At 45.5% G+C, this 96,790-nt stretch carries 70 protein-coding genes and 1 rRNA gene; 61 read left to right on the top strand and 10 right to left on the bottom strand.

Annotation, left to right across the window (positions count from 1 at the left end; genetic code table 11):
* From ABXR35_RS22720 to ABXR35_RS22700, 5 genes are all read left to right on the top strand, one after another.
* A partial coding sequence (locus tag ABXR35_RS22720) for a flagellin (protein WP_367064352.1) occupies nucleotides 1-429 on the top strand: 429 nt, incomplete at its 5' end.
* Nucleotides 430-687: 258 nt separating this feature from the next.
* Nucleotides 688-1,050: a flagellar protein FlaG gene (locus ABXR35_RS22715; protein ID WP_367064351.1), complete on the top strand. Its 363-nt coding sequence runs from the start codon at nucleotides 688-690 to the stop codon at nucleotides 1,048-1,050.
* A 12-nt stretch (nucleotides 1,051-1,062) separates the two neighbouring features.
* The gene (fliD, locus tag ABXR35_RS22710; RefSeq protein WP_367064350.1) at nucleotides 1,063-2,835 is read left to right on the top strand and encodes a flagellar filament capping protein FliD; all 1,773 of its coding nucleotides are present in this window, start codon (nucleotides 1,063-1,065) and stop codon (nucleotides 2,833-2,835) included.
* A gap of 25 nt (nucleotides 2,836-2,860) precedes the next feature.
* On the top strand, nucleotides 2,861-3,259 hold the full coding sequence (fliS, locus tag ABXR35_RS22705) for a flagellar export chaperone FliS (RefSeq protein ID WP_367064349.1): 399 nt from the start codon (nucleotides 2,861-2,863) through the stop codon (nucleotides 3,257-3,259).
* Complete coding sequence (locus ABXR35_RS22700) at nucleotides 3,256-3,588, top strand: hypothetical protein (protein WP_367064348.1); 333 nt, start codon at nucleotides 3,256-3,258, stop codon at nucleotides 3,586-3,588. The genes fliS and ABXR35_RS22700 overlap by 4 nt, the downstream gene beginning before the upstream one ends.
* A gap of 280 nt (nucleotides 3,589-3,868) precedes the next feature.
* Here ABXR35_RS22700 and ABXR35_RS22695 read toward each other — a convergent pair whose 3' ends face one another.
* The 4 genes from ABXR35_RS22695 to ABXR35_RS22680 all read right to left on the bottom strand — a co-directional run bounded on the left by ABXR35_RS22695 (nucleotide 3,869) and on the right by ABXR35_RS22680 (nucleotide 8,735).
* Nucleotides 3,869-4,723, bottom strand: coding sequence for a beta-1,6-N-acetylglucosaminyltransferase (locus ABXR35_RS22695; protein WP_367064347.1), 855 nt, complete (start codon nucleotides 4,721-4,723; stop codon nucleotides 3,869-3,871).
* Nucleotides 4,724-4,744: 21 nt separating this feature from the next.
* Entirely contained in the window at nucleotides 4,745-6,718 is a 1,974-nt protein-coding gene (locus tag ABXR35_RS22690) for a glycosyltransferase (RefSeq protein ID WP_367064346.1), read from the bottom strand.
* 95 nt (nucleotides 6,719-6,813) lie between these two features.
* The gene (gene tagD, locus ABXR35_RS22685) at nucleotides 6,814-7,239 is read right to left on the bottom strand and encodes a glycerol-3-phosphate cytidylyltransferase (RefSeq protein WP_367064345.1); all 426 of its coding nucleotides are present in this window, start codon (nucleotides 7,237-7,239) and stop codon (nucleotides 6,814-6,816) included.
* Complete coding sequence (locus ABXR35_RS22680; protein ID WP_367064344.1) at nucleotides 7,236-8,735, bottom strand: CDP-glycerol glycerophosphotransferase family protein; 1,500 nt, start codon at nucleotides 8,733-8,735, stop codon at nucleotides 7,236-7,238. Before ABXR35_RS22680 ends, tagD begins: the two co-directional genes overlap by 4 nt.
* A 312-nt stretch (nucleotides 8,736-9,047) precedes the next feature.
* Between ABXR35_RS22680 and ABXR35_RS22675 the strand changes: the two genes are divergently transcribed.
* The 10 genes from ABXR35_RS22675 (at nucleotide 9,048) to ABXR35_RS22630 (ending at nucleotide 24,201) form a co-directional block, all read left to right on the top strand.
* A complete protein-coding gene (locus ABXR35_RS22675; protein ID WP_367064343.1) occupies nucleotides 9,048-10,127 on the top strand; it encodes a glycosyltransferase in 1,080 nt (359 codons plus the stop codon).
* Between the two features lie 35 nt (nucleotides 10,128-10,162).
* Nucleotides 10,163-12,502, top strand: coding sequence for a glycosyltransferase (locus ABXR35_RS22670; protein ID WP_367064342.1), 2,340 nt, complete (start codon nucleotides 10,163-10,165; stop codon nucleotides 12,500-12,502).
* A gap of 49 nt (nucleotides 12,503-12,551) precedes the next feature.
* On the top strand, nucleotides 12,552-14,327 hold the full coding sequence (locus ABXR35_RS22665) for a glycosyltransferase (protein ID WP_367064341.1): 1,776 nt from the start codon (nucleotides 12,552-12,554) through the stop codon (nucleotides 14,325-14,327).
* A 181-nt stretch (nucleotides 14,328-14,508) separates the two neighbouring features.
* Entirely contained in the window at nucleotides 14,509-14,706 is a 198-nt protein-coding gene (locus tag ABXR35_RS22660; protein WP_367064340.1) for a cold shock domain-containing protein, read from the top strand.
* Nucleotides 14,707-15,284: 578 nt separating this feature from the next.
* Nucleotides 15,285-15,857, top strand: coding sequence for a ribosome hibernation-promoting factor, HPF/YfiA family (hpf, locus tag ABXR35_RS22655; protein WP_367064339.1), 573 nt, complete (start codon nucleotides 15,285-15,287; stop codon nucleotides 15,855-15,857).
* A gap of 727 nt (nucleotides 15,858-16,584) precedes the next feature.
* Nucleotides 16,585-19,047, top strand: coding sequence for a preprotein translocase subunit SecA (secA, locus tag ABXR35_RS22650; protein WP_367064338.1), 2,463 nt, complete (start codon nucleotides 16,585-16,587; stop codon nucleotides 19,045-19,047).
* A 183-nt stretch (nucleotides 19,048-19,230) separates the two neighbouring features.
* Nucleotides 19,231-20,344 (top strand): peptide chain release factor 2 gene (prfB, locus tag ABXR35_RS22645; protein WP_367064337.1). Its coding sequence is split into 2 segments (ribosomal slippage): nucleotides 19,231-19,302 and nucleotides 19,304-20,344, totalling 1,113 coding nucleotides; the frame shifts between segments, so codons are not numbered across the junction.
* 501 nt (nucleotides 20,345-20,845) lie between these two features.
* Nucleotides 20,846-22,033 (top strand): pyridoxal phosphate-dependent aminotransferase, encoded by a 1,188-nt coding sequence (locus ABXR35_RS22640; RefSeq protein WP_367064336.1) that lies wholly within the window; start codon nucleotides 20,846-20,848, stop codon nucleotides 22,031-22,033.
* Between the two features lie 115 nt (nucleotides 22,034-22,148).
* Nucleotides 22,149-22,997 carry a hypothetical protein gene (locus ABXR35_RS22635; RefSeq protein WP_367064335.1) on the top strand — a complete coding sequence of 283 codons (849 nt, stop codon included), beginning with the start codon at nucleotides 22,149-22,151 and terminating at the stop codon, nucleotides 22,995-22,997.
* Between the two features lie 307 nt (nucleotides 22,998-23,304).
* The gene (locus ABXR35_RS22630; protein WP_436669407.1) at nucleotides 23,305-24,201 is read left to right on the top strand and encodes a YitT family protein; all 897 of its coding nucleotides are present in this window, start codon (nucleotides 23,305-23,307) and stop codon (nucleotides 24,199-24,201) included.
* Nucleotides 24,202-24,323: 122 nt separating this feature from the next.
* On the opposite strand, the gene ABXR35_RS22625 is transcribed toward ABXR35_RS22630, so the two are convergent.
* The gene (locus tag ABXR35_RS22625) at nucleotides 24,324-24,872 is read right to left on the bottom strand and encodes a DUF6386 family protein (RefSeq protein ID WP_367064334.1); all 549 of its coding nucleotides are present in this window, start codon (nucleotides 24,870-24,872) and stop codon (nucleotides 24,324-24,326) included.
* Between the two features lie 476 nt (nucleotides 24,873-25,348).
* Here ABXR35_RS22625 and argC point away from each other — a divergent pair, with 476 nt between their 5' ends.
* The 18 genes from argC to ABXR35_RS22535 all read left to right on the top strand — a co-directional run bounded on the left by argC (nucleotide 25,349) and on the right by ABXR35_RS22535 (nucleotide 51,578).
* Entirely contained in the window at nucleotides 25,349-26,401 is a 1,053-nt protein-coding gene (gene argC / locus ABXR35_RS22620) for an N-acetyl-gamma-glutamyl-phosphate reductase (RefSeq protein ID WP_367064333.1), read from the top strand.
* A gap of 124 nt (nucleotides 26,402-26,525) precedes the next feature.
* Nucleotides 26,526-27,752: a bifunctional glutamate N-acetyltransferase/amino-acid acetyltransferase ArgJ gene (gene argJ, locus ABXR35_RS22615; RefSeq protein WP_367064332.1), complete on the top strand. Its 1,227-nt coding sequence runs from the start codon at nucleotides 26,526-26,528 to the stop codon at nucleotides 27,750-27,752.
* 251 nt (nucleotides 27,753-28,003) lie between these two features.
* Complete coding sequence (argB, locus tag ABXR35_RS22610; protein ID WP_367064331.1) at nucleotides 28,004-28,813, top strand: acetylglutamate kinase; 810 nt, start codon at nucleotides 28,004-28,006, stop codon at nucleotides 28,811-28,813.
* 47 nt (nucleotides 28,814-28,860) lie between these two features.
* Nucleotides 28,861-30,099, top strand: coding sequence for an acetylornithine transaminase (gene argD / locus ABXR35_RS22605; protein WP_367064330.1), 1,239 nt, complete (start codon nucleotides 28,861-28,863; stop codon nucleotides 30,097-30,099).
* A gap of 208 nt (nucleotides 30,100-30,307) precedes the next feature.
* Entirely contained in the window at nucleotides 30,308-31,273 is a 966-nt protein-coding gene (gene argF, locus ABXR35_RS22600) for an ornithine carbamoyltransferase (RefSeq protein ID WP_367064329.1), read from the top strand.
* A gap of 181 nt (nucleotides 31,274-31,454) precedes the next feature.
* A complete protein-coding gene (locus ABXR35_RS22595; protein WP_367064328.1) occupies nucleotides 31,455-32,711 on the top strand; it encodes an argininosuccinate synthase in 1,257 nt (418 codons plus the stop codon).
* An 8-nt stretch (nucleotides 32,712-32,719) separates the two neighbouring features.
* Nucleotides 32,720-34,129 carry an argininosuccinate lyase gene (gene argH, locus ABXR35_RS22590; protein WP_367064327.1) on the top strand — a complete coding sequence of 470 codons (1,410 nt, stop codon included), beginning with the start codon at nucleotides 32,720-32,722 and terminating at the stop codon, nucleotides 34,127-34,129.
* 769 nt (nucleotides 34,130-34,898) lie between these two features.
* Nucleotides 34,899-36,323, top strand: a complete 1,425-nt coding sequence (gene uxaC, locus ABXR35_RS22585) for a glucuronate isomerase (protein WP_367064326.1) — start codon at nucleotides 34,899-34,901, stop codon at nucleotides 36,321-36,323.
* 222 nt (nucleotides 36,324-36,545) lie between these two features.
* On the top strand, nucleotides 36,546-37,952 hold the full coding sequence (locus tag ABXR35_RS22580; protein WP_367064325.1) for an MFS transporter: 1,407 nt from the start codon (nucleotides 36,546-36,548) through the stop codon (nucleotides 37,950-37,952).
* A 125-nt stretch (nucleotides 37,953-38,077) separates the two neighbouring features.
* Nucleotides 38,078-39,082 carry a LacI family DNA-binding transcriptional regulator gene (locus ABXR35_RS22575; protein WP_367064323.1) on the top strand — a complete coding sequence of 335 codons (1,005 nt, stop codon included), beginning with the start codon at nucleotides 38,078-38,080 and terminating at the stop codon, nucleotides 39,080-39,082.
* Between the two features lie 323 nt (nucleotides 39,083-39,405).
* The gene (locus ABXR35_RS22570; protein WP_367064322.1) at nucleotides 39,406-40,914 is read left to right on the top strand and encodes a tagaturonate reductase; all 1,509 of its coding nucleotides are present in this window, start codon (nucleotides 39,406-39,408) and stop codon (nucleotides 40,912-40,914) included.
* Between the two features lie 12 nt (nucleotides 40,915-40,926).
* On the top strand, nucleotides 40,927-42,417 hold the full coding sequence (locus ABXR35_RS22565; protein ID WP_367064321.1) for a UxaA family hydrolase: 1,491 nt from the start codon (nucleotides 40,927-40,929) through the stop codon (nucleotides 42,415-42,417).
* A gap of 376 nt (nucleotides 42,418-42,793) precedes the next feature.
* The gene (locus ABXR35_RS22560) at nucleotides 42,794-44,365 is read left to right on the top strand and encodes an MDR family MFS transporter (protein WP_367064320.1); all 1,572 of its coding nucleotides are present in this window, start codon (nucleotides 42,794-42,796) and stop codon (nucleotides 44,363-44,365) included.
* A gap of 248 nt (nucleotides 44,366-44,613) precedes the next feature.
* On the top strand, nucleotides 44,614-45,300 hold the full coding sequence (ftsE, locus tag ABXR35_RS22555; RefSeq protein ID WP_367064319.1) for a cell division ATP-binding protein FtsE: 687 nt from the start codon (nucleotides 44,614-44,616) through the stop codon (nucleotides 45,298-45,300).
* Nucleotides 45,290-46,210 carry a permease-like cell division protein FtsX gene (ftsX, locus tag ABXR35_RS22550; protein WP_367064318.1) on the top strand — a complete coding sequence of 307 codons (921 nt, stop codon included), beginning with the start codon at nucleotides 45,290-45,292 and terminating at the stop codon, nucleotides 46,208-46,210. The genes ftsE and ftsX overlap by 11 nt, the downstream gene beginning before the upstream one ends.
* Before the next feature lie 147 nt (nucleotides 46,211-46,357).
* Nucleotides 46,358-47,632: a murein hydrolase activator EnvC family protein gene (locus ABXR35_RS22545; RefSeq protein WP_367064317.1), complete on the top strand. Its 1,275-nt coding sequence runs from the start codon at nucleotides 46,358-46,360 to the stop codon at nucleotides 47,630-47,632.
* Nucleotides 47,633-47,714: 82 nt separating this feature from the next.
* Nucleotides 47,715-49,172, top strand: coding sequence for a S41 family peptidase (locus tag ABXR35_RS22540; protein ID WP_367064316.1), 1,458 nt, complete (start codon nucleotides 47,715-47,717; stop codon nucleotides 49,170-49,172).
* Nucleotides 49,173-49,355: 183 nt separating this feature from the next.
* Nucleotides 49,356-51,578, top strand: coding sequence for a hypothetical protein (locus ABXR35_RS22535; protein WP_367064315.1), 2,223 nt, complete (start codon nucleotides 49,356-49,358; stop codon nucleotides 51,576-51,578).
* Between the two features lie 216 nt (nucleotides 51,579-51,794).
* Here the strand turns inward: ABXR35_RS22535 and ABXR35_RS22530 are convergent, their stop codons facing one another.
* Together ABXR35_RS22530 and ABXR35_RS22525 are read right to left on the bottom strand one after the other, a co-directional pair.
* Nucleotides 51,795-52,613 (bottom strand): flagellar motor protein MotB, encoded by an 819-nt coding sequence (locus ABXR35_RS22530; protein WP_367064314.1) that lies wholly within the window; start codon nucleotides 52,611-52,613, stop codon nucleotides 51,795-51,797.
* A 2-nt stretch (nucleotides 52,614-52,615) separates the two neighbouring features.
* The gene (locus tag ABXR35_RS22525; RefSeq protein WP_367064313.1) at nucleotides 52,616-53,407 is read right to left on the bottom strand and encodes a flagellar motor protein; all 792 of its coding nucleotides are present in this window, start codon (nucleotides 53,405-53,407) and stop codon (nucleotides 52,616-52,618) included.
* Nucleotides 53,408-54,053: 646 nt separating this feature from the next.
* On the opposite strand from ABXR35_RS22525, the gene uvrB reads away from it, so the two are divergent.
* The 4 genes from uvrB to ABXR35_RS22505 all read left to right on the top strand — a co-directional run bounded on the left by uvrB (nucleotide 54,054) and on the right by ABXR35_RS22505 (nucleotide 62,655).
* Nucleotides 54,054-56,054, top strand: a complete 2,001-nt coding sequence (gene uvrB, locus ABXR35_RS22520; protein WP_367064312.1) for an excinuclease ABC subunit UvrB — start codon at nucleotides 54,054-54,056, stop codon at nucleotides 56,052-56,054.
* Nucleotides 56,055-56,238: 184 nt separating this feature from the next.
* A complete protein-coding gene (gene uvrA / locus ABXR35_RS22515; RefSeq protein WP_367064311.1) occupies nucleotides 56,239-59,100 on the top strand; it encodes an excinuclease ABC subunit UvrA in 2,862 nt (953 codons plus the stop codon).
* A 406-nt stretch (nucleotides 59,101-59,506) separates the two neighbouring features.
* On the top strand, nucleotides 59,507-60,670 hold the full coding sequence (locus tag ABXR35_RS22510; RefSeq protein ID WP_367064310.1) for a S1C family serine protease: 1,164 nt from the start codon (nucleotides 59,507-59,509) through the stop codon (nucleotides 60,668-60,670).
* A 56-nt stretch (nucleotides 60,671-60,726) separates the two neighbouring features.
* Nucleotides 60,727-62,655 (top strand): stalk domain-containing protein, encoded by a 1,929-nt coding sequence (locus ABXR35_RS22505; RefSeq protein ID WP_367064309.1) that lies wholly within the window; start codon nucleotides 60,727-60,729, stop codon nucleotides 62,653-62,655.
* A 171-nt stretch (nucleotides 62,656-62,826) separates the two neighbouring features.
* On the opposite strand, the gene ABXR35_RS22500 is transcribed toward ABXR35_RS22505, so the two are convergent.
* Nucleotides 62,827-63,267 (bottom strand): hypothetical protein, encoded by a 441-nt coding sequence (locus ABXR35_RS22500; RefSeq protein ID WP_367064308.1) that lies wholly within the window; start codon nucleotides 63,265-63,267, stop codon nucleotides 62,827-62,829.
* 336 nt (nucleotides 63,268-63,603) lie between these two features.
* On the opposite strand from ABXR35_RS22500, the gene ABXR35_RS22495 reads away from it, so the two are divergent.
* From ABXR35_RS22495 to galU (ABXR35_RS22485), 3 genes are all read left to right on the top strand, one after another.
* A complete protein-coding gene (locus ABXR35_RS22495) occupies nucleotides 63,604-66,117 on the top strand; it encodes a U32 family peptidase (RefSeq protein WP_367064307.1) in 2,514 nt (837 codons plus the stop codon).
* Between the two features lie 541 nt (nucleotides 66,118-66,658).
* Nucleotides 66,659-67,543: a UTP--glucose-1-phosphate uridylyltransferase GalU gene (gene galU, locus ABXR35_RS22490; protein WP_367064306.1), complete on the top strand. Its 885-nt coding sequence runs from the start codon at nucleotides 66,659-66,661 to the stop codon at nucleotides 67,541-67,543.
* A 279-nt stretch (nucleotides 67,544-67,822) separates the two neighbouring features.
* On the top strand, nucleotides 67,823-68,719 hold the full coding sequence (gene galU, locus ABXR35_RS22485) for a UTP--glucose-1-phosphate uridylyltransferase GalU (RefSeq protein ID WP_367064305.1): 897 nt from the start codon (nucleotides 67,823-67,825) through the stop codon (nucleotides 68,717-68,719).
* Nucleotides 68,720-68,943: 224 nt separating this feature from the next.
* On the opposite strand, the gene ABXR35_RS22480 is transcribed toward galU (ABXR35_RS22485), so the two are convergent.
* Nucleotides 68,944-71,418 (bottom strand): O-antigen ligase family protein, encoded by a 2,475-nt coding sequence (locus ABXR35_RS22480; protein WP_367064304.1) that lies wholly within the window; start codon nucleotides 71,416-71,418, stop codon nucleotides 68,944-68,946.
* A 122-nt stretch (nucleotides 71,419-71,540) separates the two neighbouring features.
* Between ABXR35_RS22480 and ABXR35_RS22475 the strand changes: the two genes are divergently transcribed.
* From ABXR35_RS22475 to ligA, 20 genes are all read left to right on the top strand, one after another.
* Entirely contained in the window at nucleotides 71,541-72,842 is a 1,302-nt protein-coding gene (locus tag ABXR35_RS22475; protein ID WP_367064303.1) for a class I SAM-dependent methyltransferase, read from the top strand.
* 156 nt (nucleotides 72,843-72,998) lie between these two features.
* The gene (locus ABXR35_RS22470; RefSeq protein ID WP_367064302.1) at nucleotides 72,999-73,784 is read left to right on the top strand and encodes an ABC transporter permease; all 786 of its coding nucleotides are present in this window, start codon (nucleotides 72,999-73,001) and stop codon (nucleotides 73,782-73,784) included.
* Between the two features lie 11 nt (nucleotides 73,785-73,795).
* On the top strand, nucleotides 73,796-74,539 hold the full coding sequence (locus ABXR35_RS22465) for an ABC transporter ATP-binding protein (RefSeq protein WP_367064301.1): 744 nt from the start codon (nucleotides 73,796-73,798) through the stop codon (nucleotides 74,537-74,539).
* Between the two features lie 21 nt (nucleotides 74,540-74,560).
* The gene (locus tag ABXR35_RS22460) at nucleotides 74,561-75,421 is read left to right on the top strand and encodes a glycosyltransferase family 2 protein (protein ID WP_367064300.1); all 861 of its coding nucleotides are present in this window, start codon (nucleotides 74,561-74,563) and stop codon (nucleotides 75,419-75,421) included.
* A 38-nt stretch (nucleotides 75,422-75,459) separates the two neighbouring features.
* Entirely contained in the window at nucleotides 75,460-77,682 is a 2,223-nt protein-coding gene (locus ABXR35_RS22455) for a glycosyltransferase (RefSeq protein ID WP_367064299.1), read from the top strand.
* On the top strand, nucleotides 77,663-78,193 hold the full coding sequence (locus ABXR35_RS22450) for a hypothetical protein (protein ID WP_367064298.1): 531 nt from the start codon (nucleotides 77,663-77,665) through the stop codon (nucleotides 78,191-78,193). Before ABXR35_RS22455 ends, ABXR35_RS22450 begins: the two co-directional genes overlap by 20 nt.
* Before the next feature lie 39 nt (nucleotides 78,194-78,232).
* Nucleotides 78,233-79,594, top strand: a complete 1,362-nt coding sequence (locus tag ABXR35_RS22445) for a DUF2142 domain-containing protein (RefSeq protein WP_367064297.1) — start codon at nucleotides 78,233-78,235, stop codon at nucleotides 79,592-79,594.
* A gap of 28 nt (nucleotides 79,595-79,622) precedes the next feature.
* Complete coding sequence (locus ABXR35_RS22440) at nucleotides 79,623-80,567, top strand: glycosyltransferase family 2 protein (RefSeq protein WP_367064296.1); 945 nt, start codon at nucleotides 79,623-79,625, stop codon at nucleotides 80,565-80,567.
* Complete coding sequence (locus ABXR35_RS22435) at nucleotides 80,568-80,906, top strand: DMT family transporter (protein ID WP_367064295.1); 339 nt, start codon at nucleotides 80,568-80,570, stop codon at nucleotides 80,904-80,906.
* Nucleotides 80,899-81,222 carry an EamA family transporter gene (locus ABXR35_RS22430; RefSeq protein WP_367064294.1) on the top strand — a complete coding sequence of 108 codons (324 nt, stop codon included), beginning with the start codon at nucleotides 80,899-80,901 and terminating at the stop codon, nucleotides 81,220-81,222. Before ABXR35_RS22435 ends, ABXR35_RS22430 begins: the two co-directional genes overlap by 8 nt.
* 33 nt (nucleotides 81,223-81,255) lie before the next feature.
* Nucleotides 81,256-81,999, top strand: coding sequence for a sugar phosphate nucleotidyltransferase (locus tag ABXR35_RS22425; protein ID WP_367064293.1), 744 nt, complete (start codon nucleotides 81,256-81,258; stop codon nucleotides 81,997-81,999).
* Between the two features lie 9 nt (nucleotides 82,000-82,008).
* Nucleotides 82,009-82,554, top strand: coding sequence for a dTDP-4-dehydrorhamnose 3,5-epimerase (gene rfbC, locus ABXR35_RS22420; RefSeq protein ID WP_367064292.1), 546 nt, complete (start codon nucleotides 82,009-82,011; stop codon nucleotides 82,552-82,554).
* Nucleotides 82,555-82,633: 79 nt separating this feature from the next.
* Complete coding sequence (gene rfbB / locus ABXR35_RS22415) at nucleotides 82,634-83,653, top strand: dTDP-glucose 4,6-dehydratase (RefSeq protein ID WP_367064291.1); 1,020 nt, start codon at nucleotides 82,634-82,636, stop codon at nucleotides 83,651-83,653.
* Nucleotides 83,653-84,528: a dTDP-4-dehydrorhamnose reductase gene (rfbD, locus tag ABXR35_RS22410; RefSeq protein ID WP_367064353.1), complete on the top strand. Its 876-nt coding sequence runs from the start codon at nucleotides 83,653-83,655 to the stop codon at nucleotides 84,526-84,528. The genes rfbB and rfbD overlap by 1 nt, the downstream gene beginning before the upstream one ends.
* 196 nt (nucleotides 84,529-84,724) lie before the next feature.
* A complete protein-coding gene (locus tag ABXR35_RS22405) occupies nucleotides 84,725-85,684 on the top strand; it encodes a glycosyltransferase family 2 protein (RefSeq protein WP_367064290.1) in 960 nt (319 codons plus the stop codon).
* 267 nt (nucleotides 85,685-85,951) lie between these two features.
* Nucleotides 85,952-86,857: a glycosyltransferase family 2 protein gene (locus ABXR35_RS22400; RefSeq protein ID WP_367064289.1), complete on the top strand. Its 906-nt coding sequence runs from the start codon at nucleotides 85,952-85,954 to the stop codon at nucleotides 86,855-86,857.
* Nucleotides 86,854-88,278, top strand: a complete 1,425-nt coding sequence (locus tag ABXR35_RS22395; protein ID WP_367064288.1) for an undecaprenyl-phosphate glucose phosphotransferase — start codon at nucleotides 86,854-86,856, stop codon at nucleotides 88,276-88,278. The genes ABXR35_RS22400 and ABXR35_RS22395 overlap by 4 nt, the downstream gene beginning before the upstream one ends.
* A gap of 200 nt (nucleotides 88,279-88,478) precedes the next feature.
* Entirely contained in the window at nucleotides 88,479-89,168 is a 690-nt protein-coding gene (gene pcrB / locus ABXR35_RS22390; RefSeq protein ID WP_367064287.1) for a heptaprenylglyceryl phosphate synthase, read from the top strand.
* A 361-nt stretch (nucleotides 89,169-89,529) separates the two neighbouring features.
* Entirely contained in the window at nucleotides 89,530-91,875 is a 2,346-nt protein-coding gene (gene pcrA / locus ABXR35_RS22385; protein WP_367064286.1) for a DNA helicase PcrA, read from the top strand.
* Nucleotides 91,876-92,045: 170 nt separating this feature from the next.
* Complete coding sequence (ligA, locus tag ABXR35_RS22380; protein ID WP_367064285.1) at nucleotides 92,046-94,076, top strand: NAD-dependent DNA ligase LigA; 2,031 nt, start codon at nucleotides 92,046-92,048, stop codon at nucleotides 94,074-94,076.
* Nucleotides 94,077-94,310: 234 nt separating this feature from the next.
* Here the strand turns inward: ligA and ABXR35_RS22375 are convergent, their stop codons facing one another.
* Nucleotides 94,311-95,615, bottom strand: coding sequence for a molybdopterin-dependent oxidoreductase (locus ABXR35_RS22375; protein ID WP_367064284.1), 1,305 nt, complete (start codon nucleotides 95,613-95,615; stop codon nucleotides 94,311-94,313).
* Between the two features lie 970 nt (nucleotides 95,616-96,585).
* Here ABXR35_RS22375 and ABXR35_RS22370 point away from each other — a divergent pair.
* Nucleotides 96,586-96,790, top strand: a 16S ribosomal RNA gene (locus tag ABXR35_RS22370); the annotation flags it as partial.

The raw sequence follows: 96,790 nt of genomic DNA, 5'->3' as shown, positions 1-96,790 counted from the left end.
GGCGAGCTGGGTACACAAATCGACAACATCATGTCCCAAACAACCTTCAACGGTATCAGCATCACGAAGGGTGTTACAATCCAAGTTGGCGATAAAACTGGCGTAACAATCTCTATCGGTGCGATCACAACTACAAGCTTCAAAGGTTTGACTTCTACATCTAGCCTGAGCAGCATCGAAACAGCAATCCAATCGGTAGCAACAGAGCGCGCGAAACTGGGTGCTAAGCAAAACCGTCTGGAATACACTTCGAACAACTTGGGTACTACTACAGAAAACCTGACAGCAGCGGAATCTAACATCCGTGATACTGATATGGCTTCTGAAATGGTTAAACTGACTAAAAACAACATCTTGGTACAAGCGGCACAATCCATGCTGTCCCAAGCTAACTCTGCACCACAAGGCGTTCTGTCCCTGCTGCGTTAATCCTAAGCGGTGGCGATTCTCGCCCATCCGAGAGGTCCCGGAATTCTGGGGCCTCTCGTTTTTTTATTACATACAATTTCCTGATTATGAAAAAAGGGGGATGGGAATAAGGTATTACGCACTATTTTACCTATTATTTACCGGGAAATATGAGATTTATATTAAATGCTCTTCCGATGAAGCCGATATATATAATAACAGGCAAGATATGAAATCATTCATCCCACCGGGCATTATACCGGGAAAAGAGGTGTTCTAATGAAGATGAACGTTTCAGCAACAGGCTCAGCCAATCCCAATCTGCTACATATTACTCCAAGCGAACCTGTTCAGATTAATGCCATTCCCATTTCGGAAGATACGGCAAGCGATCCGTCAGTTCAAGTGGTGTCCGTCGATGATAAGAAGAAGGTCGAGGAAATGGAGCGCATCACGCGGGCCATGCAAGGCCCTAATGTGAGTCTCCAAATATCGGTACATGATAAATTAAATGCAATCATGATCAAAGTTTATGATAAAGATAACGGCAACCTGATTCGTGAGATTCCACCTGAGAAAACATTGGATGCTGTAGCAAAAATGCTTGAAAATGCAGGCATTTTGGTCGATAAAAAAGTATAAGGAGGAATTGCAATGGCAGTTACAAGATTATCCGGATTAACTTCCGGTCTGGATGTAGACTCAATCGTAAAAAAATTGATGGAAGCTCAGCAAACTAAGCTGGATAAATTAAATCAACAAAAAACAAAGATGGAATGGAAACAGGAAGACTATCGTACCCTGACGACCTCCATCGTTGATTTTAGAAACAATAAGCTGTCTACGTATTCCAAATCAACAGCACTGAGCGCGAAAACGACAGCTGTGACAGGCAATACAACTGCAGTTACCGCAACCGCTTCTAGTACAGCGACAGGTTCACTGGCTGTACGTGTAGATCAGCTGGCAACCTCCGGTAATCTCCAGTTATCTACTGGCGTCAAAAGCTCCACACAAACACTAGGCACTTCTCTTGGAAATACAGGTTATGTTGAAGTGAACGGCGTACAAATCGCTTATGATGGTTCCACTGATACGATGAGTTCACTCGTTACCAAAATCAACTCGAATGCATCGGCTGGTGCTACTGCGATTTACGATTCCACTTCTGGTAAGCTGTCTATTTCCTCTAATAATACAGGAACCGCAGTAAGTGTTGGTGGCGATCTGAAAGGACTGTCATCCAATGCCACTGGCGTGTCGCTAGATACTGGGATTTCATCTGCGGATTCCAACACAAAGTTGGGAGACTTGAAAGCAGCTAATAAAATCAGCTACAACAGCAATACGGTTTCCATTAACGGAACATCGATTAGCTTTGACGATACAGATACGGTAGCTAGTCTGGTAAGTAAGATCAATGCTAGCAGCGCTGGCGTTACTGCCGGATTCAACTCCTCTACTGGCGAAATGACTATTAATAATACCGACACAAGCTCTACAACGGCAGTCAGCTTGAGCGGCGACCTGTTTACGAACTCCAACGGTTTCAAGCAGGATGGATTGTCTGCTACCGGTAAAGTGGCAAAGGTTAACGTTAACGGTATGGATATGGAATATGCGAGCAATAACTTTACCGTCAATGGCGTGAGTGTAACGTTGAATAGTGTGTCTGGTACTGGCGGCGTAACCAATATCAACGTCAAATCCGATACAAGCTCGATCCTTTCGACTATCAAATCGTTTATTAGCGATTACAATACACTGATCGATAAAGTCAATTCCGAGCTGGGTGAAAGTGTATATCGTAGTTATACACCACTGACCGATACGCAAAGAGAAAGCATGACAGATGATCAGATCAAACTGTGGGAAGAAAAAGCAAAGAGCGGTAGCTTGCGCAATGATACAACCTTGTCCAAGATGGTTTCCGACTTGCGTATGACATCCTTGGCGTCTGTAACGACTTCTGACGGTACAACGCTGAATTTGCAAACACTCGGTATTACAACGGGAACATACAGCGAAAAAGGGAAGTTGGTCATTCAGGATGAGGACAAACTGAAGGCAGCAATTGAAGCGAATCCAGATCGTGTTGCTGAACTGTTTGGCAAAACGAGCAGCGATACTTCAGCTTCCAGTACAAGTTCTGGGGTATTCACTAGAATGTCCAAGATTGCGAATACAGCATTGACTGCCTTGTACAGCGCAGTAGGTACATCCACAACGAGTACTTCAACCAATACGGATTTTGCATCCAACTCGGAACTGAGTCGCCAGATTACGGCGATGGATGATAAAATCTCGGATTTCAAAGAATTTATGACACGTATCGAGAACAGTTACTATACCAAATTCACAGCGATGGAATCAGCTGTAAACAAATACAATTCGATGTCCAGTAGCTTATCCAGCTTCTCAGGCTAATTATTCTCTTAAGGAGTGAAGAATTTTGAACTTAGCATTTCAAAAATATCAACAGTCATCGGTGCAAACGGCTTCCCCTGGGCAATTGATCATTATGCTGTACGATGGAGCGATTCGTTTTACCAAACAAGGAATCGTAGCCATTAACGATAAACAATATGAACTGGCAAACAAAAGTCTGGTACGTGCGCAAGCGATCATTAATGAATTGACTGCTGCTCTTGATCATAAATATCCGATCTCCAAAGAACTGGCTCGTTTGTACGAATACATGAACTACAAACTGATTCAAGCCAATATCCGCAAAAATGCAGAAGATGCTGAAGAAATCATCGGACATCTGACCGAATTGCGCGATACTTGGAAAGAATGTATCCGTATCGTCGGCTCTGGCGAGGCGGTACAACAGGAAGTTTCGCTATGATTGAACGCTCACTGCGCAAGCTGTATAATCAGACGGTTTATACGGCTGAGAATATTGCGGAAGCAGAAGAGAACGAGCTGATCGCTTTGATCGCTTTGCGAAATGGAGCGATGAGTGATCTGGAGCAAAAAGAGCAGGTCAATGAAGAAGAAAAGCAGATGATTCGCGATATTCTATCCTATGATGAGATTATTGTAGGGCGAATGAATGAAATTAAGGATGATGCAGCATTGCAGCTTCGTAAAATTCGTCAGTATCATATGCAAAGTAAAGCATATGGCGAAAATAAAGGTACCGCAATGGGCTACAGCAATCCGTATAGTCGCTAATATCGATTTCAATTCTATATGATAAAAAGCAGCCACTGGAGATGATCCAGTGGCTGCTTTTCTTTGGACAATAAAATGAGCAATCTAAGTGGGAATACATGCTGACGATGGATGTAACTCGTTCATGCGTTAGAATATAGTTCTTTATAGCGATCGATAGTTGAACTACAGTGAGTTACAGTGATCTATAGCGATCCATAGTTGACTTATAGTAATCTACAGCCATCTATAGTGATCTATAGCATCCATTCCGCGAAGTATGATTCTGCCAAGTTTAGAATTACGATGAGGCAGCCGGCAGCCCTAGATGTTTCTCCAGCAAATTCAGAATCTCGCTATCTACTGCGTCATCAAATTTACGGGCAAAGACGCAGTCTGATTGCAGAATCTTATCAAAATCTGCTTGGGTTAGAATACGTGGTCGGCTCATCGCGCCTTCCTGCATCGCCTCCATTTCAAAGAAGCGATGCAGCATGTTGCTATGAGTCATGACATAGTCTGAGTTATACAATAGCAATTGGAAAAACATCTCATCTGGCGCCAAGCAATAGCGACAGTATTCTTGCAGTTCATAAGAAAAGGTGGAATATACAGCAAAGTGAGCGAGTGAACGGGTAATCATTTTCCAACTGGAACCGCACACTGGTGTAATATCACTTTCAAAATACGACTCAAACGGCTCGCGTTCACCCATGCGTTTGATTTGCTCCATATCCTCGACCCAATAGAAATTTTGCCGCACATTCTTCTCGGCTGGCGGTATCGGCTCAATCCGTACATAGTTATTCGTGTTGCCCTCTAGTAACTGCTCCAGCTGCTCCTGCTTGACGAGCGGGAAGTCCTGACCGCTTAGATTGATATAATAATCCCAATCTTGATCCATATGCAGCAACTCGCGAATCGCATCCAGTTCGAGTTGGACTTGCGACCATGCCGCCCAGCGCACAGAGCGGCTAGTTAACAGTTTGATATTGTCATTATGTTCAGCAAAAAAGGATACCATATCATGCAGATACGCGTCTGCCTTGCTGTCCACATGGATGACATACAGATGCTGAGGCGAATAAATAGCCTGAAGCAAGCGCTGTAGCTGATCTGGCTTATGGTGAGCCATAATAAAATATGCAATTTTCATAATTGTCTCCTTTCGCCAGAATCAAAGTCTCAAAAATGGTACACTGGTCAGTTTGCCAAAGCGCTCTTTGAATTGCTGAATATAGTGCTGTTTGACCTCTCCATTAGCATAACGAATAATAACGGCGTATAGATAAATACGGTTCGGATCAAGGCGTAAGGCTTCGACCAAAAATTCGACTGCTTCATCTGGCAAATTCTCTTGAATATGATAAAAGGCGAGATTTTCTAAACTGATGACATCCAATTGCTGCTTAGAGAGCAGTAGAGAATAGTAGTTGAAGGCAATATCCTTGCAATCGCGCGTATAGAAATAATTCGCCAGCATATTGACCAGACCTGGCTGTGGGAAACGATTAACCAATTGATCAAAGGCATCGAATTGTTTCAACAGGAACAGGTCTTTTGCCAGTAAAAATAACTGCTCATTCTCGGTATCTTCATCGGTAGCTTCGTTATCCGTAGATGCAGTCGTATCGCTGTCGGTTGTGCTAGAATCCTCGGTCAGCAAGCGCTCTGCAATACGCTTCCAGATGGCTGCGTCTGTCGTGCCTGCATCTACCAACTGCAGCAGCTGTAGATCACGCTGAGATAGTGCTGCCAGAATCCATTGCTTATTCAGTCCAAGAGAACGATTCTGCTCTTGTTCAGCAGCTTGTAATGCCTGAGTCAACGCTGGTTCTTCCTTGGAGATTAAAGCAAGACGCAACTGTTGTTGCACAGACAGCTGATAATCTGGACCCAGCAATGCTAGAAAATGTCGTGCCATCTCGATATTGGCGATTGCTAGCGAAGCTTCAAATAATAAAGTGACATGATACATATTTTGATCATCATAAAATCCGCGCAGCAGTGAAATGATACCCTCGGCAGAATCAACCAGCGAGATCTGCTCCAATGTACGGATCAGCAGTGCGATATTTTCGTTATTTTGTGCTAAAAGCTTGAGCGACCACGAGATATACGTCTGCGCTTCACCATAACGTAGAGCAATATCACCGAGACGTTCAATCGGAATATCGAAGCCCATACTTGGGCTATAAATCCAGAAGGTTGGATGCTGGGCAGCTTTCTTTTCCGCCACCTGAATTGCTTGTTGATACGCTTGTTTGGCTTCGTCAAAATGACCGAACCATTCGTAATGAATCCCACGGAACGTGTAATACTCAGGATATTCCTTGAACAGTACCAGCTTATCCTCAATCAGTTTCCACGAATCATTTAAGCGTCCAGAATGATAATACGTATTGATCAGCGCGATCAACGCATGAGGATACCACGCGACCTTGACTGATTCCGCCTGTTGGATCGCTTGTTGGAAATATTCAATCGCCCGCGCATAGTTTTGCGTAGCGTAGTATTCATTGCCCAGCGTAAAGAAGTCGTAAGCTTCCAATTTGTTGTTTTTCTCATAATCGTTAAAAATCTGCATATTCCGTTCATGCTTGTTTTTCTTTTCCAATGTTTCATGCAGATAGCCGGAGTGATGAATCCGGTAAGGCAGCTTAAAATTGTATAGCTGTGTATTCGGTTGTCTGGATACAATCTGCTCATGGATCGGGCGTTCATACCAAATATTCATATGATTGGGGAAGACGCGATCGGCAGAGCTTTCCATGATATGATTTTCCTTCGCCGAGCCGGTGTAGTTGATGACCGGTAAATTGAATACCACATTCGGTTGCGGCTGCTGCTGGGACAAATAGTTTCTCAATTCCAGTGCATCATTGCCACGGAAATATTCGTCCGCATCTAGGAAGAGAATCCATTGACCATTGGCATGGCGAATCGCTTCATTTTTGGCGGCGGAAAAGTCATTGATCCAAGTGAATTCAAAGATATTGGCGCCATATTGTTCTGCAATGGCACGTGTACCGTCGGTAGAGCCTGTGTCAACAATCACAATTTCATCGACAATGGACTTGATACTGTCGAGACAGCGGGCAAGCACATCTTCTTCATTTTTTACAATCATACATAGACTGATCAGTTTCATATCGTCCTCCGTTGTGGTGATGACCTGTATGCTCAACCCAAATAAATAGAAGGTATTCATCGTAAAGAGGCGAATACCTTCCTGTACCTTTTTATTTAAATATTACCAGTGTTTGGTGAGGGTGAAGCTGGGGAAGACTGACGAATATCGGTCTTGATCGACGTGGTCGAAATATCCGGTGTCCGCGGCAAATAAATGACATTGCAATACGGCTTCAGATCATCAAATTTGCCTTGCCAATCATCGCCCATCACAAAGGTATCAATGTGGTAATTCAGCACATCATCCTTTTTCTGTTCCCAGTTCTCTTCGGGAATGACTTCGTCCACATAACGAATCGCTTCCAGCATCATTTTGCGCTCAATGTAAGAAAAGTGTGCATGCTTGCCTTTGATAGCGTTAAAGCTATCGGTAGACAAGCCGACCGTCAGATGATCGCCCAGCGCACGTGCACGCTGAAACAACAAAATATGACCGTAATGAAGTAAATCAAATGTGCCGTACGTAATAATTTTCTTCATTCCCATGCCCCTTCCTGCTTGAGCGACTGTATTTTTTGTTGTGCTGCTTGCTTCAGTTCTTCGTTGTCGGACATTAAGACGAACTTCTGGTAATGCAGCGAGGCGTTCTGCCAATCGCTAGCACTTTCATACATGTAAGCGAGATTGTAGATCAAATCTGCATTATGCGGGAAGAACTCGCTTCCTTTGTTGAGTGTATCAATCGCATCCTGCAATTGTCCTGCCAGCAGGTGAATCATTGCTTTCATGGAAAAGACATCGGCATCCGCTCTAGCGGTTTGCAGGTATTCCTGTAACGAACGTTCTGCCTCCATCACCTTACCCTGCTCAATCATGACATAAATGGACTGCTTCACCTGCTCCTGCAACTGTCGATTCTCAATCGTGTGCTGCTGCTGCTGCGCAATCTGGTCTGCGTGTTCTGCGATATAACGATCAATCGTCTCCCATACCCGGATCACTGAACGATCATCGGTATGCGTATGAATGAGAGGAAGCAGCTGTTGTCGCTGGGTACGATATGCTTCAGGATCATGAAGATAGACAGTGATTGCATCGGTCAACTGCTGCTGATCCAGTGCTTTCGGTCCCGGTGTCCAGTAATCGTAAGGCTCCAGCAAAAAGCCCCGTGTCTGACGATATTGTTCCAGATCAACAGGTGTGAACAGCAGTGGACGATCCAGCAGCATATAATCAAAATAAACAGACGAATAGTCCGTCATCAGCATATCAGCTGCACCCAACAATTCATACAGATCCGCTTGCTCCGCAATCAGCATATCGTTGGTGAGGAAATAAATGTTTTGCGCATTCCAGTCAGCGAAGGTATCCAGAAAATAAGCTTCCTCAAACGGATGCAGCTTTACAACTAGCGCCAAATCGTTTTCTTGCAGAAAACGAGCAAATGCCGCCTGATCGAAATCCGCAAAGCCGAACAGATTGCTCTCCGTTTTATGCCCATCCACTTTATCAGGAGTGACGACGGATTTACGGAAAGTCGGCATGAAAAAGAGAATCTTTTTGCCTTCCAGTTCTGGAATCATCTTCGTCAAGCGCTGCCGACTGTTAGCATGTAATAGCAGATCATTACGAGGCATGCCAGTGATCTGATACTGCTCAATGCGCGCACCGTTACAGGCGTTCATCAGTGTATTATACAGCGGTGAATAGGAGGCGATGATATTGATGTCCGACCAGTAGCCAAGGATTTCAGCTGGCTCGGTTTTCTCCTCGCGATCCATCAATGCCATACCTTTGATTGGAAAGCCGTGCCATAATTCTACATTCAGTTTGCCCGGATTGGATGGGTATTCGCCGTGTGTATTGATATAAACATCGCTATGGTAAAAGTCTGGATGCTGATGTGCATGATTCAGTTCATGCAGCACGACTTCATATTTATCGCGGATGTAGTCCGGCATATTGCGATATAATGCCAGCGTATTTGAGCCGGAATAACTGCTCATCAGCATGGCTACCTTCAAACGCTGATTCATAATTCCCCACCTTTCATCATGTGTATCTATACACTATATCGGATAAACGCTGTTTCCTATAAATGCCTCACTAAATTTATACCCCTGTGCCTATATAAAATCTGTCTATTCTTGTCGATAATATCAGTGTGAATCAATTTCACATATGTGCAGAGGAGATGGATGAACCAAACTCTGGAATACATAAGAGTGAAGCCGTAAGTGGACACAAGAATGTGTTTAATAAACTATATACCAATAATAGGCTATAAGGCTTGGATTTCCAAATAAATTCCAAAATAAAGAAACCTTTTTGTTGTGGAAGGAGAAGCAATGAAACCAACCATTTCGCTTGTTATGATCGTCAAAGACGAAGAACGGACGCTAAAACGTTGTTTGGACAGTGTAGCCGCCTATGTGGACGAGATTGTCATCGTGGATACAGGCTCACAGGACCATACGAAGCAAATTGCTCAACAATACCATGCCAAGATCGTGGACTACGTATGGATACAGGACTTCGCAGCTGCGCGCAATTTTGCCTTGTCGCAGTCGACTAGCGATTGGAATCTGGTGCTGGATGCGGATGAATACATTTCCAATGATTGTGGGGAAGCGATGCGTACCTTCATCTCTCAACCTGTAAAGCACATCGGTCGGATCAAACGGATTGATGCCTTCAAGGGAACAGATGGTGTCAATTATGAGCAAAGCTATATTTCTAGATTGCTGCCAGCAGATTGCCAATACGAGGGTAGAATTCATGAGCAGGTTCAGTCTCATTATCCGCGTGCGATTGTGGATATCGAGATTCAACACGACGGCTATTATGAGCAGTCCAGAAGTCAGCGTAATATTCCGATTCTGCAAGCAGTATTAGCGGAGCAACCGAACGATCCGTATTATCTGTATCAGCTTGCCAAGGAGTATCGTGGATTGGATGAGCATGAGCTGGCTTTTCAGCATGTTAAAGAAGCGTATTTGCATATGCAGGGCAATGAGAATTATGCCGCAGGTATTGTGATCAATCTGATATATGCGATTATCGCTTCCGGTCATCTGGAGGTAGGTCTATCCGTCATTGAAAATGAACAGCAGCACTTTGGGCACTACCCAGATTTTTATTTTGTATCGGCGCTGTATTTGTTGGAGCTGATTCTGAGTGATACGGAGCAGTATGGCGATATGCTGCCTCTGATTGAGCAATTTTACCAGCGTGCATTGGAAATCGGTGAGAGTGATCTGGAAGGCAGTGTGCGCGGAACAGGGAGTTTCGCGGCGCATCACAATCTGGGTGTGTTTTATGAAGTGACTGGGCAATTGGAGAAAGCAAAAGAGCAGTATCTTTTAGCCGCAAGATACGATTATGCCCCCTCACTACAAAGACTAGAAGGAATACAGCTTTCCGAATAGGTTTGATTATCGTTGCAGAATGGAGTGAGGCGTGTATGGAGAAAAGTGAATATACGGATATACAAGCATTGAGCATCGTTTTGGTTGCGGGAGCCAGCCTTGAGAAGCTGCAATCGTGTTTGGATCACCTTTATAAAAGTGTGCTAGAGCAACAGTGCGAAGTGATTATTGTGGAGACGATCCCTAACAGTGATATTACTGCATGGTTAGCTGAGCAGAGCGGGATGCTGACATTGTTCAGTCATCAACCGCTCCATTATGCACAAGCCTGCAATAAAGGGTTAGAGATGGCTACGCACAACCATATGATCGTGTTGAGTGATCATGTACGAGTTGGCAAGGACAGCATCAACAATCTTTGTTTGGTGCCGAGTGCAGGTCAATATGAAAAGAATGTACTCGTTCATGTGGATGTGAGAGAACAACATTCGGAATTGAGTCCCATTCAACCATTTGACGCAAGCATGGAGTTCTTCCTGATCACGAAAGATGTGATTGAAACAAATGGGGGCTTTGACGAGCAGTTTCATACCCCTAGATTGATGGCTTTGGATTTTCTGACACGGGCACATCATAATGGGATCTACGCTATTCCGTATACAGATCCGCATTCCGTTAAAACAACCGATACGATCCACATGCTAAGTGACTTGCTGAATGCAGATAGAGAAGCATTTCATCTCAAATGGAACAAGCAGGCTGAGCAGCAATATATGGACCTTGCATTATTCAACATCATTACATCGATTTGTCCGACTGAAGATAAGATGCGTGTATTAGCATTGGGTACAAGCGAACCATTTCATTCGGAATGGTTGCATCATCAACATGCCGTCTTATCACAAATACATGATCGAGCGAATGATAAGGTGCAGCTTGAAAGCCAAATTGATCCTCTTCATCCATATGATATGATCCTTGTTCACGATGCTGTACAACAAGTGGACAATATCAAAGAATACTTTTCGCAAATGTCCAGCTATTTAAAGCAGGATGGGCAGATGATTGTCACGGTGTCCAATGCAATGGAAGTTGCGAATGTGGATCGCTTGCTAAAGGGCAATTGGAGCTATCAAGGAGAGAACGTGGATGCTCCTTTGACTCGTTCATTTACGCTTGATGACATCAAACACTTTGTAATGGATCAGGGATTTGATGTGATTCGTACGTACGGTATACTGGGCTTGTCGGTTCATTCGGATTTGACACGGACGATTATGAATGCAGTTGATCCGCAGTTGAAGGAGCAGCTTGTCTATCGTGACTATATTTTGATTCTTCAGCAAAGTAAGCTGAGTGCTGTGTTTGAACACATTGATCCAACTACATGGTATGAGCAGGTAGCGAGCTATCCCGATCATCTTTTGATGGATCATATTCATTACAAGCAAGCGTCTGAACGGAAATTTGAATTTTATAATACACTGGGAGTGTTGTTTTTTGAAAATGGGGAATTTGAAAGAGTTCTTCCGTATTTTCAAGCAGCACTGCAAATGGAACCTCATAATAAAGAATTGATCTTTAATATTTCCTATTTTTTGATTAGTATTGGCGATTATGATACGGCGATCAAATATTTCGCTGATCTAAGAGAATTGGATTTGGATATGTTTGATCATTTTATGAGCCTGCTGTACAAAGAATTGGATGACGCATTGCAGCAAGTAAACGATCTGCCGACCGTTTCGATTATTGTACGAACGAAAAACCGAAGAGACTTGCTAGAGCGATGTCTGGAAAGCATCAACAGACAATTGTACAAGCAAATCGAGGTTGTTGTTATCAATGATGGCGGAGAAGATGTGGAAGATATGCTGCAACAGGTAAACTATCCGTATCAATATGAAAGACATGAGCAATCGGTAGGAAGAGCTGCTGCATTAAATAAAGGTATTCTGCTTGCCAGTGGAACATACATTAATATTTTGGACGATGATGATTTAATGTATCCGAACCATGTTGCCTTATTGATGAGTGAAGTTATTTTTAATCAGCAACGCGTGGTGTACTCCAATGCCTTATTAAGAAGAGAATTCAAACAGGACGATACGTGGAAAACAAAAGCCAAAAGCTTGCGATATGCGCAGGATTTCGATTATGAGCTGTTGAGACAGGCTAATTACATTCCCGTATTAACTGCTTTGTTTGAAAAGGATCTCGCTGTGCAAATAGGCGGCGCTAACGAAGAGTACCATGTTCTAGAGGATTGGGATTTTTGGATCAGACTTAGTGATCTGAGCGATTTTTATCATATTAACGAGGTCACCAGTGAATATTCCCAGCGTGAGAGCAGTGATAATGCTACACAAACGGATTGGCATTTGTTTGGAGACGTAAGAGATAAGATTTATCAACAACTAAACGGAAGCTTGTAATAGTTTCAGGTTGGCAAAAAAATGGGTATGGAATTTGGAGATGAATAATGTGAACGGAAAAAATCTGAAAACCAGTATTATTATTTTGACCTACAACCAATTGGATTATACGAAAATTTGTATTGATAGCATAAGGAAGTTTACCGATCCTGCAAGTTACGAACTAATCGTAGTGGATAATTTTTCTACAGATGGAACAAGGGATTGGTTGGCAGAACAAACGGATATCATGACCATATTCAACTCCAAAAACGAAGGATTTCCCAAAGGATGCAACCAAGGGATTACAGTTTCTTCAGGAGATAATATCTTACTATTGAATAATGATGTGATTGTAACCCCGGAGTGGTTAGATAATTTGGTGACTTGCTTGTATAGCGATGAATCGATTGGTGCTGTAGGGCCTGTGACGAACAACTCTGCTAACTATCAAATGATTCCTGTACCGTACAATTCCATTGAAGACATGCTTCAATTTGCGACCAATCTAAATGTCTCCAATCCAGCAAAATGGGAAGAACGCATGAAGCTGATAGGGTTATGTATGCTTATCAAAAAAGAAGTTGTGGATCAAATCGGATTCTTAGACGAAATATTTACACCGGGCAATTTTGAAGATAGCGATTATTCGTTTCGAATTCTGAAAGCCGGGTATAAAATGATGGTTTGCCGAGATACCTTCATTCATCATTTTGGCTCCGTCTCCTTCAAAGCTAAACCGGATAATTCCTATACGGATCTGATGAGTAAAAATCAGGAGAAGTTTCGTCAAAAGTGGGGATTTCACTCTGGTTATGCTACACAGATTAACTATGCTTTAATTGATAGGATTGATAAAAGTCAGGAAGCGACATTTAAGGTGTTGGAATTGGGCTGCGGATGTGGAGCAACGCTTTTGCAGATCAAAAATAAATATCCCAATGTTGAACTTCATGGGATGGACATCAATGAGTCTGCTATTGGTATTGCCTCTTACTTTGCTAATGCAGTAGTTGGCGATGTGGAAAAGGATCTGAATTACCCAGATGCTTATTTCGACTATATTCTTTTACCAGAAATATTGGAGTATGTAGCCGATCCGTATGCGCTACTCGCAGGTGTACGTAAATATCTAAAGCAGGATGGCGTGATTTTGACTAAAATTCACAACGCTATGTTTTATGAAGATATTTTAGAATTTGTGAATGGGCAATTTAAGTCTGAGTATATCGGCTATCCTTATCAGATCCCGAAGCATCATTTTGGCTATATAGAAATCCATAATTTATTTACCAGAGTCGGTTATGACAATATACAATATATCGGCGAAGTAGAGCAGGCTTTGACAGCGGAGCAAGAAGCGCAGATTGATCAAATCATTCAGCTCAGCAACTATGATGATGATGCGAAATCTCAATATGTAGTTAAAGATTATCTTGTGATTTGCAGACAACATGCACAGTCGCCCCTCGATGATCTGACACCACAAAATGATGATTTTGTACCGCAGATTGTGACGCTGCTGGTAGCAGATGCAATCGGTGTCGATGATGTAATTGCTTATATTGATACCAATGAAACGATAACGCAAGATAGAAGTGAGTTATACAATCATCTGGCGATTGAATTGTACAACCATGAAAAGTATGATCTGGTACTGCCTCTGTTTCAAAATGGATTGAAATGGAATAAAGCGAATGAGGAGTTATTATCCAATATGGGGATTATGCTGTATAACTTCGGTGAGAAGAAGCTCGCAGTCCATTATTTGACGCAAATCCAACATCCAGATTTGGATATTCAAAACCTGATAATAGAAATTCAACAAGGGTTAAATGGAGAATAGAAACATCCAGGTTTGACGTATCATTATTCCGTGATTTAAGCGTATGAAACATGATGGAATTATGTAATATAATTACAGGAAAACCTTTACTTTTCCAATTGACATTTTACAACCAGAGATGGTATATTCAGAAATGTAGGCGATGCCTTATTTTATTTGATAACGAAGGGAATGTTATTGCATGCAAGGTAAAGTGAAATGGTTTAACGCAGAAAAAGGTTACGGCTTCATCGAAACTGACGAAGGCGGCGACGTATTTGTACATTTCTCCGCAATTCAATCCGAAGGTTTCAAAACGCTTGAAGAAGGTCAAGCTGTCGAATTCGACATCGTTGAAGGCGCACGCGGACCTCAAGCAGCTAACGTTATCAAATTATAATCATCCCTTGGCTTTTGCCGACCTTACATAGGTAATTCTGATGGTTACATTTGAATAATTAGCTAAGACTCCGGGAACATTTCCGGGGTCTTTTTCTGTGTATTTTATGTGTTTAAACAATCAAAAGCACCCGTATATCAAGACATGAGTACATACACAGTGGGAATGATAGATGTATACAGGCAAAGCAAGCAGGATGGAAATTCCATATGATTACAAGGGTCATTTTAAATTCGTTTGCGCTCTCTTTTTAGGCGATTTTCACCTCATCATTGCATGCGGTTTTGATCTCCAATCTCCACAGCCTGTTTAATAATCGCCAAATCGGTTAAGTCTCAAAAGTAACGGCAACGTTAAATATATAGTCAGAAGCGACAGCTGCATTAGGACAAATATGCTTCCTTTTTATATAGCTTAGCGGCTGTTGCAATTTAGTGTTATTTTACAGTCAGGTTTACAGATGTGACGAAATTTCAACTGGAAATTGTTAACGCTTTAATAATTTGCAAATACGCGTTAACGCTCCTTTTACTTACACCTGACATCTATGTTATAATTCGATAAAGGAGGAATGCCACATGAATTTTGCTACTCGAGGTCAACATTTTGAAGTTACAGATGCGATTAAAGATTATGTGGACAAAAAGCTGAACAGACTGGAGAAATACTTTGATGCACCGCCCGTTTCCGACGGTATGGTGACACTCAGTTCCAATCGCGGACGCTTTACCGTAGAGGTAACCATTCCACTCCCAGGTTTACTGCTTCGCGCGGAAGACCGCAGCGAGGATATGTACGCTTCCATTGACTCCGTTGTGACCAAACTGGAGCGTCAAATCCGCAAGCACAAAACCAAATTGAACCGCAAGTTCCGTCAAAATGACGAGAACCTGAAATCCTTCTTCGTGGAAGATCCGATTGTCGCTTCACTAGCAGTAGATGAAGACGAGGATGTCGAAGTGGAAACCGATGAATACGAAATCGTCCGTAACAAACGCTTCCTCCTGAAGCCGATGGACGTCGAAGAAGCTATTCTGCAAATGAACCTGATTGGACATACATTCTTTGTCTTTTCCAATGTCAATACACAGCAGGTCAATGTCGTATACCGCCGCGATGACGGCAAATACGGTCTGATCGAGCAGGAGTAATGATCCGCATCATTCCTGTCCGGCAACATGTTGTGATATTGCAAATCAGGCATCTAGAGCAATTATGAAATAACAACGCATTATCCGCTGTAACCCTGATATGGAATATGTAATGGGAGCCTTGTCCGTTAACGCGGATGAGGCTCTTTTTGGTACCTCCAAAAACTGGAAAAGCATTCAACAAACAAGTGCATTCCACTATAAAGTAGAGTATACTGATTAGGTGGTATTGCAAGCGGCACATCCACATTTCGCCATCTGCACTTACACCCTGCCAGACAGCGAATTAGGGTATGCAATCGGGTAACAACGGTCGTTTATTGGAACGACGGTATGGCAGAATGTACATCATCTCTGCGTTTTTTTATAAAACACGTATTTTTGGAAACAAAATGGCAGGTTGTTACGTATGAGACAGGGTAACCTTCTGTCGCAAGCGGGCGATAACGACCGGAAGCTATGCGACATGACGATCTCTGGCAGTTGTCTACGTAACAAATTTCATATTGAACTTCGATGGCACGGGATATGATTTCCATGGGCCGTATTTAAATTTTAGGATAGCGTGATCCGGTGAATCGCAGGGCAGCAGGGCTGTTTTGTTGCGGCGCTTCCCTGAAACTGGTACAATTTATTGCAACTGAGATTATTGAATAATCCCCCGGAAGCGTCGTATCTGTTCCATTATTCAATAATCTATCTTTTTATTGCGCGAAAGGGGTTAACCATGCTAGGACTCGTTAAGAAAATTTTTGGTGATTCAAATGACCGTGATGTCAAACGGATCATGAAAACCGTGGACATCATCAATAATATGGAAGCGGAATTTGAGGCTTTGTCCCATGAAGAACTTCAGGGCAAAACAGCGGAGTTCCGCGAACGTCTCGAAAAAGGAGAAACGCTTGAGCAGCTGCTGCCGGAAGCTTTCGCAACGGTTCGCGAAGCATCCAAACGCCAGCTGGGCATGCGTCATTTTGACGTTCAGCTGATCGGCGGTATCGCTCTGCACGAAGGCAGAATCGCCGAGATGAAAACTGGTGAAGGTAAAACGCTGGTAGGTACGTTGCCAGTATACCTGAATGCACTGGAAGCCAAAGGTGCGCACGTCGTAACTGTCAATGACTATTTGGCACAGCGTGATAGTCTGCAAATGGGTCGTATCTACAACTACCTCGGCATGACGGTCGGTATCAACCTGAGCGGCATGAAGCATGAGGAAAAACAAGCAGCTTACGCTTGCGATATTACGTACGGTACGAATAACGAATTCGGTTTTGACTACCTGCGTGACAACATGGTTCTGTACAAAGAGCAGATGGTACAGCGTCCGCTGCACTTCTGTATCATTGATGAGATCGACTCGATTCTGATCGACGAAGCACGTACGCCGCTGATCATCTCGGGTCAAGCACAAAAATCGACTGAGCTGTATTTTGCAGCGGATCGTTTTGTGAAAAGTCTAAAAGCGGAAGATGACTACACTGTAGACATCAAGGTAAAATCCGTAGCACTGACAGAAGCAGGGGTAGAAAAAGCCGAGAACTTCTTCGGCGTCGAAAACCTGTATGACAACAAAAACGTAACGATCAACCATCACGTGGTACAGGCGCTGAAAGCGAATGTGATTATGCACCGTGACGTCGACTATGTCGAGTCCGAAGGTGAAGTATTGATCGTTGATGAATTTACTGGTCGTCTGATGGCAGGTCGTCGTTACAGCGATGGTTTGCACCAAGCGATTGAAGCAAAAGAAAACCTCAAAGTACAAAACGAAAGTATGACGCTGGCAACGATTACGTTCCAGAACTACTTCCGTATGTACCGTAAGCTTGCCGGTATGACCGGTACAGCCAAAACAGAGGAAGAAGAATTCAAAAAAATCTACGGTCTGGAAGTACTACAAATTCCAACAAACCGTATCAACCAACGTCAGGATTCTCCAGACGTTGTGTATAAGAGCGTACAAAGCAAGTTCCGTGCGGTTGTTGAAGAAATCGTAGAACGCCATGCCAAAAACCAGCCGGTGCTGGTCGGTACGGTATCGATTGAAAACTCCGAGCTGCTGTCGGAAATGCTGAAACGCAAAGGCATCAAGCACCAAGTACTGAACGCGAAATACCATGCAGAGGAAGCAGAAATCATTGCACGTGCCGGTCAACCGGGAACGGTAACGATTGCGACCAACATGGCGGGTCGCGGTACCGATATTATTCTGGGTGAAGGCGTAGCTGAAGTGGGCGGTCTGCACATTATCGGTACGGAGCGTCACGAATCTCGCCGGATTGATAACCAGCTGCGTGGTCGTGCTGGTCGTCAGGGTGACCCAGGTTCGACTCAGTTCTATCTGTCCCTCGGCGATGAGCTGATGAAGCGCTTTGGCGCGGACAACGTGATGAACATGATGGAGAAGCTTGGCTTTGAGGAAGATCAGCCGATTGAGAGCCGCATGATTACACGTGCTGTGGAATCTGCACAGCGTCGCGTTGAAGGTAGTAACTTTGATATGCGTAAAATCGTCCTGCAATATGACGATGTAATGAATAAACAGCGTGAGATCATTTACAAACAGCGCCGTGAAGTGCTGGAGTCCGACAACATTCGTGAAGTCGTGCTGCAAATGATCAAGCCTTGTGTAGAGCGCGTTGTTGAGGTTCACTGTAACGATGACATTCCAGAGAACTGGGAACTGGAAGAAGTTGCGAACTACGTGAACAATAACTTCCTCGTAGAAACAACTCATGTGACCAAGGAAGAACTGGAAGAGAAAGAAAAAGAAGAGATGGTTAACTATCTGTTCGAGCGTGTAGAGCTGTACTATCTGCAACGCGAAAAAGAAATTGGCGAAGAAACCATTCGCGAATTCGAGAAAGTGGTTGTTCTGCGTGCGGTTGACCGCAAATGGATGGATCACATCGATGCGATGGAACAACTGCGTCAAGGTATCCACTTGCGCGCTTACGGTGGTACCGATCCACTGCGTGAGTACCAATTCGAAGGCTTTGAAATGTTCAATCAGATGGTCGCTGACATTCAGGAAGAAGTTGCTGGTTATGTGATGAGAGCGCAAATTCAAAGTCAAAGCCAGCAAGAGCGTCAGGCTGTTGTAGACACAAGCAAAGTCAGCACGAACAGCTCCGAAACAGCGGAGAAACGTCCTTCCCGTGAAGAACGCCGCCGCAGACGCAAATAAAACAAGCCTTAAATCATGCCCGCATGGTATCCATGTGGCATATGGATAGAGCAGAGAGACACTCACTGTTATCGTGGGTGTCTTTTCTCGGATTATCGGTAACGTACGATTGAAGCACCATGATGCTGTCAGGGTATGTATAATGTAAGTAGCGTTTTAAATTTTAAATGAGGTGACTATTCCATGATCGAACCGAATGTAAAGCACGATCTGCGCGAGATGGCGCAGAAACTATCAAACCTTAGGGGGTCTCTTTGACTTAGATCTCAAAAATGAAATGATCGAGAACTTTGAGGTGAAGATGTCGGCACCGGATTTCTGGGACGACAACGAATCTGCTCAAGCGGTCATTGCTGAGATGAATGCAGTCAAAGGTTCCGTAGATCAGTACAACAAGCTGCAACAGGAATATGACGATGTAAGCCTGATGGCTGAGCTGGCAGACGAAGAAAATGATGCAGAGCTTGCTGCCGAAGTAACGACAGGCGTCGCTGCATTGGTCAAAAAAGTCGAGGAGTTCGAGCTGCAATTGCTGCTGAACGAGCCGTATGATAAGCTGAATGCGATTCTGGAATTGCATCCAGGTGCAGGCGGTACGGAGTCTCAGGACTGGGGCTCGATGCTGCTGCGTATGTATACACGCTGGGCAGAGAAAAGCGGCTTCAAAGTGGAAGTGCTGGATTATCTGCCAGGCGACGAAGCCGGGATCAAAAGTGTGACACTGCTGATCAAGGGCTACAACGCGTATGGTTATCTAAAAGCGGAAAAAGGCGTACACCGCCTTGTTCGTATTTCTCCATTTGACTCTTCAGGTCGCCGTCATACGTCGTTCGTATCGTGTGATGTGGTGCCAGAGATCACGAATGATGCTGAGATCGAAATCCGTACGGAAGATCTCAAAGTCGATACGTACCGCGCCAGTGGCGCCGGCGGTCAGCATATCAATACAACAGACTCCGCTGTTCGGATTACGCATCTTCCGTCTGGTGTCGTCGTTAGCTGTCAAACCGAACGTTCGCAGATCAAAAACCGTGAACGCGCGATGACCATGCTGCGTTCCAAGCTGTATGAGCGCAAGATCGAGGAAGAACGCAAACAACTGGAAGAAATCCGTGGCGAGCAATCCGAAATCGCTTGGGGTAGCCAGATTCGTTCGTATGTATTCCATCCGTACAGCATGGTGAAGGATCATCGTACACAAGTGGAAACGGGCAATATCGGTGCGGTCATGGACGGCGATCTGGATGCGTTTATTGATGGGTATCTGCGCAGTCAGTTGAAGATTGAAGTAGAGTAAGCATTCGCATAGATTCGTAAAATAAACAAACGACAATCGGCTTACAGTTGGTATCATTTGCTTCGTATTCGTATTCGTATTCGTATTCGTATTCGTATTCGTATTCGTGCCATTGTATCAATGAACAACAGATTGAAGTATGTGGATTTTTGGATATTGTATAGTAGACACATTGCAATCATGAGAAAGCGCCTTTGGATGTTCATCCAAGGGCGCTTTTTTTATGGTCTGTTTGTGTGAAAGTAAATGAATATGTACAGCTTCAGTGTGATTTTCCTGCAATGGGGGACATGCTGAAGCTTGTTGTATAGGGCGATTGGGTTGGGTTGGTAATGTGAGGGTTCTAGGCGGAGGTATACTGCGGATGATGGGAAGAAGCTCATATGGCATATGAGTGTTTGAGGATGGAATGTAAAGATGACTTGCTCATGTCATCTTGCAATACGGTAGAGAGGGATGGATAATAATTCTAATTTACAGAGATAGGAGACGGTGGAGAAGATGAGAGGAAAACCATCTGTACATAGACAGAAGATACGTCCAAATAGTATTCGTAAAATCATGGTGGCAGCTACACAATATGATGACGTGATTCCTTTGCAAATTGGTGAGCCGGAGAGTCATACAGCGGCGCATATCGTTGAAGCGGGACAATTGGCGATGGATACTGGTTATACGCATTATACCTCTAATGCTGGGCTGCCTTCGCTACGGACAGCGATTGCCCAACGGATGCAGCGCAAGTATGGTATTGAGATCGATCCGGGGCGTGTCGTTGTAACGACGGGGGCGGTCAGTGCATTGCATACAATTTTGCTAGCATTGGTTGATGTGGGTGAGGAGGTGCTGATTCCTGATCCGGGGTATCCGAACTACGAAGGGATGCTGTTGATGCAACATGCAGAGCCGGTTTATTATGGAACTCTTGCAGAGGATGGATATGTGCCGGATTTGCACGATATGGAGTCTAAGATCACACCAGCGACCAAAGCGATTGTGGTAAATTCGCCTTGTAATCCGACGGGAGCAGTGTACCCGCGTCAGGTGTGGCAGGAGCTGCTGGCGCTGGCGGAGCGGCATGATTTGTTTGTAATTTCGGATGAGATTTATGATGAGCTGGTTTACGATGGAGAGGTGTGTTGTCCGCTGGAGGTACGACCGGATCTGGCGCATCGGATTGTGAGCGTGAATGGATTTTCCAAAGGATATGCAATGACAGGATGGCGGCTTGGTTATATGATTGTGCCGGAGGAGCTGACGGAGCTAGTGTGGAAGCTACTAGAGCCGACAACGACGTGTGCGGCGGAGTTTACACAGAAGGCGGGCGAAGCGGCGCTAAATGGCGATCAGAGCCATGTGGAGGAGGAGCGATTGCGATACCAAGAAAAGCGCGACCGTGCGTGTGAGCTATTGGCGCAGTATGGGCTTCCGCATTCGCGTCCGCAGGGTGCCTTTTATATTATGGCGGATATTTCGGCGACAGGCATGACATCTGAGCCGTTTGCCTTTGGATTATTGCATGAGGAAAAGGTGATCGTAGCGCCGGGAGAAGGCTTTGGTCCGGCGGGGCTGCATCGGGTGCGGATTTGCTTTGCGGGAAGTATGGATTTGTTGGAGGAAGGGCTGCATCGATTGGGGCGGTATTATGAGTCTCTAGTGCGCAAGGATTCGGCGACGACTGTGTTGTAGTGATTGGATGAATAGAGAGGAATATTAAAAGGGCTTCGTTTTGCAGGCGAAAAGATGAACTGCGAAACGAAGTCTTTTTGTGATACGATGATAAATCATTAAGGAGGAATTGATAGTGGAGAATATGCGTACTCAAAAAGAGTGGCTTGATTATATTAATCGATTACAGGAACGAGAACGACAAAAAATCACATCTGGCGGATTAAGCAATTGGGTTATAGCTGTAGCCTTATTAGGATTAGTCTACTGGATATATCCTGATATTATTAATATTCAAAGACATTGGTTAGTCGTTCTAATGGGATATGCTTTTCTTTCAAATATTTTGATTTCAACCTTTGATATTTTTAACGTATATGTGAGAGCGGATAAAATTCATCATTTTTATAGCAGTCAAAAAAAGAATATAGATCATAAAGGAGTCACTATTCTTCAATGTTTTGATGTTGCTATGAATCTTATATATGCATGGATTAATATTTACTTATTTATATTAAGCCATGCGAAAGGGTATTATGTGTTCGAGATGTACTTCATGCTATACAGTTTTCGATATTTGTATGATTTTGTTCTTTTATTATATATGCAAGTTAAGAAGAGAGCGTATAAAAACACGATGATCCAGGAACCTATATCGTATACAAAAAAGAATTATAAAATTGCAATCATGCTCATTTGGACAGGATTATCTATTATGCTTCATTTGTATCTTGGATATGATATAGCGCAAACTGTAGATTTTAATAACTTGCTTTGGAAACAGATTTTTGATGGCTTTGCTCTAGTGATTATTGTGATTTTGATTCAGTTCATGATTACTATTTTTATAAAAAGAATAAAGATAGCATGGCTGGAAGAATTGGAGAAGGAAATCATTTTAAAATCTTTAAATGAAAAGCAAATTATTTTTAAACTCAAAAATGGATATTACGATTCTAGTCATATTGATAATTATTTTGGATAAGCAGCAAATGTGGAGACATACTCCAAGTAAGAGATTCCCTTTTATTTTCGAATCGTGACATGAGGCAATAGTAGATAAAGCTTTATTACAAGTGTCCGTCTCTGTTGTGCCGCTTTGGTTCTCTCCCGGGTTAAAGTGTCACCCATTTGCCGCATGTTCTTTCAAGAAATGTGGTTTTCTACTACAATAAAAGCCGCGATAGATTTAGATATGAACCGGATTGGAAACGAGATTGTCTGGTAGGAACGCAGATCAGACATGTTCAAATATCGGCTTCGTAAATTTGTGGATACGGGTGGTAGGGAAAATGATGACTTCTTTAACAACAACAGGACGCAGGCGAAAGCCGCCGGTGATTCCTTTGACAGGACCGCTGCGCAATGTATGGGATGCGGCGTTGATCATTGTAGGCGCCTTGGTGATGTCGCTCGCGTTTAATTTGTTTTTGCTGCCCAATCATATTGCGTCGGGTGGCGTAGCAGGTATCTCAATTATTGCGGCACAGGTGCTAGGCGTGGAGCCAGCGTATACGCAGTGGGTGTTTAATATTCCATTGTTTGTAGCGGGCTACTTTGTGCTGGGGCGGCATTCTAGTATTCGTTCATTACTAGGGACGATTGTGCTGCCACTATTTGTGTATATCACGCGGGATATCCCAGCGCCAACGACGAATCCGCTGCTGGGCGCGCTGTATGGCGGGATTGGTGTAGGGATCGGATTGGGAATCGTGTTCCGTGGACGTGGATCGACGGGCGGGATGGCGATTCTGGCGCAGATGATTCACAAGCTGACCGGATTTAGCATGTCGTTTTGCGTAGTGATGACGGACGGCACGGTGATTTTGCTAGCAGCGATCTTTCTCAAGCCGGAGCAGGCATTGTATGCGCTGATCGGGTTGTTTGTAACGAGTAAAATGATTGATGCGGTAGAGCTAGGCTTCAGCAACTCGAAAGTCGCCTATATTATCTCAGAGGAAGTCGAAGAGATGCAGCGGGCGATTCTGAATGATCTGGATCGTGGGCTGACGAAGCTGAATGCAGAGGGCGGCTATACGGGGGATGAGCGTACTGTCTTCATGGTCGTTGTCGGGCAAAATGAAGCCAGTCGGCTGAAAACGATTGTGCGGTCGGTCGATCCAGAGGCGTTTGTCATTATTAGCAATGCGCATGAGGTATTGGGAAAAGGATTTAAGTTGCCGGGATAAGGCAGGTAGGAGCATGACACTTTGAATAAGAAGTGTCATGCTCCTTTTTTGTAGAATGTTGAATGGGATTGTAGTAAAGTTTTAATGGGATATAATGGAATTTTTGATGTGGGCTATGGTCTTTAAAGACGTAAGCTCTGGTTAAAGTTGTTGAGTATAATATGCTCCACGACATCGTCGGACGTGATTGATACGTTATCCTTTGTAGATGTCGTTGTCTCTTTGGCTTCTGTAAGACGATGATTGGGCAAAGCAGATTGCGTATCTGCCAGCCACAGCAGAGCGATTTGGATCGACTGCTGTTGTCGGGTGGCTTGCACTTCATATACACCGGGGCGTACGCTCCATACGTTGCCGGACACAGCTTCGGAATCGTCTGGCTCTAGATCGCCCCCGGTAGTATCCTCGGCTGCGTCTATGAACAATTGACCAGATGGCATATGAAGAAAGCCAGACAATTGCGGCTGTTGGATATGCGTCATTATCTGCACATCGTATGTGCCATCGTTTTCAAAATGCAGAAATAGGATACGACCGTAATTGCTTTCTTCCAGTTCATCCTCTTCGATGGTCCACCAGTCTGGCGTATTCTCCATCCGGTGGCGAATGGCTTGCAGGTCGAAAATGGATAGAGCAGCAGTATCAGTTGTAAACGAAAAAGTAGAACGCATAGACGGAATCACTCCATATCATATGTATTGGATCGTGCGGGTCAAGCATTATACGTAATGCGTCTCCTTTGCCAGAACAGTAGGATGCTCTGCTTCGGCAGCATACGGCAGCAAAGTAAGAAAGGATGAACGTCATGACTGCATGTTCTCAGTATAAATATCGGTAGAATGTAAGGGTGATGATGGGTATACAGAGATCTTTTATTTATTTTAACATGACACGGCTCTATCATTATCTTTGGATGAACCCGCGCCATGTCGAAGATATGATAAACGGTGCGGATGAAATAATGTTTTCGCGCAAGGTTGTATTTATATTACATGGGATGTATAATAATACACAGCTTATTCATCGGAGACGTAACCGCCATTTGAGCAATCAAAGCTATGCTGAATGTCATGCAGCAGCATAAGTGCATGAAGGATATAGGTAGCTGATTGCGTGGCGTAGAAGCAAGGAACAGGGGGAATGGAAGATGAGTTCAGATCAACTAAAAGTCGCTATTGTAGGTTCCACCGGCTACGGCGGGGTGGAACTGATTCGTTTTTTACAGCACCATCCGCAGGTAGAGATTGCATCGGTAATCTCGGCTTCTAGCAGCGGTAAGCCAATGTCGGATCAGTTTCCACATTTGAATGGATTGCTGGATATGGAGCTGGATGGTGTGAATCCTACCGAAACAGCACAGAAGGCAGATCTGGTCTTTCTGGCGACACCATCGGGTGTGAGCGGCGAACTAGCACCGCAGTATCTGGAAGCAGGTCTGAAAGTCATCGATCTGTCTGGCGACTATCGGCTCAAGGATGCCGCCGTATACGAGCATTGGTACAAGCACAAGGCGCCACAGGCAGATGTGCTGGCTGAAGCGGTATATGGATTGTGCGAGTTAAAGGGCGGCAGTGTAGCAGGTCAGCGACTCATCTCCAACCCCGGTTGTTATCCAACGGCGACGCTTCTCGGACTATTGCCGGGCGTAGATGCTGGCTGGGTAGATACGAATACGATCATCATTGATGCCAAATCTGGCGTATCGGGCGCGGGACGTGGTACTAGCCTGAATTCGCATTATGCGGAAATGAATGAAAACTTCAAAGTGTATAAAATCAACAAGCATCAGCATATTCCCGAAATCGAGCAGGTGCTTGGTGAAGTGGCAGGCAAGCAGGTGACGGTAACATTTACAACACATCTGGTGCCGATGACACGCGGTATTATGAGCACCATGTATATGAAGGTGACAGGCAATCATTCCGAACAGGATTGGATTGATCTGTATCGCGAATATTATAAAGATCGTCCGTTTGTCCGTGTACGTGGTAAAGGCCAATGGCCATCCACGAAGGAAGTGGCAGGTTCCAACTATTGCGATATCGGCTTTGCGCTGGATGAGCGTACCGGTCGCATGACGATTGTGTCGGTTATTGATAATTTGGTCAAAGGCGCTGCCGGTCAGGCGATTCAAAACCTGAATCTGATGATGGGCTGGGACGAGAATCTCGGACTGAATATGATTCCGGTATATCCTTAACATATACGGCCCACTATGACGCCGCCTCTATCGCAAGCATGCGCATAGAAGCATCTATCCTTTGTTTTCTACAATTGCATCTTCTCAAATTTACATCGTCGATCAGGAAGTGAGTGGAGATATCATGTCAGATCAAGGATTTCAACAGATTCAGGACGGTTCGATCGTTACACCAGTAGGATTTCAGGCAGCAGGATTGCATTGCGGATTGAAAAAAACAGAGCGTAACGATCTGGGCGTGATCGTGTGTGATGTGCCAGCAGCGGCGGCAGCAGTGTATACGACGAATCTGTTTCAAGCGGCCCCACTGCAAGTGACCCGCGAAAGTCTGCATAACGGTACATTGCGCGCAGTAGTCGTGAATAGCGGGAACGCCAATGCTTGTACCGGTCAGCAGGGCGAGCAGGATGCGTATACGATGCGTGCGCGCACAGCGCAGCAATTTGGTTTGCATGAAGAGGATGTGGCGGTCGCATCGACTGGTGTTATCGGTGAACTGTTGAAAATGGATCGTCTCACTTCCGGTATCGACAAGCTAGCTGCTGTAACAGGCAATGCGCCAGAGCATGCCGAAGCATTTTGCCAATCGATTCTGACGACCGATCTGGTGAAAAAGGAAATCTGTGTAGCGGTACAGGTGAATGGCACAACTGTACATATCGCTGGAGCAGCCAAAGGCTCAGGGATGATTCATCCGAATATGGCGACAATGCTTGCTTTTATGACGACGGATGCGAAGATTTCATCCGCCCATCTGCATCAGCTGTTGCGCGATACGACGGATCGTACCTTTAACATGATTACGGTGGATGGCGATACGAGCACCAATGATATGCTGGTGTCGATGGCAAGCGGGCTGGCGGATCACGAAGCATTGACGCCAGAGCATGCCGATTGGGAAGCTTATGCTGCTGGATTCCGTCATGTATGCGAACATCTGGCACAGGCGATTGCCCGTGATGGCGAAGGAGCGACCAAGCTGGTAGAAGTGGTGGTCAACGGCGCGCTGAGCGACTTGTCCGCTAGAGCGATTGCCAAGACGGTCATCGGTTCTAGTCTTGTGAAGTCTGCCATGTTCGGTGCGGATGCCAACTGGGGACGCGTGATTGCTGCGGTTGGGCGTGCAGGTGAGCCAGTGGATGTGAACACAGTGGATATTCGCCTTGGCGACATTGTGGTGCTGACTGGATCACGTCCAGTGCCATTTGATGAAGAGGCAGCGCTGGAATATTTGAAAGGTGATACGGTACAAATCGTCGTGGATCTGCATTATGGCGAAGGCAGTGCGCTCGCATGGGGCTGCGATCTAACATATGATTATGTGCGTATCAACGCGGCATATCGCACGTAAATCTATTCATGATTCAGCGTGATAATGGCAATAACGACCGAGCAAGTCGCGGTGGTTGTTGCCAGTGTACATATCGACTATGACGTTTAAATATAAGTAACGAATGAAGTATAAGCGAAGCAAGACCCAACGATAGGTTACGGAACCAAGCTCTATCGGTAATAGACCTGATTCGAAGAGAGCAAATGCAATAAGAACAGCAAGCAGAACAGGCATACCAAACAGACAATCGGAGAATGGAGGATATGGATATGACAGGACAGACAGCTCGTACCTTTGTGATGAAATGCGGTGGTAGTACGCTAGCAGCGCTGCCGGATTCGTTTTTTGCAGATTTGCAGCAGATTCAACAGTCGGGTATTCAGCCGGTAATTGTTCATGGCGGTGGTCCGGCGATTTCGGATAATCTGGGCAAATTAGGGATCGAAACCGAGTTTGTTGGCGGATTGCGTAAAACGACCGAGCAGGTACTGGATGTGGTGGAGATGGTGCTTTCGGGCAGCATCAACAAGCAGATCGTCCGACGAATTCAGGGCAGCCGGGCAAAAGCAATCGGCATCTCTGGTGTCGATGGTGGTCTGATTCAGGCCAAACCGGTTGCCAATTCCGCGGAAGTCGGATTGGTGGGTGATGTCACGTATGTTGAGGCATCCATTATCCGCTCCATTACCGATCTGGGCTATATGCCCGTCATCGCTCCGGTAGGTGTCGATGCGACGGGACAGCATTATAACATTAATGCCGATACGGCGGCGGGAGCGGTTGCCTCGCACCTTGGCGTGCCACGCATGATCGTGGTTACCGATGTACCGGGCATTATGAAGCAAGTGGACGGCGAAAAGAAAGTACTACCGCAAGTAACTATCACTGAGATTGAGCAACTGATCGAAACAGACGAAATTTACGGTGGCATGATCCCGAAAGTGAAAGCAGCGATTGCCTGTATCCAAGGCGATGTGCAAGAAGTTATTATTGTCGACGGCAGTGAGCCGGGCATTCTAAGCCGAGTACTCAACGGCGATGCTGTCGGTACACGAATTGTACGCAATACGGTACTGTAAATGTATCGTTTCCCTATTTCAACCAACGATTAAGGAGCGTGACCAGCATGGCTAATCCGATGAACAACCAGCAATCACCAGCAAATACTGAAAGTGCGTTATTCCCTTCGTATGCGCGATACCCGCTTGCTTTTGCCAAAGGAAAAGGAAGTTATCTGTGGGATGTAAATGGTAAGAAATATCTGGACTTTATGTGCGGACTGGCAGTAACCAATCTGGGACATGCTCCCGAAAGTGTAACAGCGAAGCTCAAGGATCAGCTGGATCAACTATGGCATACGTCCAATCTGTTCCAGATTCCGAATCAGGAACAAGCAGCACAGCTGCTAACGTCGATGACATCTGGCGATGCTGTATTCTTCTGTAATAGCGGCGCGGAAGCGAACGAAGCAGCGATCAAGCTAGCGCGGAAGTATCAGCAAAAGATCAAAGGCGAAGAACGTTATGAGATCATTACCTTTACCCAGTCCTTCCACGGTCGGACACTGGCAACCTTGACGGCAACCGGACAGGATAAAGTAAAAGAAGGCTTCCATCCACTGCCCGCGGGCTTTATCACAGTACCATTGAACGATCTGGACGCTCTGCAAAGCGCAATCGGTCCACACACCGCAGCGGTTATGCTGGAAATGATTCAGGCAGAAGGCGGCGTGCATCCAGCAGGTGTGGAGTATGTACAAGCCGTGGCAGAGCTGTGCAAGCAGAACGGTCTGCTGCTCATTATTGATGAGATCCAAACGGGTATGGGACGTACCGGCAAACTGCTAGCATTTGAGCATTATGGTATCGAGCCGGATATCTTCACTCTTGCTAAAGGTCTGGCAAGCGGCTTCCCAGTGGGCGCGATGGTCGGCAAAGCGCATCTGAAAGAAGCATTTAGCGCAGGTAGCCACGGTTCTACCTTCGGCGGTACACCGCTCGCAACCGCAGCAGTGATCGCTACATTAGAAACGATGCAGGAGCAGAATGTCGTCGAGCATGCCGCACAGATGGGCGACTATCTGAACCAGCAGCTGCATGACAAGCTGGCAGATCATCCATTTGTACTGGAGATTCGTGGCAAAGGCTTGATGATCGGAATTGAGTGCGCAGGTCCAATTAATGAGTTGATTCTGGTTGGACAGGAAAAAGGGCTGCTATTCGTTAATGCTGGTCCAAACGTAATCCGTCTGCTGCCGAATTTGCTGATTACGAAGGAAGAAATCGATCAGGCGATCAGCCTGCTGAGCGAAATTATTCAGGAGTATGCGCCGGTTGTAACGGCGGCAAGTCCAAGCGGTAAGTAAGCGCAACATAGATTGGTTTTCACTGATTGGCTCTAACAAGTAGAAGAACTATACATTCGCTGCTTCGGTTCAACCTGAGAGCGACCATTATAAACGATTCGCACCGTTGATCGCGTGCATACAATACAACAGATAGATGCGTCTGCTGCCGACGAATGTGATTGGTAATGCAGTAGCACTTGCATCTATCTGTGAGGAGGCTGGAACATTGTCCGACGCAACACAAACAGGCAAGCTGGAACTGAGCCATTTTAAAGGTAAAGATTTTATTGAATTGAGCGACTATACCGCTGAGGAGATTCATTTTCTGATCGAGCTGGCGATTGAACTAAAGCGCAAGCAAAAAGCCGGTGAAGTGTATCGCCCGCTGGAAGGCAAAACGGTTGGACTGATTTTTGAAAAGTCGTCTACGCGTACCCGTGTATCGTTTGAGGTTGGTACGTATCAGCTGGGCGGACACGCATTGTTCCTGAGCAAAAATGATATTCAAATGGGACGCGGCGAGACCATTGCCGATACGGCGCAAGTGATGTCCCGCTATCTGGACGGTATTATGATCCGTACGTTCGGTCATGAGAATGTAACCGAGCTGGCAAAATATGCCGACATTCCGGTGATCAACGGACTGAGCGATCTGGGGCATCCGTGTCAGGTGCTGGCGGATTTCCAAACGATTGTGGAGCACAAAGGCAAGCTAAAAGGTCTGAAACTGGCATACATCGGCGACGGCAACAATATGGCGCACTCGCTGATGATCGGCGGCGCACGTGTCGGTCTGGACGTATACGTTGCCAGCCCAGAAGGATATGAGCCGGACGCAGAGGTGCTGAAGCAATGTGAAGCATTGGCAGCAGAGAGCGGCGCGACCATCAAAGTCGTACGTGATCCGAAGGAAGCGGTAGCGAATGCGGATGCCATTTACACTGATGTGTGGGCGAGCATGGGCTTTGAGGAAGAGCAGAAGATACGCGAGCAGGCATTTGCTGATTATCAGGTGAATGAGGAGCTAGTGAGTCATGCGAAGCCAGATTATATCTTCCTGCACTGTCTGCCTGCTCACCGCGGTGAGGAAGTTAGCGCAGGCGTGATCGACGGTGGTAACAGCGTGATTTTTGATGAAGCGGAAAATCGCCTGCATGCGCAAAAAGCGATTATGGCGGCGCTGATCGGATAATCTTTTTACGATTAGTAACAAAGCGTACAACCCGGTTGTTGGGCGCAGCAGGAACCTTTACAATAACAATAATGAAGAATAAACGACCTTTTGACGGACAGGAGCAGAGCAGGTACATCTCGCTTGTATCTGCTGTCCACCTGCCCGCTTCAAAAGGTTTTACATTGGGGGGCATTTGAACATGGCAAAAGACAAAATTGTACTGGCATACTCCGGTGGACTGGATACGTCCATCATTCTGAAATGGCTGAAAGAAACATATGACGCAGAGATCATTACGTTTACAGCGGATATTGGACAGGCGGATGAGTTGGACGGTCTGGAAGAAAAAGCACTGGCAACTGGTGCATCCAAAGTGTACATCGACGATCTGCGTGCAGAATTTGCGGAGGATTTCATTTATCCGATGTTCCAAGCGGGCGCACTGTATGAAGGACAATACCTGCTCGGTACAAGTATTGCGCGTCCATTGATTGCAAAGCGCATGGTGGAAATCGCTCGTGCGGAAGGCGCCATTGCGATCGCTCACGGCGCAACGGGTAAAGGGAATGACCAAGTACGTTTTGAATTGAATGCAGCTGCACTGGCACCGGAGATCAAAGTGATCGCCCCTTGGCGTCTGGAAAAATTCCGCGAGGACTTCCCAGGACGTGCGGAAATGATCTCTTACGCGGAATCCCACGGCATTCCGGTTACGGCATCGGCAGCGAAGCCGTATTCCACAGACCGCAACCTGCTGCATATCAGCTATGAGAGCGGCGTGCTGGAAGATCCAAACTTTGATGCAAGTGCAGAGAGCAACAAAGACATGTTCGTGCTGAGCGTATCTCCAGAGGATGCACCGGATCAGCCGGAAATGCTGGAGCTGGAATTTGCACAAGGTAACTGTATTGCCCTCAACGGTCAATCGCTGACTCCGCTAGAAGTGATGGAGAAGCTGAACGAGCTGGGTGGCAAGCATGGAATCGGTCGCGTCGATATGGTGGAAAACCGTTTTGTCGGCATGAAGAGCCGTGGCGTGTATGAGACACCAGGTGGTACAATCCTGTTCACCGCTCACCGTAAAATGGAGTCACTGACGATGGACCGCGAAGTAATGAGCCTGCGCGATTCGCTCATTACCCGTTATGCGAACCTCGTGTACAATGGCTTCTGGTTCGCACCAGAGCGTCTGGCACTGCAAGCACTCGTAACCGAAAGTCAGAAAAATGTGACTGGTACAGTACGAGTGAAGCTGTACAAAGGCAACATTATCGCTGCTGGTCTGAGCAGCCCATACAGTCTGTACAACCCAGACATCGCGACCATGGAAGCTGATCCAACCAATGCGTATGATCAAGGCGATGCGGCTGGCTTTATCCAGCTGAATGCACTGCGTCTAAAAGTGGGCGCTGGTGTACAGCAGCAAGCAGCAAGTCAAGTGAAGCAGGGAGTGTGACCGGCAGCATGAGCAAACTATGGGGCGGACGTTTTACCAAGCAAACGAATCATCTGGTGGAGGAATATACAGCCTCCATCCATTTCGATAAAGCATTAGCTGAGGAGGATATCCAAGGCAGTCTGGCACATGTCACGATGCTGGGCAAATGTGGTATTGTACCCGCAGAAGATGTAGAAACCATCAAAGCTGGTCTGAATAAGGTACTGGACAATATCCGTGCCGGAAACGTACAATTTTCCGTGTCTGATGAAGATATTCATATGAATATTGAAAAGCATCTGATCGAAGAAGTCGGCGCGGTGGGTGGCAAGCTGCATACCGGTCGTAGCCGTAACGATCAGGTGGCAACTGATATGCACCTGTACTTGCGTAATCGCGTGGTGGAGCTGACCGGATTGCTTCACGCTTTGCAGGAAGCGCTGATCGGACAGGCAAAAGCAAACCTGAACACAATCATCCCAGGCTATACGCATCTACAGCGCGCCCAACCGATTCTGTTCGCGCATCATCTGATGGCGTATGTCTCCATGTTCGAGCGCGATATTGACCGACTCAAAGACAGCTACAAACGGATCAATGTATTGCCGCTGGGCGCAGGTGCGCTGGCAGGTACAACATTCCCGATTGACCGTCATTTTGTGGCAGAGCAGTTGGGCTTTGACGGCGTATACGAGAACAGTCTGGACGCGGTTAGTGACCGCGACTTTATCGTCGAATTTCTGGCGGGCGCTTCGCTGATTATGACGCATCTGTCGCGTCTGAGCGAAGAACTGGTACTGTGGAGTAGTACGGAGTTCAACTTTATCGAGCTGGATGATGCTTTCTGCACAGGCAGCAGTATTATGCCGCAAAAGAAAAACCCAGATGTACCGGAACTGGTACGTGGGAAAACTGGTCGCGTGTACGGCAATCTGATCGGTCTGCTGACCGTACTGAAGTCGTTGCCGCTGGCATACAACAAGGATATGCAAGAAGACAAAGAAGGCATGTTCGATACAGTAGCGACGCTGGAAGGCGCGCTGCAATTGTTCGCACCGATGATTTCTACCATGAAAGTAAATACGGGACGGATGAGAGAAGCGGTCAACAAGGACTTTTCCAATGCGACCGATATTGCCGACTTCCTCGTGAACAAAGGTCTACCTTTCCGTCAGGCGCATGAAGTCATCGGTAAAACGGTGCTGTACTGCATTCAGGAAGGCAAGTATTTGCTCGATCTGACGCTGGAAGAGTTCCAGAACTTCTCGCCGTTGTTTGACGATAATATCTACCAAGTGCTGCAACCGGAAACGGTGGTCAATGCGCGTAACGTCTATGGCGGTACAGCAACGGTACAGGTGGAGCAAGCGATTGAGCGTGCAGGTGGTAAGCTGCAACATACGGTGCAATGGCTGGAGCAGCATACGCGTTCATAATAGGTTGTTCACGTTATGATGCAACATGTATCCATTCATCGCGTATTTTGCAATTATGTATTCCTGAATCGCATCGCGTAATTACAAATAGCTATTCATCACGGCGGTATTTCTTCTCGATAGAGAGGGAATACCGCTTTTTACGTTGTTCACTATCTAATGATTGTGAGAATGTATATTCTTTTGCCGAAGAGACTGTCCAAATACGGAAAAGCATGTTCAAGTACTGAAGATGATAGAAAAGAAAAACGAAAGACGATGGTTGCGAACATATGAGAATCATCATACTGAGACGACAGCAGAGCATGGATATTCTGTGACAAAGATAACGGGAAAGCATGAAAATACTAGATTTTAGAGAATTTCTTTATCGTTTCATAATAAAAAGGGAACCTCAGCATGAGGAATCTGATTAAAATCAGATTGTATGTTTTTATGAAAGCTAGTGAAGGGTGGCGAACGTAGCGGTTTCACGTGCTTTGCTAGCAGTCGGATCCTAGGCTTGTAATGAAAAGAAATAACATGTAAGCTTATCCACCTTGAGAAAGAGGAATGCAGCAGGTAAAGCAGCCCTACATCCATCACTTTTTTTAGCGTTTATCTATGAGATCTGTTACAGGTACAGAACGATTCATTTCAAACAACTGTAACAACTAAACATTGAAGTTTCCTCTTGCTTCTTGCTGGAAAAGGGCTACAATGAAATCATGAAATGTTAACGTTAACAAAATAAATAAACCAGTCTGCATCAGGGAAGGAATGAATCGATATGGCACGCAAATTTCTGGATGAGAACTTTCTGTTGAACAGCGAAACTGCAATCCAACTGTATCATGACACAGCCAAGGATTTACCGATTATCGACTACCACTGTCACCTAAGCCCGCAGGAAATATATGAAAATAAAAGCTTCAAAAATATCACCGAAGCTTGGTTATACGGCGACCATTACAAATGGAGAGTGATGCGAGCAAACGGTGTAGAGGAACAATATATCACTGGCGATGCCGACGACTACGACAAATTCCTCGCTTGGGCAAAAACGGTACCGCAGCTAATCGGCAACCCACTGCACCATTGGACGCATCTGGAGTTACAGCGCTTCTTTGGCGTATATGAGTTGCTGAATGAGCAGACCGCACCGTCCATCTGGGAAAAGGTGAACCAACAGCTGCAAGGCGAAGGCTTCGGCGCACGTGATCTGATCACCAAGTCCAAAGTGACGGTCGTCTGCACAACCGATGATCCTGCCGATTCACTGGAATATCATACAGCCATCCGCGAGCTAAAAGGATTCGATACGCTTGTGCTGCCAAGCTTCCGCCCAGACAAAGCGCTAGAGATCAACCGCGATACATTCCGTCCTTGGCTGGAACGATTGGTTGCTGCTAATGGTGCAGACATTCAGACATACGATCAATTTTTGCAGGCATTGGAGAAAAGAGTTCGTTTCTTCCACGCTGCGGGTGGACGCGTATCCGATCATGCGCTTGATACGGTCGTATACGGTAGCGCCACACGTGAAGAAGCTAGCTCCATCTTTGCCAAAGCACTGCGCGAAGGTCAAGTGACGCCGGAGGAAGAAGCCAAGCATAAAACGCATACGCTGGTGTTCTTAAGCCAGTTGTATCAAGAGTTGGGCTGGGCGATGCAGCTGCATATCCATGCGTTGCGTAACAACAATACGCCGATGTTCCGTGAATTGGGTCCAGACACGGGTTACGATGCGGTCAATGATGGCGCGATTGCAGCACCGCTGGCATCGCTGCTGAACGATATGGAGAGTGCAGGCGGATTGCCGAAAAGCATTCTATACTCACTCAATCCCAACGATTATCATGTGCTGGCAAGCATCGCAGGCAGCTTCCAAGGCGGCGGCATTCCCGGCAAAATTCAGTTTGGTACTGCATGGTGGTACAACGACCACCGAGACGGCATGTTCGAGCAGATGCGCATTCTCGCCAATCTGGGTGTATTTGCCCGCTTTGTCGGTATGCTGACCGACTCGCGCAGTTTCCTGTCGTATACGCGTCATGAGTATTTCCGCCGCCTGCTATGTGATCTGCTCGGAAGCTGGGTAGAGAGCGGCGAGGTGCCGGATGATATGAGCTTGTTGAAACAGATTGTAGCGGGCATTTGCTATAACAATGCGGAACAGTATTTTGATTTCCCAGCGGTTGTATCCGTTTCCTAAACGGAACAGCTGGCGTTATCTTATATGCCGTATCGTACGCTTGTGATCCGGCATATAAAGGAACATGATGTACACCTGCAACAGTGTGTGGGCAGATCGAATGATTAATCTGTATAGCCCTCTGCCTGCACACTTCCCTGCATCGGGGAATCAAGGACACGTACAGGATTATAAAGTGAAAAATTTCACATATATATCGACTAGAAGAAGGAAGGGTTCATAATGGGGACGGTAACGATGGAAGGCGTTCACACGGACGCTGAAGTCACGACCAGTAAGATCAGTCTAAAGGAGAAAATTTCCTACGGTCTGGGTGACTTTGGGAATGGATTTATGTTTGATTTGGGACAGTTATATCTATTAAAGTTCTTTACCGATGTGGCGGGTATTCCAGCGTATGCGGCAGGGGGGATTTTTGCAGTCAGTAAAATATTCGCGGCTTTCTGTGATCCGATCGTTGGCTCGTCGATTGATTATCGCAAACATATCGGTCCGCGTGGCAAATTCAGACCGTATCTGATCATGGGTAGCATTGCGCTGGCGATTCTGACTATTTTGACCTTTATCTCGCCAAATCTGTCGACAGGTGGCAAATTGTTTTATGCGTATGCGTCGTATATGATCTGGGGCATTGGATATTCGTTTGTAAATATTCCGTATGGTTCGCTCGGCGCAGCGATTACGCAGGATACGGTGGAGCGGGCGTCCTTATCTTCGTTCCGACAGGCGGGTTCGCTTGGTGCACTGTTCATCACCAGTGTGGTCGTTATGCCATTGATCGTGCATTTCTCTAATCCATCGGTCGGTTATCCGGTTGTAATGGCGCTCATGTCGGCGATTGGTGTAATCGCTTTCGTCTTTTGCTACCGAGGTACGAAGGAGCGTGTGGTTAATCAGTCGCCGCCAAAAGAAAAGCTATCTCCAAAGTTAATTATCAAAACATTCATTAGCAATAAGCCGCTGCTGGTGCTGGTATTGATGACCGTATTCACGATCTCCGCGTACAATATCAAATCCGCGATGCTTGTTTATTTTGCTCAGTACAATCTAGGAAATGTGGAATTGATGGCGTATATGAACTTTATTATTATCGGTTCGTCCTTTATCGGAGTACTGTTTCTGCCTAAGCTGGTCAAAGCGTTCGGTAAACGTAATACGGCGCTGATCGGGCTGGCGGTGAGTGTGATTGCGGACACGATTAACTTTATGATGCCGTCGAATGTGTATGTATTTACGATTCTCGCCAGTATCGCATTCATCGGGATTAGTATTCCCAATGGTGTGACGTGGGCATTTGTATCGGATATTATCGACTACGGGGAATGGAGCTCAGGGGAGCGTAAGGATGGGATTACGTACTCGCTGTTCAACTTTTCCCGTAAGCTGGCACAGTCGCTCGCTGGTACATTGTCTGGTGTTGGGTTAGGGCTGATCGGTTATGTACCGAATGTGGCGCAAAGCGCAGGTACGCTACTTGGGATCAAAGGGCTGCTCTGTCTATATCCAGCAATAGCACTGGCGATTGCAATGATCGTTATCGGACTGATGTACAAACTGACCGACCGCAAGCATGAGGAGATCGTCGCGGAATTGCAGCTGCGCCGTCAATCACAAGAAGGCATGATGTAAATCATGGCAGGGCAAGCGTAGAGTATGGTGGAATAAGTACAATGTGTTATTCTTAGGAGTAAGCAGGTCGGACAGTGATATGGATGTTCGCATCTCGGAAAGCTACGACAAAGGAAGGTATGCACATGGCAGCCACCATTAAAGATATTGCCCGACTGGCAAATGTATCTCATACAACGGTTTCGCGAGCACTGAATAATAGCCCGCTGATCAAAGAAGTTACCAAACGCAAAATTGTGGAAATTGCCCAGCAGCTTAATTATATTCCAAATTATAATGCCAAAAGTCTTGTTTTGCAGCGTTCGCATACGATTGGACTATTCTTCACCAGCTTGTCGCGCGGAACGAGCAGCAGCTTTTTCGCGGATACGATGCGCGGTGTCAATTCGATCATTGGCGTCGAATACAATCTGTTTGTACGCGGAATTGACGATTATACCGACTATGCCACCATTCATCCGAAGCGGTATGATGGCATCATTCTAATGAGTCAAAGTGACGATGACAATGCGTTTATCGAGCATGTGGTCAGTCAGCAGATTCCGCTGGTTGTGCTAAACCGATTGATTCCGGGTGGCAGCTTTGTCAATATTGTCTCCAATGACCGTGAGGGTGCCGGGCATGCAGGCGACTATCTAGTGTCACAGGGACATCGCCGGATTGCCTTGATTGAAGGCATGCAGGGCTTCACATCCACTGAACAGCGCCGTATCGGATTTTTGGATGCAGTACAGTCAGCAGGTGTGGAGGTGCCGGAACAGTATATCGTGCCGGGTGAGTATAGCACGGAAAGTGGTTATGAAGCGATGCGCAAGCTGCTGACACTGGATACGCCACCAACCGCTGTCTTTTGCTCGAATGATGATATGGCGATTGGAGCGATGAATGCGGCATTTGAAATGGGTGTGCGCGTGCCGGAGGATATTTCCTTGGTGGGCTTCGATGATATTAATTTCTCAATGTACACCAATCCAGCTCTAACGACGATCAAGCGTCCGATTGAGCAGATTAGTGCGAATGGTGCAGAAAAGCTTCTAGAACGGATTCAATTGCAGGCAAGCGACGAGGAATTGATTTTCCATGGGACGGAACTGATTGAACGTCGTTCCACGTCAGCGTATGGAGAATGATTGAGGTGTAGAAACATTGGTCAGCATTCGATAAAAAGGAACAGGAGCATTGCCGAAAGAGGGAGAGATGAGGAGCTGAGATCTATGTCTACAGCATGGGAGCATCGGAACCACTTTCGGCTTTTTCCTTGTACGGTATGCTTATACAGTATGTAGGTAGATGAGGCTTATGATCGTGTGGAGCATCTTCCATATAGATGTTTAATGGATATGCAAGTGTGATCAACTTCATTTTGTTAACGTGTGCATAAATGTAGAATGATACGTAGAAGAGGCAAATAGGAAGTGGTTATTCTGATGATGATTACAGGAGGCAATCGAATATGAACAGATTCAATCGTCAATCTCATCCAATACCGAAGTATCCAGAGAGAGTGATTCAGTTTGGTGAAGGGAATTTCCTGCGTGCCTTTGCGGATTGGCATATTCAGCGGATGAATGAACGAGTAGATTTTCAGACGGGTGTTGTTATTGTACAGCCGCTGGCACAAGGAATGGCAGCAGCGCTTCATGAGCAGGATGGACTCTATACCCTGTATACCGAGGGGATGCAGGACGGTCAGCTTGTACAGCAGCATGATGTGATCGATTGTGTAACTCGTGGCATCAACCCGTATACGCAATATGAACAGTATGAACAACTGGCGCAGCAACCAGAATTGCGGTATATCATTTCCAATACGACGGAAGCGGGCATTGCTTTTGAGCCAGCAGATACGCTGGAGGATCGTCCACAGCGTAGTTATCCGGGGAAATTGACCGCCTTGCTGTATCGACGCTATACACATTTTCACGGTGACCCATCCAAAGGCTTTATCATATTGCCATGTGAGCTGATTGATCGCAATGGGGATGAGCTGAAGCGTATCGTGCTGCAATATGCAGAGCTATGGCGGCTGGAGAGCGGATTTGCTGAATGGTTGGAGCAGAGCAATGTCTTTTGTTGCAGTCTGGTTGACCGAATTGTACCGGGGTATCCCGCAGGGCGTATGCCAGAGATCACGCAGAAGTTAGGATATGAGGATCGCTTTGTGGTAGTTAGTGAACCTTTTCACTTGTGGGTGATCGAAGCACCATCATCACTGGCAGCGGAGTGGCCTGCGGCAGCAGCTGGGCTGAATGTGAAGATCGTGGACGATATGACGCCATATCGCACGCGTAAAGTACGGATTCTGAATGGAGCGCATACAGCGATGACGCCGGTAGCGTATTTGTACGGATTGGATACGGTAAGTGAAGCGGTGGGCAATGAAGTGACAGGGGCGTTGATTCGTGAATTGATAGAGCAGGAGATTCTGCCGACATTGGATCTGCCAGAAGAAGAATTGCAGTCTTTTGCAGAGGCGGTGTTGGAGCGGTTTGCCAATCCGTATGTGCAGCATCAGCTGATCAGCATCTCACTGAACGGCATTTCCAAATATAAAACGCGTGATCTGCCGACACTGATAACCTTTGTGCAGAAGCAGGGACGGTTGCCGCGTCGATTGACCTTTTCGCTGGCAGCATTGTTGGTCTTTTACCGAGGGGAGCGTCAGGGGCAACCGATCCCTTTGAATGATGATGCGCAGGTGCTGAGCCGGTTTGCAGGGTGGTGGGCGGCGTATGATGACAACAGCATGTCTGTACAGCAATTGGCGGAGCAGGCGTTGGGTGATATGACATTCTGGGAACAAGATTTACGCCAAATTGCTGGTCTGACTGAGTGTGTAGCGGCAGATATGCAGTTGATTGTGGAACAAGGAATGGAATTCGCTTTGCAGAGCATCATGAGAGAACAATCAGAGTCGCGCCGTCAATCGCAATCAATGATCGAAATCACGATCGAAACCTAAGGGGGAGCCGCCATGCTGGAATGGATTCAAATGAACAGGCAGGACAATGTAGCCGTAGCGCTGCGCGATTATCAGCAAGGGGAAGTGCTAGATCATGATGGGAAGATCGTGCAAGTGCAGCAGGATATCGCCAGAGGGCATAAAATCGCATTGCAGTCTTTGGAAGCTGGGCAATCGGTTATCAAGTATGGATATCCGATCGGTCATGTAACCGAGTCGGTTCGTGCAGGCAGTCATATCCATGTACACAATACACGCACTGGTCTGAGTGGTGTGGAACAATATCAGTATGCACCACGTAGCTTTCCTAATCCGTATATGCCAGAGCAGCGTACCTTTATGGGCTATCGTCGTGCCAATGGTGAGGTCGGTATTCGTAACGAGTTGTGGATTGTGCCAACGGTCGGTTGTGTGAACGGCATTGCGGAGATGATCCTCAAGCAGTTCCGCGCGGATATAGACGATATGGCTCCGTTTGACAATATGCTCGTCTTGAAGCACGGCTATGGCTGCTCACAACTGGGGGATGATCATCTGCATACGCAGACCATTCTAGCAGATGCGGTGCGTCATCCGAATGCAGCAGGTATACTGGTGCTGGGCTTAGGCTGCGAGAACAATATAATGGAGGATTTTAAACAAGTCATCGGATCGTACGACGACTCACGAGTAAAATTCCTTGTCTCCCAACGTGTATCCGACGAGGTGCAGGCAGGCGTAGAACTGCTGCATCAGATTCATACGGCGGTACGTGATGACCGCCGCGAACCGATTGCGCTGTCCGAATTGAAAATCGGACTCAAATGTGGCGGTTCGGATGGGCTATCTGGTATTACCGCCAATCCACTACTTGGTCAATTGTCTGATTATATGGCGGCTCAGGGTGGAACGACTGTATTGACCGAAGTACCCGAAATGTTCGGTGCCGAGCAGATTCTGATGGAGCGTGCGAAGAATGAACAAGTTTTCGGCAAAATTGTGGATTTGATCAACGATTTTAAGCAGTATTTTATGAATTACGATCAGCCGGTGTATGAGAATCCGTCCCCCGGCAACAAAGCGGGCGGGATTACGACGCTGGAAGATAAGTCGCTCGGCTGTACACAAAAAGCAGGCACTAGCGCTGTACAGGATGTACTGCAATACGGGGAACGACTGCATACACGCGGATTGAATCTGCTTAGCGCGCCGGGGAATGATTTGGTTGCATCGTCCGCGCTAGGAGCAGCAGGGTGTCAGTTGGTTATTTTCACGACAGGACGAGGAACGCCGTTTGGCTCCTTTGTGCCAACGATGAAGGTATCGACCAATTCGCCGTTGTTTGAGAACAAGCCGCACTGGATTGACTATAATGCGGGAGTGTTAGTGGAAGAGACCAGTATGCAGGATTGTCTGGTGGACTTTGTAGACTATATTATTGAAGTCGCCAGTGGACGTTGGGTGAATAATGAAAAGAACAATTTCCGTGAGCTGGCTATTTTCAAGCATGGGGTGACGCTGTAATGCATTTCTAACAAAAGTCTGGCACGTTCATCTCTATTGAACATGCCAGACTTTTTGTATGGTAACGCAATACGTGCAGAAGGAATACATATAAAAGTAATTTATAAGAAATACATATCAAGAAATATATAGAATCGTAACATTGAGCGATGATTGTGGTAGCTCATAAGCAAACACAAAACGAAGTGAGCGCAAAAGAAGATACAGGTAGATTTTCTCTATAAATTGAATGGTGAAGAAGGATGGAAATAGGGAAAAGGTATGCTATACTTTTTTTACTGACCAGTGGGTCATTTTGCTGTGAATGTGTTAATAATAACGTATTGCATCGTTTACAGTAGAAAGTGGAGCATACCAGGAACAGGAGTGAAAGGAAATGGCGCAAGGAGTAGGAGCGGTACCGAGGCAGACGCCTAATGGTACGATCAAAACAGGCTGGATTGTAGCTGGGTTGTTACTAGGGATATTCATCGCTTCCATTGATAATACGATTGTAGCGACTTCTATTGCGACGATTGTAGGCGATCTGGGTGGGTTTGATCAGTTTGTCTGGGTGACATCGGCGTATTTGGTCGCTTCGCTGGCGGGAACGCCGATTTTTGGTAAATTGTCGGATATGTATGGGCGCAAGCGCTTCTTCGTATTCGGCTTAATCATGTTTATGCTCGGTTCGATTTTATGCGGAACCGCGCAGTCGATTGTGCAACTGAGTCTATATCGTGCGATTCAAGGGATTGGCGGTGGTGCGCTAGTGCCGATTGCATTTACGATCGTATTTGATACATTTCCGCCAGAGAAGCGGGGGAAAATGACGGGGCTGCTGGGAGCGGTGTTTGGCATGTCTAGTCTGTTTGGTCCTTTGCTTGGTGCGTATATTACGCAGTATTTTAGCTGGCGCTGGGTGTTCTATATCAATGTGCCGCTTGGCATTGTATCATTGCTGTTGATTATGATCTTTTACCGTGAATCACTGCAACGGGCGCGTCAGCAGATTGACTGGGCGGGGGCAGGCTTGCTGGTCGGTGCTGTTGTATCGTTGATGTTCGCGCTGGAATTGGGCGGCGGTACGTATGCTTGGACATCGCTACCGATTCTGCTGCTGTTGATTGGGTTTGTAGTCATGTCGATTGCATTTGTATGGGTGGAGCGGCGAGCGCAAGAACCGATTGTTTCATTTCCGATGTTTCGTCAGCGGCTCTTTGCAGGCAGTGTAGCAGCGGGATTCTTTTATGGGGCAGCGTTTATTACAGTCACGCTCTATATTCCGATCTATGTGCAGGGGGTGACCGGTGGTAGCGCCGTTAATTCTGGGCTGACGCTGTTGCCGATGACGGTAGGCTCGGTGCTGGCAGCAATGGTCGGCGGGATTCTAGTGAACAAAATGACCTTCCGCCGCATTATGGTCTTTTCAGCAATTGTATTCACGATTGGGATGATTCTGCTTAGTCAATTGCGCGCCGATACGCCGCACTGGCTGTTGGTGCTGGATCTGATCATTACCGGCTTTGGGATCGGGTTCTCCTTTTCCGTGCTTGGGATTAGCGGTATTCAGGAGTTTGATGTACGTCAGCGCGGGGCTGCCAATTCGACGTTATCGTTTGTCCGCTCACTGGGGATGTCAGTTGGGGTAACGATCTTCGGGCTAGTGCAGCATCAGTTGTTCAGTGTTCATCTTCAGCAGCAGGCAGGTGGTTCACTGCCGGCAGGCATGGATCTGTCGACGGTTGATCCGCGTGCGCTGCTGTCGGAGCAGATGCAATTGCAGATTCCGGCGGAGGTGCTGGACATCATTCGTCAGGTGTTGACTCAATCCGTAGCTGGTACGTTTGGCTGGGCGATTGTACCAGCGGTATGTGCATTGGTCGCAGTTGCGCTGATGGGCAGTGCGCGAGCGGTCACATCATCACGAGCAGCAGACAAGCCTGCTCCATCTTCTGACATTTCGTAATTATTAAACAAGGGGCGGGCATCCCGCGCCATATAAGGAACGACCGATTTCAGGATACAAATGAAACCGGTCGTTTTTTGATTCCGTCGATCTTTTCAGGTTATTATAGTACTCAACAGGTAACGAATTTGTTACAATAGAGATTGTGGAATTATGTCAGACCTGTCGTAACCGACAGAATCCAGACTATGGCGAGGCATCGCTAGTCGGCTGTGGTTACATTGAACCCTGTAATAGGAAGTGATAAATTGATCGAGATGCAGGACGTATGGAAAACATACCCCAATGGTGCGCATGCACTACAGGGCGTTTCCGTTAAAATTGACCGTAATGAATTTGTATATGTAGTCGGTCCTTCTGGAGCGGGGAAATCGACATTTATGAAATTAATGTACCGCGAAGAGAAGCCGACGAAGGGGCAGATTTCGGTAAACGGCTTCAATCTAGGCAAGCTGCAACAACGCAAAATTCCATTGCTGCGCCGTAACATCGGCGTTGTGTTTCAGGATTTTCGCTTGTTGCCCAAGCTGACCGCTTTTGAAAATGTGGCATTTGCGATGGAAGTCATCGAATCGCCGCGCCGTCAAATCAAGAAGAGAGTCATGGAAGTGCTAGAGCTTGTCGGTTTGCAGAGCAAGGCGAACCGTTATCCAGATCATCTGTCCGGCGGGGAGCAGCAGCGGATTGCGATTGCGCGCGCAATTGTTAACAATCCGGCAGTAATTATTGCCGATGAGCCGACAGGAAACTTGGACCCAGAAACATCATTTGGTATTATGCAATTGCTGGACGAGATTAATTTCCGTGGTACGACGATCATCATGGCAACGCACAACAAGGATATTGTTAACTCAATGCGTCGGCGCGTGCTGGCGATTGAGAATGGTCAGATTGTGAGAGACCAGATCAGAGGGGAGTACGGTTATGAATTTTAGTACCTTCTTGCGACACCTGCGGGAAGGTTTTCGAAGCGTGTTCCGCAACGGATGGATGTCAGTCGCGTCCATCACCTCGATTATTGTGTCTTTATTTATTTTGGGTGTCTTCATTTTGCTTGTATATAACGTCAATCAGCTTGCAGATAAGGCGGATAATCAAGTAGAGATTAACGTCTTTTTGGAGCTGAATGTGAGCCAGTCGCTGCGTGAGCAATTGCAGCAGGAGATCAGCGAAATGCCGGAAGTCAGCAACATCCAGTATATTCCGAAGAACGAAGGTTTGAAGGAATTGCGTCAGAATCTGGGTGAAGGCGGAGAGAGCTTCTTGGAAGGGTATGCCGAGGATAACAATCCGCTGCCTGATGCGCTGCGCGTCAATGTGATTGAGGCGAGCACGGTTCCATTTGTCGCACAGAAGATCGAAGCGCTGAACAATGAACATGCAGAGAAACCGATCCTCAAAGTCCGCTACGGCGGTGAAACGATCGAGACGCTGTTCAAAGTGACCGATCTGATCCGCAACATTGGTCTGATTCTGGTGGCTGCACTGGCATTGATGGCGATGTTCCTGATTGCCAATACGATTCGTGTAACCATTCTGGCACGCCGCCGTGAGATTGGTATTATGAAGTTGGTCGGAGCGACCAATCAGTTTATCCGCTGGCCGTTCTTTATTGAAGGAGCGCTGCTGGGCGGAATCGGCGCCCTAGTCACGATCATTATTCTGTTTGTGGGGTATCACCAATTGGTTATCGCATCTCTATCTTCACTCAGTCTTGGCTCCTTGATTACACTGGTGCCGCTTCAACAGATATGGCTCTTATTGGGCGCGATTTTGCTCATTTTGGGCGTACTGATCGGAATCTGGGGCAGTACCGTATCGATTCGTCGTTTTCTTAAAGTATAACGGTAAAAATAGTTCCAAATTTTACCGGAAAGTGCTTAAGTCCTATAAAGGCTTTACCGTGGTTGCCGATAATAAACATGACGTAATTGCTGAGCGCCGGAAACGACTCTTTAAATAACCTACTACAATAAAAGGATGGTAAAAAAGTTGAAAAAAGCCGCATCAATTATGGCCACCGTTTTATTGGCCGCTGCATTGATACAACCAGGACAGGCATCTGCAGCCAAATCTTCGAGCGATATTCAAAAAGAACTGAATGCAGTGGAGCAGCAGGCGAAGGAAGCGAAGCAGCAGCAAAAAGCGGCTGAAGCCCGCCGTGCACAATCGTCTACACTGAAAAAAGCAGCGCAGCGGGATTTGAGTAATGTATTGCAGGCAATCAACGAAGTAAATAGCCAGATTTCGCGTGTATCCAACGATATTACCAAAACGGAAACCGGTCTCCGGCAGGCAAAGAAAGACCTGGCCGAAGCACAGGAACGGATCAAAGCCAGAGAAGGCATGATTGATACGCGTGTACGTATGATGTACACCGACGGAATGGTATCGTATCTGGATGTACTGATGTCTGCAACCAGCTTTTCCGATTTTGTAGAGCGTGCAGATTCCTTGAAAATGATCGTTGATCAGGATCAGGACATTTTGGCACAACATGAAAAAGACAAACAATTCGTCATTGTGACGCAAAATAAATTGAAAGCTGACTACGCCAAAGCAAAAAGCCTATACTCCGAAAAGGCAAAGCGCAAAGGCGAGTTGGATTCCAAAGAGAACGAAAAGCAACGCCTGATCGCGAAGTATGACCTGCAAATCCAGAACGCAGAAGAAGCAACTGCTGCTCAGGAGCAGGCATTGTGGGATTTGGCAGACAAACGCGCATCGCTGTATAGTGAGAAAACAGCTGTGGAAGCCCAAGAGCGTGCAGCAGCAGCGGCTCGTGCAGCTGCGGAAGCAGCCGCTTCGCAAGGCTCCGGTGGCGGTGGATCATCCAGCGGCGGTGGAGGCGGTGGCGGTTATCAGGGTAGCGGCAACGGTATCCTGATGGTGCCGGTTAACGGCGCACGCTTGTCTTCTCCATTCGGCTATCGTACGAACCCGGTAACGGGAATCTACAAACTGCATGCAGGTGTAGACTTTGCTGCACCACAAGGAACAACGATTATGGCTGCTGATGGCGGTACTGTCGTCGTTGCTGGTGCGGTGAGCGGCTATGGGAATGCCGTAATTATTGACCATGGGAACGGCATTCGAACACTGTACGGTCATATTCGTAATGGCGGTGTGATGGTACAAGTAGGTCAAAGCGTAAGCAAAGGCGAGAAAATCGCAGAAGTCGGTTCTACGGGCAATTCGACCGGACCGCACTGCCACTTTGAAGTACGGGTCAATGGTACGCCAGTCGATCCGATGGGATATTTGTAAAACCGGTTGCCTGCGGTCTGCATGATTGTCATATGCAGATCGCGGGTGAACCGGTTTTAACGTAGAAAGGCGGTTAGGTGGAATGAAAAAACGCACGGTAGCTCTACTTGTTGTTGCCATGATGGTACTCAGCAGCGTACTGACGCTGGCTGTAGTGAATCTGCCATCATTTGTGCAAAGAGCTTCAATGGGTCAGGGTGTGCTGGGCGCGCTTAGCAACAGCGGATTGACTGATGAAGAGAAATCCAAACTCAGTACGGTCGCTAGCCTGATCGAAGGCAATTATTATCAAAATGTGGACGAAAGCAAGCTGGTCGATGGTGCTATTAATGGTATGGTAGAAGCGCTAGGCGATCCATATTCCAGTTACATGGATGCGGATACTGCGGGGCAATTTACCGAATCCATCGCTGGTTCGTTTACTGGAATTGGCGCGGAAGTGTCGCAGGATAACGGCAATGTCGTGATCGTCTCTCCCATCAAAGGCTCACCAGCGGAAAAAGCAGGTCTGCGTGCGAAGGACATCATCGTTTCGGTGAACGGCGAGAAGCTGTCCGGTGACGATCTGAATGCCGCCGTTGCCAAAATTCGTGGTAAAAAAGGCTCTACTGCTGAGCTGGAGATTCAGCGTGCAGGCAGCAAGGACACCATGACCTTCAAAATCGTACGTGACGACATCGCGATGGAAACGGTCTATGCACGTATGACGAACGATAAAATCGGTGTTATCGAGATCACACAGTTCTCACTGAATACCGCTGATCGTTTCAAAGAAGAATTGAAAAAGCTGCAAGATCAAGGGATGAAGGGACTCGTAATCGACGTCCGCAACAATCCAGGTGGCGTGCTGTCCGTGGTTGAAGATATGGCATCCCAGTTTATTACCAAAGGCAAAGCGATCGTACAGATCGAAGATAAAGCAGGTCAACGTCAGGTTGCAAATTCCACGGGTCAAAGTGTGGATTATCCAATTGCAGTCGTGACCAACGGCGGTAGCGCCAGCGCGTCCGAGATTCTTGCCGGTGCGCTCAAACAATCCGCAGGCGCAACGCTGTACGGCGAAACAACGTACGGTAAAGGTACTGTGCAGACAAGCATGGACAATCTGTTCAATGACGGCAGTCTAATCAAGATCACGATTGCCAAATGGCTGACGCCAAACGGCGACTGGATTCACAAAAAAGGCATCAAGCCCGATGTAAAAGTATCACCGCCGGATTACTATACCGTGACGCCGATCAATACAGATACCACGCTGAAATACGATATGAATAACGATAACGTCAAAAATGCACAGATCATGCTCGACGGTCTTGGCTACGATGTAGATCGCAAAGACGGCTACTTCGACCGCAACACCGAAGAACAGGTCAAAGCGTTCCAAACGGCGGAAAAGCTGACTGTGAACGGGCAGATCGATGCCAAAACCGCAACTGCATTGGAAGCGGCATTGGTGAAGCATATTCAAGACCCGCAATATGATGTACAACTGAACAAAGCGATTGCCGGTGTGGAACAACAGGTAGCCGCTAAAAAATAAAAATGATGTGCATTTGCTGACCGAACCCGCGCTATCACTGGCGGGAACGAAAGGGTGCATAAGAATGTAAAAAGAAGGCTGTTGCAGCCTTCTTTTTTTCGGTACAATAGGGAGTAATGAATACGCAAACAACTAGGAAGAAATACTGCGCAAAATGAGGTAGGCAACAAAGGAGAGTGGGCAATGGTGGCAGTGTTGAATGAGACACTCCGAATAACTGCTGATGTGTTGTGGCAGCTGCTGACGCAGCCGTTTTACTATATATTTTTGCTTGCCGTACTGCTCCATTACCGGCGGCAGGGACTGCTGGAACGACGTTTGTTTAACATACGAGTGCATGTGTATGCAGGCAGAGTATTACGTACGGTAATCACAGGTCTGGTGATCGGGCTGATCGTGTCGGTACTGATGACTGGTATTGGTATACATATGACAACCGGAATAGGCTGGGTGCTGAGTGGATTGATCGTTGTGCTGTCGCTCATTCGGTTGCGCTTTGCCCATGTGCTGGATGCGTTAGCAGTAGCTACGTTAGTCTCTCTGGTGCTATGGTTTATGCCAAATTGGCAGCCGTCCGGTTGGTTTGGTGAGCTTGTAACAGGCGTGCGGACCGCAGATTGGACGGGGTTGTTGGCGGTTGCTGTACTGCTGCAAATGGCAGAGGCGATCTTGTATCGCTCACAAGCGCCCAAATTGGCTTCTCCGGTCAATGTAGAGGGAAAACGTGGCAAGCCAGTTGGTGCTTACACGCTGGATGCGTTCTGGCCAGTTCCGATATGGTTGTTTGTCCCGATGACTGGTGGGTTGCTGCTGCCGTGGAACCCGCTACATAGCGGTGCAGATTGGGGAACAGGTGTGGCGCTAACGATGTTGCCGATGATGATCGGCAGCAGTATATTGACCCGCACGATGCTACCTATGCATAAGGCACAGCTAGTGACGCGTCGTCTATGGCAAAGCAATGCCGTATTGCTGATGATGACTGTAGGGTCTTTTTTCTGGCATCCACTAGCGCTGTTCGGCATCTGGATCGGTGTCATCTGGCGTGAATATATGATGTACGCTGCTCGTCGTGAAGAAGCGGGGCAAGTGCTGTTGTATACGCAAAGTTTGCGTGGCTTACGGATTATGGATGTGATTCCGGGTAGCCCAGCGAGCGAGTTGGGTATTATGGCTGGTGAGACCGCGTACAAGGTGAATGGAGTAGAAGTGAATAGCACTGAGCAGCTGCATAAGGCGCTGCGAATGAATCCGGCATTTTGCAAATTGGAAATATTGAATATTAGCGGGGAAAGCAAATTTTTGCAGCGGGCGATCTATGCCGGGGATCATCATCAGCTGGGCATGATCTTTGCACCGGATGATCAGTCGCTCATTTCGCCGGATGTGGAGCGATTAAGCGCTGTGCAGCTATTGATGCAGCCTAAAGTGATTCGACAGCGCAGCGATGGTGAGCGCTCAAATCGAGGATCATTTGGCGAAATTGAGGCATTTTCAAGTATTTCTTTGCCAAGCTATGATCGGACAAAGGTGGACACATCCAGTGTGGTCGACGAACGCGATACGACTGCACAATCGGACAATAAGCAGGTGGAAGAAACTGAGGATGCCAATACGCATGCTTCCGTCATGACAACGTCCTTGATCAAGGAATCGCCTTCTTCTCTTACCGAGTCGGAGCAGCAGCCTGATGAGACGGTAGTTCCGGCTTCGCCCGAGCTCGAATTTGAATCGGTGAATCCATCGTCGCAATCGGTACATGCCCCTATACAAACGGATGTAGAATCGCACGATATTACAGAGCCGATCAATGTTACAGAACCGAACCATATGGTGGATAGGGTGGAGATTACAGATACAACCGAATCGCCTTCATCTGTAGACTCTTTTGGTTCTGTAGAATCATCTTCGGTAGAACCGTCCTCCTGTATAGGAGCATCTTCTCCCGAGTCGTCCAGTGCGGCGGTTCTTTCTAGCTTGGAAGTGGATTTTGACGATGAATATTCTTCTAAAGACACAGGATCTGATCGTAGGGAAGAAGAAACGCTTGCCACAGAACCGATTCATTCTACAGCATCGGTATATCGTACAGAAACAGAATCTCCCTCCGAAATTTCAGATATTGCCGAACCTATAGCTTCGGTAGAATATACTGAGACGAACGAGACGAACGAGACGAACGAGACGAACGAGACGAACGAGACGAACGAGACGAACGATAGTGGCGAGGTGGATGCTGTCGTAGTCGCGGATGATAATGAGCTAGATTCAACGCAGCAGGATCAGGAAACGAACAGTCCGAACTCAGCGCGTGTGCAGCCAGTCGACTACGCTCCACTCACCTCAGCGTTATCGGCAGACGGATTGCCAAAACGCAGCCAGCGCCGTTCTGGTCGACGTAAATAATACAAAAGCCCGTGTTCCCTGCAATGCAGCAGAACACGGGCTTTTTGTCTAACTATACGAGAATCATCCGATAACGGGATGACCATTCTATACTACAGCAATGGTCGTGCCAGTAATTCATTAGTACCGCAACGTAACATTACGACGCGACCGATTGGTTTCTAGCTCTCTAGCATAATCAATCTGCTTACATCATAGCGGGATAAAACCTGCAATCTACTCCTGCAACTGCCGCAGCACGATAATTTCCACGCGGCGGTTTTTCTGTCTACCCGCTTCGGTAGAGTTATCTGCCGCTGGGCGGGTAGCTCCATAACCAGCATATTGGAACTTGGACTGATCCAGCTTTTTATTATCAATAAAATAACGCAGTACAGACAGTGCACGAGCACCGGATAGCTCCCAGTTATCCTTATACCGAGAAGCATATACAATCGGCAGATTATCCGTATGCCCTTCAATGCTGATCGTCGTATTGATCGACTGGAATAGACTGGCGAGTCGGGATAAGGTACCAAGTGAACGATCTTTTAGCTCTGCTTTTCCTTCGTCAAATAGGAACTGATCGCTGAGGGTAATCGAGATGCCCTGCGGCTTGTCGACGACGGATACCTGATTTTGCAGATTGTTCGTCTGTACATAGTTCTGAATCACCTGCATCAGATTGCCCAGCTCGCGCTCCTGTTCACGAAATGCCTGCTCACGGCTAGTCAGCGCCTCTTGCCCGTCGGTTTGACTTTGCCCACCTTGTTCACCGTTCTGATTCTGCTCCGGCGATTGACCGCCATTGTCGACGCTCTCGCCGGCTGTACCGGTAACACCTTTACCGCCGTCTAAGACTGAATTAGCGCTCTGAAACGTCAATTGCAGCGATTCAGTTAATACTTTATATTTGCCGGAATCGATCTGACTTACCGAATACATCACGATGAAGAAGATAAGCAGCAACGTGATCAGATCGGCATACGTAATCAGCCAACGATCCTTATGATCATGACTGTTGTGGTTGTTCTTGCGGCGAGAATAACGTCCCATCGTTATTCCTCCCTTGCGGATGCGGGTCTGCTATCATCATAACTGCCTTCGCTGTCGACGAGGAACGTTTCCAGCTTACGACGTACGAGCTGCGGGTTTTCGCCATTTTGAATTGACAATACGCCTTCAAGCAGCATTTCCATCGTTTGAATCTCTAATTCACTGCGCGACCGGATTTTGGAAGCGATGGGCAGGAAGATCAGGTTGGCGCTGGCTACACCATATAACGTAGCGGTAAAAGCAACCGCGATCGACGCACCGAGACCTGTCGGTTCGCTCAAGCTGCTCAACACTTGAATCAAACCCATTACCGTACCGATAATCCCCATCGTTGGCGCATAACCGCCAGCGGCATCGAAGATTTTGGCATATTGCTCATATTCCTGTTCCGTCTTGCCCATTTCCAGTTCCAGAATCTGGCGGATCACATCGCGGTCGGTTCCATCGACCACCTGCTGCAATCCTTCACGCAAAAATGCGTTCTCATGTGATACTGCCTGCGGTTCTAGCGCGAGTACACCAGCGCGGCGTGCGTGCATCGACATATTTACAATATCTTCAATCAATTGTTCATTATCCGAACGTGCCGGTACGAGTACCGTGGCAATCGCTTGCGGCAATTTTTTCAAACGAGATGCCGGAAAACTGATTACGACCGCCGCCGCTGTTCCGCCAAACACGATTAATGCGGCAGCGCCTTGGAGTAAGCCCCCGGCGTCGCCACCTTCCCATAAAAACCCCCCAATCAATGCAGCAACCCCTGCTATAATTCCGATAATTGTCGTCAAATCCATGTATCCATCTCCTGTTCTGCGTACGGGAAGCTGATCGGCGCTGGAGGCAGGGAGAATGTGGAAATGCTCCCGTTCCAGCCAGCCACATTGCGCAACTGCTTGTATGAAAAAAATTGAAAAAAATGTCGTTTACAGACCTTGTTTCAATTGCATAAATGGTATGGTACGAGTATAATAGAAGGGAACAAACATTCTTATTTGACTATATAAATGGTTACATCCTGTGGTTTTTCCACACCTCCAGATCAGGGTGAAACGCAACATATTATGCTGCTGTCGTGATCGTTTTTTACGTTATCCCGCATTGCTATCTTTGCTTGTTGAAGACGCGATGGCGGGAATTATAATTTATATCTATTTAACCAATTATAGCGTCCAACAATAGGAAGACGAAGGAAAATAAAATTGGTTTTTTGCCGTGACCGTCAACACGCGATATCTATGTACTGAAAATCGTGTTGTTGGGCGTAGAAGCGGTCTTTGGTGCGTAACTCCGATGGGTATGATAGAGATTGATTCATTGTGGATGTGCCAGCACAGCCAAGGCTGGGTAAAGTATAGATGCCGGACATTCGCAAGAACGGTCTCTTTTGTTATTATCGGGCAAACGTACTATATATTTTAGACGATAGGGTGATGCAGGGCAATGAACGATATTGTTGTCAGCTCCAAGAAATTCGAGATAGAGTCGGAATTTTCCCCGCAGGGCGATCAGCCTAATGCGATTGTAGAATTGGTCGATGGGATTCACAATGGTGAGAAGTATCAGACGCTGCTTGGTGCCACCGGTACGGGTAAGACGTTTACGATTGCCCAGACGATTGCTAAGCTGCAACGACCTACTTTGGTTATTGCACATAATAAGACGCTGGCTGCTCAGCTTGCCAGTGAGTTCAAGGAGTTTTTCCCAAACAACTCCGTTGATTATTTTGTTAGTTATTATGATTATTATCAGCCGGAGGCGTATATTCCTTCCTCCGATACGTATATCGAAAAAGACTCCAGCATCAATGAAGAGATCGACAAGCTGCGTCACTCCGCAACCAGTTCGCTGTTTGAACGTCGTGACGTGATCATTGTTGCCAGTGTGTCGTGCATCTATGGTCTCGGTTCTCCACAGGATTACGGAGGCATGTTGCTGTCTTTACGTGTCGGTATGGAGAAGTCTCGGAATGAGATATTGGCGCGTCTGGTCGATATTCAGTATCAGCGCAATGATATTAACTTTGTCCGTGGTACATTCCGCGTGCGCGGTGATGTGATTGAGATTTTCCCAGCATCGCGCGGCGAGCAGGCAGTTCGGATCGAATTGTTCGGCGATGAGATTGAACGCATTACGGAGATTGATGTGTTAACCGGCGAGCTGGTTGGCGAGCGCGATCATATCGCTATTTTCCCAGCATCTCACTTTGTAACCAAAGAAGAAACGATGCGGGTAGCGATTAAGAATATCGAGCGTGAACTGGAACAGCAGTTGGAGAAATTCCGCGAAGAAGGCAAACTGCTGGAAGCGCAGCGGCTGGAACAACGTACGCGTTACGATATTGAGATGATGAAGGAAATCGGATTCTGCTCAGGGATTGAGAACTATTCTGGTCCGCTGACATTCCGGGAACGTGGCGATACCCCGTACACGCTGCTGGATTATTTCCCAGATGACATGCTCGTTGTCATCGACGAGTCGCATGTGACATTGCCGCAGATTCGGGCGATGTACAACGGTGACCAAGCGCGTAAAAATGTACTGGTCGATCATGGCTTCCGTTTACCATCGGCGCTGGATAATCGTCCGCTCAAGTTCGAAGAATTTGAGGAAAAGGTAGGTCAAGTGGTGTTCGTTTCGGCGACACCGGGACCGTATGAGCTGGAACATTGCGAGACAATGACCCAGCAGATTATTCGCCCAACTGGTCTGCTTGATCCGATTATTGAAGTCCGTCCAACCAAAGGACAGATTGATGATCTGATCAGTGAGATTCGGATACGCATTGAAAAAGACGAGCGTGTGTTGGTGACCACACTAACCAAGAAGATGTCGGAAGATCTGACCGATTATCTCAAGGAAGTTGGCATCAAAGTTCGCTATATGCACTCCGACATCAAAACGCTAGAACGGATGTCGATTTTGCGTGATCTGCGTCTTGGTACATTCCATGTATTGGTCGGGATCAACTTGCTGCGGGAAGGTTTGGATTTACCAGAAGTATCGCTCGTTACGATTCTGGATGCCGACAAAGAAGGCTTCTTACGTTCCGAACGCTCCTTGATTCAGACGATTGGACGGGCTGCGCGTAACTCGGAAGGTCGAGTCATTATGTACGGTGATAAAGTGACCGATTCCATGGCGAATGCGATTCGCGAGACAGAGCGTCGCCGCAGTATCCAAATTGCGTATAACGAAGAACATGGCATTACCCCGCAAACGATTCGCAAAAAAGTCCGCGATGTCATCGAAGCGACCAAAGTCGCCGAGGGCAAAGCGAACTATATGGCGGAAGCGTCCAAGGCGAAGATGTCCAAGCGCGATCGGATCGCTCTGATCGAACGTTTGGAAGGCGAGATGAAGACGGCAGCCAAAGAATTGCAGTTTGAACGTGCTGCTGAATTGCGCGATGCTGTATTGGAATTGAAAGCGGAGATGAGTTAACGTATAACAAGTTTTACTTTCAGAGGTTGTTGGATATGCTTTCCGTCAGGGCGGCATGTCCGGCAACCTTTATCATAGATGAATGCTTTATGCGCTGCGTGTTGACAGCGACCCTGATAATACCGGTGAATACCGGAACAGGTTTTGATTACTCCGGAAGCACCGGATATGGAGGTTGGATTCCTTGTCGAATAAATTCATTGATATTAAAGGCGCACGCGCGCATAACTTGAAAAATATCGATATTAGCATTCCGCGCGACAGCTTTGTCGTGCTAACCGGTCTGAGCGGATCGGGCAAATCGTCACTGGCGTTTGACACAATCTATGCGGAGGGGCAGCGTCGTTATGTGGAATCATTGTCCGCATACGCTCGTCAATTCCTCGGTCAAATGGACAAGCCGGATGTCGATTCTATCGATGGTCTGTCCCCAGCAATCTCGATTGACCAGAAGACGACCAGTCGTAACCCACGTTCCACTGTCGGAACGGTAACAGAGATTTATGACTATTTGCGTTTGTTATATGCTCGGGTCGGTCATCCGCATTGCCCCGATCACGGCGTAGAGATTACATCGCAGACCGTTGAGCAAATGGTAGATCGGATTATGGAATACCCAGAAAAGACTCGTTTGCAGATTCTGGCACCGATCATTTCTGGACGTAAAGGCGAGCATAAAAGCGTCTTTACCGAGATTTCCAAACAGGGCTTTGTCCGTGTACGAGTCGATGGTGAACTGCGCGATTTGTCCGAAGATATTCAATTGGAAAAGAACAAAAAACATACGATTGAAGTGGTCGTTGACCGTATCGTCATCAAAGAAGACGTAGCTGTTCGTCTCGCTGACTCTATCGAAATGGCATTGAAAATGTCCGGCGGTCAGCTGCTGGTCGACATTATTGGTCAGGAAGAGCTGCGTTTCAGTTCTAACTTTGCCTGCCCAATCTGTGGATTCAGTATGGAAGAGCTGTCTCCGCGTATGTTCTCATTCAACAGCCCGTTCGGTGCATGCCCAGAGTGTGATGGTCTTGGTATCCGTATGGTGGTCGATCCTGATCTACTTGTACCGGATCGCAGCAAAACGATTGAAGACGGTGCGTATCAAGCGTGGAGCGGTGGCTTGTCCAACTACTATCCGCAATTCCTAAAATCTGTCTGCCAGCATTACAACATCCCAACCGATGTACCTGTATCGGAATTGACCGCAGAACAGCATAATCTGATTCTGAATGGCTCGGATGGGCAAAAGATCCGTTTCCGCTATGAGAGCGATTTTGGTCGTACGAAGGAAGCTCAGGTTGTATTTGAAGGTATTATTCCCAATCTGGAGCGTCGTTACAAAGATACGTCGTCCGACAGCATGCGTGAATATATCGAAGGGTATATGAGTGCCAAGCCTTGTCCGGTATGTAAAGGCAAGCGTCTGAAGCGCGATGTGCTGGCAGTTACAGTAGATAGCAAAAACATCTCCGATGTGACGGATCTGCCGATTCACGATTCGCTTCGTTTCTTCCAAGAGATCGAATTGAGTGAAAAAGAACGAAGCATTGCGCGCCTGATCCTCAAAGAGATCGTTAGCCGTCTCGGCTTCCTTGTGAACGTTGGTCTGGATTATTTGACGATGGCACGTGCAGCCGGAACATTATCCGGTGGTGAAGCACAGCGGATTCGTCTCGCTACCCAGATCGGTTCGAGTCTGACTGGCGTACTGTATATTTTGGATGAGCCGAGTATCGGTCTACATCAGCGCGATAATGATCGTCTGATCAAGACATTGGAGCATATGCGCGATCTTGGCAATACGCTGATCGTGGTGGAACATGACGAAGATACCATGATGGCAGCCGATCATATTATTGATATTGGTCCGGGCGCGGGGATTCATGGTGGACAGGTCATTGCTGAAGGTACACCGACCGAGATTATGGAGCACCCCGAATCACTGACCGGTCAATATTTAAGCGGACGCAAGTTCATTCCAGTGCCACTACAACGCCGTAAGCCGGGCGATCGCTGGTTGGAAGTTCGTGGCGCCAAGGAAAATAACTTGAAAAACGTCAACGTAAAAATTCCTATCGGCGTATTTACTGCTGTGACTGGTGTATCCGGTTCCGGTAAATCCACACTCGTTAATGAGATTTTGTACAAAACGCTGGCACGCGATCTGAACAAAGCACGCGTGATTCCGGGTCAGTACCGTGAAATTCGTGGTCTAGAGCATGTCGACAAAGTCATTGATATTGACCAGTCGCCAATCGGACGTACTCCGCGTTCTAACCCAGCAACGTATACCGGTGTATTTGATGATATTCGCGATCTGTTTGCTCAGACCAATGAAGCCAAAGTGCGCGGCTACAAAAAAGGTCGATTCAGCTTCAACATCAAAGGCGGACGCTGCGAAGCTTGCCGTGGCGACGGTATTATCAAAATCGAGATGCACTTCCTGCCAGACGTCTATGTGCCTTGTGAGGTATGTAAAGGTCAACGCTACAACCGCGAAACGCTGGAAGTGAAGTACAAAAATCGCAATATCGCCGATGTACTGGAAATGACTATCGAAGATGGCGTCGAGTTCTTCCAGAACCTGCCGCGTATCCACCGCAAGCTGCAAACGCTGCTGGATGTAGGTCTCGGTTATGTGAAGCTTGGTCAACCGGCAACGACGTTGTCCGGTGGTGAAGCCCAGCGCGTGAAGCTGGCTTCGGAATTGCATCGTCGCAGCACTGGTAAAACGATCTATATCCTTGATGAGCCGACAACCGGTCTGCATGTCGACGATATTGACCGCCTGCTGCAAGTACTGCAACGTCTGGTCGATTCCGGCGAAACAGTACTGGTCATCGAGCATAACTTGGATGTGATCAAAACGGCGGATTACTTGATCGACCTTGGTCCAGAAGGCGGCAGCGGCGGTGGTACCATTCTTGCTTCTGGTACGCCGGAAGACATTGCCAAAGTAAACGGTTCTTACACTGGGCACTATCTGAAACCTATTCTAGAGCGCGATACCGTGCGTAGCCGCGAACTGGAAAGCAGCCAAGTCTGAGGTTGTACTGTATAGGGTTCTAACAGTAGAATAGAAGCTGTTGTAGGATCGTTCGGAAGTTTGTGTAGAAGTAGAAAGTACGAAGTATGACATATGGCAGTGAAACAATCTGTCTTGCGCAGAAGGATGGATTTCCAGAGCGAACGTCCATCCCTTTGCGATTTACATAATGAACGTATGATAGTTGTCCATACTAGGCTTGCTTACTACGATAGAGATTCTTTACTCAACATTTCAGCAAATAACGTGGCTCGGTAATTGTTACAACTCTGTGTAATATGTTACATTGAGAATACAAGTTTTTTACAGAAAAAATCATGACATGGTAACTTGCTTCGTTTACTGAACCTTTGTTTCAGGGTTATATGAATATATATGCACGCAACTACAGAAAGGCTGGATGAATTTGAAAAAACTCCATATCCCATTATCCGCATTTGTGCTCGCCGGTACTACCCTGATTGGTTCTGTGCCTTTTGCTACCGTGTCTTCGGCAGCAGCATCCGTTTCCGGCTATACATACACTGCACCGCAATATGGTGCATCCGCAGGTGCCGGATATACCAAGATTATTTCCCGTATCTCACCATCCGTTGTCGGGATTGTTGGTGTGCCTACAGCCGCTGCGATTCAAGCGGAAAGTGGCTCCGGTTCTAGTGAAGACGATGGCAGTGGTTCCGAACCTAGCGATCCGGGTATCGCTTTTGGTTCCGGCGTGATCATTTCTTCTGACGGCTGGATTGTTACCAATGCGCACGTTATCGACAGCATGGAGCCGGGAGCAAAAGTGATCACCTCCGAAGCGAACGGACAAAGCAAAACTTATATTGTTAAAGAATTTTATAGCGATACAGTCAGCGATCTAGCATTGGTCAAAATTAACGCCACTGGGCTGAAAAAAGCCTCATTTGTGTCCAGCAGTGAAAAGCCACAAGTGGGCGAGCAAGTCATCGCCATCGGTACACCGTTGTCCTTATCGCTTCGCAATACAGCGACATCCGGCATTATTAGTGGTGTAAACCGTGCGGTAGATGCGTCCTACTATTTGCTGCAAACCGATGCAGCGATCAACCCCGGTAACAGCGGTGGTCCATTGATCAATATGGACGGCAAAGTGATCGGTATCAATACGATGAAATATGAAGCACTGGGCGTTGATAATCTTGGATTTACGATTCCAGCAGACACGGTGCAATATATTATCAATCAATTGAGCAAATATGGAACTGTCAAACGAGCTTCCATCGGTCTGGAATTGAAAGAGAGCGATGACGCATTGATCGGTATGCCAACCAATGATGCACTAACAGTCGTTTCTGTTCATTCCGCCAATGCCAAAAAAGCAGGCATCAAAGAAGGCGATATTCTGTACAGCGTGAATGGCAAGCGGGTGCATACTGTGGTCGATCTGAACGAACTATTCCGCTCTTACAAACCGGGCGATATGATCAAGCTGACGATGCAGTCTAACGGCGATATCGTTACACGTAGCGTGAAATTGACGCAATCGCAGCTAACGGATGCAGTGGCGACTACAGCAACTTCTTCCGATTCGGATTCTGGCGAATAATACGGCTTCCTTTTATGCTTCACCCTCCACTTTGATTATAGAAATGAGGATATAGAATGAATAAATGGATGCGTATGACCACAACTGGCTTATTGGCAGCCGGGATTACTGTGGCAACTTCCTACGCCGGAGTCGGCACTGCTTCGGCAGCCGAACTACTGGAATTAAAATTAAAAAAAGGCAGTACATCTGCAACTATTAACGGCGATAAGCAGACGATCATCAAGCCATATGAAGCAGACGGTACGATGATGGTTCAATTGGGTCTGTTCTCACGCGCATTCGGTGCCAAAGTTGAATTGCACGATGAAAATGTCATTCAACTGACCTCTGGCAAGCACGTTATTTCCATGAAGATCGGCAGTAAGGTCGCTACTGTTAACGGAAAAAAAGTGACATTGCCTGCGGCACCAGTTATGCGACTCGGCACCTTAATGGTTCCCTTGCGTCCGCTGACCGAAGGTATCGGCGGTAAAATGAAAGTCATCTCCGGTCAGATCGTAGTGACATTGCCTGCATCAGAAGCACAGTCTGGCAGCGGCGATAGCGCTACACAGCATGCGGATAAAACGCGTGTTGGTGACAGCAAGTACCAATGGTCCATCAATTACCCCGAAGATTTAACCTATCTCGGTGGTTCCAATGCGACCGTTGCCAACTTTATGAATACGGAAGGCACCTATCTGCTGCAAGTCGCGGTCGAGCCGGATACCGTTACTGGTTCTGTCTATACACAGGCAGACTCGGATGATCTGCTGGACGAATTGGTGAGCTATACGAAGTCTCTGGATGAGACAATCCTTGATCAGCAGATCGTCAACGGCTCCAATGGCACGTATGCACGCGTAATCAGCAAAACGACAGACGGCTATTTGTCGGAAACAAGACTGTATGCAGGCAATGGCTACCTGTACTTTGTGATGTACGCCGATTCACAGGCATACTCGTACAAAGATTTTAACGAGAATCAAGCGTTGCTCAATTCGTTCCAATTGTCCTTCAACAGTGCAGACGACAAAGCCGAAGATATCGCCGAAGATAGCGATTCCGAGGAATCGGGAGAAGTCTTCTCGAATGAGGAGTACGGCATTTCTGTTAATCTGCCGAGCAATTGGTCGGTCAGCGATGATTCCGACGAAGCAACCAATAAAGATGAATCGTATGCCAAATTCGGCGTATACAGCGTTCCGGCGGGATCAACGGTGCAAAACTGGTCACAGGATATTCGTAGCTGGTTTGACCAGAATTTCACTACTGATCATTATCGCTATATCGGAACAACGGAGCGTCAGATCGACGGTCACGATGCTGTTATTAACGAAATGCAATACATGTATGGCAACGATGAATGGTATACCGAGTACGAAGTGCTGATTCAGCAGGGCGATTATCGGTACTACTTTGAATACAGCGGTCTTACCGAGAACCCACAAACCGCTTCTGAATTTGAACAAATGGTCGGTTCGATGAAAGTAGACTTTGAGACATTGGAAAGTAACTTCGGTCATCTGCCGCTTGATTACTATTCCGAAGACCGTACCAAGACCATTACTCGTACATCGACGACGTACGGATACAGTCTGCAAGTTCCGCGTTATTGGAGCGATGCAGGGAACGATTATAATGCGACTGGCGTGTCGTACTACTACACGGGTGGTAGCTTCTACGTAACAATCAAAAATTCCAGCTCGTTGGAACAAGCTGTTCAGGACTGGAAAAGCACGCTGACTTCCGGTGGAACTGGTTCATCGTCGACAGCAACAGTATCCGAAGGACAGCCAACTACTTTTGCAGGTGTTCCAGCATATACGTTTACTGCTACCTTCAACAGTGATGACGCGCCGTATACTGGCACCTATACCATCTTCACCAAGGGCAAACGTACATTTATTTTGTCTAGTGAAGTGAATGATGCCAACAATACGGCTACCCATCAGGCAGAAGTAGCGAAGGTGCTATCATCGTTTAATTGGACAGCGAAATAAGCGAGAACTGTCAGCGTGTTTGAACTTCTGACAAAAGATCGCCTTGCATACCGCTTACTGACATGAATGCAATAGCATGCGTACAGGAGTAACATAAAAAAGCTGACTAGCTACAGGAATATTTCCTATGCAGTCAGCTTTTTTTGTATGCTTTGATACTTGAACTGGTAATCAATCCAATTGAAAATACCAGCCAAGATAATCGGCAAAGGTATCCCATTGAGGCTGCAATTGTCCTGCTAGATACTGCTGCAACGTTTCTCCTGCTTCTATATACAGCACCTGACCCGTACGGCGATTGTATAGACATCCGCCATCTCCGACAAAGCCATCCAGCGGAATATACTCTTCAGGTATACCCATCTCTCGTACCCGCATCATGCCTAGCTTTAAGTCACTCGAATACAGCATAAACCAGCCCCAATGATACATTTCCCCGCGACCGCCATAAAATGTAGGTCCATCTTCAGCATGAGAGAAAAAGATAAACGCTTCATCCTTTTCTGCCAGTCCCAGTTCACGTAGCGCGTCACTGTATGGCTGATGCGCATCATCATACCACCAGCCCTGCTGCCTTCCATACTGTTCAATCTGTTCTAGTGTTGTCGCCATCTTTTCTGTTGCCTCCTTGTCCTCGTCGATTAGAGTCCCAATATCGTTGGTTTGCACTTATTCCTACCTATCTGTACGTGATCCGTCATCCCTCATGATTTATTGTAGCTATCCTGATCATACGCCTGCAAATTTCCTGAATATTTTCATACAAATTTAAAGGATACGGTAGATACGTGGTTACAGGTCTGGTACACTGGATTAGAATCATTTTAAAGTGTGTGACGTATACACTGCCTATGCGCAGTGTTCCATTTTATAATGTAACGGACATCATCCGTGAATAGCGTATTGTCCGATCAATGGGCAATTTAATTTGGGAGGAACTTGACCTACATGACTGATACAGCATTACAAAGACAAGACGTGGAGCTTCTGGCGCCTGCTGGCGACTGGGACTGCATGCGGGCGGCGGTAGCGAATGGGGCGGACGCAGTCTTTTTTGGCGTGGAAAAATTTAACGCGCGTGCACGTGCGAACAATTTCCGTATGGACGAATTGTCGGAGATTATGGCATTTTTGCACAGCTATGGTGTAAAGGGATTTTTGACCTTTAACATTCTCGTATTTGAAAATGAATTGGACGATGCGCGTGAACTGATTGACGCATGCGTAGATGCAGGCGTAGATGCCGTGATCGTACAGGATCTGGGATTGGTGAAAATGATCCGCGAAATCTCACCGGATTTTCCTATCCACGGTTCCACCCAGATGACGATCACTTCCCCAGAAGCGGTCGAATTTACTAAGCCTTTCAACATGGAACGTGTCGTCCTCGGACGTGAAAATAACCTGAAACAAATCCAAAAGATCGGCGAACAAGCGCGTTTGCCAATGGAAGTATTCGTACACGGCGCGTTGTGTGTATCGTACTCCGGTCAGTGTTTGACATCGGAAATGTGGGGCGGACGTTCCGCTAACCGTGGCGAATGCGCGCAAGCATGCCGTTTGCCATACGACCTCATCGTCGATGGCGAGCAAAAGATCATGGGCGACGTAACATATCTGCTGTCTCCGAAAGACTTGGCAGCAATCGACATTATGCCACAGCTGATCGAAGCAGGCGTAACGTCATTCAAAATCGAAGGTCGTCTCAAATCACCAACCTACGTGGCGAACGTAGTTAGCAAATATCGCAAAGCGATCGACCGTTACTTTGACGGCGATGCAACACCAATCAGCCGTGAAGATATTCGCGAGCTGGAACAAAGCTTCTCGCGCGGATTTACTCATGGATTCTTGGATGGCACCAACAACAAAAAGCTGGTTGACGGTACATTCCCGAAAAGCCGTGGCGTATACCTCGGTCGTGTTGAGAAAATTTTGCGCGACGGCGTCGTTTGCCGTTTGGAAGCACCGATCAAACGCGGCGACGGTATCGTATTCGACGCTGGTGACCCAACGCAAAAAGAAGAAGGCGGTCGCATTTACGATCTGCGTCGTCAGGGCGTTAAGCTGGAAGGCGAAGCGAACGAAACATGGATCGTCGATATTGTACCGGGTCGCAATGACATCAACCTGAAAAAGGTTCATGTCGGCGATAAGATTTGGAAAACAAACGATCCTGCACTGGATAAACGGATGCGTCAAACATATGAAACGGACAAACCATATCGCGTGTTCCCAATTCATGTCAAAGCAATCGGTCATGCTGGTCAACCATTGGTTACCTACTGGACTGATCTACAAAAAGGCGTAACCGTACGTGTCGATTCCGAAATGGAACTCGAAATTGCTGCCAAGCGCCCGATGAACGCTGAACTGCTGCATGAGCAATTTGGTCGTTTGGGCGGTACCATTTTCCAATTGGATGAGCTGGATGCCCAATTGTATGGCGATATTATTATTCCAATGCGTGAGCTGAATGCAATCCGTCGTCAAGCGGTAGAGCAGTTGGAGGGTGAACGTCCGAAGCCACCTGTATATATCAAACGTGATATTGCTGTCTATGGCGATATTTCCCCGGCAATGACACCGGTTCGTGGGACGGATGCGATGCTGACTGCATTGTGCCGCAATCTGGAGCAGGTGGAAGCTGTTGTACAAACCGACGTAGAGATGATCTACGCTGATTTTGAATTTATCAAGCAATTCCCAGCAGCAGTTGCGGCTGTACGCGCTGCGGGCAAAAAGATTGCGCTGGCGACACCACGTATCCATATGCCGGGTGAAAATGGCTACCATGCCAATATCCTGCGTTTACAGCCAGATGCTGTACTGGTACGTAATACGGGCGCCCTTTACTACTATCTGGCACGCCGTCAAAGCCACCCACAAGACAATCATCCACAGTTGATCGGTGACTTCTCCTTGAATATTGCCAATCACAAAACGGCAGATTTGTTCTTGGAAGCAGGCGTGGATATGGTGACGCCATCGTACGACCTGAATATCCAGCAAATGGTCGACCTGCTGGGACGCAGCCGTACCGATCAAATGGAAGTCGTTATCCATCAGCATCTGCCAATGTTCCACACGGAACATTGCGTATATTGCACGTTCTTGAGCGAAGGTACCGACTTCACCAACTGTGGTCGTCCGTGCGAAGACAGCCGTGTGTCGCTGCAAGACCGCATTGGTATGTCCCATCCAGTGCGTGTAGATGAAGGCTGCCGTAACACCGTCTACAATGCCATCGAGCAATCGGGTGCAGAGTATCTGACCAACTTCCTGCAATTGGGCGTATCCCAGTATCGTGTGGAGTTCTTGGAAGAAACACCGGAGCAAGTGCTGCAAGTCATCGACCTGTATAGCAAAGCACTGACTGGCGAGATCAGCGGTACACAAGTATGGCGTACACTGAAAGCAACCAACCAACTCGGCGTAACCCGCGGTCAACTGGTGAAATAAAATAGCTATTGTGGAAGGAAGAGTCATTATTCCGTTATCGATCATATATTCATCAACAGATATATGGAGTATCGACTATTCTATCTATTGACTCATCCATTGGTTTTACCTCAGACATATTTCATTCCAGAGTAGAGCCAACGATGAAGAACTATAGAATCTTGTTAAAGGCTTCCCTTCAGGGGGAGCCTTTTTCTATGCAAAATTAGTGGGAGTCTTCTTCTGTACAAATTCTATACAAATTCGGTGCAGCATGGCGGCAATTGGCTCTGAGATGGAACCACTATCCGTGTATTCAGATGTACCAAGATTCATTTTGTTACACTTGTCTCTTTACAAGTAATAGTGTGGTATAGATAACAGAACCATGTATCCGCTATCACAAAACTGCCATCGTTTAGACTGGGTAATTGCCATGAATATTGGTTAAAGTATAGGGTAGCCGTATTCAGGCTCAACCGAATCGTCTCATGCCTTTTTTTATTACATATCCATGAGACACAAAATCTTATCCCACATTATAGATGGAGGAATCATAACCGTGAAAATACGTAAAGCCATTATTCCCGCCGCAGGTCTGGGAACTCGTTTTCTGCCTGCCACTAAAGCTATGCCAAAAGAAATGCTGCCGATCGTCGATAAGCCGACGATCCAATATATTATTGAAGAAGCAGTCGCTTCCGGTATCGAGGACATCATCATCGTAACCGGTAAAGGCAAACGCGCCATTGAAGACCATTTCGACTATTCTTTCGAGTTAGAGCAAAACCTCGAGGAAAAAGAAAAATGGAAATTGCTCGACGCCGTTCGCGAACCATCCGAAATGGCAGACATTCACTACATCCGTCAAAAAGAACCCAAAGGTCTCGGTCACGCCATCTGGTGCGCCCGTAAATTCATCGGCGACGAGCCATTCGCTGTCCTGCTGGGTGACGATATCGTCGAATCTGACGTACCATGCCTCAAGCAAATGATGGACGTGTACGAAGATCACGAAGCCTCTGTCGTTGGCGTAAAAGAAGTACCATGGGAGCATGTGTCCCGCTACGGTCTGGTAGCTGCAGAACAGATGCCAGAATCGGATCGTCTGTACAAAGCGACAGGTCTGGTAGAAAAGCCACCACGCGAAGAAGCACCTTCCAATCTGGCGATCATGGGTCGCTACATCCTGACACCAGAAATCTTCGATATCCTTGGTAGTCAAGATGCAGGAGCTGGCGGGGAAATTCAATTAACCGATGCGATCTCCAAACTGGGTCAAACTCAGGACATTCTGGCATATCAATTTGAGGGTCTGCGTCATGATGTAGGTGAGAAGAGTGGATTCATCCAAACGACAATCCACTACGCACTCCAACATCCAGAACTGCGCGATTCCACGCTGGATTATTTGAAAGAAGTGCTTGCAGCGGAAGAGAAGAAATAAAGTTGGTAGTTTTGTTTATACTAGTTAAATGATTTTTAGGGGATTGTTAAAGCTTAATCTCCATCTCAATAGAAATTAGCTAATAAGATTGATGAAGCACAATTGGTAATCGCTTATGCGTATTTGCCGATTGTGCTTTATTCATATAAGATAAATATTATCATGTATGATAGTTTGTATATATTTAGCAAATACAATGTGTGATTTGCTTTTTTGCAGGCTAACTATATACATAATATTGATACTTACATCCCACACAATGATTTGGAGAGAACGAGCATGAAAATACGTAAAGCGATTATCCCTGCTGCAGGTCTCGGAACGCGTTTCCTGCCTGCCACCAAAGCTATGCCTAAAGAAATGCTACCAATCGTGGACAAGCCGACGATCCAATACATTATAGAAGAAGCTGTAGCTTCTGGTATTGAGGACATCATTATTGTAACCGGTAAAGGTAAGCGTGCTATTGAAGACCATTTTGATTATTCTTTTGAATTGGAACATAATTTGACGGAAAAAGAAAAATGGAAACTGTTGGATGAAGTTCGAAAACCATCTGAAATGGCAGACATTCACTACATCCGTCAAAAAGAACCCAAAGGTCTCGGTCATGCCATCTGGTGCGCCCGTAAATTCATCGGTGACGAGCCATTCGCTGTCCTACTGGGCGATGACATTGTCGAATCCGACGTACCATGCCTCAAGCAAATGATGGATGTATACGAAGATCATGAAGCCTCTGTAGTAGGGGTAAAAGAAGTTCCATGGGAACATGTATCTCGCTATGGTCTGGTAGCTGCTGAATCCATGCCAGAGTCAGATCGTCTGTACAAAGCTACTGGTCTAGTAGAGAAGCCGCCGCGCGAAGAAGCCCCCTCCAATCTGGCAATCATGGGTCGCTATATTTTGACACCAGAAATCTTCGATATCCTTGGTAACCAAGATGTCGGAGCTGGTGGTGAAATCCAGCTGACTGATGCTATCTCAAAACTCGGTCAAAGCCAAGATATTCTCGCGTATCAGTTTGAAGGATTGCGTCACGATGTAGGCGAAAAGAGTGGATTTATTCAAACGACCGTTCATTATGCGCTTCAACATCCTGAGTTGCGTGAATCAACACTTGCCTATTTGCGCGAAGTGCTAGAAGCGGAAAGTAGCAATAAAACGAACACATAACATCATATGGATAGGCTTATCTATTGAGATCGAGTTCGACAAGCATATTTCCACAAAATTGAATTGAACTATACGAAATATGCAGTGTGTATTTATGTTTCTTAATGATTTATATGCAAATAAAAAGGCTTCTCCGCATACGTGGAGAAGCCTTTTTCATATACTGCTCAGATTAGAAGCAGTTTTGGTATGATCCTATAATATCGTATAGATTCATAAGACCGTCATTTAGACGGTGTATATGTTTTGTTTACCAAAGCAGTAATTTGCTCTTTTTCTTTCGGATCAGCAGCAATCAATTTATCATAAATCGCTTGGTCATTTTGACCTTCTTTTTTCAGTGCTGCCAGATAATAGCGAGCCACTTGTTTGTTTGTATCGTCAGTCAGATCATCTTGCAGACCTTTTTTCAATACTTCAGCAGCTTGAGCATTTTTGCCTTGCATGAGATAAATATCGCCAACGCTTAAAGCAATTTTTGGAGTAACGCTGAAGTCACGACCTTGCAATTGACCTTTTGGCAGAGTAGTCAGATATTGAATACCATCTAGAACCTGTTGATATACATTCAGACCTTGCTGGAAGTATTTTTGCTCTGCAGCCGTGTCTTTACTCTCATATGCCTGATTACCTAAGATATAAGCTTGAGCAAGGACACCTTCATACCAAGTAATATCCCATTTGTATTTTGGAATACTATTTACTAATAGATTGAAAGCTTGATCCTTCTCATTATTCATTTGATACAGAGTGACCATTTGCTTCACAATATCCTTGTTATATGGTTCTTTTTCATGAGCTTTGGTCAGTAGAGTAAGATCTTCATTGTAGAATTGCTCGTCCTTCGTTTGTTGAAGCCCTTGCGTCAATAATGAGCTAAGATATACTACACCTTCAGGGAACGTACTACGGATAGAGAGTGCATCATCCAATAGCTTACGGTACTGTTCATATGTTGCATTCTGATTGGTTGATAATTTAGCCACATCTTTGATATCACTGGATGCTTGAGCAAAGCGCAGTGAAGTGAAGGAGATGATAATCGCAGCCACCCCAATCAATGACACATAAATCCCGCGCATGACACCTGCTCCGAGTTTCAAATACTTCAATGGCTGTGCATCCATAGCAGATGCCATACCACCCAATCCGAGGAATACCAGTATGCCCATGTACACATAACTTAAGTTAAAGTCGAGCAAACTGTGCATCAGAATGGATACAACAATAATAAAGTAAAGGAAATGACTCTCGCGCTGTTCTTTATCCGTTTTAATATATCCGCGGATATATTTATAGAAGATAAAGCCTACAAACAATACAAAAATCAGGAAGCCGATAATACCGACTTCAACGAGATATTGGAAGAAGAAGTTATGCACCTGACGACTGACATACGGGTTATTTTGGTAAGCTTCGAAAGAAGCACCCCATGCACCGCCGCCACCGCCAAAGAACGGATAATCTTTCCAAAGCTTCAAAGCATCACGATAAAAAGTGAAACGCTCCAATACACTACTTTGTTGGAAGTTGATGTTTTCAAAACGTACCCGGATATTAGCAGGCAACAGGTTACGCATACTTGTTCCAATCAGCAGCAATAACATCACGCCGCCAATCACCGCGGAACCAATTGGCAACCAGACACTGGAAAAACGACGAGCAGTCCAGCGTTCTACGCCACTTTCCAATTTCGGAGCAAGAAAGCGGCCAATAGCCATGGAGATTACACCAACAATGAGCGAAGTGATTAGCACATAACCCCAGCCTTTGGCAGCTGTAACGCCATCGTACTTCGCAATAACCTGTAAACCAATATCCGTTACCGGATTCAGAATAATGGCAGATGCTGCGCCTGCGATTACCATATAAATGATCCATAGAATTTGCTGTGCTGGACGCAGCATCAGCAGCAGAATCAGCAGTACAAATGGCAGTACAACCAGACCACCACGAGACAATGTGAGAATCAGCGACAAAATAATCGGTACAAGCATAAAGCCATGCAGCAAATGGTCATACCACGTTTTAAGACGACTTACGTTGAATAGCGCAGCAAACAACATAGCCATCAGGAAAGCAGCGTATGTATTCGCATATTGGAATACAGAAGTGAGACGCCAGCCGTTGGAATCCTGCATAATAGCATCGACATACGAACCATTTTGTACGCCAGCAGAGAACCAGAATACCAGCTTACCACCAAGTGGTGCTTGACCGAACCAGTTGATGAAACCAAACATTACGATAATATAGGCGGAGCCCATAATCGTCATCTGGATGATCTTGTTGGATACACGGTCACGCAGCATGTATACGCCGGTGATGAAAATAAATGCGTACATCCATTGTATTAGCACCATATTTACGGCATAATGCCAAGAGGCGGCACCAATCATCGAAATCATGTACGAGATCGGCAGCAAAATGATCAACAGCGCGATCATATCCCGTTGATCATCCAATTTTACCTTTTTATAAAATTGGATCAGCCCCAGGATCACGATAATACCAGACAGTAGAACCGCCCAGAAAATCGGTCTTTCAAATGAATAACTCAAACCGTTAAACAAAGCAACTTGGAACGGGGTCCATAACAGGAATAGAATAAGACAGATGTTAACGACCCAGAACATGCCATTACGTTTTTCGTCCTCGGTGGACGCTTTAAACTGTTTGCCGTATACTGGATTAGCCAATGTTTTAAACTCCTTTAGTAGTATAATTCTAAGCTATTTTAACACATTTTAACTACAGGAACTATTCTGAGAATAGCGAGAGATTCACCAAACTAATTTTTGCCCGATTTGAGGAGGATAAAATGGATTTTACAGGAGAGCGGTATGTTCCAAACAAGGTTTTTGGTGAGATCGAAGTTGAGCATAAACAAAGATATCATGCCATTCTTGATTTTGTTAAAAATAAAAAAGTTTTGGATGCGGCCTGTGGAGAAGGATACGGTACCAATCTTATCGCTCAACATGCTGAATTTGTCTCGGGAATCGATATATCCGAGGATTCGATCAGCTGGGCGCGTGAAGCATATCAGGCTGATAACATTGAATTTCATGTTTCGGACATACAGACCTTGCCTCTTGCCGCACATTCGGTAGATGTTGTGGTCAGCTTTGAAACGATTGAGCATGTGGATATGGAAGCACAAGAGCGCTTTTTAGACGAAATTAAACGAGTACTAAAGCCGGATGGCATACTGATTATGTCTACGCCCGATAAAAGATTATATTCGGATGTAGATGGATTTACAAATCCATTTCATCTTCATGAATTCTATGAAGACGAATTCCAAGGGTTTTTGCAAACCAAGTTCCCTTATATCCATATGTTTCGACAGGGATTTCGAACATTCAGTTATTTGGGATCATGTGATCGCGAGATTGCTCAACATGCGCATTATCGGATGGACGATATCTATCATAGCATCAACAAAGGTAAATACCTGATTGCCGTTTGTTCAGAGAAAGAGCTGGATCATCTGGAGCCGCTTCATAGTATTATGCCGTTGCAAGCCCCCAAATGGGTGAGCCAACTGCAATATGATTGCGGTAATGGTTTTGACAATGAACAGGTCGTCTATGCAGATATGGTGATTGAAGGTAGAGAGTTCACGGTCACATTTGATTTGGAACAATTAAAAGACGTACGCGCCCTAAAATGGATTCCGTTAGAAGGTCGATTGATCAATATTGATATTTTGAAGTATCCAGAGCATATTGAGATGATTTCCTTGAACTCATTTGGTCATCGCGGAAGCTACACCGAGTTTCAAGTATCCAGACCTGAATATCTTATTCATCTTCATGGTGAAATGCCAGTTCAATTTCAATTGAGCGGTTATATCGAAATTTTAAGTTCAGAAATAGTTTGTCAAAAATTGCAGCCGCGAATTGAAAAGCTACAATCGGATGTGGAAGAACTACAACTTAAAGTACAAGACTATGAAGTATTAAAAGAACAATTGACATCTACCATAAATGAACGTGATTATGCACTTTATCTTCATCGAAATGCGAATGACGAAAATCAATTACTGCTAAATTCAACTTCGTGGAAACTAACTAGACCGCTTCGAGCTATTAGTCAGGCGATTCGGAAATCTAGATGAATTTTTTCTGCTACCGGCAAATTCAAGCCGATTCAACTGCTGTAGTAAGTGGACGCTTATTAGTGTTTAACGTATACTGAACTGGTTGGTGACTTACAGTATATAAATGAATCGTTATTCAATCGAAAATTAAGACAACTAGGTGGCGGTATATTAATGTATGAATTAAAGCGTTACTTTTTGAATTTTTACAAATACAAAGATTTATTGAAATTGCTTGTAGCCAAAGACATCAAAATTAAATATAAGCGTTCCGTACTAGGGATCATCTGGAGCGTACTGAATCCGCTACTGACAATGATCATTATTACTTTGGTGTTTCAGGAACTGTTTAAATTCAATGTTGAGAATTTTGCAGCCTATGTGATCAGTGGACAGGTACTGTTTTCCTTTTTCTCTGATTCCACTTCATTGGCGATGGGATCCATTTATTCTTCAGGACAAATTATCAAAAAAGTGTATATACCCAAGTACATTTTTCCTTTATCCAAAGTACTGTATTCGGCTGTAAATATGTTATTCTCGCTTTGTGCGGTATTGATTGTATGTTTTATTACCGGTGTTGATCTCAAATACACCTTTATTTTTAGCTTTTTATCTATTTTTTATGTGTTTGTGTTCAGTGTAGGTGTAGGTTTGATTTTGTGCAGTATTGTTGTGTTTTTCCGAGATGTAGAGCACATTTATGGCGTGTTTATTACGGCATGGATGTATGCGACTCCGATTATCTATCCTATGAATATTATGCCTGACAAATACATGCCGCTTTTACTCGGTAATCCAATGTTCTATTTTTTGACTCATTTCCGAGAATCATTGCTTTATGGTCATGTTCCGCCGCTGGAGCTTAATATTCAATGTGCCAGTTATGCTTTCGTTACTTTGCTAATTGGAGTGTACATGTTCAAACAACGTCAGGATAAATTTATCCTTTATATTTAAGGAGCTTGGTAATGGAAACAAGTGATGTGATTATCAATGTGCAGGATGTATCGATGTGTTTTAATATGACCACTGAGAAGATCAGCGGCTTAAAGGAATTTCTGATTAAACGTATCAAGAATCAGATTTCGTATACGGAATTTTGGGCATTGAAAGATGTCAGTTTCCAGGTCGGTCGGGGTGAATTGTTTGGTGTGCTCGGATTGAACGGAGCTGGTAAAAGTACCTTGCTCAAAACCGTAGCCGGTGTCTTGAAGCCTACAAAGGGAAACGTACAGATTGCCGGTCGGATGGCTCCATTGATTGAATTGGGAGCCGGTTTCGATGTGGAATTGACCGCACGAGAGAATATTTATTTGAATGGTGCAATTCTAGGCTATTCTAAAAAGGAAATGAATGCCCGTTTTCCCGAGATCGTGGAATTTTCCGAACTTGCTGAATTTATCGATGTACCGGTAAAAAACTTCTCATCAGGAATGTATGCACGACTCGGTTTTGCGATTGCAACGTCTACACGACCGGACATTTTGATTGTTGATGAAATTTTGTCTGTCGGCGATTTCAAATTCCAGCAAAAATGCGAAGCCAAAATTAGCGAAATGGTACAGCAGGGTACAAGTGTGTTGCTCGTGTCACACTCCATCGACCAGATTCGGAATTTGTGTACACGAGGTATTATTTTGGAAAAAGGGCAGTTGATCCAGCAAGGGAATATTGAGGAATTATGCGATTTTTATTATTCCAAATATACCTAATGAAGGGGGAATGGACATCTAATGTTCCCTGGACTGTATTATAGAATAATGAAATACATGATTCGTTTTCAGATCAAATTTCATCCATTGCGTACAATAATCAACAATCACTGGTATGAACGATGGATTGAAAAAAATGAGCGATACGATGTGGACAAGGTCAAGCAAGAATGTACACAGTTTCCCATTCAACCATTGATGTCCATTATTCTTCCTGTATACAATGTACAGGAAGAATATTTGCGAGCATGTATCGAATCAGTACAGCGACAATGGTATACCCGCTGGGAACTTTGTATTGCCGATGATTGCTCCACGATGCCTCATATCCGTCAGGTACTAGAAGAATATGGGCAACAGGATGCAAGAATTCATATAACCTACCGTAGTGAAAACGGGCATATCTCTGCTAGTAGTAATACCGCTTTACACATGGCATCAGGCGAATACGTTGTGTTACTCGACAATGACGATATTTTGGCTGATTTTGCTTTGTATGAAGTTGTGAAGTTGTTAAATCAAATGCCAGATACCGATTTGATATTTAGTAATGAAGACAAATGGTTGGAGGGCAAAAGGGTACAGCCATTTTTCAAAAAAAACTGGGGTTTTCCCTTATTGATGCAAATGAATTATATTTGCCATCTCGCCGTATATCGCACCACTCTGCTACGTCGCATCCATGGTTTTAGAATAGGCTACGAAGGAGTACAAGATTGGGATTTGGCGATACGTGTCATTCAACAGCGAGCGAACGTACAACATCTGCCCAAGATTCTGTACCACTGGCGTATATCGCCTACTTCGACAGCAGGTGGAGAGAAACATAAAAGTTATATCAAGGATAAGCAACGCATGTTAATCGATAATATTGAAAAATAAAAGGTATGAAGGTGATAAAGTTGGGTATAAATACGCTCATGAAAAAAACGATGTCCACAATGAAGTATGAAGGTAGCAAAGCCCTCATGCGGAAAGCTTACGGTTATACGAAAAAACGATTTTTGAAAACACACGTACCTTCCAAGTACCATTTTAAAGACGTGCTCTTTATTAATGGCTGCTCTCTTCCGCATCCGCCCCGTTATCGCGTTGACCATCAGATCGAGCAACTTCACTTCAATGGCTATTCCTGTGACAGTGTATATTATGAAGAACTCGATATTGAGATGGTCCGTTACTACAGAGCTTTTGTTTTCTTCCGTTGTCCTCATACACCTGTCGTAGAAGAGTTGATCAAAAAAGCAAAATATTTCAACAAAACAGTTTTCTTTGATATTGACGATCTGGTTATCGATTATAAGTATGTAAAAGAAATTGATTACTTAAACACCATGAGCAAAGAAGATTTTGACCAATATATGGATGGTGTGAATCGTACGCAGCAAACATTAAAGCTGTGCGACTATGCCATTACTACAACTAGCAGACTGGCTAATGAGATGAGCAACTATATTGGCGAAGTATTCGTCAATCGTAATGTAGCTTCAGAGAAAATGGTAGAGCTATCACTGAAGGCATTAAAAGAGAAAGAAGCGGCGCTGGAGAGTGGAACAACAGCAACTTCACGTGTGGTAATGGGTTACTTTAGTGGTAGTATTACGCATAACGAAGATTTTAACCTGATTATTGATGTCGTAAAAGACATGTTTAAAAAGCATAGCAATGCCTACTTGAAGGTGGTCGGTATTCTAGATATTCCGCAGGAATTGAGCGAGTACAAAGATCGAATCATTTTTGAGAAGTTTACAGACTGGACCAATTTGCCACAGCTGATTGCCAATGTAGATATCAATCTGGCTCCGCTGGTAGATACGATCTTCAATGAAGCCAAATCCGAGAACAAGTGGACGGAAGCTGGGCTGGTTAAAGTACCTACAATAGCAAGCAATCTGGGAGCATTTCGTGATGTGATTACTCAGGAGGTCGATGGCATCCTGTGTGATACTGTCGAGGACTGGCGTTTGTATCTGGATAAGCTCATCACAGATAAAGCGTACAGAGAAACTATCGGCAAACACTCATACAATACCGTCATGAACGGCTGGACCACCATGGGTAGCGGCTACAAATTGTTTGAATTTATCGAATCCCGCTTAAGCGAGAATATTGCGTTTGTATTGCCTTCGACTCAGATCAGCGGCGGAGTGAACGTGGTGATCAAGCATTGCAACATTTTACGTGATCATGGTAAAGATGTATTGATTATTTCCATGAGTGAGGATGATAAAAACATCATCAACAAAGATGGAGAAATTAACGTTATCTCATACCACCGACACAGCTTCCACGGTTTGTTTAGAAAATGTGTATCAACATTATGGACAACGAACGATTTCTTGAATATGTATTCTAAAATCACTCAGAAATATTACCTTGTTCAAAACTTTGAGACGAACTTCTACGAGCCTGGCAATCATATGCGTGTTTGGGCCAACTTGACTTACAATTTCTTTAACAATACTAAATATATAACCATTTCTAAATGGTGTGAAAATTGGCTGTTGGAACGGTATAACAAGCATGCAGCCTACGTTGAAAATGGAATTGATCTGTCGGTCTTCCAATATCGTCCGCGTACCTTTGAAGGCAAAATTAAAGTTCTGGTAGAGGGTAACTCCAGCGATTACTATAAAAACGTAGATGAAAGCTTCAAGATCACTAACCAGCTAGATCGCGATCGCTTTGAAGTTTGGTACCTGTCCTATAGCGGCAAACCAAAAGATTGGTACAAAGTGGATCGTTTCCTTAATAAAGTTCCACATGATCAAGTGGGCGAAGTGTATGCGCAGTGCGATATTTTGGTGAAGTCGAGCTTATTAGAAAGTTTCTCCTATCCACCGCTCGAAATGATGGCAACAGGCGGTGTAGCAGTAGTAGCACCGAATGAAGGCAATATCGAGTATCTGGTGCATAATGAGAACTGCCTGCTATATGAGCAAGGCAACTTTGCCAATGCGCTGCAAATGATTGAAGCTGTATGCAACGATTCGGCAATGAGAACACGACTGATCGAAAATGGTTTAAAGACTGCACAGCATAAAGAGTGGAAAAATCTTGAGAACGATGTGCTTGCGCTCTATGACTATCCAACACAATCTATGACAAACAGCGGTGAAAAATATGAAGCAAAATCGGTTTAAGCGTTTCATCATTCCAACTATTCTTTTGATTCTTTTTATATATGTTTATGGTGGTAACATAGGTAAAATGACAGAAGTAATTGCTACAGATGGGAAACAAAATATTGGAGAAATCACTAACGGTATGGAGGTTGGGCAAACCTTCAAAGCGCCTATGAATAATTTAAGTGGCTTCTCTATCAAATTGGCAACGTATGCCCGTGTAAATAGCGGTCATGTTACGATTGGGATACGCAACTATGGCGAGGACAAAGCGATCTATTCCACTACAATAAAGGCGGAAAGCTTGGCGGACAATACGTATTATGATATGAGATTTCCGCCAATTAAGTTTTCTAAAGATAAAAAGTACTATATTTTTGTTAGTTCTACTAATGGTACTTCTGGACATTCTATTACAGCATACAATTCAGCACAGGATATCTACAAAGATGGAACCTTGTTTATTGATGGCAAAGAAAAGACAGGTGATCTTGCATTCAAAGTATATTGCAATCATACATTGTTCTGATCATTGATATCTTAGTTCATTGAGCAAACTGGGGGAAACATGAAAAAATTAAGTAGTATAGAGAATAAGTTTCTTGTCATTGCCTTGATATTCGGAATCATATGGATGGTTTTACTGCCACCTTTTCAGGCCGCAGACGAAGAATCGCATTTTTTTAGAGCATATGGAGTATCTTCAGGGGATTTAATTTGTTATAACATTGGTGTTTCCAATGCAGGGAGTTATTTGCCTGAAAACATCAAAAGTTTTCAGGTGGGTTTAGGAGCAGAAGATATAAAATTCAATTATGATACAAAACAGGATATCAGCAAAGTGAAAGATGCGTTTCATTTGTATCCAAGCTCCGAAAAAAGTTTCTTGGACTATGGTAATGCCTGTGCTTATAGCCCATTACCTTATGTTCCACAAGTAATTGGAATGGAATTAGGGAAACTATTCGGTGCCTCATGGATGACTATTTTTTATCTGGGACGCATTTTTAATTTTATTGCTTATCTTGCGGTAATGTACTATACCATCAAAACAGCTCCAAAATTGAAATATATTATTGCGTTATTGGCCCTCATGCCGATGACATTACACCAGGCTATTTCAAATAGTCCAGATGCTTTGACGATTTCTCTTTGTTTCTTGTTTGGTGCGTACATTTTGAAACTGAAATATGAGGCGGCAATAGTTACAAAAAAAGCTTTCTTGATGCTACTACTATTAAGTGTATGTATAGCATTTTCAAAAATTACCTATTTTCCATTGACTTTGCTCATTTTAACTATTCCAATAGAGAAGTTTAGAAGCAAGTCACGTTTTTGGAAAGTGTGTCTTTCTGTTATTGGAGCGAGTATTTTGTTTACGGCTATATGGTTCCTTTGCACAAGAGTCAGCCATATTATTTTCCCGCTTGATCCAGTAACACAGTTGAAAAGTGCTCTTGCGCATCCATTTGCTTTTACAAAATTATTGATTATGAGCTTTGTGACTAATGATGCATTATATATTCAATTTTTTGGCGATTTTGGTTGGTTAGATACTCCACTTCCATTCTCACTGGCAATTGCTTATTATTGTGTACTGATTTTTGTGACATTTTATGAAGCTCAAAAATCAGCAGTGCAATGGAAAGAGCGGCGTACTGATCTGTGGTCTGGACTAATTGCCTTGTTTTCTTTCGTTGCATGCGCACTCTTAATTGAGATATCACTCTATCTGAACTGGACGCAGGATTCGCCGAATTATATTAGTGGCGTTCAAGGCAGATATTTTATACCAGCAGCATTAACTTTCTTTTATTCCGTATATTTACTCATTCCTTTTATTGTGAAGTTTAGAAAGTGGATTACAGTTGTTTTCATTCTGCTGATTCTTCTTATGTCCTGTTATCAACTGGTAGTAAGATATTATTAAAAGATAATAATTTATTAAGGAGTGCGACATGAACATTGCAGTTTTAATTCCATGCTATAATGAGCAACAAACGATAGCAAAAGTGATTGCAGATTTTAAAAAGGAACTGCCAGAGGCCCAAATTTATGTATACGACAATAATTCTTCGGATAATACAACACAGGTAGCACTGGAAAATGGAGCAATTGTTAGAAAAGAATACCGTCAGGGTAAAGGTAATGTCGTTCGTTCGATGTTTATGAATATCGACGCTGACTATTATATTATGGTAGATGGCGATGACACATATCCAGCGGAATTCGTACACAATATTTTGGAGCCATTAAAAAATGGCACAGCCGACATGGTTATTGGTGATCGTTTGTCTAATGGTACGTATGCTTCTGAAAATAAACGAAAATTCCATAATTTAGGAAATAATATGGTAAAAGGTTTAATTAATTCGCTTTACAAGAGCAACATTAATGACATCATGACAGGTTACCGAGGATTTAACCGTTTCTTTGTGAAATCTTTTCCAGTTATGAGTCCAGGATTTCAAATTGAAACGGAATTGAGTATTCACTCTTTGGATAAACGCTTCTTGATTCGTGAAATCCCTATTGACTATAGAGATCGCCCAGAAGGAAGTGAATCAAAACTTAATACTATTTCTGATGGTATTAAGGTTATGAAAACTATTTTCACTTTATTCAAAGACTATAAGCCGTTAATCTTTTTCTCTTTGTGGGCTTTGTTGTTTTTGATACTGGGTTTGGCGAGTGGATTGCCAGTTATATTCGAATTTGTTGAAACTCAATATATTACCAAAATTCCTTCTGCAATTTTGGCAGTTGGTCTAATTATTGTTGCCATGCTTTGTTTCGCTTGTGGGCTTATTCTGGATACGGTAGTATCCAATTGGCGTAAAGAGTATGAACTTGAATTGCATCGTGTAGCAGAAAGGTACAAGAATATCGACGAGGTAATTTAAATGTATTCATCATTGATGAAGAATAAAAAAGGCATTTTGCTGATTTTAGTTTCAGCGCTTCTATCGGCGCTGGGGCAGGCTGCATGGAAAATGAATGAAAGTTTTATTTCGCTAGAATTGATCATTGGTTTCATTCTTTACGGTCTTGGAGCAGTAGTAATGATTATTGCTTTTCGTTTTGGTAGTCTGTCGGTATTACAGCCTTTTCTAAGTATTGGATATATTATTGCATTAATCATCGGTTTCTTTTATTTCAAAGAGAATATTTCTGTTCATCAGGTTATTGGCATATTCGTCATTATTCTAGGTGTAATATTAATTGGAGGTGGAGATGATTAATATAATTCTCCTTCTCTCCATGACTTTGCTTGGGTCGCTTGGTGCGTTCTTTTTTAAAAAGGCGTCTGCTGCGTCTCCAGGTTTAAATCGTCTATTTCTACTGCCTTTCCTTGTAGGAGGCTCTCTTTATTTTTTTGGTGCAGTATTAAATATTATTTTGCTACGTTTTTTGCCGTACACGCTTGTCTATCCATTAACATCTATTACTTATATTTGGACATTGATCATTTCATGGTTATTTTTATCCGAGAAAATATCAATCAAAAAAATAATAGGTGTTGTGCTAGTAGTGGTCGGTACATTTTTACTTATTTGATTTTCCAATCTATTTACACGGGAGGCGTACGATATGAAAGGAATTATTCTTGCAGGAGGTACAGGTACGCGACTGTATCCTTTGACTAAAGTAACCAATAAACACTTACTGCCAGTGGGCAAATATCCGATGATCTTTTATTCGGTTCATAAATTGAAGCAGGCCGGAGTTAACGATATTCTGATCGTGACTGGTAAAGAACATATGGGCGACGTTGTAAACCTGTTGGGTAGCGGTCGCGATATGGGTGTCACCTTTACATACAAGGTGCAAGATGAGGCAGGCGGTATTGCTCAAGCATTGGATTTGGCAGAGCATTTCGTTGGAGACGACCAGATGATCGTTATCCTTGGCGACAATGTATTTGCGGACGATATTACGCCGTTTGTGGAAAATTTCCGTGCACAGCAAAAGGGTGCCAAACTGCTGCTGCAACAAGTGCATGATCCGCAGCGCTATGGTGTAGCCGAGCTGGATGGCGAACGTATCGTTTCTATCGAAGAAAAACCAAAAGTACCGAAAAGTGAATATGCTGTTACAGGCATTTACATGTTTGACAGCAATGTATTTGATATCGTAAAAACATTGAAGCCTTCCGCACGTGGTGAGCTGGAGATTACTGATGTGAACAATGCATATATTCAGCGTGGCGAACTGTCTTTTGATATTCTGGAAGGCTGGTGGACGGATGCGGGTACGCATGCTTCGCTTGCCAAAGCCAATGAACTGGCAAAAGATATTACGTTTGGAGAAGAATTTGGTAAGCTGAAGTTATAGGAGGATATTATGAAAGCCATACCGTCTAAACTACAAGGAGCCTTGCTGCTTGATCCGGTAGTACATGGAGATCATAGAGGCTACTTTATGGAAAGCTACAATCAAAAGATTATGCACGAGCTGGGCATCAAGCATGATTTTGTACAAGATAATCAATCTCTGTCTGCGGATCCCGGTGTACTGCGTGGATTACATTATCAATTGAATCCAAAGGCACAAACCAAATTGGTACGTGTCATTGCTGGTGCGATTTACGATGTCATTGTAGATATCCGTAAAGAATCGCCCACATTTGGCCAATGGCAGGGATTTATTTTAAGTGAATACAACAAGCGTCAATTGCTCGTTCCTCAGGGCTTTGCCCACGGCTTTTGTACGCTGGTGCCGAATACGCAAGTATTGTACAAAGTCGATGAGTATTATTCGCCCGAGCATGACCGTGGTATTTTGTGGAATGATCCTGCATTGGGAATTGACTGGCCGGTAAACGCACCGGTCTTGTCCGATAAGGATACGCGTCAGCCGCTGCTTCAGGATGCAGATCTCAATTTTTGATTGTATATAAATAATATGAACAATGAATAAGGTTCAGCCCCGTTGCTGAATCTTATTCATTGATACAGGAGGAAAAAGCATGAAATTACTCGTGACTGGCGGTGCCGGCTTTATCGGCAGCAACTTTGTATTGTACATGCTGCGTGAACATCCAGAGTATCAGATCATCAATGTGGATGCGCTGACCTATGCAGGCAATTTGGAAAATCTGAAAGAGATTGAAGGCAATCCGAACCATACGTTTGTGAAAGCCGATATCGGCGATTCAGCCAAAATGGATGAACTCGTATCGCAAGGTGTAGATATTATCGTTAACTTTGCTGCCGAATCGCACGTAGATCGCAGTATTTTGGAGCCAGATGTATTTGTAAAAACGAACGTTCTCGGTACACAAGTACTGCTTGATGTTGCCAAAAAACATAATATTACTAAGTTTGTTCAAGTATCCACAGACGAAGTATACGGAACACTAGGTGAAACGGGTCTGTTTACGGAAGAAACACCACTGACACCAAACAGTCCATATTCTGCGAGTAAAGCAGGCGGCGATCTGTTGGTACGTGCTTACCATGAAACATTTGGTCTGCCGGTGAACATCACTCGTTGCTCTAACAACTACGGACCATTCCAATTTCCTGAGAAACTGATTCCATTGATCATTTCTCGCGCTCTTGCTGATGAAGCATTGCCAGTGTATGGCGACGGTTTGAATATCCGCGATTGGCTGTATGTAGAAGATCACTGTAGTGCAATTGATCTTGTCATTCATGAAGGTAAAAATGGTGAAGTGTACAATATCGGCGGCAACAATGAACGTACTAATATTCATATCGTCAAAACGATTTTGGAACAACTGGGCAAGCCAGAATCGCTGATTAAATATGTCGAAGATCGTCCGGGTCATGACCGTCGTTACGGTATCGATCCAACCAAAACGATGACGGAGTTGGGTTGGAAACCGAAGCATAATTTCGAATCCGGTATCAAGGCAACCATCCAATGGTATCTGGATAACAAAGAATGGTGGACCCGTATCGCTTCCGGCGAATATCAGGCATACTACCAGCAACAATACGGCAGCCGTTTGGGTGAGAAATGATGAAAGTACTTGTTACCGGAGCCTCCGGTCAACTGGGCGTAGATACGGTTACTGTACTGGAACGCAAAGGTCATACCGTATTGGGCTGCGATCGCAATCAGCTGGACATTACCAATCTAGAGCAATGCCAGCAGGTGGTCAGTGAATTTGTACCAGATGTGATTATTCATTGTGCTGCTTACACCGCCGTGGATGCAGCGGAAACTGATATCGATGGCGCGTATCTGGTCAATGCGACGGGCAGCCGCAATATCGCTGTTGCTGCTGAAGCGGTACAGGCGAAAGTCATCTATATCAGTACTGATTATGTATTCGATGGTCAAGGTGAGCAGCCGCACCATGAATATGACAACACTGATCCGCAAGGCATTTATGGCAAATCTAAGCGGGCAGGTGAAGTACTGACGCAGACATTGTCCAGTCGATATTTTATCGTGCGTACTTCATGGGTATATGGCTTGCATGGCAATAACTTTGTGAAAACAATGTTGAAGCTAGGTCAGGAGAAGCCGCAGCTGAAAGTAGTACACGACCAGAAGGGGTCACCGACCTATACCGTCGATTTGGCGGAATTCCTGTCTGAGCTGATGCTAACGGAGAAATATGGTATTTATCATGCGTCCAACCGTGAAGCTTGTACTTGGTATGAATTTACACAGGAGATCTTTGCACAAGCTAAGCAGATTCTAAAAGTGGATATTACCGCTGAGTTGGAACCTTGCACGACGGCTGACTTTCCACGCCCGGCTCCGCGTCCTGCCAATTCCGTAATGGAGCATTTGTCTATTCGTACAAATGGCTTTGAAGATATCCGTTCTTGGCAGGAAGGATTGACTGCCTTTTTACAAGAATGGAAGCAAAATTCTCAGGCGTAAAATGGTGGAATGATCATATGCTGTGAATGGGAACAGTGTATTGTCATGATGCGATATAGAAGCGGTACTGTCCGATAGCGAATGGACAGTACCGCTTTTTTTGATTAGTAGATGAATAGAGAGAAGTATGCTGGAATTGCATAGGCATGGATGATAGTATAGAGCAGAATGCTAAATCATAGAGTGGAGTAATCGTATGGCCAACCAAACTTTGCAGGTGTTGTTATCTACCTATAATGGAGAGAAATACATAGCTCAGCAATTGGATAGTATTTTTGCGCAAAGCTATCGTGATATCAAAATCTTGATTCGTGATGATGGTTCATATGATAGGACTGCTTCTATCGTACAACAATACATGCAGCGTTACCCGAATCGAATCGAATGGATTGCTGGCGAAAATATCGGAGTAGTACGAAGCTTTTGGAGCCTAATACAGCAGGCTGATCAGGAAGCTGCCTATTTTTGCTTTTGCGATCAGGATGACGTATGGATGCCTGATAAAGCAAATAGAGCAATACAGAAGCTGCAACAGCTTGAAGCGCCAATTGAACTGAATAGAATAGATACGACGCGCCCTGTAATGGTATGTACGGCTACCCAATTAACTGATGAAACGTTGACGCCAACAGCAATATGGCCAGGAGCACCAGCTCGTCCACCTTCGTTTTATAATGCGTTATTTCAAAATATTGCTGTCGGAGCAACCATGTCGATCAATCGGAGCACGCTGCAATTGCTAAACTCCGTGTCTGCAAATACCGCGAATATGTTAATGCACGATTGGTGGGTATATATAACTGTTTCTTGCTTTGGTACCATATTTTTTGATCCCGAGCCATCTATCTACTATCGTCAACATGCTAACAATGCAGTCGGGGGAGAAGCTACTCTTTTGCAGAAGATTAACAAAAAGCTAAGTAGTTTCAAAAAGCATCAAAATCAAAAACTGCTCGTTGTTCAGGCAATGGAGTTCAACAAGCAGTATGGTGATCGAATGACCGATAAGGTTATGCTGGAACAACTACATGCTTTTATTGCACCGAGATATCGGATCATGGATCGGATTCGTTATCTACGAAAATGCCGATTATACCGTCAATCGAGGACAGAAAATATTCTATTTCGCTTGCTGATCCTGATTGGCTATCTCTAAGGCAATCCTCTTCTGTATGTAATCCCATTTGCAGCTTATCTGAAAATACTGAAAAGATCTCATTGGGATAATCTTGAAATTAACTTCTGCATGATGATCTATGCTATAATGCCTGTAGACTGAAGTCCGGTCCGTACAGAGCATGTACAATAACCGGTAAAACTTCTCTACATGACTACTAGCAATTGCAGCATCATAGCCTATGAATCAACACAACCTGTTGATCATCAAGCTACGATATGCGAACTTCAAGGCAGGAGCGTTATTATGGACGTTAGCGTTTTAATTTTAAATTATAATACATGTCAGCTGACACTGGATTGTATTGCATCGGTATATCGTTCGCAGACACAGTATGCGTACGAGATTATCGTAGTCGACAATCATTCCAGTGATGATTCCGTCACCCGCATTCCGGCAACTTTCCCGGATGTTGTATTCATCGCTAATCCCGACAACGGAGGCTTTGCCAAAGGCAATAATATTGGCATGAAACAGGCACAGGGACGATACACATTGCTGCTCAATTCCGATACCATCGTAGAACCGGACACACTGGAAACGATGGTTTCTTTTATGGACAGCCATCCGCGTGCAGGTGCGGCAGGCTGCAAAATTGTTTTGCCGGACGGTTCGCTGGACAAGGCATGCAAGCGTGGCTTTCCTACGCCTTCAGCATCGTTTTATTACGCGTTCGGATTTTCCAAATGGTTTCCGAACAATCCCAAGTTTAACGGATACCAGCTAGGGTATCTGAGCCCCGACGAGAGCTACCAAGTCGACTCGCTGGTTGGCGCGTTTATGCTCGTCCGGCGTGAAGTCATTCAGCAGATTGGTGGGCTGGATGAAGCATTTTTCATGTACGGTGAAGATATTGATTGGTGCTACCGGATCAAGGAAGCAGGCTGGGAGATTCATTACCGAGGCAATACGTTTATTGTGCATTACAAGGGAGCGAGTAGCCGCCGCAAGCCGTTCAAGATCATTTACGAGTTTCATCGGGCGATGTGGCTGTTTCACCGCAAGCATTATCGGAACAAGTACTCGTTTATCACAAATGGTATTGTGTATATGGGCATCGGGGTGAAGCTTGCGATGTCATTGATTAAAAATAAATTGTTGCGACCGGCTTCCGTATCGACAGCCGAGGCAGAAAGGAGAGTTCAGACGTGATCCGCAAAAATCAGCGATTTTTGACCCGACTGTATATTTTGACGGATTTCTTTGTGATTCAGCTGTCCTTTCTGCTTGCTTGGTTTTTAAAATTCCAAGCTTTGGTGCTGCCGTATGATAATTCGCCTGAAGGGTATGGCGCATTGCCGATTGAGACTTACTTTATGTGGAGTATGATCTATGGCGGTATCGCCGTATTGATCGGAACGATGAGTAGCTTGTATTCAGCCAAGCGCAAAAAACGGTTTGCCGATGAAATGCTGAAAATTGTGCAGACGCATGCAGTTAGTATTTTCGTCTTGCTTGGCGCGTTATTCTTCTTCAAAGAAGTCAATATTTCCCGTTACTATCTGCTCGTGTATATGATCTTCAACCTGCTGTTCATTATATCCTACCGATATATTATCAAGCTGGGATTGAAGCGGGCGCGGCAAAAAGGCTTTAACAAGCAGTTTGTATTGATTCTAGGCGCAGGCTCACTCGGTAAACGGTTTTATGATAATCTGCTGCAATACCCAGAAATGGGCTATGAGGTGGTCGGTTTTCTGGATGATTACCGTGATTTCGACAATATCGAGCTGCGTAAGTACAAGCCGGTATTGGGGAAAATCAATGAATTAGGCGATAAGCTGCATTCCATGATGATTGATGAGGTCATTCTCGCGCTTCCGCTGGATGCGCATGACAAGTATCCGTGGATCATTGCAGAATGTGAAAAGGCAGGCGTGCGTACGCTCATTATTCCTGACTTCTTCGACTATTTGCCAGCGCGACCGTATTTCGATAATTTTGCAGGGATGCCGATGATTAACGTGCGCGATATTCCACTGGATATTGCTGCCAATCGGATTTTCAAGCGTGGCTTTGATATTCTATTCTCCCTCGCAGCCATTTTGGTTACATCGCCGATTATGCTTGTCGTTGCCATCGGGGTGAAGCTGACCTCGCCGGGACCGATTATTTTCAAGCAGGAGCGGGTCGGTCTGAATCGTCGTAACTTCATGATGTTCAAATTCCGCTCCATGCGTGTGATTCCAGAAGGTCAGGTGGATACGGGCTGGACAACTGCTAACGATCCACGTAAAACGAAGTTCGGTTCGTTTATCCGTCGTACTAGTCTGGATGAGCTGCCACAATTTTTCAATGTGTTGATCGGCGATATGAGTGTGGTCGGTCCGCGTCCAGAGCGTCCTTATTACGTGGAGCAATTCCGTGAGGAGATTCCGAAGTATATGGTTAAGCACCATGTACGCCCCGGTATTACTGGTTGGGCACAGAGCAATGGCTTGCGCGGTGATACATCCATCGAGGATCGGATCAACCATGATATTTTCTACATTGAGAATTGGTCGTTGCTGTTCGACATTAAGATTATTTTCAAAACGATTCGCAACGGATTCGTGAACAAAAACGCATATTGATACACCTATCGCTTAATGAGGAATATCATAACGACATATACACAGAATAACGACATATACAATGATTACAAACGAAATAAGCCGATGTCCTACTTGTATAAAGTAGGGCATTTTTGTTCGCATCACATACGAACATTGACACCATACACCTGCTGTCATAGACTTATTCTGAAGGTTGTGTCAAAGACGGAGGAATATCATTGAGAGACGAAATGAAAACATGGCGGCATGTGTTTAAACTAGACCCGGATCGCGAACTGTCCGATGACGATTTGGATCGGATTTGTATGTCCGGCACGGATGCTATTATGGTTGGCGGTTCATCCGGCATTACGTATGACAACACAGTGGATCTCATGTCTCGTGTACGTCGATACGAGTTGCCCTGCGTGCTGGAAGTATCCGATCTGGAAGCGGTGGTGCCGGGCTTTGATCTGTATATGATTCCAATGGTACTGAACACGCAGCAGAGCGAGTGGATCATTGGTAGGCATGTGCAGGCGATTGAGCAGTACAGTCATCTCATTCCATGGGAATTGCTTATACCGGAAGGGTATATTGTATTAAATGGCGAATCTACTGTAGCGCAATTGACGGGTGCAGTCACCGATCTGGATGCCGATATGGCTGCTGCTTATGCGCAGGTTGCAGATCGTCTATGGCAGTTACCGATAGTGTATATCGAATATAGTGGCACCTTTGGTGATATGGAGCTGGCAGCAGATATTCGCCGAGCGACTCGTAACGCACATGTGTTTTACGGTGGTGGCGTGATTGATGAGCAGACAGCACGTCAGGCGTCGCAGGTATGTGATACCGTCATTGTTGGCAATATTGTGTATAGCGATTTGCAGCAGGCGCTGACAACCGTATTCGCTGTAAAGTCATAACACGATTCGATGAATACCGTTGCCGCGATAATACTCCATGATTGTACAGGCTTCCACGCACTTCCAAAGGAACACGCATACCACTAGGACTTGCATAGCTAAGGTTTCAACGTAATACCAATTCCACTGCATCCTATAATAGAGATGCGTTACATCATCGCTTCAGACGACTAATTTGATCCGCAGCAATCATTCACTATATACCGACGACTTGGAATGTCGGACTATTCTTCCTATCAGTGTATTACTGTTTCATCTGTTTTCCATGTTGCATCATTTTCTACGATGTACATAAGCTGTACATCGTCTCGCAGGAGTATGGAAAATACTATTATTTGGTTTGAAAGGGGCACTATTTCGCATGACGATGATTAACATCAAAGACGCCATCAACCGCCTAAATCCAAGACAAAAGGAAGCGGCATTAGCAACTGATGGTCCACTACTCATTATGGCAGGCGCGGGCAGTGGGAAAACACGCGTACTGACTCACCGTATCGCCCATATTATCGATTCCCGCAAATCGGCGCCTTGGGGCATTCTTGCGATTACCTTTACGAACAAAGCCGCTCGTGAGATGCAGGAGCGGGTATCCCAGCTGGTTGGTCCAGATGGACGCGAAATCTGGGTATCCACGTTTCACTCCATGTGCGTACGTATTTTGCGTCGTGATATTGAGCGGATCGGTTTTACCTCTAATTTCTCCATTCTGGATTCTGGGGATCAGCTATCTGTAATCCGTTCTTGTATGAAAGACCTGAACATGGATACGAAAAAGTTTGAACCGAAAACCGTTCAATCCATGATCAGCACAGCGAAGAACGAATTGGTCACACCAGATCAATATGAGCGCAATATCGGTGATTATTTTGAAGGGCTGGCAGCCAAAGTATATACCATGTATCAGCGTCGTCTGCGCGCGAATAACTCGCTCGATTTTGACGATCTGATCATGACGACGATTCAACTGTTCAAGGAAGTACCGGAAGTACTGGAGTTTTACCAGAAGAAATTCCGTTATATCCATGTCGATGAATATCAAGATACGAACCGTGCGCAATATATGCTGTGTAATATGCTGGCAGACGCGCATCACAATATTTGCGTCGTCGGCGATAGTGACCAGTCGATTTACCGCTGGCGTGGTGCGGATATTACGAATATTTTGAATTTTGAAAAAGATTATCCCGAAGCGAAAACGATTTTGCTGGAGCAAAACTATCGTTCTACCTCCAACATCCTGAACGCAGCCAATGAAGTCATCGGCAACAACGGTGGTCGCAAACCGAAAAAGCTGTGGACGGACAAAGAAGGTGGCGCCAAGATCAAAGTCTACCGCGCTGACTCCGAACATGATGAAGGTTACTTCGTTACCTCTGAGATTCATAAAAATGTAAAAGCTGGTCGCCCGTATCAAGACCATGCGATTCTATATCGTACCAATGCGCAGTCACGGGTCATAGAGGAAATTCTGATCAAGTCGGATATTCCGTACCAGATTGTCGGCGGCATCAAGTTCTATGATCGAAAAGAGATCAAGGACATTCTCGGCTATCTGCGTCTGTTATCTAACCCGGATGATGATATCAGCTTGACCCGCGTTATCAATGTACCGAAGCGTGGTATCGGTGATACCAGTGTGGCGAAGCTAGCATCGGCAGCAGGAGAACGTGGCATTTCGATTTTCAAAGTGCTAGAGATTGTCGATGATCTGGGCTTTGCTGGACGTACGCGCAATGCACTGGTGGAATTTTACGATATGATTGCGGCGCTTCATCAGATGGTGGATTATCTGTCTGTGACCGAATTGACCGAGAAGATTTTGGAGATGTCTCAATACCGAGTGGAGCTGCAACGTGAGAATACGCTGGAATCCAAAGCGCGCGTCGAGAATATTGAAGAGTTCTTGTCGGTTACGATGGAATTTGAAAAGAACAATGATGATAAATCGCTCGTATCGTTCCTGACGGATCTGGCGTTGATCGCTGACATTGATTCGATGGGCGATGATCCTGAAGAGCAGGAAGATGCCGTTGTACTGATGACGATGCACAGTGCGAAGGGTCTAGAGTTCCCAACTGTATTTATTATCGGGATGGAGGAAGGCGTCTTCCCACATAGCCGTGCTTTTATGGATAATGATGAGCTGGAAGAGGAACGTCGTCTAGCGTATGTTGGTATTACCAGAGCTGAGAAGCAGTTGTTCTTGTCCTGCGCACAGATGCGTACACTGTTTGGACGTACAACCGCTAACCCACCATCACGCTTCTTGGAGGAGATTCCAGAAGAGTACAAAGAAGATACACGCGTAGCACCAAATAACTATCGTCGTGGTGGCGGTAGCAGCTATGGTAACGGCGGACGCGGCTTTGGCGGCAATGGAAGCGGCGGCAGTAACTTTGGCGCACGTCGAGATAACTCATCGGCATTTGGCAGTGGATCGTCTGCACGTGCCGTACCGCGCACAGCACCAGCATCCTCTGGTGTAACTGTAAGTACTGGCAATGGCGCTGCACCAAAACCAGCAGCAAGCGGAGGCGGTAGCTTCCAAGCTGGTGACAAAGTTTCTCATGGCAAATGGGGCATCGGTACCATTGTAGCTGTCAAAGGAACGGGTAATGATATGGAGCTGCAAATTGCGTTCCCAGCACCGACTGGCTTGAAACGACTGCTGGCAGGCTTTGCACCAATTACCAAAGTAGAATAATTCCTGTCCTTATCAAAAGGAAATCCTATTGCTGTTCTATTTCAATAGGGGAACCTATTGTACAAACCAAGCAGTATACTGCGCCACATGCAGATGCTGTCTATATTTCGAGGCGGCTGTCTATTTCATTGGCAGCCGTCTTACATATCACGAACGGAGAGATGCCCCCAATGGACCCGATGAAGGAAATGGAAAGCCTTGTCGCCGAGCTGAACAACTATAATTATCATTATTACACCATGGACGAGCCGCTTGTGGATGATAAAGCCTACGATGCGCTGTACGACCGATTGCTGCAATTGGAACAGGATAGCGGTGTCGTATTGCCGGATTCCCCTACCTTGCGCGTAGGTGGCGAACTGCTGAAGGGCTTTTTGCCGCATCGTCATTTGGCGCCGCTGTGGAGTCTCGACAAAGCGCAGAATCTGGAGAAGTTGTCCAGCTGGCATACCCGCGCACGTAAACGCATCGACGATTACAACGAGAAGAACCCAGATACGCCGCTACCGGAACCAAGCTATGCGGTTGAACTGAAGTTTGACGGATTGACACTGAATCTGACCTATGAACATGGGCGTTTGGTTCAGGCAGCAACTCGCGGGAACGGTGTGGTTGGTGAAGGCATTTTAGAACAGGTCAAAACAATCCGCTCCATTCCACTATCGATTCCATTTACCGACGGCAAACTGGAAATTCAGGGTGAAGGCATCATGAATCTGTCTGTGCTGGAAGCGTATAACGAAGCTGCTTCAGACAAAGACAAACTCAAAAATGCCCGTAATGCAGCCGCAGGCGCATTGCGTAATCTCGACCCCAAAATCACATCCAAACGCAAGCTGAATGCCTACTTCTACAATGTAGGCTATGCAGAAGGAGTGACTTTCCAAAATCAACAGGATATGATGCAATTTCTGCGGGATAACCATCTACGCGTCAATCCTTCTGTTTTTTATTATCAGAATTTTGATGATGTCATTGTAAAACTAGAAGAAATCCAAGCCGAACGCAGCAGCCTTGATTATCTAATCGATGGCGCCGTGGTCAAAATTACCGATATGCGCACCCGTGAAGTACTGGGATATACTGATAAGTTCCCACGCTGGGCAGTCGCCTACAAATTCGAAGCCGAAGAGACAAGTACGATTCTTGAATCCGTCAGCTGGAATGTAGGACGTACTGGCAAAATCACTCCACTCGCACGTGTGGAAGCTGTCGAGCTGGCAGGCGTAACCGTACAGAATTGTACCCTCAACAATATCGGCGACATCGAACGCAAAAATCTGAAATACGCACTAGGTACCCGCGTTTACATCCGTCGTTCCAACGATGTAATTCCCGAAATCTTGGGCAAAGTGTCTGAGGAGAATGACGGCGAAGAGATTGTATACCCAGATCAATGCCCAGCATGTGGCTTCCCCGTTGAGCAGCGTGGAGCTCATCTGTTCTGTAACAACAAATTCGGCTGTGAACCGCAGATTGTAGCGCGGATCACTCATTTTGCTTCCCGCGATGCGATGGACATTGAGACATTCAGCATCAAGACCGCAACGCAACTGCAAAGCGAATTGCAGGTACGTGAACCAGCAGATTTGTATACGTTGAAGCTAGACGATCTTGTGAAGCTAGAACGCTTTGGCGAACGTAAAGCTAATAACCTGTTGCAAGCGATTGAAGACAGCAAGACTCGTGATCTAGCATCGTTCCTGTACGCACTTGGCATTCCGAACACAGGCAAAACGACAACACGTATGCTGGCAGAGCACTATCGCGATCTGGACAAAATCCGTTCGGCTACCGTGGAAGAATTGGTAGAACTGCCAGATGTAGGTTCAATCGTTGCTGAAAGTATCGTCGAATACTTTGCCGATCCATTTATGCAGACTGGAATTGAACGTATGCTGGAGCAGGGAGTACAGCCCCAAGTTCCCGAAGCACCAGCAGTGGTGATAACCGAAGATTCATACTTTAATGGCAAAACCGTTGTATTGACTGGTACACTGCACACGATGACTCGTGACGATGCCGCTGAACGGTTGGAGCAACTCGGAGCCAAAGTCACGGGTAGTGTATCCAAAAAAACCGACATCGTCATTGCAGGCGAAAAAGCAGGCAGCAAACTCACCAAAGCACAGGACCTCGGTATTGAGATTATTGAAGACGAACAACAACTCCGCAAACTGCTAAATCTGGACGAAGCATAACAGAACAAGCAAAAAGCTAAAGAGCCTAAAGAGCCTAAAGAGCCTAAAGAGCCTAAAGAGCCTAAAGAGCCTAAAGAGCCTCCTTTACCACCTGGTACGTTAAATGTGCAATACAGAATCTAAAAAGGACGAGCATCTCTACACAAGCAGAGACACTCGTCCTTTTTATTTACCATTATAGCAGCCAATCACACGTTATATCACATTGCATCAATAACTCGCCATAACCCCTGATTAGCTCAAATTATCCGGCAGCCAAGCATCCTTATCATAACCACGTTGTTCCCAGTACCCAGTATGATCGTCAGCAATCAGCTCGATGCGATTCAGCCATTTTACCGATTTGTAAGCATACATTTTCGGAATGACGAGGCGTACCGGTCCACCGAGATCGGCAGGAATCACATTGCCATCATGCAGCACAGCCACCATAATATCCTTCAACTGCGCCTGCTCCATCGTAATCGAATCGGTATACACTCCGTCACCGGAATAAAATTTGATCGTACGCGCTTCAGACTTAACCCCTGCCATTTTCAAAAAGTCGAGCAACGGAATGCCTTCCCACGTATTTTTATACACTGACCAGCCTGTCACACAATGAAAATCACTAACCTGAACGTGCCGCTTCAAAGACAAGAATTGCTCCCAATTCCATGTTTGCGGCTTATTCACCAGCCCATCAATCGTAAAGGACCAGTTACTATTATCAAAAGAAGGAATAGGCGTTACCGTATACACACGAAACTCACCCTGCGCACCGCCACCAATAGGCGGCGACGAATCAGTAAGCGGTTTAGGATCAGGAACCATTTTGTTCGGATTGCTAGCTTCCATTTCCGTCCAACTGCCGCCACTGCTTGTTAACGAATTGCCCAGCCATCTCAGAAAAGTAGGACCAACGGAAACAGCCAGCCCAATACCAATTGCCCCACGCAAAAAGGAACGTCTTGTATAAAATGGTGTTGCTTCCTGTGGGCGTGCCGCAGGAATAACCACAGGTTTTTTGACCATAGGCTCCGAATCAGAACTCACCGTCTCTGAAGCTATATGATCAGGTTGTAATCGAATGGAACGCTTCTTCGGATCTTTCAACCAAGCTGTACGGGTCAGCGAATGGTAGATAATATAAGGCAAACCAATCCAAGTCAGCAAATCATGTACAAATAGTGCGGTATTGGCAATATTCGGTCCAACCTGCCGTAGCAGCCATAACAAAATGCCTGATACGATCCAACCAATCAGCAAAATCATGACCAGAATTACATTCATTTTCTGCGCTGGTTTTTGCCGAATCTGCTTCCAGTGCTTGGAGGCGAGGAATAAGTAGTAAATCACCGGTACCAGCAATGCCAGTCCACCGATAATATGAACCCAACGAATCCAAACACGAACCTCGCCCAGAACCTCTCGCCAGAATCCTCCTAGCAAAACAAGTCCAGTTACCGCCAGTAATGCCACTAGCCAAGCATTCCACGTATGAAGGCGAATGAGCTTTTTACCAAAGCCCTTTTGAATCATGGAAAGCAAACGACTCATACCTATGTTCCTCCCTTGCAATAGATGAATAACCAATCATGATGCTACAGATACAAATCGATTTCCAAGTCCGGCATACTCAAGTTGCGCATACTATTAAGAGAAAACATTCCTAAATTATAATTTCACGCTCGATCTATTGCGTTGCCTTATATTGAAATCAAACGCAGCAAGATCTACATCGAAAACAACAAGTCCTTCATTACAACTCGATATCAATTCGTTCACATACCATCAGCCGTCTACATATGAAGTCGCCGTATGCCTCTAACATGATTCGCAAAATAATAGAAATTGGATGATACCAATAATCAAAAGGAAAAGGAGAAAGGTAGGCTAGAAGATAAAAGCACTACATACAAAGAAAGCAATGTTACATACGTTCATGCAAAGCCTCAAACAAACAGGCAAATGAAAATTCTATAGTAATATTATTTCTGCGATTCATACAGATATACAGGAGGGCAAGTGCTATTGGGAATGTCATATATAAGTGGTTCAATCGACAAGACGTAAATGATTGATAGAATCAAACAATAGTAACGTGGCTAAATAACTTAAATACAACTACTTTACATTCATTATAAACATACTGTTTATAAGAAGCGAGTTACAGTTGAAGAAAACTGAGATCATATAAAGGATAAGAGTTGCATATACAGAATGATCATAGACTCTATACAAACCTGCATATAGGATGGATATTCCTAAATAAAATAAAATTAAAAAAAGACTTGCTAACTTTCTGGATACATGATATATTATTCAAGTCGCCTCGAGCGGCAAACAACTTTGAAAGAAAATGATTTAAAAAAAGTTGTTGACTAACTGACTCGCATATGATAAGATATAAGAGTTGTTGCGAAATGAATAAACAACAAACAAGTTCTTTGAAAACTGAACAAATAGGATTTGAAATAATAGAGAACAGCAATGTTCTCGCCAGCAAGAAATGAGCAAGTCAAACACTTTTATGGAGAGTTTGATCCTGGCTCAGGACGAACGCTGGCGGCGTGCCTAATACATGCAAGTCGAGCGGAGTTGATGAGAAGCTTGCTTCTTTGAGACTTAGCGGCGGACGGGTGAGTAACACGTAGGCAACCTGCCCTTTAGCCTGGGATAACTACCGGAAACGGTAGCTAATACCGGATACTTTCGTTGTCCGCATGGACGAC

It is taken from the genome of Paenibacillus sp. JQZ6Y-1, from assembly GCF_040719145.1.
GTDB classification, from domain to species: domain Bacteria; phylum Bacillota; class Bacilli; order Paenibacillales; family Paenibacillaceae; genus Saccharibacillus; species Saccharibacillus kandeliae.
This window is presented reverse-complemented; position numbering and strand designations above follow the sequence as displayed.

Excerpts from the sequence above, each read along its gene's own strand:
- ABXR35_RS22715 (WP_367064351.1), top strand. The coding sequence starts at position 688 with ATGAAGATGAACGTTTCAGCAACAGGCTCAGCCAATCCCAATCTGCTA.
- fliD (WP_367064350.1), top strand. The coding sequence starts at position 1,063 with ATGGCAGTTACAAGATTATCCGGATTAACTTCCGGTCTGGATGTAGAC.
- ABXR35_RS22700 (WP_367064348.1), top strand. The coding sequence starts at position 3,256 with ATGATTGAACGCTCACTGCGCAAGCTGTATAATCAGACGGTTTATACG.
- ABXR35_RS22695 (WP_367064347.1), bottom strand. The coding sequence starts at position 4,723 with ATGAAAATTGCATATTTTATTATGGCTCACCATAAGCCAGATCAGCTA.
- ABXR35_RS22690 (WP_367064346.1), bottom strand. The coding sequence starts at position 6,718 with ATGAAACTGATCAGTCTATGTATGATTGTAAAAAATGAAGAAGATGTG.
- tagD (WP_367064345.1), bottom strand. The coding sequence starts at position 7,239 with ATGAAGAAAATTATTACGTACGGCACATTTGATTTACTTCATTACGGT.
- ABXR35_RS22680 (WP_367064344.1), bottom strand. The coding sequence starts at position 8,735 with ATGAATCAGCGTTTGAAGGTAGCCATGCTGATGAGCAGTTATTCCGGC.
- ABXR35_RS22675 (WP_367064343.1), top strand. The coding sequence starts at position 9,048 with ATGAAACCAACCATTTCGCTTGTTATGATCGTCAAAGACGAAGAACGG.
- ABXR35_RS22670 (WP_367064342.1), top strand. The coding sequence starts at position 10,163 with ATGGAGAAAAGTGAATATACGGATATACAAGCATTGAGCATCGTTTTG.
- ABXR35_RS22660 (WP_367064340.1), top strand. The coding sequence starts at position 14,509 with ATGCAAGGTAAAGTGAAATGGTTTAACGCAGAAAAAGGTTACGGCTTC.
- hpf (WP_367064339.1), top strand. The coding sequence starts at position 15,285 with ATGAATTTTGCTACTCGAGGTCAACATTTTGAAGTTACAGATGCGATT.
- secA (WP_367064338.1), top strand. The coding sequence starts at position 16,585 with ATGCTAGGACTCGTTAAGAAAATTTTTGGTGATTCAAATGACCGTGAT.
- ABXR35_RS22640 (WP_367064336.1), top strand. The coding sequence starts at position 20,846 with ATGAGAGGAAAACCATCTGTACATAGACAGAAGATACGTCCAAATAGT.
- ABXR35_RS22630 (WP_436669407.1), top strand. The coding sequence starts at position 23,305 with ATGATGACTTCTTTAACAACAACAGGACGCAGGCGAAAGCCGCCGGTG.
- ABXR35_RS22625 (WP_367064334.1), bottom strand. The coding sequence starts at position 24,872 with ATGCGTTCTACTTTTTCGTTTACAACTGATACTGCTGCTCTATCCATT.
- argC (WP_367064333.1), top strand. The coding sequence starts at position 25,349 with ATGAGTTCAGATCAACTAAAAGTCGCTATTGTAGGTTCCACCGGCTAC.
- argJ (WP_367064332.1), top strand. The coding sequence starts at position 26,526 with ATGTCAGATCAAGGATTTCAACAGATTCAGGACGGTTCGATCGTTACA.
- argB (WP_367064331.1), top strand. The coding sequence starts at position 28,004 with ATGACAGGACAGACAGCTCGTACCTTTGTGATGAAATGCGGTGGTAGT.
- argD (WP_367064330.1), top strand. The coding sequence starts at position 28,861 with ATGGCTAATCCGATGAACAACCAGCAATCACCAGCAAATACTGAAAGT.
- ABXR35_RS22595 (WP_367064328.1), top strand. The coding sequence starts at position 31,455 with ATGGCAAAAGACAAAATTGTACTGGCATACTCCGGTGGACTGGATACG.
- argH (WP_367064327.1), top strand. The coding sequence starts at position 32,720 with ATGAGCAAACTATGGGGCGGACGTTTTACCAAGCAAACGAATCATCTG.
- uxaC (WP_367064326.1), top strand. The coding sequence starts at position 34,899 with ATGGCACGCAAATTTCTGGATGAGAACTTTCTGTTGAACAGCGAAACT.
- ABXR35_RS22580 (WP_367064325.1), top strand. The coding sequence starts at position 36,546 with ATGGGGACGGTAACGATGGAAGGCGTTCACACGGACGCTGAAGTCACG.
- ABXR35_RS22575 (WP_367064323.1), top strand. The coding sequence starts at position 38,078 with ATGGCAGCCACCATTAAAGATATTGCCCGACTGGCAAATGTATCTCAT.
- ABXR35_RS22570 (WP_367064322.1), top strand. The coding sequence starts at position 39,406 with ATGAACAGATTCAATCGTCAATCTCATCCAATACCGAAGTATCCAGAG.
- ABXR35_RS22565 (WP_367064321.1), top strand. The coding sequence starts at position 40,927 with ATGCTGGAATGGATTCAAATGAACAGGCAGGACAATGTAGCCGTAGCG.
- ABXR35_RS22560 (WP_367064320.1), top strand. The coding sequence starts at position 42,794 with ATGGCGCAAGGAGTAGGAGCGGTACCGAGGCAGACGCCTAATGGTACG.
- ftsX (WP_367064318.1), top strand. The coding sequence starts at position 45,290 with ATGAATTTTAGTACCTTCTTGCGACACCTGCGGGAAGGTTTTCGAAGC.
- ABXR35_RS22540 (WP_367064316.1), top strand. The coding sequence starts at position 47,715 with ATGAAAAAACGCACGGTAGCTCTACTTGTTGTTGCCATGATGGTACTC.
- ABXR35_RS22535 (WP_367064315.1), top strand. The coding sequence starts at position 49,356 with ATGGTGGCAGTGTTGAATGAGACACTCCGAATAACTGCTGATGTGTTG.
- ABXR35_RS22530 (WP_367064314.1), bottom strand. The coding sequence starts at position 52,613 with ATGGGACGTTATTCTCGCCGCAAGAACAACCACAACAGTCATGATCAT.
- ABXR35_RS22525 (WP_367064313.1), bottom strand. The coding sequence starts at position 53,407 with ATGGATTTGACGACAATTATCGGAATTATAGCAGGGGTTGCTGCATTG.
- uvrB (WP_367064312.1), top strand. The coding sequence starts at position 54,054 with ATGAACGATATTGTTGTCAGCTCCAAGAAATTCGAGATAGAGTCGGAA.
- ABXR35_RS22505 (WP_367064309.1), top strand. The coding sequence starts at position 60,727 with ATGAATAAATGGATGCGTATGACCACAACTGGCTTATTGGCAGCCGGG.
- ABXR35_RS22500 (WP_367064308.1), bottom strand. The coding sequence starts at position 63,267 with ATGGCGACAACACTAGAACAGATTGAACAGTATGGAAGGCAGCAGGGC.
- ABXR35_RS22495 (WP_367064307.1), top strand. The coding sequence starts at position 63,604 with ATGACTGATACAGCATTACAAAGACAAGACGTGGAGCTTCTGGCGCCT.
- galU (WP_367064305.1), top strand. The coding sequence starts at position 67,823 with ATGAAAATACGTAAAGCGATTATCCCTGCTGCAGGTCTCGGAACGCGT.
- ABXR35_RS22475 (WP_367064303.1), top strand. The coding sequence starts at position 71,541 with ATGGATTTTACAGGAGAGCGGTATGTTCCAAACAAGGTTTTTGGTGAG.
- ABXR35_RS22470 (WP_367064302.1), top strand. The coding sequence starts at position 72,999 with ATGTATGAATTAAAGCGTTACTTTTTGAATTTTTACAAATACAAAGAT.
- ABXR35_RS22465 (WP_367064301.1), top strand. The coding sequence starts at position 73,796 with ATGGAAACAAGTGATGTGATTATCAATGTGCAGGATGTATCGATGTGT.
- ABXR35_RS22460 (WP_367064300.1), top strand. The coding sequence starts at position 74,561 with ATGTTCCCTGGACTGTATTATAGAATAATGAAATACATGATTCGTTTT.
- ABXR35_RS22455 (WP_367064299.1), top strand. The coding sequence starts at position 75,460 with ATGAAAAAAACGATGTCCACAATGAAGTATGAAGGTAGCAAAGCCCTC.
- ABXR35_RS22450 (WP_367064298.1), top strand. The coding sequence starts at position 77,663 with ATGAAGCAAAATCGGTTTAAGCGTTTCATCATTCCAACTATTCTTTTG.
- ABXR35_RS22445 (WP_367064297.1), top strand. The coding sequence starts at position 78,233 with ATGAAAAAATTAAGTAGTATAGAGAATAAGTTTCTTGTCATTGCCTTG.
- ABXR35_RS22440 (WP_367064296.1), top strand. The coding sequence starts at position 79,623 with ATGAACATTGCAGTTTTAATTCCATGCTATAATGAGCAACAAACGATA.
- ABXR35_RS22435 (WP_367064295.1), top strand. The coding sequence starts at position 80,568 with ATGTATTCATCATTGATGAAGAATAAAAAAGGCATTTTGCTGATTTTA.
- ABXR35_RS22430 (WP_367064294.1), top strand. The coding sequence starts at position 80,899 with ATGATTAATATAATTCTCCTTCTCTCCATGACTTTGCTTGGGTCGCTT.
- ABXR35_RS22425 (WP_367064293.1), top strand. The coding sequence starts at position 81,256 with ATGAAAGGAATTATTCTTGCAGGAGGTACAGGTACGCGACTGTATCCT.
- rfbC (WP_367064292.1), top strand. The coding sequence starts at position 82,009 with ATGAAAGCCATACCGTCTAAACTACAAGGAGCCTTGCTGCTTGATCCG.
- rfbB (WP_367064291.1), top strand. The coding sequence starts at position 82,634 with ATGAAATTACTCGTGACTGGCGGTGCCGGCTTTATCGGCAGCAACTTT.
- rfbD (WP_367064353.1), top strand. The coding sequence starts at position 83,653 with ATGAAAGTACTTGTTACCGGAGCCTCCGGTCAACTGGGCGTAGATACG.
- ABXR35_RS22405 (WP_367064290.1), top strand. The coding sequence starts at position 84,725 with ATGGCCAACCAAACTTTGCAGGTGTTGTTATCTACCTATAATGGAGAG.
- ABXR35_RS22400 (WP_367064289.1), top strand. The coding sequence starts at position 85,952 with ATGGACGTTAGCGTTTTAATTTTAAATTATAATACATGTCAGCTGACA.
- pcrA (WP_367064286.1), top strand. The coding sequence starts at position 89,530 with ATGACGATGATTAACATCAAAGACGCCATCAACCGCCTAAATCCAAGA.
- ligA (WP_367064285.1), top strand. The coding sequence starts at position 92,046 with ATGGACCCGATGAAGGAAATGGAAAGCCTTGTCGCCGAGCTGAACAAC.
- ABXR35_RS22375 (WP_367064284.1), bottom strand. The coding sequence starts at position 95,615 with ATGAGTCGTTTGCTTTCCATGATTCAAAAGGGCTTTGGTAAAAAGCTC.